This is a genomic window from Rhizobium sp. BK181 (assembly GCF_014193305.1).
Lineage (GTDB): Bacteria > Pseudomonadota > Alphaproteobacteria > Rhizobiales > Rhizobiaceae > Rhizobium.
The window spans coordinates 1-113929 of the sequence record NZ_JACHZA010000001.1; the positions used below are offsets into that span (position 1 = coordinate 1).

Consider the following 113929-nt stretch of genomic DNA (forward strand, 5'->3'; position numbering starts at 1 on the left):
ACCTGACGAGCAAGCAGGATGTGCTCGCGGGTCTGCGGCATCGGGCCGTCAGCTGCCGAGCAAACCAGGATCGCGCCGTCCATCTGAGCGGCACCGGTGATCATGTTCTTGACGTAGTCGGCGTGGCCGGGGCAGTCAACGTGAGCATAGTGACGGTTCGGGGTCTCGTATTCGACGTGCGCCGTCGAAATGGTGATGCCGCGGGCCTTTTCTTCCGGAGCAGCGTCGATCTGGTCGTACGCCTTGAACTCGCCGAAGTACTTCGTGATCGCTGCCGTCAGAGACGTCTTGCCGTGGTCAACGTGGCCGATCGTGCCGATGTTAACGTGCGGCTTGTTGCGCTCAAACTTACTCTTTGCCATTTGAATGCTTCCTGTGAACGAAATGGATGACCCCGGCGAACCGGTTTAGTGCCGCCGTTTAAGGCTTTCGGGGAAATTGCGCAAGACCTAATTGCGGGCCGTATTCCTAGCCCGATTCCCCGTATGCCGGCGCATATGGGAAGCGGGCGCGCATTCGGCAATATCTACTGCAGATGGCGGTGAGGAGATATTCGCGAAGAGCGGGCGCAGTGCAGCCAAGGATATGATACTACTTCATTTGCCGTCCTGGCGGGGAAGCACTATCCGGAGATTGGGCATGGAACCGAAGGAAATTGCAAAACGATCCGCAGGCAACTTTCTGATCTTTGCAGGCTGTGCATTCATCTTGTGGATCCTTGCGGCTTCGATTGACTGGGTCGCACAGGTATTGCGCCTGTCCTCGCCTGAGCGTCTTCCGGCTCTGGCAACCTCTATCGTCAACTCATCAACACTGCAGGCAATCGTTGCCATATGGCTGCTCACCGCCGCATTCGCGATCGCCTTCCCAAAAATGCTGACGCCGCTTTCGGCCACCACAGCCCTGATGTTCGACGTGGGATATGGCATCCTCGGCGCCCTGGCCGGCTTCGGCATCGCCATCGGCCTTTTCGGCGGCGGCTGGTCGATCCTGCTGCGCGCGGTCATCTACAGCGCGATCATCGCCATCGGCTTCATTGCCGTCCGCATGTGGCTTTCAAGGGAAGACCTGAGCGCCAGCGGACAGAGGCGCTGGACGATTGCCGGAATCATCGCGCTGGCTTCGCCGTTTGTGCTGCTGTGGGGCTAGAGGTACGCATTTGCGACAGCGCAGCTTGGTGGGTAGCGGGATTCGAACCCGCGTATTCAGCTGGGAAGGCTTTGGGTGAATTACTAATCATCCGATGCGGTCGCAGGCGTCAACGGACAATAGGTCGTGCCATTCGATAAACAAGGCTTGCTCGACGCCACTCGCTAGCAAGCAACACGATCGTGATCCCCGTCATTTCGAAGAACCAGAGCCACTTGAAGCCAAAGAGGCGGCTACTGAGGAAGTGGTCGAAATGATGAAAAGATGCAGCGCGAATTAGTACGTAGCCCAGCACGAACGTTGAACCGACAAGCGCCAGCCAAGTCTCACGTGGTGATTTTCTTGCCCAAAAAAGTAAAGCAGGTACCGCGGCTGCGCATGCGGCCACGATGCCGATGATAAAGTAAACCTGCACAGTCCGACGCATCTCATACCACCCGCCGGAATGGGCTACCACACGGCCGAGTTCGGTCATTGCTGACTGAAGATCGAGTTGCTTATTTATCCCGAGAAGGAAAAAAACCACGGAGATCGCACGCCAGATGGAGCCGTCGGATTGCTGGTTCGGATCTTGTCGAAAGACGACGCCCTTTGTTTTCCAGCAGCTTATGCCAGCAAGCAAGTATAAGGCGACGGTAATCCAGCCACCGATCGTGGGGTCGCCGATGCTGGGTTGCCAATTAAAAATCTCTGCCACTCGCGATCCCCACGATGCGTGCGAAGCACTTCATCCAGGTTCATTGTTCGCGGTTTCCGCTCCGCACGCCAAGTTCGTCTTTGGTGGTACTTCAGTCGAAAGCAAGACTGAGCCGGCATCCTCGCGCCTCGGAATGCGTCGGAGATAGCGGAATAGCTTTCGCCTTAAGCAGGGCAAGGTTCGGCAGCCCTCGCGCGCCGAAGAGCGCAAGTGAAATGAGGTGACACGGAGCGACACGCGGTATTGCTGAGTGGCCGGAAAAACTTGGAGCGGGTAGCGGGAATCGAACCCGCGTATTCAGCTTGGAAGGCTGCTGCTCTACCATTGAGCTATACCCGCGGGGTGGTATCCGATCCAATGACGAATGGTGGAGAGAGTTGGATTTGAACCAACGTAGGCTGAGCCAACGGATTTACAGTCCGTCCCCTTTAACCACTCGGGCATCTCTCCAGTTTTTTTCGTCCGGATCGTGAGACCAAGCTCGTCAGACTTTCGAAGCGTTGCCGCCCCTCGGTCTGCGCCGCGTATATGACCGGACGATTTCCGCATGTCAACACGATGACGGTGGAAAAAATGTGAAAAATTTCATCGCCCGGGGAAAGGTGGGCTCCTGAAAGAAATCCTATGCGGAAAGAAGCGCCCCGGATATAAAGCCGCATGAGCAAAGACAACAAAAGCGGTGGCAAGCCCACAAACGAGAAGTCCGCCAAGGACACACATTACGCAACCCTGCGCCGCGCGCATCGCGACAGCAAGCGTGAACGCGGCGAGATCCCGACACCGCCGCCGCAGAAGCGCCGGCGCGGCGCCGAGGACTGGAAGCCACCGGCACTCGCACCTGAACAGGTCTACCTTTACGGTCTTCATACGGTTCGTGCCGCGCTCGACAACAAGGAGCGCAAGAACGTCAGGCTCTCGGTGACCCAGAACGCGCTCGCCCGTCTTGAGGTCGATGCCGATTCACTCGGTATCCCTGTTGAGATCGTCGCCCCGCATGATATCGACAAGTTCCTTGGGCCGGACGCGATCCACCAGGGCGTCATGCTGGAAACCCGGCCTCTGCCCGTTCGCCGGCTGGAAGCGCTGAAGGACAGCCCGCTACTGCTCGTGCTCGACCAGGTGACCGATCCGCACAATGTCGGCGCCATCATGCGCTCCGCAGTGGCCTTCAATGCCGGTGCCGTCATCACCACGCAGCGCCACAGCCCGACCGAATCGGGCGTATTGGCGAAGTCAGCTTCAGGCGCGCTGGAACTCATCCCCTATATCCAAATCACCAACCTTGCAGACGCGCTCGGCGAACTACACAAGCTCGGCTTCTTCACGATCGGCCTTGATTCGGAGGGCCCGGCTCCGCTCGAGGGTACATTCTCGGGTGACAAGGTGGCGTTGGTATTGGGCTCCGAAGGCAAGGGGCTGAGGCAAAAGACGCGCGAAACCGTGAGCGCCCTTGCGCGGCTAGACATGCCAGGCGCTATCAAATCTTTAAATGTCTCGAATGCAGCTGCGATCGCGCTCTATGCGGCGCGGCTGCATCTGAAAGCATGATGCGATAGCGGCGGAGCGGCGAAGGTATGCCGCTCCTGCCTCAATCGACCCACCTTGCCTCGTGAGTGACTGCAAGTGCGAACGACTTCGCCATGTCACCCGCCGGAGACCGAGCGACCCGACGAGCGCTTCTCGTACTGATGAGCACGAACGACCGACCATTTCATTCGACTACGGGGAGACGGCAGCCTCGGGAAAGCAGGTAAGGATCCCGTAAACCTTTGCTCGTGGCAGAAAAAACCTCCGCACGCCTCGGATTTAACTCTGCCATCCTCTATAGCTTCCCGCACTCGAACAGGAGGAACGTATTCCATATGGCTGTCCGCTCCCTCATTGTCGGCACTCTCTTCGTCGCTGCATTCGTAGCCCTCATCCTCAGCATTGCTTGGATCGACAAGTCGCAACCAATCCACCAACCCGCTCCGCTTGCACCGGCGCCCGAACGCCCTATTCCTCCGCCCGCGGAATAACGGCTGGATCGATCGCCCGCGGAACTGAGATCAATCTGAGGCGTTTGCCACGCACGATTTTCAAGGAGAAACACGTGCGAGTGATGATCGCCGTCATTGTTTTGATGATTGCCTCCGTTCTGAGCATCGTCGTCACGCCCTCAGGAGCTGGAGAAAGCCCCGACACGAAGTTGCAGGCCAGCGTGCGACAGACAGCTCAAAACTAAAGCTGCGAAAGCGCCACCGTCTACGTCAACGGGCAACAACTATTTTCAATTGGAGAAGGATGGTGCCCCCGGCAGGGTTCGAACCCGCGACCCCCTGATTACAAATCAGGTGCTCTACCAACTGAGCTACAAGGGCGATGCCTGCCAAGTACCAGATTCTGCGGTCCTGTAAAGAAGAAATCGGCGCCATCCTCATTTCATCGGCGCGGTGTCACCATGGGTGTTGACGTCCGAACGTGCTCGGGCGCTCCGGCGAACGTTTAGTGGCATAAAACGCCTTGTCGGGCGGGCTTGCAATCATTTAGCTAGGCCGAGATCAGAAAAGGGAACTCCATGGGCCGTTCATTTCAGACGCTTTCCTTCCTTGCCTCCTCGGCGACCGAGGCGCTGGCGGCGCGGGAAGAACTGATTCGCATTTATGGCGACGTGCCCCCCGACGAGTCCGATGTCATCGTCGCCCTTGGTGGCGACGGCTTCATGCTGCAGACGCTGCACGGTACGATGAACTCGGGCAAGCTTGTTTACGGCATGAATCGCGGTTCGATCGGCTTCCTGATGAACGAATACCGAACGGAGAAACTTCAGGATCGGATCTGTGCGGCCGTCGAAAACGCATTTCACCCCTTACAGATGACGACCGCGAATACGGACGGCTCGAATTCGACAGCACTTGCCATCAATGAAGTGTCGTTGTTCCGTCAGTCTTACCAGGCCGCCAAGCTTCGGGTTGAGGTCGATGGCGTCGTTCGCCTTGACGAGCTCATCTGTGACGGCCTGATGGTGGCAACGCCAGCGGGTTCGACGGCGTACAACCTCTCCGCCCATGGCCCAATCCTGCCGCTTGACGCGCCGCTGCTTGCGATGACACCCGTCAGCGCGTTTCGGCCGCGGCGTTGGCGCGGTGCGCTTTTGCCGAACAAGGTGACCGTCGATATCCATATTCTCGAGGCGGAGAAGCGCCCGGTGAACGCAGTTGCCGACAATACCGAAGTGAAATCGGTGCTTCACATTCGCATCGCTCAGTCGGAACATACCACGGCACGCATTCTTTCCGATCCTGATCGCTCATGGTCCGATCGTATTCTTGCCGAACAGTTTGAGGACTGAGAGATGGGGCTGCGACCAACGGCGCTTTGTGCAATGCTGCTCACAGCATCCTCGCTCTACGCTCAAACTGCGGCGGCGGATGATCCGATCCTGCCGGCTTCGATCATATTTGCGACCAGCACGGGTTACTGGGAAGACGACGGCACCGCACCTGCCGTTCAGCGGGCACCATCGGCACCTCAGCCGACGGCATCAAGTCCCGCGACAGCCAAGCCGCGCCATGGTTACTACAAACTGTTTGCGGTCCGGCAATCCGACCGCACGGCCAAGATCTACCTACAACAGATCGAGCAGGGGGACGGCGGGCCGGCGATCACCTCGACGGTTGAATTGCAAGAACTCAACGAGCTAAAGCCATATGTCACCGACATCCGGCCAGAAAACTCCTCCGGAATGCTCAAGGAGCCCGGCCTTTTCGCAATGGTTTATCTGAAGACCGATCCGGATGCGGAATCGGAGACCTGGACGGTCGTCATCGACGAATTTGGTGAGGTCACTGTCGGGAAGGCAAGCAACTAACACTTTGCCGCTGAACGTCGCGCACCCCTAAGCCAACTGGCTTTGCCGATGAAAAAGGCCTCTTTCGAGGCCTTCTCAAATCCGCTTAACGGTAGTCAGTCAACGTCGTCGACGACCGCGTCCGGCTTGCCGCTGATGCGGTGCGCAAGAGCTGCTTCCATGAACTCGTCGAGTTCACCGTCCAACACGTCGCCTGGTGCTGTGCTCGCCACGCCGGTCCGCAGGTCCTTGACCAACTGATATGGTTGCAAGACGTACGAACGGATCTGGTGTCCCCAGCCAATGTCGGTTTTGGACGCCGCTTCTGCGTTTGCCGCTTCTTCGCGCTTCTTCAACTCCGCCTCGTACATGCGGGCACGCAGCATATCCCAGGCCTTGGCGCGGTTCTTGTGCTGCGAGCGCTCCTGCTGGCAGGCGACGACGATACCGGTCGGAATGTGCGTGATACGCACGGCCGAGTCGGTCGTGTTAACGTGCTGACCACCCGCTCCCGATGAACGGTAGGTATCGATGCGGCAATCGCTTTCATTGATCTCGATGTTGATCGAGTCGTCGACCACGGGATAAACCCAGATCGACGAGAAGGAGGTGTGGCGACGTGCATTGCTGTCATAGGGCGAGATGCGCACGAGGCGGTGAACGCCCGACTCGGTCTTCAGCCAACCATAAGCGTTGTGACCCTTCACCAGCAGCGTCGCGGACTTGATGCCCGCTTCTTCGCCGTCGTGGACTTCGAGAAGCTCGACCTTGAACTTCGAACGCTCGGCCCAGCGCGTGTACATGCGCAGAAGCATGTTGGCCCAGTCCTGGCTTTCCGTGCCGCCTGCGCCGGAGTGAACTTCCAGATAGCTGTCGTTGCTGTCGGCTTCGCCCGAAAGCATCGCTTCGACCTGACGCCGGGCAGCCTCGGCCTTCAATCCCTTGAGGGCATCTTCGGCGTCCTTGACGACGCTTTCGTCACCCTCTTCCTCGCCCATTTCGATGAGCTCGATATTGTCGGTCAGCTCCTGCTCGAGCTGCTTCACGCCATTGATGCCGTCGTCCAGCTGCTGGCGTTCGCGCATCAGCTTCTGTGCTTCCTGCGCATCGTTCCAGAGGGTCGGATCCTCTGCCTTGTTGTTCAACCAGTCCAGTCGCCTTACCGCCTGGTCCCAGTCAAAGATGCCTCCTCAGCAGGGTGATAGCCTGCTTGGTTTCATCGACCACGTTCTGGATTTCCGCTCGCATTTTCCTGCTTCTTTGCGTTGCTACGAAGATTGCCCGTCAGATAATTGTGGCGGCTGCGGATGTAAAGAGCCGCAGCCGTCACAAGAGTTCGGGGAAGACTTAGTAAAGGCCGCCGGCGCCGGACTGAACTGCCTGATTGGCTTGGGGAGAGGTCCGTAGAATCTCCTCAGGTGCCATAGCGTTGTCCATCCCGATGACCGACAGACTGTCGGCAGGACCGGTGCCGGGCTTGAAGGCTTCGATAATCGTGTTCGGATCACCCTGCGCGGCTGCCATACCGGTCTTGCGGTCGATCGGGATGAGGTTCATCCCGGCAGGAATAACGAATTTCGACTCGGGCATGTCCTTGACGGCCGTCTGCATGAATTCATTGAAGATCGGCGCCGACAGCGAGCCGCCCGTGCCGCCACGGCCAAGGGTCGAGGGCGAGTCGAAGCCGATGTAGAGACCGGCGACGAGGTCCGGCGTGAACCCGACGAACCACGCATCCTTCTCGTCGTTGGTCGTCCCGGTCTTGCCCGCGACATCACGACCGCCGAGATCAATCTTGCCGGCTGCAGTGCCACGCTGGATGACGCCCTGCAGCATCGAGGTGATCTGGTACGAGGTCATCGGGTCGAGAACGGTTTCGCGATTGTCGACGACGTTGGGTTCGTCCTGGTTCTGCCAGTCGCTGGCGTTGCAGCCCTCGCAAACGCGTTCCTCATGCTTGAAGATCGTGCGCCCGTAGCGGTCCTGGATGCGGTCGACCAGTGTCGGCTTGATCTGCTTGCCGCCATTCGCGATGACCGAATAGGCCGACACCATGCGCAGCACCGTCGTCTCGCCGGAACCCAAGGACATGGCGAGAACCGGCATCATGTGATCGTAGATGCCAAAGCGCTCGGCATATTCGGCAACGACATTCATGCCGAGGTCGTTGGCGAGGCGCACCGTCATGCGGTTGCGCGAGTGCTCGATAGCGAAGCGAAGCGTGTTGGCGCCACCACCCTCGCCTTCGTAGTTATCTGGCGCCCAAACCTGGCCATTGCCCGTCTGGATCGAGAGCGGATCGTCGCTAACGACCGAGGCCGGTGTGTAGCCGTTGTCCATGGCCGCCGCGTATACGAACGGCTTGAAGGATGATCCCGGCTGGCGCATCGCCTGGGTGGCACGGTTGAATTCCGATTGCGCATAGGAGAAGCCGCCGACCATGGCAAGCACGCGACCCGTTTTCGGATCCATCGCCACCAGGCCGCCCTCGACCTTTGGCGGCTGGCGAAGCCGGTAAGAATTGGAGCCCTCGGCACCCAGCCGCTCTACATAGACGACGTCACCGGCGGAGAGGACCCCTTCGGGCGACTTCGCCGTCTTCCGGCCAGTAGCGGAGCGATATGCCCACTGCAGGTTCTTGGCCTCGATGATCCCGCGCTCGCGCTCGGAAGGAATCTTGCCCGCGCCGTCCTTGGGCGGCTGCAGGCCGATGTCGACGCTGTCGTCCGAGACAGCCAGCACAACAGCCAATTGCCATTCGGGGACATCCGTCAGTGCCGGAATATCGGCAAGCGCCTTGCCCCAATCGGCCGCAGTGTCGATCTGCTTGATCGGACCATGGAAGCCACGGCGCTCGTCATAATTCGTCAGACCATCCTGAAGGGCTTTGCGGGCGAAGACCTGTAGCTCGGGATCAAACGACGTGCGGACGGACAGACCGCCTTCGTACAGCATCTTCTCGCCGTACTGCTCGATCAGCTGGCGACGGACTGCCTCGGCAAAATAGCCGGATGCGAAGAGCGAGGGACCGCTGCTGCGACCGGTCACGCCAAGGGGCTGCTTCTTGGCTTCGGCGCCATCGGACTGGCTGACATAGCCATTCTCGACCATGCGATCGATGACCCAGTTGCGGCGGGTGACCGCTGCTTCGGGATGACGGAAAGGATGATAATTGGCCGGCCCCTTTGGCAGCGACGCAAGATAGGCCGCATCAGCGATCGTCAGTTCGTTCACCGACTTATTGAAATAGGTGAGCGACGCGCTGGCAATGCCGTAGGAGTTCAGACCGAAGAAGATCTCGTTCAGGTACAGCTCGAGGATCTTGTCCTTGCTGTAGGCCTGCTCGATGCGGAAGGAGAGGATCGCTTCCTTCGCCTTGCGCTCCATCGTCTGCTCGCTGGAAAGCAGGAAGTTCTTGGCGACCTGTTGGGTGATGGTCGAGCCGCCCTGGGTCGGACCGCCGGTCAGATAGGCGACCACTGCGCGGGCAAAGCCGGTCACGTCGATGCCGGGATGCTGATAGAAATTCTTGTCTTCAGCAGACAGGAAGGCAGCCTTGACGCGATCCGGGACTGCCTGGATCGGTAGGAATAGTCTGCGCTCCTTGGCATACTCCGCCATCAGCGCGCCGTTGCCTGCATGGACGCGGGTCGTTACCGGTGGCTCGTAGCTGCTCAGCACTGCGTAGTCCGGAAGATCCTTCGTGACGGTTGCCAAATAAACGGCAACAATAGCCGCTACGCCCAGGAACAGGACGCAAGCCACTCCGAAGAAATATCCAAGAAGTCTAATCATATTTAAGCTACCGGTATCTCAATCATCGATCGGCGCGAGCGTAACAATCGCAGGGATCGGGCATCTTGCACGTTGGGCGACTTACTCCATGAGCGTTTTCGCCACAAGCCAATTCAGTTTCATCGATGGAAACACAAGGCTGAGTAACGGCGTGAATGTGAGTAAAATAGGGCCTTGAAGCGCTATTCCCACATTGAGATCGCGTTACCCCAGCAAGTGTCACATCTGCGCCACGGCCGCAATCAGCCACCATTTGCAACCATCGCCGTGCGGTAGTGCTTGACGGCTTCCGTCAGCAGATCTGCCATCCGTCCCCGCCATGCATCATCAAGCAGGAGTTTTTCGTCGTCCTTGTTCGAAAGGAAGCCCAATTCCAACAGGATAGACGGCACATCCGGCGCCTGCAGAACACGGAAACCGGCATGGCGATGAGGATTGTTGATTGTCCCCACCTGATCCTTGAACGACGTGAGTACACTCTCCGCCAAGGAAATCGAAAAAGCCTGCGTTTCGCGGCGCGTCAGATCCAGCAGAATATCCGCGACCTCAGGAGGTTCGGCCACGGTCTCCTTGCCGGCAATCTGGTCTGAAAGATTTTCGCGGTCGGCGAGATCGGCGGCAAGCTTGTCCGAGGCCTTGTCGGAAATCGTGTAGACCGTCGCGCCGCGAATGTCCTTCTGCTTCAAGGTATCAGCGTGCATCGAAATGAATAGCCCTGCGTGGTTTTGGCGGGCAATCTCCACGCGCTCGGATAGCGACAGGAACGAGTCGTCACTTCTGGTCAGAAACGCCTTGATGCCAGTCTCCCGATTCAGTCGATCGGCCAGTGCCTTGGCAAAAGCGAGCGTTACGTCCTTCTCTTGCGTCTTGGTATCGACGCCAATTGCGCCGGTATCGATCCCTCCGTGACCGGCGTCGACAGCGATAACGAAATCGCCGTTGACCGGCTTCTCAGGCGCCGGAATTGCGCCGGTGGTCGACTGGGGCGAAGGATCGCTCCATGATTGAGCCTTGACGAGGTCAGTGAACTTGTCCTTGTCGGTCATCGCGGCGTCGAGGACTAGGCGATGACCCTTGCCGTCGTCATCCGCCTGAACCTTGGCCACTTCCAGCTTCACCGGTTTTTTGGCGGTCAGCACGATGCGGGCGCTGTCCTCATCCATCTTTCCGTAACGGATGTCCTTGAAAAGGCCCCTCGCCTCGAGATCGCCCGCCGGGAAGCCGAAAGCTGTCGCCGGAAGATCGATCACCACGCGTTCGGGATTGGCGATGTAATGAATCGAAAAATCCGGGGCGCGATCGAAGTCGATAACGATGCGAGTCCGGGCGTCATCGCCGATGATGCGGGCGCCATAGGCGAGCAGCGGATCGACCTTTGTCATCTCGTTTGCTCGTGCCGGTGGAGGAAACGCAAAGGCCATTGCGGCCGCAGCAACGGCCACCGCGCCGGCAAAACTCGTTTTCCGCCATCCGGATATCACCGACGCGGGTCGTACCCTCTTAAACAATCGACCGCCACACCTTAAATATCATTCCGATCAAGTTCTCCCGGTAAACGCGAATTCGCCGGTACCGGCGCCGTTCGCGGCCATGGAGCCGAATCGGCGCCCTTAATCCCCGATTTTGTATGCCTTCCAAAATCCATCAATATTATGGCACATTTGGCTTTTCCCTTGCTATTGTGACAGAGAAAACATACAAGGATTTTTAGGGTAGAAGTGCTGACGGGATAGAGTCGCCTGCACGGCAGCCAAACCGCAAGGGAACTGGCGCCACAACCGGCAATCGTCCGCCGTCTTATGTGTTTCCACTCGAAATTGGATCCTGAATTTTCCTGCGTATGCGGGAACTTCATCGGTGGGATAGCCACCAACCGCTCTTTGCAGAGAGAGCAAACTCATCGGACCTGAACAAGGTCTTAGTTTTGTTGATCTCGCTTGGTCTTTGATGGTGTCGCAGCAGGTTTTATCTGAAGTCTACAGGCCCCGGGAGAACGTCTCCCCCGCTGCTGTCTGGCTGCTGCTTTCCACACCGCACCAATCGCGACTTTCATTATCCGGCGCCGCATTGACGAGCCGCACCCCTCCTGTCTCATCGACCCGAGGGGATGCCGACGTTCGACCGCGCCGAGGAGCACACCTTACATGGCAGACAAGATGCTTATCGACGCGTCTCACGAGGAAGAGACGCGCGTTGTTGTCGTTCGCGGAAACCGCATAGAAGAATTTGACTTCGAGTCACAGCACAAGAAGCAGATCCGCGGCAACATCTACCTCGCAAAGGTAACGAGGGTCGAACCCTCGTTGCAGGCAGCCTTCGTTGATTACGGCGGCAACCGGCACGGCTTCCTGGCCTTTGCCGAAATCCACCCCGACTACTACCAAATCCCGCTTGCCGATCGTCAGGCCCTGCTTCGCGCCGAAGCCGAAGAGCATCGCCGCGACGACGACGTCGAACACGTCGAGACGGCGCCGGTCGATCTCTCCACTCAGGAACAGCCTGATGTTGGCGTCGCAGCGGCGGTCGCCGAGACGCCGGCAGCCGAAGCAGCTACTGAAGTAGACCCTGCCGCAGCAACCGAGACGGTCGAGGCCGTTGCGGAAGTTGCCGAGGAAGCACCAGCCAAGAAGGCAAAGCCCCGCCGCAGCCGCAAGAAGGCAGCGCCGGCCGCTGAAGCGCCTGCAAGCGAAGATGTTGCCAGCGAAGCGACCGCCGACGGCGACGATGAAGGCTCGTCGGGCAACGAGATGGCCGCAATGGTCGAAACCGACTCGATTTCCGAAGAGGTCGACGCCCGCCGTCGCAGCGATGACGACGATGACGACGATCACGACCATGAAGAGGAAGTGATCGAATCGGTCGGCGCCGAAGACGCGATGGAAGAAGTTCCCGATCGCGTCCAGCGCAAGCCGCGCAAGCAGTATCGCATCCAGGAAGTCATCAAGCGCCGCCAAATCCTGCTAGTACAGGTGGCAAAGGAAGAGCGTGGCAACAAGGGTGCCGCCCTGACGACCTATCTTTCGCTGGCCGGTCGTTACTCCGTCCTCATGCCGAATACGGCGCGTGGCGGCGGCATCTCCCGCAAGATCACCAATCCGCAGGATCGCAAGCGCCTGAAGGAAATCGCTCGGATGCTCGAAGTGCCGCAGGGCATGGGAGTCATCCTGCGCACGGCGGGTGCAAACCGCACCAAGGTCGAGGTCAAGCGCGACTTCGAATATCTGATGCGCCTGTGGGAAAACGTCCGGACGCTGACGCTGCAGTCGACCGCTCCCTGCCTCGTCTACGAGGAAGGCTCGCTCATCAAGCGTTCGATCCGCGATCTCTACAACAAGGATATCAGCGAGATCATCGTTGCCGGCGAAGAAGGTTATCGTGAAGCGAAAGACTTCATGAAGATGCTTATGCCGAGCCACGCCAAGGTGGTTCAGCCGTACCGCGACATCCATCCGATCTTCTCGCGCTCCGGCATCGAGGCGCAGCTCGATCGCATGCTGCAGCCACAGGTGACGCTGAAGTCGGGCGGCTATCTGATCATGAACCAGACAGAAGCGCTGGTTTCGATCGACGTCAACTCCGGCCGTTCGACGCGCGAGCACTCGATCGAAGATACCGCGCTGCAGACGAACCTCGAAGCGGCGGAAGAAATCGCCCGTCAACTTCGCCTGCGCGACCTTGCCGGTCTGATCGTCATTGACTTCATCGACATGGAAGAAAAGCGCAACAACCGCGCCGTCGAGAAGAAGCTGAAGGAATGCCTGAAGAACGATCGCGCCCGCATTCAGGTCGGTCGCATCTCCCACTTCGGCCTTCTGGAAATGTCGCGCCAGCGCATCCGCGCTTCCGTTCTCGAATCAACGACGCAGGTCTGCTCGCATTGCGGCGGTACCGGCCACGTGCGTTCGCAGTCTTCCGTTGCCCTGCATGTCCTGCGCGGTATCGAGGAATACCTGCTGAAGAACACCACGCATGACATCACGGTTCGTACGACGCCTGACATCGCGCTCTATTTGCTCAACCATAAGCGCCAGACGATCGTCGACTACGAAGCCCGCTTCGGTGTCGCGATCATCGTCGATGCAGACGGCTCGGTTGGGTCGCAGCACTTTGCGATCGACCGTGGCGAGCCGGTCGAGAACCCGGTCAAGATCGAGAGCCTGTTCAACTTTGCCGCCATCCCCGATGACGAGGACGACGATATCGTTGTCGAAGTCGACGAGGAGGAAGAAGAAGAACTGGAAGCAAAGCCGGCCGCTGCGGAACGTCCGGCACAGCGCACCGAAGGCGATGGCGAAGGCCGCAAGCGCAAGCGTCGGCGTCGGCGTCGGGGCCGCAACGGCAATGGCGAAGCGGTAGCCGCCGACAACACCTCGTCCGACGCTGAGGAAGAAGGCGACCTGACCGACGGTGATGACGAGGATGAAGGCGACGAGAGCATTGCTGCCACCTCTGAGGCGCGTGAAGACGGTGATGAGACCCAGCGCCGCAAGCGCCGTCGTCGTGGCAAGCGCGGCGGTCGCCGCAACCGCGAGGAAGGCGGCGAGCAGGCGGGCTCTGAGGCCGAACTGGCAAGTGATGATGCTGGAGAGGGCGAGACCGAAGTGACCGCTGCCGAAGTCATCGAGGTTGCCGCCGAAGAAGCCGTCGAGGCTCAGCCGGCGATGGCCGCCGTCGAGGCGGGCGCGTCGGTTACCGAGGACGTCAAGCCGAAGCGCGCACGTCGAAGCCGCAAGGCATCGCCGGTCGAAGAGCCTGTTGTGGAAGTTGCAGAGGAGACGACACCGGCTGTCGAGGCTGATGTTGAAGTCGAGGCCGCGGCCGCAGACCTCGCAACGCCGGCCGCAGAGGAAGCAAAACCTGTCCGCGCCAACAGAGAGTCGAACATCTCCTCGTCCGAACCGACGGTTAAGTCGACCCGCGGCGATGCCGCGGAGGGCGAAGGCGACAAGCCGAAGAAAGCTGGCTGGTGGCAGCGCCGCGGTTTTTTCTAAGATGGATACTCGGTGATAAGTAATACGGTCCGGCTGCGGCGACGCAGCCGGATTTTTTACGCCAACCGCGCGCTCGATGCATTGCTTGCATTATCGCGAGGAGCATCGCTAGATGCGACATGGCCTTTTGACGGCACAGTTGCGCCCAAGTGTCCGTTCTTTTTGTCGGCAACTGCTGCTTTCGTCCGCATGCGGAGCGGCTTCCCATCCACATGATCTATGTCGAATGAATTCGTCTTCTTGACCAGATCGCTTAGCTTCCGGAAGCCATATGTCCGCGGATCGAAGTCCGACGCCAGATTTGCGAGTTGCGCTCCGACTGCACTGAGCGATACCCATCCATCTTCACTCTCCATCTGCGCAATGACCTTCTTGATAACGGGCGTCGCTGCACTCGGCTGGCGGAGCGAGGGCGCTTGCGTTACCTCAGTGCCGTTTGATGAGACCGTGGGCACTAGGTTCTCAGTATAGATAAATCTACGGCAAGCCTGACGGAAACTCTCAGGGGCCTTCTGCGTACCAAACCCGAAAACATCGAGGCCTTGCTCACGGATCCGCAAGGCTAACCGGGTGAAATCGCTGTCCGAGGAAACAAGACAAAACCCATCGAAGCGGCCGGTATGCAGCAGATCCATGGCGTCAATGACAAGCGCAATATCGGACGCGTTCTTGCCCGTGGTGTATGCGAATTGCTGTTGAGGGATTATCGCGTGTCGCACCAGCACGTCGTTCCACGCTTTTGAGCAGGAACTGGCGAAGTCGCCATAGATGCGCCGCACGCTTGCCTCGCCAAGCTTAGCGATCGCTTCGAACAAGCCGGCGGCGATTTTTGCAGAAGTGTTATCAGCATCAATAAGCACGGCAAGTCGCGGCGTACGGCGCTCGGGCATTCATAGCTCCAGTCTCTCGTGATAGACCGGCGCCCAGCATCAAACAGCCGACTACTGCCCGCAACTATTAGTAATAAAGTTAGTAAATGACACGTCGACCGCCTGTCTCTTCCTCACGAGGCAGGCGGCACGTCCATCCCTCTTCCAGCGTTAGGGTGAGGTCGTGGCAGATCCTGGCAGCGCGTTTCACTCGCGCTCGGAAATCATGGTCTCTCGCGGATACTCTCCGCAGAAACCCCGCCAGTTGGCGATCGCGAAACCAAAAACCACAAGCGCTCCTGCTTGATGCAGCAGCCCCCAATGAAGCGGGACCTCCAGCAACAAGGTAGCGATTCCAATCGCCGCCTGTATCGTCACCAGTGCAAACAGGACGACGGCGCGCCGAGCATGGGTCGTGGACGGCGCAGCGGTCAGAGCAATGATCATGTTGACAAGCGTCAGCGCGAAAAGGGTATAGGCCCCCAGTCGATGAACGAACTGCACCGTCTTTGGGTTCTCGAAGAAATTGATCCAGGCCGGTTGCTGTATCAACAGGTCGGAGGGCACGAGGGCACCGTCCATCAACGGCCACGTATTGTAGGTAAAGCCGGCATCGAGGCCTGCTACGAGTGCGCCGAGGTAGATCTGGAATAGCGCAAACGCCGCAATTGCGCCCGCCCAGACATACGAGCTCCGCGTAGGCGCCGGGTCGTCGGAGTGCGGTGAGAGCCCCCGCATGATCCACATGCAGGAGGCGAAGATCAGACAGGCCATCACAAGGTGCGTGGCGAGCCGGTATTGGCTGACGTCAGTCCGGACCGAAAGCCCCGACGATACCATCCACCAGCCGATCGCGCCCTGCAGACCGCCCAGCATCAGGATCCCGAAAAGAGGCCAGCGCAGCGGTCTCTCCACCCTTCCCGTGATCCAGAAATACAATAACGGCAGTGCGAAGATGACACCAATGCCGCGCGCGAGCAGCCGGTGTGCCCACTCCCACCAAAAGATGCCCTTGAATTCGTCAACGGTCATGCCGCTGTTCATCTGCTGATACTCGGGAATGCGCTGGTAGAGCTTGAATTCCTCTTCCCATTCGGCGGCGTTCAGAGGCGGGATGACGCCGTGGATGGGCTTCCACTCGGTGATCGACAGGCCCGAATTCGTTAGCCTAGTGGCACCCCCGACGATTACCAGACAGAACAATGCCAGGAGCACGAAGCCCAGCCAGATGCGGACAGCGCGGCGATTGCCGTCCTGACGGCGGATCTCGCGCAGGATCTGCTGTTCAGTGCTCAAGTTCGCGATGGCCATGGCTGCTCCTTACTTCCGGCAGTTGATTTGCCTGAGCAGCTCATGCAAAACAAGCCCTGAACCTTTGCGGCATGCCGTCGCGGCAATCCGAACACCACTGCGAAAGATATTTGATGCCAGTCCGCCTCCGCAAATTCATCGGTACGATCCTGATTGTCGTGCTCGTACTCGCCTATGCGGTGCTCGCAAACACGATTGCCGTTGCAACGCTCGGCAACGCGCCGTGGTGGGGGCAACTCCTCTACTTTTTCCTGACCGGCCTGTTATGGGTGCTCCCCGCCATGGTCATCATCAAATGGATGGCCGGACCGAAGCAGCAGTAAGCCGTTAACGCCGGGATAACCCTGATCGATGGAAAGGACGGTGCCACGTCTCTCATAAACGAATTGGATGCCCCGCCGCCCTATTCTCCGCTCCGGCAAGTCAGACCGGAGAGAGACCGTGCAGGCGCAAACGCTTCCTGTTCCAGATAGACCGCATCATTCAGCAGAGTCCGACGGTTGCGAACTCGAAATCACCGTCTTGGACAGTCTGGCACCACTGGAAGTGCGTTGGCGGGAGCTTGATCGCGACAATCTGAATTCGCTGCATCAGGGCATCGACTGGTGCATGTCCTGGGCCAAAGCCCATGTGAACCCGTTGTCAATTGTCTGGGGCAGGCTTGGCGCGGAAACAGCATTCATTCTGCCAGTGGAAATCAACAGGTTTCATGGGTTCCGCACCGCGAGATTCATCGCTGCCGATCACAGCAATATCAACACTGGTCTCTTCACAACGCGCTTCATCGAACTGGCCAAGGATCTCGAGCCGGAAAAGTTCGCAGGGCTGCTGCGTCGGGCGCTGATTGGGCGTGCCGACCTTCTCTTGCTGCAGAACATCCCGTTGGAATGGCGGGGCCGCCGTAATCCCTTGGCGTTGTTGCCGATGGTGCAAAACCAGAACCATGCCTACCAGCTTCCCCTTTGCGAGAATATGGAAGCAACAGTCCAACAGTTGAATGCGAAGGGACGGCGCAAGAAGTTCCGAACCCAACTGAGACGCCTGCAGGCGCTCGGCGGATTCGACTATGTCGCCGGCGGCACGGCGGATGAACAACATAAGTTGCTCGATCGTTTCTTCACACAGAAGAGCGGCCGGTTTCAGGCACTCGGCCTGCCGGACGTGTTTGCAGATCAGGCAACGAAAACCTTCTTGCATGGCGCAATCGACATCCGCGAACGCGCGAACTCCATGGTGGGATTGGAGATGCACGCGATCCGCTTGAAGGGCGAGCATGATGGCCATATCGCCGCGATCGCCGGTATTTCGCGCAAGGGAGACCACGTCATCTGCCAGCTCAGCGCGATCGATGAGAGTGTGGCGGCAGAGGCAAGCCCCGGCGAGTTCCTATTCTGGCAGATGATCGCCGGTCAGCACGGCAAGGGTGTCAGCCTGTTCGACTTCGGCCTTGGCGACCAGGGCTACAAGCGCTCCTGGGCGCCTGTGGAGACCGAGCACTATGACCTCGTTCTGCCGCTTTCCCTACGGGGTAGTGTCGGTGGTGTGGTGCATCGCGCGATCACGAGAGGCAAAGCCTTCATCAAGTCTCGCGCGAAGATTTACCGCGTTGCGCAACGCATACGCCGGGCAATCCGTGTTTGATCAGGCGGCACGCTGCGACAGCGCACTTTCGATAGGCTCGCTGCCATCGGACATCAGCACCACACGTTCGTAGCCTGCCGCTTCGAACTCGGTCATGGCCGTGACGAACTCCTGTTCGACGATCTCGGGCATCGACAGGATGATTTCGACGTCCTTGCTTTGCGTCAGGCGCGAAACGCCGGCGACATCAGCGGCGCCGCATTCCACGATCACCAAATCGTAGGCCGAGACCAGAGCGTCCAGCAGAAGCGAGAGACGAGCGGCGCCGCGCATTGCCCGATGCGGATCGCTAATCCCCTGCGGAATGAAGTGTGCGTCCGAGCGACTATCGCCGTGGATTGTGTCCCCAAAGGCCGCATCCCCGCATAGCAAGTCGGTTATGCCAAGCATGCTGCGATCTTCTGCCATTAGGTCGGTCGGCAGGCCAGAGCCTGTCATGTCGACCAGAATGACACGCGAGCCATCCTCCGCCAACTTGCGGGCAAGTGATACGGTCGCCGCGGATCCGTCGTCACCGGTCGGCGAAATGGCAATTGCCAGAGGCGCCCTGCTGCCGCGAAGGTAGTCGGACACGGATGCGATCGAGAACTCGCTCGCCTCGACAACCGGTTCATCCTCTTGCGTTTCGGCCGGCGGCTCACCGTCTGCGGGCGTTGCCAGCAGGCTCGGCGTAGCGATCCGCTTCGGGCTAACACTCGTCGTTGCTGTCGGTTCGTCGGCTTCCTCGCGCGCGTCCTCCTCAGGAGACCCTACCGGACGGAGTGCCCGTCCGCTGAAGAGTTCGGCGAGCATGATCGCAATCGAAGTCATGATAAGAGTCGCCAAGGCAGCGACAACGACGATCGGCGCAAGTTTGGGGAAATAAGGGTCGACGGGTTGGATGGCCTTCGACACAACGCGAGCGTCGGCCGGACTCGAATTCTTGTCGGCACGCGACGCCGCCTCGCGATAGCGAGACAGGTAGGTCTCCAAAAGCTGGCGCTGAGCCGCGGCTTCCCGCGTCAAGGCGTTGAGACCGACTTCGTCTTCGCCGGCCTGCGCGCTGTTGGCCTTGAGCTTGTCGGCCTGCTGCTCCAGTTCCCTTTGGCGGACAGCGGAGACCTTCGCTTCGTTCTCAATGCTCGCCAGGATTTTCTGCGTCTCCTGCCGGATCTGCGCCTTGATATCCGAAAGCTGGGCGCGAAGGCTCTTCAGACGCGGGTGGTTGTTGAGCAACGATGTCTGCAGGTCTGAGATCTGCGACTGCAGTCCCGACTCCGTGCTCTTCAACCGCTGCATGGACTGAGACGACATGATGTCCTGCAACGTATCGGATGCCTCGCCGGCTGAGAGAGCATTGCGCACCGACTGGGCGCGCGCCTCGGCATTGGCACGATCTCCGCGGACGCGGGTGAGCTCCGCCGAAATATCGTTCAATTGTTGCGTTGGAAAATTCGCCCCACCGTTGGTCGGCAACAGGCCGTGCTCGGCACGATATTCGGCGACCTTTTGCTCGGCGTCATTTACCTTCTGGCGGAGGTTTTGGATCTCTGGTTCCAGCCAGCGTGTCGCCTCGGAGTTCGAGGCTAGTTTCGCGCCGCTCTGGGTAGCAAGATAGACCGCCGCCATCGCGTTCGGGATCACTGCCGCAAGCTTCGGATCCTTCGAGGTGAAGGTGATGCCGATTACGCGCGACCCCGGAACCTGATAGACCTGCAGCCTCTCCGTGAACGCGTCGATCACGCGCTCTTCGGGGGGATTTTCATAGGGATTTTTCTTGAGGTGGAGAGCCACCAGAATATCTGTCAGCGCCGAGCCGTTCGCGGCCGCATCGAATTCCGGCAGATCATATAGCTTCTGGCTATTGATAACCTGCTTGATGAGGTCCGCCGACTGGAGTAGCTGCACCTGGCTTGCAATGTTGAGTTCGTCCAGCAATGGACCGGCGTTGGCATCGGCTGCCTGCGCATTGGCGAAGGCCGGTGCGCGCGGCTCGATCAGGATGCGCGTTTCGCTTCGGTACTTCGGCGAGATCATCTTTGCGCCCGTGAAGGCGACCCCTGCCCCCAACGCGGTGATTGCCAGAACCTTCAGCCGGCGTGCCCAAACGGCGCGGACCAATTGCCCGAGATCGATGTCCACATCCTGATTACCCGATACGCCGGACATGCTTGTACTCCAAGAACAAACGTGGCCGCGAGGGTAAATGACTATAGTAACCCAACAGTTAATGCTTGTTTCCGGATTCCGGCGACATGTCGCGCTCGTCGACGCCAAAAAAGATCGCCGGTTTTTACCGACCATTAACCCTAACGGATTGATAACGGCTGAGACCGATTTCGTTTTTCTACGAGCAGACGCGATGCCTTTCGCACAGCCCAAGTTCCTGATGGCTCTGAGCCTCGCCGCCACGACCGCGGTCCTGAGCGGCTGCAACAGCTACAAGCCGGCGCCTCAGGCTTTCAACCAGGCGACGATCCAGCCCTATTCGCTGGACAGCGGCGACCGGCTGCGCATTACCGTGTTCGATCAACCGAGCATGACCAACACCTACACGATCGACCAGGCCGGTTACATCGCCTTCCCGCTTGTTGGTCAGGTTCCGGCCCGCGGGCGGACGCTGCAGCAGCTTTCGGGCCAGATTGCCCAGAAACTCCGGCAAGGCTACCTGCGCGATCCCGATGTCACGATCGATGTCGACCGCTACCGCTCGATCTTCGTTATGGGGGAAGTCGGCCAGTCCGGCCAATATGCCTACGTCCCCGGGATGACTGTGCAGAACGCTGTCGCCGTTGCCGGCGGCTTCAGTTCGCGTGCCAATCAAGGCGCCGTGGACGTGACCCGCAAGATTAACGGGCAGGTACTCACCGGTCGCGTCAACATCTCGTCGGCGATCATCGCCGGTGACACGATCTACGTTCGTGAACGACTGTTCTGATCCTCAATGACCGAACAGCGCCCCCTCCGCATCCTCCATTGCTTCAGGTCACCGGTCGGCGGAATTTTCCGGCATGTCCGCGACCTCGTACTGGAGCACAGCAAAGCGGGACACGAGGTCGGAATCCTTTGCGACAGCTCGACGGGCGGCGAGCACGAAGATCGCCTGTTCGATGACATTCGTCCCTTTCTTTCGATGGGATTGACGCGCATGCCCATGCGGCGGCACGTCAGCTTCTCCGACATCGGGGTGATCTGGGATACGTACAAGAAAATCAAAAGTTTGCGGCCGGATGTGCTGCACGGTCACGGCGCCAAAGGCGGTGTGCTCGCGCGGCTTGCCGGCTCAGCCCTGCGGGTGAACAGGTATCGCGTAGCCCGCCTCTATACTGCGCATGGCGGGAGCCTGCATTATTCCCGCAGATCGTTCGTCGGGCAATTCGTGCTCCGCATGGAGCGCTTGCAGGAGTATTTCACCGACGCCCTCGTCTTCATCTGCGAATACGAGCGTGATTCCTACACGAAGAAGGTCGGGCGGCCGCGAACAGAAACCCGACTGATCTACAATGGGATCGCCGAGCGGGACTTCGAACTCATCCCGACCCGTTCGGATGCTGTCCACTACATCTATGTCGGCATGCTTCGGGACCTTAAGGGTCCCGATCTCTTTGTGGAAGCCTTCGCGAAAGCCGAGCGCATCCTCGGTCGTCCGCTGTCTGCCGTGATGATCGGCGACGGACCGGATCGCGACAGGTACCGCGATATGATGATCGAGCGTGGCTTGGGCAAGCGGATCAGCATGCTGCCGGCAATGCGCGTTCAACAGGCTTTTGCCATGTCCCAAAATCTCGTTGTTCCGTCTCGGGCGGAAGCCATGCCCTACATCGTCCTCGAGGGCTTGGGTGCCGGTAAGACGATCATTGCCACGCGCGTCGGCGGTATTCCTGAGGCTTTGGGAAGAGACAGCCTCGCCCTCGTCAACCCCGAGGATGCCGACGACCTTGCACGCGTCATGGCTGATGCAATTCGCATTCCCGGCTGGCACGATGCGGCCATGCCCTCAACGGAGCGGGTCAAATCGGTCTTTTCGGCCTCGGTTATGGCCAACGATGTCCTGAAACTGTACCACGACCTCCTCGATTTCGAATCCAAGCAAGCTGTTGCGGTTGCTTCGTAAAAGTTTCTTAGGGGCTTTCTGCTAATGCCGTTTTGACAACCAGCGGCGGTAGCCTCATGAACAAGGCAGAGAAAAGCGATCAGTTTGATCTGGAGGCGCTGCGCAAGCAGGTTTCTGACATCAATCGGCGCGGCGAAGACGCGGATGAGAAGGTTCGGCCGGAGCCGATCAATACCTATGCCCGTCAGATCGCCGAGCAATTCAGCGCTGGAAACCGCTCGCCGGCCATCATCATCGGTCAGTTCCGACTATTCGAATTTGTGTCGCAGTTTCTGATCGGCTTGCTTGTCTATCTTCTCTGGCCCGGGAGCGGCGCGGAGACCCTTTCAGCGCGCGCCACCGCCACCGCTGCTATTGCGGCTTTGCTTGTCTTTGGACTCCAGACGGCCGATACCTATTCCATCCCGGCGCTACGCACCCGTATGCGACTGCTCCCTCGCGTCTTTGGCGTGTGGACGTTGGTCTTCGTGATCGGCACGGCGGCCAGTGTGCTCTTTGGAAATGTCGGATGGCCACAGGTGCAGGCTTACATCGCCTGGTTCATTGCCGGTGCATTCTTCCTGCTTGCCGCTCGCTTCCTGATCGCCTACGGCATCCGCAACTGGTCACGCAACGGCGTCATGGAGCGCCGGGCGGTGATCGTCGGTGGCGGAGAACCGGCAAAAGAGTTGATCCGCATCCTGGAACAGCAAGCCGACAACGACATCCGGATCTGCGGTATTTTCGACGACCGCGGTGAGAAACGGTCACCGATCATGGTCGCCGGCTATCCGAAGCTTGGAACGGTCGCCGAACTCGTCGAGTTCGTCCGTATCACGCGCATCGACATGCTGATCATTTCCCTTCCGCTGAGCGCGGAGGCCCGTATCCTGCAACTGTTGAAAAAGCTCTGGGTACTGCCAGTCGATATCCGGCTGGCCGCCCACGCCAATCGACTGCGTTTCCGTCCCCGCGCCTATTCACGCATCGGCTCCGTCCCGATGCTCGACATCTTCAACAAACCGATCCGCGACTGGGACTCGGTCGCCAAGCGCTGTTTCGACATTTTCTTTGCGCTGCTCGCGTTGGCGTTTCTCTGGCCAATTATGCTGGCAACCGCAATTGCCATCAAGCTGACGTCCAAGGGGCCTGTCTTCTTCAGACAGAAGCGCCACGGCTTCAACAACGAGATTATCAACATCTTCAAATTCCGGTCGATGTACGCCGACAAGGGCGACCCCACCGGCCGCGCCGCCGTCACCAAAGGCGATCCGCGCGTCACGCCAGTCGGACGCTTCATCCGCAAGAGTTCGATCGACGAGCTGCCCCAGCTTTTCAACGTGCTGACGGGCGATCTGTCGCTTGTCGGGCCGCGTCCGCATGCCGTGCTTGCCCAGGCGAAGGATCGTCCTTTCGGTGAGGTCGTGGAGGGCTACTTCGCCCGCCATCGCGTGAAGCCAGGCGTCACCGGCTGGGCGCAGATCAATGGCTGGCGGGGAGAGGTCGACCATGACGACAAGATCAAGTTCCGCACGGCCTATGACCTCTACTACATCGAGAACTGGTCGCTGTGGTTCGACCTGAAGATCCTCTTTCTCACGCCTTTCCGGCTGTTCAACACGGAAAACGCCTATTGAGCGCGGTCGAGGCGACACATTCGCGCGTTGCTCAGCCACAGCGGGCGGCCCTGCGCCTCGTTGGTTCCGCAATGGTCGCCTTCGGGGTCTTTCTCTCAGGCTTCGTTATCAACGAGCCGGCGCCTTACGAACTTTGGATGGCTGCGCTTCTCGGCATATGGTTCATCCTTGGTCTCAGAATTTCGCGATTCACAGCGCCGCTTCTGGCTCTGCTACTTGCTTTCAACGTCGGTGGCATGCTGTCGTTGACGCAGATGAAGGATCTGGGGACCGGACCGATGTATGTCGCAGTCTCGAGTTTCCTCGCACTGACGGCTATCTTTTATGCGGCAATTGTCGAGGAAAGCCATCGGCGTCTGCCGCTGATCTTCAATGCCTGGGCATTCGCCGCCGTTTTCACGTCACTCCTTGGAATTCTCGGCTACTTTCACGCCTTTCCGGGGGCGGAGGTTTTCACGCTCTACGATCGCGCCAAGGGCGCCTTCCAGGATCCGAACGTCTTTGGTCCGTTCTTGGTCCCGCCGTCGCTCTATCTCGTCCACGGCATTCTTGCTGGCAAGTTGAGAATGGCACCGATCAAGGCCTTCGCGCTGCTGATCCTTGCGCTTGGTGTGTTTCTGTCTTTCTCGCGCGCGGCTTGGGGCCTCTTCCTTCTCGGCATTGTCATTCTAGTCTTCTGTATGCTGCTCAAGGAGCGCAGCGGAGCGTTCCGCCTGCGCATCCTGATCCTGTCTCTCGCCGCAATCATGTTGCTGGTAGCGTCGCTGGTCGTTGCTTTGCAGTTTCCGAAGGTGAATGCGCTCTTCTCGTCGCGAGCCCAGCTGGTACAGCAATATGATGGTGAGCACCTCGGCCGCTTCGATCGTCACCGCATCGGCTTTACGATGATGATGGAGCGCCCCCTCGGTATCGGGCCGCTGGTCTTCGGTACGATGTTTCCGGAGGATGAACATAACATCTGGCTGAAGTCGCTAACGAGCTATGGCTGGCTCGGATTTGTCAGCTATGTCGCTATGCTCTGCTGCACGATCTATCTCGGATTCAAAAACCTTCTCAGGGATCGGCCTTGGCAGCCGTATTTGATGATCGCCTGGATCGGGGTGCTTGGCCATGCCGCGATCGGTAACGTCATCGACATTGACCACTGGCGGCATGTCTACCTGCTTTTCGGCATCGTGTGGGGTTGCGCGGCGCTGGAGGAGCGCCATAAGCGCAATCTTGCGGGTGCGCGCCGCATATCGGGCTTGCGAACAAGCGACGGCGCGCTAGTCTCTCATCTATGATAACAGCGACTCAAATACGCGGCGCCCGCGCCATGACCGGAATGAGCATCGAGGAACTGGCAGCCGCATCCGGTCTGCCTGTTGCTACAGTCGAAACGATGGAGCGCGACGAGCAGGACGGCGAGCCGCATGCGCTGCTCGCGATCAAGCAAGCGCTTGAGGCGGCAGGCATCATCTTCATTGCCAGTGGCAATCATGACGAAGGTGGACCGGGCGTCAGGCTGAGAGCGCGAACCGGAGTCGATGAGGGTATCCGCCCGGAAAACCTCAACGCTGCAAACGACGACTAGCTCATCGGTAGTTCAAAGCTCCAAATTACAAATAGGCCTTGGCGAGCGCCGCAAGCTTGCGTTGATCCTTGACCCCCTGCCGGTAGAGTTGGATCAGAAGCGCACCGATGGCCTCGGCAGCCGAGGTATTTCGCTCGAGCCTCCGGTCTTTGCAGACATCGTCAAGCACCCCGGACAGAAGATCGAGATCGTCCGAGAAAAGCGGCAGGTCACGTGGAAGAACTGGGGATTTAAGCATGAAGCCACGGGTCCCGTCAGGGGCTGTCGATACCAGGAACGTTGTCGTCGGGCGCCCATCCATAGCCGACGATGCGGTCACTATGCGCGCCGACCGGCGATTTATCAACCGAACATTTCGGCTTGAAACATATATGTGATGACGCGAACCAGCGCGCTTGTCCCAAAAGCTGCAGCCTCAGTTTTTCAGCCGCTCTGAGGCAAGCTCTGACTGGATCGAGCCCTCAATGATGACCCTGGCGGTGACTTTGAAGACATAGGCTTCGGCCAAATCGCTCAGTGCCAGCGCAACTTCGTGCTCTGGCCAACCCGAGGATGTAGCCTTCTCGACAAGTGTCGCAAAGGGCTCAGACAGGGTTTCCCTGCATGTTTCGCTCGTCTCGCGGTTGGCCATCCGTCACCCACCAATGTTTTTGCTGGATGTATATTATCGAAAACTAATATTTTTTCGAGCTACCAAGACAAATTTCTGACAGCAATAGGTCTGGCAAAGATTGGTAGGCAGTCAGAAGAGCACGGTTGTGCCGCTCGACGCATCATTCTTCTACAAGACTAGTCATGAGTTGGAGAGATACCTTCCGGCTTCTGGGGGTGCCGAAGGTTAGTGTAAATGGTCGGGGCGACTGGACTCGAACCAGCGACCCCTTGACCCCCAGTCAAGTGCGCTACCGGGCTGCGCTACGCCCCGACCTGCCGAAACGGCCTGATCCTGTTAGTCTTTTGGGATTTCTGGTGCAAGGGAAAAATCGATCGTCAGGAAATATTACGGAAAGAGCGGTGTGGAAAAGGCCGCCATGCTTGACGCCATTCGTTTCTGACCGCTGTGAAATCGATTTGGGCGGTCGGAGGTTTGATGCGGCGTCCGATGAAAACAAACAAACTAGCGGAGAGCGTTGTTGCTCGCTCTCCGCTTTCCGTCCTTCGATCATGCGAACCGGATGCCCCAGCCCTCCAGTTCTCCAGCAGCAGAAAAACTGACGCCAGTGGGGAGAAATATAGATTCTAATAGGCGAACGAACATCGGACCTTCGTCTCACGATGTTTCAGACCTCAGGTACCGTAGAGGTGGCTTGGGATTCGAGCAGCAATCCCGCGATCGAGGCGGTTCCTTCGTAGATGAATGGCTTTCGGGATGAGGACTTCGCTGAGGGAGCCACGAATTCCGGTGACGCAGCAGCGTCTGGAATTCCGGCGCAGACTCAATCTCTATACATCGAAATCATGGCTTGCTTTAGCAATTACTTAATAGAATCCTCCATGAGAGAAACCACTAAATTTCCGCGATTCTCTTGGGGGACGACATGAGGCAGATCGTGATGGCTGGGGTACTGCTGCTTAGTTCCTGCGCGGCGGTCAATCCGCGCGACCAACCAATCCCTTACACGCTCTCAGAGGGTGAGACGGCCGCCGTTCAGGACGGAACTCGAAAGTTTCTTAAAGATCCCACCACTGCGACGTTCGCCAGCATAACGGCAACGCAGACACAGCCGGGGGTCGTCTCCGTTTGCGGTGTAGTAAACTCCAAAAACAAGGCAGGCGCCTTTACCGGCGGGGAGCCCTTCGCTGGCGTTTTGAGAAACACCAGCCCGGCGGGGAGAGCCGGCTTCTCGTTTACTCTAACCGCCCAAGGCAACGCAAAGACAAACTTCAACGATTTGTGCCGACAGAACGGCGTCATCATCTGAAGGTCATCCCTCGAATACCTCCGACGGCATTCGACCTCGGCCAGCTGCGTGCAGATGTCCGGTCGAATTCCATAGCATGACCTAATTCGTTGTTGTGGGTTGCCAGGATCGCTCTCGTTGTGTCTCCTTTGCAGCGGCTCGCCAAAGGCGAGTCGTTGCCACCAGGAGAAATCCGACCATGAAAATGCTACAGGCAATAGCAGTTGCGGTTCTAAGTTTGGCATGCCTAGGTGCGGCACAGCCGCCAGCTTCGACAGGCGATTTCGGCGCCCAGACACTGGCTTTGATCAATTCCTACAGGACGAGCCGTGGCCTATCTCCCTTGGCTGCGAATGGCACGTTGAAAGCCTTGGCGCGGCAGCACAGCCAGTATCAGGCAACGCGGCGACACATCAGCCACGACGGCTTTCGACAGCGATCGGCGCAAGCCAGGGCCGCTGGGCTCAGCATCGTATGTTCAGAGAACGTCGGTCATGGATATCTGACCCCGCAGCAGCTGTTTTCCGGATGGAGGCGTTCGCCGGGCCACAACACAAACCTGCTTCGACCCAACCTGCGATATGCGGGGGTGTCGGTTGTCGCAGGCTACTCGACCTTCTTCGCTTGCCAGTAGCGTTACACCGACCTTGACCGGTCCACGAAGGCGAGAAGCTGCAAGTGTGAGCAGTCGGTCGAAAAGGCTTGCTCGAATAAGCAGGCCCGAATAAGAGACCTGCAAAACGCGAGACTCTGGACGAAAACATGCAGATTGAGATCCCCTGCCCGAAGTGCAGGAACACCCGAATGAAATTCGAGCGACCCGAGCCGGTCGACACCGACGTCCTTGTCTGCTTCACTTGCGGGCACGAACTCGGGACACTGGGTTCGGTGAAGGCAAAGATGCTTGCCGCCTACGAGCGCATGGTAAAGCAGGCGCCGCAGCGCAAGCAGTAGCAGCGTCTATTCGAGCAGTGCAACGCAGCCGTCGGGACCGACGTCCACACGCCAGCCGCGGTAGTCCGGGATTGAAAAGTGTGGGGTTGCAAACGGCGTCGTGTGCGTTTCGGTAATGACCGTCACGTCGGCACCGGCCGCTTCGCCTGCAAGAATTCCGGCAACGGCATCTTCGAACACCAGGCATTTTGTTGGATCGACGCCGAGGCGCTTGGCGCCCAGCAAATAGCATTCGGGGCTCGGCTTCCCGGCTGCCACTTCTTCCCCGCTCACCATTACCACCGGCGTCGGAATGCCAGCCGCCGTCATGCGGCGCTTCGCGAGTTCGATCGGCGCTGAGGTTACGATCGCCCACTTCGACGGCGGAATGCTGTTCAGGAAATCGACGGCACCTGGGATCGCGACGATGCCTCCGACATCGTCCATTTCCTCTTTCAGCAATTGGCTTGCCTCATATTCCGGATCGACGCCTGGTAGCGCCAACTGGCGGATGACGTCCGATGCCCGAATGCCGTGGATCGTCTTGAGGAAAACCTCCGGCTCGAAGCCGTGCCGCACGGCCCACTCACTCCAGACACGTTCGACTACGGCAATAGAGTTCAGGAGCGTGCCATCCATATCGAACAGGAAGGCGTCATAGTACTTGCCGGGAACTGAATGAGACGCGGTCACGAGAGATTTTCCTTGAGGCTGACTGAATATCGAACGAGGCGCTGCGGTTCCGATAAGGGACTGCTCGCGAAAGAATGGGCTGCGAACCCATGTAGGGTGGCTGACGCGTAGCGGCGAATCGATCAGCGAACCTGGTCCAAGAGGCGCTTGCATTCTAGAAGATCGTAGAGTGCCTCCTGCAGCAAAGCACGGTCCTCCTTGCCGACGCTCGACTTGCCGATCGAAACTTCGGGGGAGTCTTCATCGCCCCCGCCGAAATTGAAGAAGCGGCGTGTGATCGGCGGCTTCGCGCGACCGACAACCTGATCCTCATCCGACATTCCAACCCGTGGCTCGGCAGAATCGCCACCGTCCTGCTGACCGCCTGTCAGCGCCTGAACGCTTGCAAGGTCTCCATGGCCGATCGCAATGACGAACTTGTTGCCATTGGTCTTCAGAAGCTTCTGCACGCCCTTGATGGTGTAGCCATGATCATAGAGCAAGTGGCGGATGCCCTTCAGGAGATCGATATCCTCGGGCCTGTAGTAGCGTCGGCCGCCGCCACGCTTCATCGGCTTGATCTGCGGAAAACGCGTTTCCCAGAAGCGCAGGACATGCTGTGGAAGGTCTAGGTCGTCCGCCACCTCACTGATGGTACGGAAAGCATCGGGGCTCTTATCCAACATCCTTACTCCCTACGCGGTCTTGGGGCGCCGCGCGTCCGTTCGGCTGGTAAGCGCAGCTGATGTCTCACGAACGTCAGAACCGAGCCGCGACTCATCATATTTCAACGGTTTGACGCCGCGAATTCAAGTCACGTCTTGAATACCGCACAGATCGTTCAGGAAATATTGGAACTCGTCGCCGTTTAACGAGAGGAGTGCCCCCGTGCTGCGCTCGATCAAGAAGCCGGATTGGCAGCTTTCTGCTTGGTCTTGCGCAGCGTATGCGCCTTCAGAATCCGCGTCTTCAAGACATTGGACGCCTTGAAGGTCATGACGCGACGGGGAGAGATTGGCACTTCCTCGCCGGTCTTCGGATTACGGCCGATGCGCTCGTTCTTGTCGCGCACCTGGAAAGTTGCAAAGGACGAGAGCTTGACGGTTTCGCCGCGGACGATCGCGTTACAAATCTCGTCAATGACAGTTTCCACGAGCTCAGCAGATTCGGTTCTCGAAAGACCGACCTTACGAAAAACTGATTCCGCCAGGTCTGCTCGCGTCACTGTCTTTCCGGTCATGGTTTCCCCGCCCATTTGCCAATTATATTATGAAAGCGAACAAAGAGTATTTGTCTTGCGCCTCACGGTCAAGCTCTTGTTCGTCGGTAGTTTTTTGGATTTTTGGCTTACCAGCGCAGGAGTGCTGCGCCCCAGGTGAAGCCGCCGCCCATCGCTTCCAGCATGACCAGATCGCCTTCCTTGATCCGGCCATCCCCGGCAGCCGTTGCCAGCGCTAGGGGAATCGAGGCCGCAGACGTATTGCCGTGAAGATCAACCGTAATGACTACCTTCTCGGGCGCGATATGCAACTTCTTGGCGGAGCCGTCGATAATACGGCGGTTGGCCTGGTGCGGCACCAGCCAGTCGAGATCGTCGGCAGTCGTGCCGGTTGCCTCAAACGCGGCCTCAATGACGTCTGTGATCATGCCGACCGCATACTTGAAGACCTCCCGGCCCTCCATGCGAAGCTTGCCGACCGTGCCCGTCGTCGAAGGGCCGCCATCCACGTAGAGTTTCTCCTTGTGGGAGCCATCGGAACGCAGGTGCGCCGTCAGCACGCCGCGATCGGCTGTCGTACCCTCGCCTTCCGCCGCCTCGAGGACGATCGCGCCAGCGCCGTCGCCGAACAGGACGCAGGTGGTCCGGTCGTTCCAATCGAGAATGCGGGAGAAGGTCTCGGCACCGATCACCAACACGCGCTTGGCAAGGCCACCGCGGATGTAGGCATCAGCCGTCGTCACGGCATAGACGAAGCCCGTGCAAACGGCCTGCACGTCGAACGCAAAGCCATGGTGCATGCCCAGCCGGTTCTGAATGTTGACGGCGGTCGCCGGGAACGTGTTGTCTGGCGTCGAGGTGGCACAGATGATGACATCGATGTCGGCTGGTGTCAGACCGGCTCTATCGAGCGCCGCGCGCGCAGCAGCTTCGCCGAGCGACGATGTTGTTTCGCCCTCACCGGCTATGTAACGCTGGCGGATGCCCGTGCGCTGGACAATCCATTCGTCTGATGTGTCCACGACATCTTCCATGTCGCGATTGGTCATAACGCGTTTCGGAAGTGCGGCTCCGAACCCGCGAACAACTGAACGGATCATAATGCTTAAACCCCGTCGCTCATGCGGCTTCCGGCCCGATCGGGGGCAGCCGCTTGGCATGATACTTTTGAAGATCGTTTTCTATTTTCTGATTGAGGCCATTCTTGGCCATGTCGTAGCCGACTTCGATGGCGGCTGCGATGCCTTCGGCGTTGGCGCCGCCGTGGCTCTTGATGACCACGCCGTTGAGGCCCAGGAAGACGCCGCCATTCACCCGACTCGGATCCATCTTCTCGCGAAGCATGTCGAAGGCGCCTTTGGCGAAGAAGTAGCCGATCTTGGCGAGCAGCGTTCGCGACATGGCAGAGCGCAGATATTCAGCGATCTGTCGTGCCGTTCCCTCGGCCGCCTTCAACGCGATGTTGCCCGAAAAGCCTTCGGTCACGACGACGTCGACGGTTCCCTTGCCAAGGTCGTTTCCTTCGACAAAGCCATAATACTCGAGCGAGTCGATGTTCGCCTCGCGCAGCAAGCGCCCGGCTTCCTTGACTTCTTCCTGCCCCTTGATCTCTTCGACGCCGACATTCAGCAAGCCGACCGTCGGGCGTTCGATCTCGAACAACGCGCGGGCCATTGCCCCACCCATCAGGGCGAAATCCATCAATTGCTGCGAATCCGCGCCGATCGTCGCGCCGACGTCGAGAACGATGCTCTCTCCCTTCAGCGTCGGCCAGATGGCGGCGATCGCCGGGCGCTCGATATTGGCCATCGTACGCAGACAGAACTTGGCCATTGCCATGAGGGCGCCGGTATTGCCGGCCGAGACGGCAACGTCCGCTTCCTTCGTCTTCACCGCTTCGATCGTCCGCCACATGGTGGAGACATAGCGACCGCGGCGGAGCGCCTGGCTCGGCTTCTCATCCATGCGAACGGCGAGTTCGCAGTCGTGGAAAACGGTCTTTTCCTTGAGCTTCGGAAACCTGTCGAGAACCGGCTCGCACTGTTCCTTCAAACCATACATCACGAATGAAATATCGGGATGTCTTTCCAGTGCCTTAGCGGCGCCGGGGATGACAACCTGGGGACCAAAGTCGCCACCCATGAGGTCGATAGAAATTCTGATCACGCGTCCCTGATCCTTATTTTTCGCCTCCGGCGGGCGAAATTTCGGCCAAAATACCGGTTTTCCCGTCGCTTACAACTGAATTGTGTCAAATAGCCAACGGGGTTCAGTCCTTTTTCCAATCCTTGAGCACGGCGAAAGCAGAGGGCTTTTTGTCGTTTTCGCCGGTGTCTTCGATGTGACCCGAGAACTCCACGCCGGGTTTGCGCGGATAAGGATCAATCGCAAGCGCGGCGAATTCCGTCACCACCTCACCTGCATCGATTGTATCGCCGGTAAAGCTCTCGGGAAGGTCCGGACCATCGGGGTCAAGCACCATCTCACCGGCATCATTGGCCGGGCGACGCGCAAGCTTCGAATTCTCGGGCACGAAGATCTGCTCGAACGTCTCGTCGATTGCGGATGGCACAGGATCAAGAGTGACGACGCAGGATTGGACAATGTTCGCCTGAACCCTGCCCTTGATGCGGATTCCGTCGCGCTTCCACCGCGCGATCTGGAGCTCGGCCTTGAAACTGTCGACTGAAAGCACATTCCAGCTCTTGGCAATATCCTCCAATTCCCGCTTGTCCGCTTCCAGGCGCACCTCGACGGGATTGGTTGATATGTGGCCGACATTTACCAGGTAGGAGAACGGCACATCATCTCTTTTGCTTCTCATCATCTCCTCCTTCACGCAACCTTCGGAAGCGTCGCCGAACCTGTCGCAATCACATCCTCCGACTGGGACAAAAGATAGTCCTCGGCGGCAAACATCCAATCTGCGAGGCCGCGCATATCAACCGCCTCCTTGGCCTTGGGATGGATGTTCCGAACAAGCGCCGTCGCAAGTCCTTCGGCATCTCTGCTGTCCATCGCCTGGGCGTAGGACTCCAGCCGGCCATAGAACATACCGGCCAGTTTCTTCATGCGCTTGGGAACGCTGTTGTCACCAATTCCCAACTCACGGATGGAGTAATCGATATCTTGGAAGAAGGCGTCGACGATTTCCTGGGCAATCTCCTGACCGCTGGTTCCGGACGCTCGTGTGCGCCGGAAGAAGAGGATCATCACCGCCGAGAGCATTTCGAAACGCCCCATGACCGTATCCGGGACATTCAGGCGCTCGTAGAGTTCCGGCATGCGGGCGGCGGATGTCAGTGCCTGATATTGCCGATCTACGATTGCCTGGTTGCTGTTTTTCTTGCCAAAGAGCCCGAAGATCATCGTTTTTTCCGGAAAGGCCTCATTCTGGACGCCAAGCGGCGTCCGGCCTTGTTGCATGATTTTGAAAGCTGGTTTACCGAAGCAGGCGCGAATTGCAATGCCGAAGGTGGCCACTTTCGGGACAGCACCCCATCTGTCCGCACGAGCCAACGGGATGTCTCACCCCGGAATGGCCACAATGGTTTTGCATCAGCGATCTGAGGCCTGTGGCTGCCATTCATAATTTTAGGAGTAGATGTCGTTGACGAAACGGTATTTCAAGACTGACAAAAAATTCCTCAACAGTGCCGCCATTGCCATCATGATTGCCTCCACCGGACTTTCAGGCTGCCAGACAGGAACTGTCCTCAATGGCGGATATGTGGCCGACGAACAGTCGTTGAATCTTGTCCCGGAAGGATCGAGCCGCGAGCAGGTTCTCCTGTCCCTGGGTACACCATCGACAACAGCAACGTTCGATGGCGAAGTTTTCTACTACATCTCGCAGCGCCGCGAACGTTCCATGGCGTTCCAAAAGCTGAAGGTCGTCGACCAGAGCGTTCTGGCGATCTATTTCGACAAGGACGGCATCGTTACGCGTCGCGCGAACTACACGCTCAAGGATGGCAAGGTCTTTGATACGATCACGCGTGTCACCCCGACTGGCGGCAAGGACTTCACCTTCCTGCAGCAGCTTTTGTCCGGCGGCAGTGCCGCGAACGCTGCCAAGGGCCTCTTCGGTGGCGGCACGTCGCAGCCGGCTTCGCCTCAGAACCCGGCCAGCTTGCGCTAGAGCGAGCGAATGCTCAAAGAAAAACCCGCCGGATCGCTCCGGCGGGTTTTTTAGTGTTCTCGGTTAGCCTCAGGCCAGAACGGCAAGAAGAAGCAGCGCGACGATGTTGGTGATCTTGATCGCCGGGTTGACGGCCGGACCGGCCGTGTCCTTGTAGGGGTCACCTACCGTGTCGCCGGTCACCGAGGCCTTGTGGGCATCGGAGCCTTTCATGTGACGCACCCCGTCCTTGTCGACGAAGCCGTCTTCGAAGCTCTTCTTGGCGTTGTCCCATGCGCCGCCGCCCGAGGTCATCGAGATCGCAACGAACAAGCCGTTGATGATCACGCCAAGCAGCGAAGCACCCAGCGCCGCAAAGGCCGAAGCCTTCGAACCGGAAATGAGCAGCACGCCGAAATAGACGACGATCGGCGCCAGTACCGGCAGCAGCGACGGGATAATCATTTCACGGATCGCCGCCTTGGTCAGTAGATCAACGGCACGGCCGTAATCCGGCTTCTCCGTTCCTTGCATGATGCCGGGCTTCTGCTTGAACTGGAGGCGAACCTCCTCGACGATAGCGCCGGCCGCGCGACCGACGGCTGTCATTGCGATGCCGCCGAAGAGGTAGGGAATGAGGCCGCCGAAGATCAATCCGGCGACGACATAAGGATTGGAAAGGTCGAATGAGATATCGCCGATGCCTGCAAAATATGGGTACTTGTCGCCATTGGCGGCAAAGTACTTGAGGTCGTAGGAATAGGCGGCAAACAGAACCAGGGCGCCGAGACCCGCCGAGCCGATCGCATACCCCTTGGTGACGGCCTTCGTCGTGTTGCCGACAGCATCGAGCGCGTCGGTCGACTTGCGCACCTCAGGCGGCAGATGGGACATCTCCGCAATGCCACCCGCGTTGTCCGTCACCGGACCGAAGGCATCGAGGGCGACGATCATGCCGGCAATGCCGAGCATGGCGGTAACCGCAATGCCAGTGCCGAAAAGTCCGCCGAGCTGATAGGTCGCTAGGATGCCGCCAACGATGACGATCGCCGGTAGAGCCGTCGATTCAAGCGAAACCGCAAGCCCCTGGATGACGTTGGTGCCGTGGCCGGTCACCGACGCCTGAGCGATCGAATTGACCGGGCGTTTGTTGGTGCCGGTGTAGTATTCGGTGATGACCACGATTAGCGCCGTCACGATCAGACCGACCAGACCGCAGACAAAGAGGTGCGTGCCGGTGATTTCCGCACCGTTGACAGTGCCGACAGGGCCCCAGCCGATCGTCAGCGACGTCGCGGCGCCAAGACCGATGATCGACAGCAGGCCGGTGACAATGAGGCCCTTGTAGAGAGCACCCATGATTGAGCCGTTGCTGCCGAGCCTGACGAAGAAGGTGCCGACGATCGAGGTGATGATGCAAGCGCCGCAGATCGCGAGCGGATACAACATCGCCGATTGTAGGAGGGGCGCGCCGGCAAAGAAGATTGCGGCGAGAACCATGGTCGCGACGACGGATACGGCATAGGTTTCGAAAAGGTCGGCCGCCATGCCGGCGCAATCGCCGACGTTGTCGCCGACGTTGTCAGCAATCGTTGCGGGGTTGCGCGGATCATCTTCCGGAATACCTGCTTCGACCTTGCCGACGAGGTCGCCGCCGACGTCAGCGCCCTTGGTGAAGATACCGCCGCCGAGACGGGCGAAGATCGAAATCAGCGACGCGCCGAAGCCAAGCGCGACAAGGGAATCGATCACTTCGCGGGAGCTGCCATCGTGTCCAAGCACGACGGTCAGCACATAGTAGTAGATCGACACGCCAAGAAGCGCCAGACCAGCCACCAGAAGCCCGGTGATAGCGCCCGACTTGAAAGCAATCTCAAGTCCGGCAGACAGGCTCTGGGATGCTGCCTGCGCCGTGCGGACGTTGGCGCGCACCGAGACGTGCATGCCGATGAAACCAGCGGCGCCGGACAGAACCGCGCCAATGAGGAAGCCAATTGCAGCCGTGCCGGAGAGCAGCAGCCAGGCTGCAATGAAAACGACGATGCCGACGATTGCGATAGTCTTGTATTGGCGCGTCAAATAAGCCTGCGCGCCTTCACGAATATAGCCTGCAATTTCCTGCATGCGCTTGTTACCCTGATCGGCGGCGAGCACCGACCGGGTTGCCCAGATGGCATAGACCACCGAGAGCAGACCGCACGCTATTACCCCTAAAAGAATGCTCATTTCGCTCTTTCCTCCAAAAGAGCCGGAGCTCACTCCCTCTCCGGCTGCGAATACGCCGACTCGATTTCCTCCCACAGAAATGCTGCAACGCCGCGCGGAGATTGCGTGGAGGAAAACGGCGCGTCAAGCCCCGCAAACGCCAAAAGCCCTTGCAGCACAATGGGAACCGGGAGTTTTTGGAGGTCGGGGCAACAGCCCCGCCAGAACGCTATTTCTTGGCTTCGCCGCGAACCTGTTTGGCGATCCGGTCAAGCACCGCATTGACCAGTTTTGGCTCGTCGTCGCTGAAGAAGGCCTGGGCGATCTCGACGTATTCCGTCACGATGACTGCGACCGGAACGTCCTTGCGATCCAGGATCTCGAACACGCCGGCACGCAGGATCGCGCGGACGGTGCTATCGAGACGCGACAGCGCCCAGTCGTCCTGCAGCGCGGACGCGATCAGCGGGTCCAGACGACGCTGCTCTCGCACGACGCCTGACACGATGGAGCGGAACCAGGAGGGGTCGGCCTTCAGGTAGGTCTCGCCGTCGAGTTCCTGGCCGAGGCGATGCGCCTCGTATTCGGCCACGATCTCCAGCACGCCGGTGCCGCCAATATCCATCTGGTAGAGCGCCTGAACGGCAGCAAGGCGCGCAGCACCTCGCTGGTTCGCAGTCTTGACGGGACGCTCCGAGTTTTCGTTGTTCATTCGTTATGCACCCAATTTCTTCTTCAGCTCGATCATCGTGAGAGCTGCACGGGCGGCAAATCCGCCCTTGTCCTTGTCCGAACGGCGGGCACGAGCCCAAGCCTGATCGTCATTCTCAACAGTCAGAATACCATTGCCAATGGCAAGGGATTCGCTCACGGCCAGATCCATCAGCGCGCGAGAAGATTCGTTCGAGACAATATCGAAATGATAGGTCTCGCCGCGGATGACCATGCCAAGAGCGACATATCCATCGTACTGCGTGCCTTCATTATCTGCTCCGTCGAGCGCCATGGCAATTGCCGCTGGAATCTCGAGAGCACCCGGGACGGTAACCACCTCATAGGTTGCCCCGGCCTCTTTCAAGGCGAAAGTCGCGCCTTCGAGCAGCGCATCGGCCATGTCGTCGTAGAAGCGTGCTTCAACGATCAAAATGTGGGGAGCGGTTTCTCGCGCCATGCTTCACCTTCGGAGCTAGAGGACTTCACTGTTTGGCAGGCCGCGGTCAAAACACGCCGCGACCGGAATGGCAAGCAAATTCGGATCATGGCTCCGATGCGAAATCCGGAATCGCGACAAGCACATGATGGACACTGCACACATCGGCCTGAGGCCACCGTTGTGCGGCGCCTCGAAAATGGCGAATGAAGGGCAACCCGCATGAACAATTTGTAACCAAATTCCAGATAGTTATTGGTTGAAGGCGGACAATCCAGCTACCAATTTCAGCTGTGTAACGCTGACGATCCATTGCCGACGGCCGATCGTCAGAGCAGATGAAAGGATAGTTCCATGAATCGCGTTGCCGCCATCGCCTCCGCAGTCGTTACTCTTGCCTTCGCAGACGCCAGCCGTGCGGAAAGTCTCGACATGAACGCCCCATCAGGCATCGAGCGCACCCTCCGAACCTTCAGCGGCGCAAATCTCGATGTTCGGCAGGTTTACGATCACGGCGGATCAGGAAATATCGGTGACCCGAAATCCTTTGCCGCACGCAGCGTCAATGACCTCCAAATGATCCGCGCCGCCATTGCTGCTAACAAGCCGCTCCTGCATCAACTCAACGCCAAAGGCGTGCTGCTCGGAAACATCGTCAACGTTGATCAGGCTGTAGATGGCGGTCTCACCGTCTACTATCGATAAACGCGAGGGCGGCGGCACAAGCTGTCGCCCGGCATGATGCTTTGCGGTTGTATTTTCTCGCTGGATGGTGCCTTTTCTCCGGAAACAGGAGGGAGACAATGTCCAGCGTATCGAAGCCCGTGATCAACATCGCCGATTTGAAGCTTGAGCATTGGAAGCAAGGAGACCTGTACGAGGGCACGGACGCCTCGTTCGGCTCGCTTCTCGGTCTCGCCGGCCTCGGCATCAGCTACAACGAGGTGCCGCCCGGCAAATCCAGCTGTCCGTTCCACAATCATCATGTAGAGGACGAGCTGTTCTTCGTTATCGAGGGCACCGGCGAGTATCGCTTCGGCCCCAATCGCTACCCTATCCGGAAGGGCGACACGCTCGGCGCTCCGGCTGGAGGACAAGAGACCGCGCATCAGATCATCAACACTGGTTCGACGCCTCTCATTTACCTCGGTATCTCGACCAAGGCGAAGACCGAGATCGTCGAGTATCCCGATTCCGGAAAATTTCTCGCCAAGTCCAATCGCGACGAAGAACAAACGAACCGTTTTCGTTTCATGGGCAGAGACAGCGGTAATTTGGACTACTGGGACGGCGAACCCGGCGCATGACGTCCATTCGAGAGAGCATTTCATGATGACCAGCATTCCGACCATCGAGACCGAGCGGCTGCTCCTACGGGCGCATACCGTCGATGATTTTGAGGCCTACCAGACGATGTGGAGCGACGAAGCCGTCGTCCGCTTTATCGGCGGCGTGCCGTCGACCCGTGAGCAAGCCTGGGCCCGGCTTCTTCGCGTTGCAGGCATGTGGCATCACATGGGCTTTGGATTTCTTGCGATCGAGGAAAAGCGGACCCGGCGTTTTGTCGGTGAAGCGGGCTTCCTCGACATGAAGCGGGACATGCAGCCGGTTTCCACGGAAGGCACGTTGGAAACTGGCTGGGGGCTTATGCCACTCGCGCAAGGCCGGGGCTACGCCAGCGAGGCGCTGACCGCCCTGATCGCCTGGGCAGAAGAACGGTTTCCCTCCAAACCGATGACATGCATCATCGATCCGGGGAACGACCCCTCGCTGCGCCTCGCGCGAAAGCTCGGCTTTCGCGAGGTCCAACGATGCAACTACAATGGAGAAGTCATTCTGCTTTCGCGGTCGGGAACTCGGCCAGCCTAGCAGCATAGCGGGCCATGGTGTCGACTTCGAAATTGACGAAGTCGCCGGCCTTGCGCTCACCCCATGTCGTGACCTCAAGCGTGTGACGGATCAGCAGAACATCGAAATCGGTACCGTCGACCGCGTTGACGGTGAGCGACGTGCCATCCAGGGCGATCGAGCCCTTGGGCGCAACGAACTTGGCAAGATGCTGCGGCGCGCGCAGACGAAAACGTGTGGCATCGCCCTCTTCGGTGACGGAGAGGATCTCTGCCTTGCCGTCAACGTGACCGGAAACGATGTGGCCACCGAGTTCGTCGCCGATCTTCAGCGAGCGCTCGAGGTTGATATGGCTGCCTTCCTTCCACGTCCCGATGGTCGTCAGGCGCAGGGCCTCTTCCCAGGCTTCGACCTCGAACCAGCGGCCGTTGCTACCATCACCAGGCAAGCCGGTCACCGTCAGGCAGATGCCGGAATGCGAGATCGAGGCGCCCATGTCGATCGTCGCCGGATCATAGGCGGTGGCGACGCGCAGCTTGATGCCTTCCTTCAACGCGGAAACGGATTCGATCGTGCCGACGTCGGTGACAATTCCGGTAAACATCAAAGCTCTCTTTCGTATTCGTCCAGGCGGTCGTCGCCAAATATGAAGGTCCCCCTGTGTAGGAGGTCCGATGGCATATCGGTCTTCGTTACTGGGGATTCAATACCATCCTGCCCGATCACCTCGGGGCCCTGATAGAGGAGGATGCGATCGACATAGCCGGCATCGAGGAAAAGCTTAGCCGTCCGCGCGCCGCCTTCAACGACAAGCGAGGAAATGCCGCGCGACGCGAGCGCCGGCAGCAGCTCGTCCAGACGGTTGGGATTGCATTGGACCACCTCGACGCCCGCCTGATCCAGCGCGTCGCGGCGCGCAAGAAAGGCCTTGTCCTCGCTGTTATCGAAGCGCGGTGGCTCAGTCGCGACAACGATCAACGGCACTTGCCTGGCAGTTGCAACCAGCTTGCTGTCCAGCGGCAAAGAGAGATGTTCATCGAGCACGACGCGAACCGGCGAGCGCGTCTCAAGGCCAGGCGTGCGAACCGTGAGCAACGGGTCATCGGCGACCGCAGTACCGATCCCGACCAGAATCGCGTCGGTTTCAGCACGCAACTTCTGGACTTCGGCCCGTGCGGCCGGACCGGTGATTGCAACCTGTCCCTCACCCTTCTTGCCGATCATACCGTCGGCAGAAACTGCAAGTTTGAGAGTCACATAGGGCCGGTTCTTTGTCTGCCGCGTGAGGTACGCGGCGAGCGAACGCCTGCCTTCCTCTTCGAGAATTCCGGACTCGACTTCAATCCCGGCGTCGCGCAGCATGGAGATCCCCCTGCCCGAAACGCGCGGATCCGGATCCGTCACGCTGATAACGACACGACCGACACCATAGGCAATCAGCGCCTCCGCGCAGGGCGGCGTCTTGCCGTAATGCGAGCAGGGTTCGAGCGTGACATAGGCGGTGGCGCCGCGCGCCCGTTCGCCCGCTTCGGCCAGGGCTTGCGGTTCGGCATGGGGACGCCCGCCGACTGCCGTCACCGCACGGCCGACGATCTGACCGTCACGCACGATCACGCAGCCGACAGAAGGATTGGTAGACGTCTGGCCGAGATGCAGGAGACCCAGGCGGATCGCCTCTTGCATGAAACGCGCGTCGTCTTCCGAAGCGCTCATGAGCTAGTTGTCCAGGGGATCGCGGGCGATCTTGGCGTTGATCTCGGAAATGACCTTCTCGAAATCCTCGGCGTGCGAGAAATCCCGATAGACCGAGGCATAGCGAACGAAGCCGACGTCATCCAGGCTCTTCAACGCTTCCAACACCTGAAGGCCGATCTGCTCGGAGCTGATCTCGACCTCGCCCGAGCTTTCAAGCCGTCGAACGATACCGGAGACCGCACGCTCGATGCGGTCGCGATCGACAGGGCGCTTGCGCAGTGCGATCTCGAAAGATCGCACCAGCTTGTCGCGGTCGAACGGCACCTTGCGACCGGTCTTCTTCGACACCATCAGCTCGCGGAGTTGCACGCGCTCGAAGGTCGTGAAGCGACCGCCGCAATCGGGACAAATACGCCTGCGGCGGATGGACGTATTGTCCTCCGCCGGGCGTGAATCCTTGACCTGTGTGTCTTCCGATCCGCAGAATGGGCAGCGCATGCGCTATCCTTAGCCGATGTAATCGTACATTGGGAAGCGGTTGGTCAGGTCGACCACCTTGCCGCGAACGGCTGCTTCCACGGCTGCGTTGCCCTCGTCGGAATTGGCGACCTTCAGGCCGTCGAGAACCTCAACGATGAGATTGCCGATTTCCTTGAATTCCGCTTCCTTGAAGCCGCGCGTCGTGCCGGCCGGTGCGCCGAGGCGCACACCCGACGTGACGAAAGGCTTTTCTGGATCGAACGGAATGCCGTTCTTGTTGCAGGTGACGTAGGCGCGGCCGAGTGCAGCTTCTGCGCGCTTGCCGGTGGCGTTCTTCTTGCGAAGGTCAACCAGCATCAAGTGGTTGTCGGTGCCGCCGGAAACGACGTCGAGACCGCCTGCGATCAGGGTTTCGGCAAGCGCCTTGGCGTTCTTGACGATCTGGGCCGCGTAGTCCTTGAACTCGGGCTGCAGCGCTTCGCCGAAGGCAACGGCCTTGGCGGCGATGATGTGCATGAGCGGACCGCCCTGGAGACCCGGGAATACGGCCGAGTTGAACTTCTTCGCCAGATCCTCGTCGTTCGTCAGGATCACGCCACCGCGCGGACCACGCAGAGACTTGTGGGTTGTCGTCGTGGCAACATGGCAGTGCGGGAACGGCGACGGATGCTGGCCGCCGGCAACGAGGCCGGCGATGTGGGCCATGTCGACCATCAGGTAGGCGCCAACCGAGTCAGCGATCTCGCGGAAACGCTTCCAGTCCCAGATGCGGGAGTAAGCGGTGCCGCCGGCGATGATCAGCTTCGGCTTGTGCTCTTCGGCCTTGCGGGCAACTTCGTCCATGTCGAGCAGATTGTCGCCTTCGCGCACGCCGTAGGACACGACGTTGAACCACTTGCCCGACATGTTGACCGGCGAACCGTGCGTCAGGTGACCGCCCGAGTTGAGATCAAGGCCCATGAAGGTGTCCCCCGGCTGCAGCAGCGCCAGGAAGACGGCCTGGTTCATCTGCGAACCGGAGTTCGGCTGAACGTTGGCGAAATTGACGCCGAAGAGCTTCTTGGCGCGCTCGATGGCGAGTTCCTCGGCGATATCGACGAACTGGCAGCCACCATAGTAGCGCTTGCCCGGATAGCCTTCAGCGTACTTGTTGGTCATGATGGAGCCCTGGGCTTCCAGAACCGCGCGGGAAACGATGTTTTCCGAGGCGATCAGCTCGATCTCATGACGCTGGCGACCGAGTTCCTTTTGGATCGAGCCGAAAATTTCCGGATCGGTATCGGCAAGCGAGCGATTGAAGAAGGTCTGGGTGGAAGCATTGGTCATGGGCGGGCTCCTCAACTGGAATGCGCGAAGGTATTAGCGCCCTGCCCTGCCAAGGGCAATACGGAGAACGACATTTGCTAGGCAATCTACGCGCCGCGTGTTCCAGGCTCGATGCGGCAACAAAAAACCGCGCCAGAGGGGCGCGGTTTCGAGAAAATCAAACACGATCCAACTGACTTATTGAACCGGCTGCTCCGTGGTGGCGGTCGTGTCTAGCGCAAGCTCGGCGTTGCCGTCGAGCTGGTAGATATCGTCGCGGAACTGCACGACGCCATCCGGCATGCCCCAGGCGGAAATGTACACGAAGTAAACCGGCACTTCTTCGGCAAGCTTGATCGGTGTGTTGACGCGGGTCGTGATGACCTGCTCCATCTGTTGACGCGACCACGGCGGGGTCTCGCGCAGCAGCCAGGTCGTCAGGTCGCGAACGTTCTGGACGCGGACACAGCCTGAGGACTCAAAGCGCATCAGCTTGTTGAAGAGACCCTGCTGCGGCGTGTCGTGCATGTACTCGCCGTTCTTGTTGTAGAAGTTGATCTTCGTGGACGCCATGGCGTTGATCTTGCCCGGATCCTGACGGAACATGAAATTCGGCGCCTTCTCCGCATTCCAGTCGACCGTTTCCGGCGCCACCTCGTTGCCCTTGCCATCGATCAGGCGAATGGCATTCTTCTCGAGGTAGGTCGGGTCCTTGCGCATCAGCGGCACGATGTCTTTTTCGACGATCGAACGCGGTGCCGTCCAATAAGGATTGAGAATAACTTCGTAGATCTTCGAGTTAACGAGATGCGTCGGACGGCTGAGACGGCCAACGACCGCGGCGTGGCGCGTCGCAACGCTGCCGTCTTCCACCGCCTCGACGTAAGCCGCCGGAATGTTAACCATCACATGGCGGCGTCCCAGCTCTTCCGGGAAGGTCTGAATCCGGATGAGGTTGGTGTTCAGTTGCTGCAGGCGAACATCGGCCGGAACGTTCATCGCCTTCAAGGTGAACTCGCCGATAACACCGTCAGCCGGAAGGCCGTGACGCGCCTGGAAGCGCTTGACGGCGCCGTCGACATAGGAATCGAACGCCGAAGACATGCCCGCCTCGCGCGGCAGGTCGCCGGTAATGGCCAAACGCTGGCGAAGACCCTGGACGGCCGGGTCCGTCACGCCGATCTGCAGGCGCTGCTGGCTTGGGCTCACTTGCGGCCAACCGCCCGCGGAGGCGATCTGCTGATACTGCATGATCGCCTGCTGGATACTGGGCACCGACTGCGGTCCGAGAATCGGCGTGTTCGAAACGACAGCCGTCGCCGTACGGGATGCCGCCTTTGCATCGAATTGGTCATCCCAATCGCCGCGCTGCGGAGCATTAATGAGCGAATCGATCGCCGACTGCGCGAGTGCGGGGGTAGCCAATGCGCCCGCTCCCACCATTGCCGCAGACGTCAGAAACGCCCGACGAGAAAGAGCTTCAGTTCCGATTTTCTTCGACATTCATCCCAACCACTAAATTGCCGCTGCTTGAGAGACCGACGACCTTCGCTATCCCTGCGAGAGCGCAAATCCCTACCAACCCGTCGCCACGGCGCATTACACAATCTCTCTGCCGGCAATCACAGGATTGCGAGCAGGGAGCACGAGGTTATCGGACCTCAATTGGGGAAGCGCCATTTTGCCGTGCATTTCCGCTGACATGCTAATATGGCCAATTCGTGTCGCCTCGCACCACACTCAACCGCCGGTCGCAGACAACGCAGAAAAACCATATCGATCCACAGAATGTGGCGGTTAATAGCGGCTAAAAAACGGCTTGAATACAGGCGATTATGCTTGCCTGCCATGCGTTGCAAAGATGTCACGACAGCGTTGACGGAAGGTGCCTACTCGCGCCAGTGGTCGGCCACCCAAGGCGTTGGTCGGATGTAGTGGCGCAGATAACGAAACAGCGGCCTGTTGCGTCTCCGTTCGGGATCGAACATGTGTCGGATATGATCCAGCGGCGGCGCCGCGCGGCCCTTCAACCCGAACCGTCCTTCGACCGCGAACTGCGGATGGAAGTCGCGTGGAAACAGGATCACCCGCGCATCGGCCGGCAGGCGTGGCGTCAGGAAATAATTGAGCGGGAACGGCCAGCGGCAATCCTGCCTGAAATGGAGCACCCACCGACGCGGAAAGAACTTCGCGCCGCCGGGCGCATTTCTCGTCACAAAGCGCTGCTCGAATTGATACTTGTCAGCAACGCCTTGGGGATCGGCGCGGAATTTTTCTTGCAGCGGAACAAGCTTGCCGACAGGAAAGCGGAAGAGTGATGTCTGTCCGAGACGTTCAAACGGCGTCGTCTGGTTGCGCGACAGGATGACGTCGTCAGGACCGCCGACCTCGAAGAATGAGTCGAGGGAACCGACGATGACCAGATCGAGGTCGAGGAACAGCACTGGACCACTCAAATTTCCAAGCTTCGGCCCCCAAAGTCGCCCCTTGGGCCAAATGCCCTTCGTTCTCACCGGCATGTTTTCGACATCCAGCGGCGGCAGGTCCTCGCAAAGGATCTCAGGATTCAGATCGCTGCGATTGTCGGTGAAACAAGTGAAGGTGAAGGGAGGCGTGATGTTGCGCTTCACCATGGCATAAAGACGGTTGATGAAGGGGGCACCATATTTCGTTCCCCAACTGATGCAGATGACCTGCTTCACCCCACCGCTCGCCGCCAAGACAGCTGACACCATGACCTGCAACTCCTGATTCACGCTGGAACCCCCAAAGGTTCGTGCGAAGTCATTAGCAAGTTGTCGAGCGAATATGTAGTCCCCGCAGCGGAGCGAGGGAACGCGAAAAGGGCGCTACGGAATACCGTTGCGCCCTTTCGTGCCTTGGAGGTCTGATAAGCCAGCAGGGAAGTTGGCTTCCGAGATTACAGGCGGTAGAGGATCTGGTCGTTCCAGAAGCGGTCCAGACGGGTCAGCAGCTTGTTCATCTGCGTGAATTCGTCGGTGCCGATGCCGCCGACCTTGTCGATCGAGCCTACGTGACGCTCGTAGAGCTTGGCGACGGTTTCCGCGATGTCCTGGCCGGTTTCCGTCAGGCTGATGCGGACCGAGCGACGGTCGATGCGCGAGCGCTGGTGGTTGATGAAGCCGAGGTCGACGAGCTTCTTGACGTTGTAGGAAACGTTGGAGCCCAGGTAGTAACCGCGAGAGCGAAGTTCGCCGGCGGTCAGTTCGGAGTTGCCGATGTTGAAGAGGAGAAGTGCCTGGACAGCGTTCACATCGCTGCGACCCTGACGGTCGAACTCATCCTTGATGACGTCGAGCAGACGGCGGTGAAGACGTTCAACAAGGTGAAGGGATTCCATGTAAAGATCACGGATGCCCTGTTCCTGCTGGTCACGGAAGTTCGATACTGCCTGCGGCTTGATTTTCGTGTTCATGATGACTGCCTCACTGTTTGTTTGGCGGTGTTGGTTTTCTTCCCGCCTTGAGACAGACCCTATCGAATACAAATAAAATTCTACTTAAACCGCAGGCTTAACAGTGCCTTACCGAATCTCCTAGATGTATCAGGGTAAATCAACGCTTACCTGCTGGCGCCGCTTTCGCTTCTCGTACCAGAGCACGGCGCGGAATCCCACGTAGACCAGAGCGACCGCAATATGCAGGAGAACGATCAGCCGGTTGGACCCGAAAACGTCCGGCATGAAGCCGTGCATGATGACCTGTCCGCCTGCCGCTAGCACCCAGATTACCGGGCCCCAGGAGACGGCCAGCCAAAGGCCGAGGGACGCAACAGGAAAGAGAACGGCAAGGCAGGTGCTTGCGACCTTCCAGGGTAGGCTGAGCAGGTCGAAGCGCCCTGCCCCCACCAGCGAGTAGCCGACAAGCATCGCCCAATACTGCAATCCGAACCAGAAGCAGGACATCGCGACCAGCCGCAAGAACAGGATGAATAGAACGCTGGTCAGCGTCGGCTTCGGTATCGTCGGAGAATCAGCGTCCATATCTAAAACAATAGGGTTGCAGTTGGGACTTCGCCAGCGGCTCGATTATTACGGCCAATCGTCCGGTTTGGTTTTCAGCCGTGCCATGATAATGAGCGCATCGACAATTGGAATGGCAGAAAGCTGGAACGACCATGCAGGACAAGACGCATCTCGTCGACGACATCACCGGCCATCGGCGCATGCGCCGCAACCGCAAGGCCGACTGGACGCGGCGCCTGGTACAGGAAAACCGGCTGACGGTGGACGATCTGATCTGGCCGGTTTTCGTCGTTCCCGGCTCCGGCATCATCGAACCGATACCGGCAATGCCCGGCGTCAACCGGATGAGTGTGGACAAGCTCGTCGAAGCCACCAGGGAGGCGGCCGATCTCGGCATCCCGGCGATCGCGACCTTTCCGAACATCGAGATGGAACTCCGCGACGAAACCGGATCGAACAGTCTTGAGGCCAACAATCTGATCAACCAGGCGACGATCGCTATCAAGAAGGCAGTGCCCAATATCGGGGTCATCACGGATGTGGCGCTCGATCCTTTCACCAGCCATGGCCACGACGGGATCCTGCGACATGGCGAGATCGTCAACGACGAGACGGTCGATCAGGTTGCGCGCGCGGCCGTCATGCAGGCCGATGCCGGCTCTGACATCATTTCGCCGTCGGAGATGATGGACGGCAGAATCGGCGCCATCCGCCGCGCCCTTGACGCTGCCGGGCACCAGAATGTTGGTATCATGAGCTACGCCACCAAATTCGCCTCGGCATTCTATGGCCCCTACCGCGAGGCAATCTCGACCGGCGGGCTGCTCAAGGGCGACAAGAAGACCTATTACATCGATCCGGCAAACGGGACCGAAGCGATCCGGGACGCGGCGCTCGACGTCGAGGAAGGCGCCGACATGCTGATGGTCAAGCCGGGGCTGCCCTATCTCGACATCTGTTGGCGCATGAAGGAGGCTTTCGGACTACCCACCTTCGCCTACCAGGTTTCGGGCGAATACACACAGATCAAGGCGGCTGCGATGAACGGCTGGATCGATGGTGAACGGGCGATGCTGGAAACCCTGCTTTCATTCAAGCGCGCCGGGTGTGATGGCGTCCTCACCTATTTTGCGGTCGAGGTGGCCAGGATTCTAGCGAAGCGCTGACTGAGCGCAAATATTGCATTTGCGGGAAGCGATACCATATCAGCGGCATCGCTTTCTCGAAAGGAGACCGCAACAATGACGCTCACTCCCAACCCGCTTTATGCCGCACCGGACGACTGGCGCGCCTACAGCGGCACGCTGAGCCGTCGTGTCTTCGCATTCATCCTCGATTACGTGATCGTTCTGCTGCTTTGCATCCCGGCAGCCGTCGTGCTTTTCTTCCTGTCGATCGTCACACTGGGGCTCGGATTCTTTCTCTATCCGGCCTTGTTCGTGATCGTTGCCGGCCTCTATTTCGGCTTCACCGTTGGCGGTTCCAGTCAGGCCTCGCTTGGGATGCGCGCAATGGGAATCGCAATCATCCGAGTCGACGGGCAGCAGATGGATTTTCTGACCGCCATCGTTCACCTGGCGCTTTTCTGGATCTTGAACTCCGTTCTGACGCCGCTGATTCTGCTGGTCGGCCTGTTTACCGAGCGCAGCCGGCTTATCCACGATTTTCTGGTCGGCACGGTCACCGTACGCACCGCCTAAATCAGGTCCTTACACGCTAAAATAAACGCGGCTGCTGGCCTTTGCTGGCAGCCTTTGGGCGCCATATCCAAAAGTATAACGGGCAACATTGGACAACGGAATGGCCGCGCTGTTGACGTTTTTTATTCTTAAGTCATCCTGTAGATAAACAGCGAACCGAAGGAAATCTCCGGAACAGATGAATACGCAGACGACGCCCTCACCGCAGTTTTACCTGACTGCTCCGGCTGCGTGCCCTTATCTGGCCCACGAGATGGAACGCAAGGTCTTCACACATCTCGTCGGGCCGCGTGCAGCGGAGATGAACGATATCCTGACACAGGGCGGCTTTCGCCGATCGCAGAACATTGCCTATCGGCCAGCGTGCGAAGCCTGCCGTGCCTGCATCTCGGTGCGCATCCTCCCGCAGGAGTTCTTGCCGACAAAGTCGATGAAACGGGTTCTGGCGACAAACGACGATATCATCTCCACGGAGTTTCCTGCCCAGCCTTCCAGCGAGCAGTATTCGCTGTTCCGACGCTATCTCGATTTTCGCCACCAACAGGGCGGAATGTCCGACATGACTGTGCTCGACTACGCCATCATGGTCGAGGATACGCATGTGAACACGAAGATCATCGAGTATCGGCTTCGAAAGGAAGGGGCCGGGATCGAAGAGCGCCCAACCGGCGAACTGGTGGCCGCCGCCCTCACCGATACCATGAGCGACGGCTTGTCGATGGTCTATTCCTACTTCAACCCTGATATGGATCGGCGCTCGCTCGGGACCTTCATGATCCTTGATCACATCAGGCGGACAAAGGCTTTGGGTCTTCCGCACGTTTACCTTGGCTACTGGGTTCAAGGATCGCGGAAAATGGACTACAAGACTCGCTTCCAGCCGCAGGAGCACCTGACTTCGCGCGGTTGGGAACGTTTCGATCCCTCCGCATTGCCCGAAAGTACACGCTACTAAATGCTCCTCCCCTCCCTTTCCGATCATCGGAAGGGTCTGCTGCTGACAGCAATCGGCGGCCTGGCTCTTTCCATGGACATTCCCCTCGTGCGCCTTGCTCATGGAGACATGTGGTCGATCCTCGGCGCACGCAGCATCACGACCGTCGCCGTGACCGTGGTCCTGATCTGCCTCATCCGATACGTCAAGGGAACATGGCCAGTGCTTGTGCCCGGCAAACATGGCCTTGCAACGGGATTGCTCTACGGCTGCTCGACGCTCACCTTCCTGCTCGCCGTCTTCAACACGGCAACGGCGAATGTGGTCTTCATCGTCGCGTTCAATCCGATGTTCGGGGCCCTCCTCTCCTGGATATTCCTCAAGGAGCGCCCTTCGCTCTCCACGCTCGTTACCATGGCCGTCATGGTGTTCGGTGTTGGCTTGATCGTCCGTGACGGATTGGCCGGCGGCCATGTCTTCGGCGATGCCATGGCGCTGCTCAGCGCTTTCATCCTCGCGTCGGCGATCACAGTCGGTCGTGCGTCGCGCCGAGACATGGGCTTCGTGCCGCTGCTTGCGGCCGCCATGCCTGCCATCCTCGGTTTTGCCAACGCTTTGCCAGCTGGACTCGTCATAGAACATCCGGCGTGGATCGTCCTCAACGGCGCGCTGTTGATGCCGGTTGCGTTTTGGTGCCTTGCCACCGGGCCACGTTACCTGTCGGCGCCGGAAGTCGGCATGTTCTACCTGCTCGAAACCATTCTGGCTCCGATCTGGATCTGGTTAATTTTCGCAGAAGCGCCGCCGACGATGACTCTCATCGGCGGCACGATCCTGGTCTGCGCGATTATGGCGCACTCGCTTTGGATGGTTCGGCGGAAACCTTCGCGACAATCTCTGGCACATTGACCACCTGCATGGCATCGAGTTCGCGCTCGAGCCCTTGCATGACGTGAACCCAACCCTGCCGCGTCTGCTCCTCGAACTGCCCCCATTCAGAGCACATTTCGTGTGAGAGCGTCAGCCGTGTGCCTTCTGCAAGGGGTTCGATGTCGATCTGGATTCGGTCCGCATTGTGATCATGCTCGGCTGCAGAGAAGCAGAAGACCATCCGTCGCGGACGACGCAGTTCCAGAAACACGCCGTAATGAACCGCATCACCAGTCGGACGCCGATCGATGACGAGAAAATGCCCGCCAACCTTCGGATCGATATCGGCGCGGATCACGCGGCCTTCATCGCTTGCGAAGAGAAAGCGTTTTGCAATCTGAGGGTTCAGCCATGCGTCATAGACAGCGCAGGGCGAGGCATTGAAAGTATGCGCAACATTCAAGGTGATGGTATTGCAAGCACTCATCAACATTCCTCCGTGATCGACATGATGCTCCCGAAAGCGCCACATTCGATCATTCCGTCCGCCTACGGAATGATGTCTGTCCATGTTGTGATTACAGGACAGAATTAGAGGAATTGCGCCGCTCGCCAAGAGCGGCGCGCGGATTTATTTTTGCCTCAACCTGCGAACTTGCCGCTGCGCGGAAAACCCTTCGGAACGGTGCGACCGGCGGTCGCGCGATCGGCGAGCCACTCGGCCAGCTCGTCCTTGTTTTTCGTAAAGGTGCGGCCGGCACTATCTTCCCAGACGAGGCCGTCGGCGATGGCGAAGCAGCGCACATCGGAAATGCCGCCGTCCTTGTAGCGCTGCAGGCGGACGCCCTTGCCGCGCCCCATTTCAGGCACCTGCGCCAGCGGGAAGGCGAGCAGCTTGCGGTTCTCGCCAACGACAGCGACATGATCGCCGCTGACCGGAACAATCAGCTTCGTCTCCTCGGGCATGGAGACGTTCATAATCTGCTTGCCCTTGCGGGTATTGGCTACCATGTCGGTCTCGGCGACAACGAAACCGTTGCCCGCCGTCGAGACGATCAATTGCTTACGGGCCGGATCGTGCACGAACGCCGTCAGCACGTCCTGATCATTTTCCATGTCGATCATGATACGCAGAGGCTCGCCATGGCCTCGACCGCCGGGCAGCTTGTCGCCACCAAGCGTGTAGGCCTTGCCACCCGTGGTTATGATCAGGATCTTGTCGGTCGTCTGTGCCGGGAAGGCAACCTTCAACGCGTCGCCTTCCTTGAAGGTCAGGGTCGCGGTGTCGGAGATGTGTCCCTTCAGCGCGCGGATCCAGCCCTTTTCGGAGACGACGACGGTGATCGGCTCCTTCTCGATCATCGCCTGCTGGATTGCCTGCTCATCGGCTTCGGGCGCATCGGCAAACTGTGTGCGGCGGCGGCCGAGCTCGGTCGCCTTCGCGAACTTCTTCTTCACCTCGCCGATTTCCCAGGCGACCGTCTGCCACTGCTTGTCCTCGGATGCCAGCAGCGCCTCGATCTCGCCCTTCTCCTTGGTGAGCGCGTCGAACTCGGTGCGGATCTCGAATTCCTCGAGCTTGCGCAACGACCGCAGGCGCATATTGAGGATCGCTTCGACTTGGTTGTCGGTCAGCGACCAGCGCGCGATCATCACGGGCTTCGGCTCATCCTCTTCGCGGATGATGCGAATGACCTCGTCGATATTGAGGTAGGCGATCAGCAGGCCGCCGAGGATTTCCAAGCGACGATCGATAGCGGCGAGACGGAAGCGCGAGCGGCGCTGCAGCACTTCACGACGGTGGTCGAGCCACTCCTTCAGCACCTCGTTCAACGCCATGACGCGCGGGATGCGCCCCATCGACAACACGTTCATGTTCAGCGGGAACCGGCTTTCCAGTTCCGTCAGCTTGAACATAGATTCCATGAGGATCGTCGGATCGACTGTCCGGTTCTTCGGAACCAGCACGACGCGGACGTCTTCGGCGGATTCGTCGCGGATGTCCTCGAGCAAGGGCAGTTTTCGCGCCAACAGGAGTTCGGCGATCTTTTCGATCAATCGGGACTTCTGGACCTGGAACGGGATTTCGGTAACGACGATCTGATAACCGCCACGACCGAGGTCCTCGGTCTCCCACTTGGCGCGTGTGCGGAAACCGCCACGGCCGGTCTTGTAAGCCTCAATGATGCTTTCGCGGCTGTCGATGATGATGCCGCCGGTCGGGAAATCCGGGCCGGGGATGAACTCCACCAGCTTTTCGACCGAAGCATCGGGATGCTTGATGAGATGAAGTGCGGCGTCGCAGAGCTCGTGGACGTTATGCGACGGAATGGAGGTCGCCATGCCGACGGCAATACCAGACGAGCCATTCGCCAGTAGGTTCGGAAAGGCGCCCGGCAGGACGACCGGCTCTTCGTCTTCCTCGTTGTAGGTCGGGCGGAAATCAACGGCATCCTGTTCGATGCCATCGAGCAGGAGACCCGCGACCTCGGTCATCCGGGCTTCGGTGTATCGATAGGCAGCAGCACTGTCGCCGTCGATGTTGCCGAAGTTGCCCTGCCCGTCGACGACAGGGTAGCGTTGCGAGAAATCCTGCGCCAGACGCACCAGCGCATCATAGACCGACTGATCGCCATGCGGGTGAAACTTACCGATGACATCGCCGACGATACGGGCACATTTCTTGAAGGCGGAATTGGGCCGGATGCCCATCTCGCTCATGGCGTGAATGATACGGCGGTGCACCGGCTTCAAGCCGTCGCGCACGTCGGGCAGCGCGCGGTGCATGATAGTCGATAGCGCATAGGCGAGATAGCGCTCTTCAAGCGCCGCCTTCAGATCGACCGGAAGGATACTGTCGTCGTCTCCGCCGGAGGGCGGCAAAATCTGTTGTCCCATAGGTCCTGACTAGCCGAGATGTCCTATTTGAGCAAGGAATCCAAGCATTCGGGCTGTGGATGAAGTCTTGGAACGATGAGAAAAGAATGACAGTAGCTGCTTTGCCCGAATTTGGTCGTTCTTTCGTTTTCCCTTCAACACAAATTTAGAAATCCACAAATATAAACCGCGATCGAACCGCAGTAGATCGGCTACGAACAGAGCCACCGCTACGCACCGCCACTAAGGGACCCAAGATGACTTTTTACCGGACGACACGGCTGATGCTTTCGGGCGCCGCTTTTCTTTCTCTCGCCGGCTCGGCCTTTGCCCTCGATGGCCAGGCTCTGCTGACGAAGATCAACGCCGCTTACAGCCAGCAGGGAGGCACGATCGTTGCCGATGGCGTCGATGTCGACGGCACGACGGTGACGCTGAAGAAGGCGAGCTTCAAGGCCAACAGCGGCGAAGCGGTGCAGATTGGCGACATCACCATGAAAGGCGTCGAGGAAGACGAAGACGGCGGCTACTATGTCGAGGAAGCATCCTTCCCGAACATCAGCGCTACGAACGAGGGCTCCACTTTCACAGCAACCGACCTGACGCTGAGCGGTATTTCGATCCCTGCCGATCCGAAGGGTGAAGGGCTCGACTCGATGCTCCTCTACGAGAGCGCCCACAGCGGTCCGGTGAAGGTTGTCCAGAACGGGGCAGAGCTGTTCTCGCTCGCTGAAAGCGACATGAACCTGACGCTTCGCGAAGACGAATCCGGCTTCGATTTTGATGGCGCTTTCAAGGGTCTCAAGGCAGATCTCAGCAAGACAACCGACGCGCAGAGCAAGGAAGCGATCGACAAGCTCGCGCTCCAGCACGTCCAGGGCGACATCACTATGAAGGGCGCCTGGGAGCTGACACCCGGCACGATCGACGTCTCCGAATTCGCCTTCGACTTCAACAACATCGGCAAGCTGAACCTCGCCTTTAAGATCTCCGGCTACACGATGCCTTTCATAAAGTCGCTGCAGGAGGCGGCCAAGCAGGCGGAAGCAAACCAGAACAAGGAAGAGGCGCAGCAGGCCCTCGGTCTGTCGATGCTCGGGCTGATGCAGCAGCTGTCGTTCGAAAGCGCCCAGATCCGCTTCGATGACGCTTCCATCACCAAACGCGCCCTCGACTACGCCGGCAGCCAGCAGAACATCTCCGGCCAACAGATGGCGGATTCGTTGAAGGCGATGACGCCGATCATGCTGGCGCAACTCAACATCCCGGAGCTGCAGAACGCCATATCGGCGGCTGTCAGCACCTTCCTCGACAATCCGAAGAACCTGACGCTCGCTGCCGCTCCGGCAAAGCCCGTTCCGTTCCCGATGATCATGGGCGCCGCGATGGGCGCGCCGAATACCCTGCCGCAGGTTCTCGGCGTGAAGGTTTCCGCCAACGATTGATCTGAGCCTCTGGAACCCGACGAGCCGCTCTGCCCGCTGGGTTCCCTTCTGTTTAAGCGCAACGGTCACGCAGTGTAGCGGCGCAACTCATTCATTGCGTGGCCGGTCATTTCACCTAGTTCTGAGGCAGTGGCGCCGTCACGTGCCTGGACCGACATGCCCTGGACGATCGCCCCCATAAAGCGGGCAAGCGATCGGGCGTTCGCATCCTTCCTTATATCCCCTTCCTTGATGCCGCGTTCGATGCGCGCTACGAAAATGTCGAGCGTCTGCGTCCGCAGCGAGGAGACATATTCGGCAATGTCCTCATTCTCGGCCGCGCAATTCAACACAGCCGTCGAAATCATACAGCCCTTCGGATGGCCTGGCGCGGTGAAAATGGCGGCCGAGTTGTTCAGGAACCGCTCGAAGGCAGTGACGGTGTCGATCTCTGCCTGGAAAGGATTGCCGGGCTCGGGGCGCGGCATGCGGCGATATTGCGCGAGCGCCTCGCGATAAAGCTCCGCCTTGGAGCGGAAGGCCGCGTAGAGGCTCTGGGGCGTAATCCCCATCGAGGCAGTAAGATCGGCGATCGAGCTGCCGTCATAGCCGTGCTGCCAGAAGACGTCGCGTGCGGCGGAAAGCACCGTCTCGCGATCGAAGGCCGGCGGGCGACCGCGCTTCTTCTGACCGCTATTTTTCCCGTCGTCGTTATTTTTCATAGTGATCACTCTAGAAATATCATTCGATCCAGTTTATTCAGGAACGATCATTGTGATTATAGGAGGTTTGATCCAATGAGTCTTCCCCTCGAAACCCAGCACACACAGCAGACTGCCGACCTCGCAATCGCACTCGACGCGGTGATCGATCGCACGATCGCAGCAAGACGTCTCGTCGGCGCGGTGGTCCTCGTTGCCCACGAAGGCGTCGTTATATATCGCCGTGCAGCAGGCCTTGCCGATCGCGAAAAAGGACGGGCCATGGCCGAGGACACGATTTTCCGGCTCGCCTCGATCACAAAGCCGATCGTGACGATCGCAGCGATGCGGCTCGTCGAACAGAGCCGCATCAACCTCGACGATCCCGTGACCAAATGGCTGCCGGATTTCCGCCCGCGACTTGCGGACGGGACGGAGGCGGCCGTCGCTATCCGCCATCTGCTCACTCATACCTCTGGACTCAGCTATGGCTTCGCCGAAGAGGATGGTCCTTATGCCAAAGCAGGGATTTCCGACGGCCTCGATCAACCTGGCCTGCCGCTGGCCGAAAACCTGAAGCGGCTGGCGAGCGTCCCTCTCCTCTTCGCACCTGGCTCACAATGGCAATATTCGCTCGCCATGGACGTGATCGGTGGCGTCATCGAAAAGGAGACAGGTGCCCCGCTCGGCGAAGCCGTGGCAAAGCTGGTGACGGAGCCACTCGGCCTTGCCGACATCGCCTTTGCCGTGCGTGATCCCGGTCGCCTCGCTGCCGCCTATATGAACAGCGCACCGGAGCCCGCGCTGATGGGCAAAGAAGCCTCCGTGCGGGCTCTGAACGGCTCTGTGCGTTTCACGCCGGACCGCATCTTCGATCCGGCGTCCTATCATTCCGGCGGCGCCGGCATGGCGGGAACAGCGGGCAACGTGCTGGCGATCCTGGAGACGATCCGCAAGGGCGGCTCGTCGCTTCTCTCTTCCGAAACAGTCAAGACCATGACGGCAGATCAGGCGAACGGCGTGCGCCAGCTTCTCGATCCGGGCGTCGGCTTCGGTTTCGGCTGGGCGGTGGTGACCGACCCAGTCTCCGCGCAGGTGCCGTGGTCGAAGGGGACGTTTCGCTGGGGCGGCGCTTACGGCCATAGCTGGTTTGTCGATCCCGCAAAGAAACTGACCGTCGTGGCGCTGACGAATACGGCGCTGGAGGGGATGTGGGGGCAGTTCACGGTGGATCTGCGCGACGCGCTCTACGCGGCGCTTTGAGTGCAAAGAAAAAGCCCGGCTCAGGCCGGGCTTTTTATGCGAGCCTACTCAGTCCTTCTTGACCGGCGGGATCGGGCGGATCGACAGTTCGCGCAGCTGCGTCGGCGTTGCCGGGGTCGGTGCGCCCATCAGCAGGTCCTGCGCCTGCTGGTTCATCGGGAACAGCGAGATCTCGCGCAGGTTCTTGGCGCCGACGAGCAGCATGACGATGCGGTCGATGCCGAAGGCCATGCCGCCATGCGGCGGCGCACCGTACTGGAATGCGCGGTAGAGGCCGCCGAACTGCTCCTCGACCTCGGCCTGCGACTTGCCGGTCAATTCAAAAGCCTTGACCATGACTTCCGGCAGCTGGTTACGGATCGAGCCCGAGGCGATCTCGAAGCCGTTGCAAACCATGTCGTATTGGAAGGCCTTGATCGACAGCGGATCGCTGCCATTGAGCGCATCGAGGCCGCCCTGCGGCATCGAGAACGGGTTGTGGGCGAAGTCGATCTTCTTCTCGTCTTCCATCCATTCGAAGAACGGGAAGTCGACGATCCAGCAGAATTCGAAGCGATCACGGTCGACGAGGTTCAACTCCTCGCCGGCCCTCGTGCGGGCTTCGCCGGCAAACTTGTAGAACTTCGACGGATCGCCAGCGACGAAGAAGCAGGCGTCGCCGTCATCGAGGCCGAGCTGCGTGCGGATCGCGTCGGTGCGCTCCTCGCCGATGTTCTTGGCGAGCGGGCCGGCGCCTTCGAGCTTCTCACCCTCCTTGCGCCAGAAGATATAGCCGAGGCCCGGCTGCCCCTGGCTCTGCGCCCAGGCGTTCATGCGGTCGCAGAACGCACGGCTACCGCCAGTCTTGGCGGGAATAGCCCAGACCTCGACCTTCGGGTTCGAGGCAATCATGTTCGCGAAAACCTTGAAACCGGAGCCGGCAAAATGCTCGGTGACCGCCTGCATCTCGATCGGGTTGCGGAGGTCGGGCTTATCGGAACCGTACTTGCGGATCGCCGTCTCATACGGAATGCGCGGGAACTTCTCGGTCACCGGCTTGCCTTCGGCAAACTCGACGTAGATGTCGCGAATGACCGGCTCCATCGTGTTCCAGACGTCTTCCTGGGTGACGAAGCTCATTTCGAGGTCTAGCTGGTAGAATTCGCCCGGCAGACGGTCGGCGCGCGGGTCTTCGTCGCGGAAGCACGGCGCGATCTGGAAATAGCGGTCGAAGCCGGCAACCATCAACAGCTGCTTGTATTGCTGCGGCGCCTGCGGCAGCGCGTAGAAGGTGCCGGGGTGGATGCGTGACGGCACGAGGAAGTCGCGCGCGCCTTCCGGCGAGGAGGCCGTCAGAATCGGCGTCGTGTATTCGGTGAAGCCGACATTGCCCATTTCGCGACGCATGGCGGAGATAACCTGCGTGCGCTTGACGATGTTCTTGTGCAGGGTCTCGCGGCGCAGATCGAGGAAGCGATACTTCAGGCGAACGTCTTCCGGATAATCAGGCTCGCCGAAGACCGGCAGCGGCAATTCCTTGGCAGCGGAGAGAACTTCGATCTCCTGCGCGTAGAGTTCGATCTCGCCGGTCGCCATGTTCTTGTTGACGGTGTCTTCCGTGCGCGCCTTGACGAGGCCGTCAATGCGGATCACCCACTCGCCGCGGACCAGTTCAGCCTGCTTGAACGCGGGCGAATCCGGATCGGCAACGACCTGGGTGACGCCGTAATGGTCACGGAGGTCGATGAACAAAACGCCGCCATGGTCACGAACACGGTGGACCCAGCCGGAAATCCGGACATTGGCGCCGACATCCGACTTGCGGAGGGCTGCACATGTGTGGCTGCGATAGCGATGCATAATCTCAATTCCCGGTATCTGGCTTAAGACGGCGGCAAGGGGCTCTGATGGCTCTCCCGCACCGACAAGAAAATCGGGCGGAAAAGCGCATGGACGGTCTGATTTGTCAAGGGTTGGCACGCTAAGCATGCGCTTTGCGCCAGCTTTATGACAGGCCCGCAACCATGCGACCGCGAATACCCATGCGGCAGTTTGGCAACTCCCTACCATATTGCTGAAGCTCGCAGTCAACTTTAAAGAAGAGCAATATCCTCGCGCGGAGCCTCTACATGCCCCTTTTCACTCGCCGCAACCTGCTGAAAGCCTCGGCCGTTGCGGGTGCTTATGGCGTCGGTGTCGGAATAGCGGGGAAATTCGGGTTGGCGGAAGCGGCGCCGGAGCCAAAAGTGCTGAAAGCGTTAAAGACGACGGCCAGCCTCACCGACTCCGCCGTGACGAAAGACATCATGACTTGGGGCGACGCCGGCATGCCTCCGGTATTGCGAATGACGAAGGGCAAACCTTTTGCGGCAAGGCTGACGAACACGCTCGACGAGCCGACGACGATCCACTGGCACGGCCTGAGAATAGCGAACAAGATGGACGGCGTGCCGTTCATGACGCAGCCCTATGTCTATACCGGTGACAGCTTCGACTATGCCTTCACGCCGCCGGATGCCGGCACCTTCTGGTATCACCCACATTGCAACACGCTGACACAGATGGGTCACGGCATGACTGGCGTTCTCGTGGTGGAGGATCCAGATGATCCGGTATTCGACGCCGAGGTTGTGCTCAATCTGCGCGACTGGCGGCTCGGTGGCGACGGGCAGTTCATCGCGGCCTTCCGTCCGCGCGATGCGGCAAAGACCGGCACCTACGGAACAGTCAGGACGGCCAACTGGCACCAGGAGCCGCAATATGATGCGCCGGCCGGCGGCCTCGTCCGGCTCCGCATTGCGGTGACTGACGTCACCCGCATCTTTTCCCTGAAGACGGAGGGCGCCGAGGCGACCGTCATCGCGCTCGACGGCAATCCTGTCCCGAAACGCTTTCCGCTCGATCTGCTGTTGATCGGGCCCGGTCAGCGCCTCGATCTCGCCGTCAGGATGCCAGACAGCGAGGGTGCCGTCGCCACACTCGAAGACATCAGGGGCACAATGCCGAAGACGATCGCCAAGCTTTGCGCCGTCGGAACCTCGTTGAAGCGCAATGTCGGCGATCTCACGGCGCTTGGCGAGAACCCGGTTGCTAAGCCCGATCTGTCTGCGGCACAGAAGATCCCGCTCATTCTCAGCGCTACGGCCGAGAGTGCGCCTGTCGACAGCATCTGTGGTACGCTGGGCTACAGCTTCTGGGCCATCAACAAGGTACCGTGGCCCGGCGACACGCCGGATCCGACCGCGCCGCTGGCGGAATTGAAGCTGGGTAAGAGCTACATCCTGCAGCTCGAGAACGTGACGCCGCACACGCATCCGATCCACCTGCACGGCATGAGCTTTACCGTGCTCTCGTCCTCGACGCGGAAGGTCGAGCCGCTCGTTAGCGACACCTATCTCGTCCAACCCGATGAAAAGGTGCAGCTCGCTTTCGTTGCTGACAATCCAGGCGATTGGCTGTTGCACTGCCACATCATCGAGCATCAGAAAACCGGCATGACCAGTTATGTTAGAGTTGTTTGACCGGTCTTTGCGGGTTCTAGTTGACATATCCGGCCGAAAGGAGAAGGAAGGTTCAACTATGTCTATCCTGCGAATGAATTGAGATGATCGAAACAACCGCCGATTTGGAGGCGGCCTGCAAAGAGCTGGCCAAGTCAGAATTCATTACCATCGACACCGAGTTTCTCCGAGAGACGACGTTCTGGCCGGAACTCTGCTTAATACAGATGGCAAGCCCAACGACGGAAGTGCTGGTTGATCCGTTGGCGAAGGGCCTCGACCTCAAGCCGTTTTTCGAGCTGATGGCCAATCCTGCCGTGCTCAAGGTCTTTCACGCCGCCCGCCAAGACATCGAAATCATCTACAACCGCGGCGGCCTCATTCCACATCCGATCTTCGACACGCAGGTTGCCGCGATGGTGTGCGGTTTCGGGGACTCGGTCTCCTATGACCAGCTCGTCAGCCGCACCAAGGGCGTGCAGATCGACAAGTCGTCGCGCTTCACAGACTGGAGCCGGCGGCCGCTCTCGGAAAAGCAGCTGGATTACGCCCTGGCCGATGTCACGCACCTCCGCGACGTCTACCTCTACCTCAAGGCCGAGTTGGAACGCGAAGGCCGCTCCTCCTGGCTTCGGGAGGAGATGGATATCCTTGAGGCCCGCGAGACCTACGACATGCATCCGGATGATGCATGGCAGCGGCTGAAAATGCGCCTGCGCAAGCCGCAGGAACTCGCCATCCTGAAATATGTCGCCGCCTGGCGCGAGCGTGAGGCCCGCAGCCGCAACGTGCCGCGCTCGCGCGTGCTGAAGGACGACGCGATCTATGAGATCGCCCAGCAGCAGCCGAAGGACGCCGAAGCGCTTGGCCGCTTGCGCACGATCCCCAAGGGTTGGGAACGGTCGGCCGCCGGCGCTGCCGTGGTCGAAGCCGTCAATGCCGCGCTTGCCTTGCCGAAGACCGAAATGCCGCACGCCCCACGGCAGGCACAGCCACCAGAGGGCGCCGCCGCCGCCGCCGAATTGCTGAAGGTCCTGTTGAAGCTGATCTCGGAAAAGCACGGCGTCGCACCAAAGGTGATCGCCAACAGCGAAGATCTCGACAAGATCGCCTCTGAGGGCGAGAAGGCCGAGGTCGCGGCGCTTCACGGCTGGCGGCGGGAGCTCTTCGGCGAGCCTGCGCTGCAGCTCATCCAGGGCCAGGTCGCCCTTCGCTTCGTCGGTAAGAAGGTCGAGACGGTGGCGCTCTAGCGCCATCAAGCGGACGTTTTTGCGCGTATAGTCACTTCGAGATTGTATTGATCGCGGAACGAACCTGGCGTGTCTTTTGGAAGCACCTGCTGCTTCCTATATGCCTTGGGTATCCCGGCGACGCGTCACCGCGAAAAGGACTCCATGAGGGAAATATCACCAGTTCAGAACTGGCTATTGATCGCGCTCGTCATTGCCGCGAGTGGTGTGCTCTATGACATGCGGTTCTATGGGGGTCATCCCGTGCTCGGCGCAACGTTTGCGCTCGCAATAGGCCTGCCGATCATTGCCTTCGAGCGCAAAGTGATTTTGCGCTCCCTCTACCGTCGCATGCAGGCGCTTCCGACGCTGACGTTCTTCCTCGCGGAGATCTTCGTCTACGAAATACTGATGAGCGCCGGATTTGCAGTTGCCGGCCTATCCATGTGGTGGCTCGGCTTCTTTCATCCGGAATCGTGGGTCGATGCCGTCGTCCTGCCTTTCAACGCATTTCTCTATGCGCTCGCGGTGTGCGCGCTGATCATCTTCGTGCTTCGGATACGTGAACTACTGGGGCGGGATATCTTCCTGAACATGCTGTTCAGCCGATACCGCAAGCCGATCAGCGAGGAACGCGTCTTCCTGTTTATCGATCTGGTGGACTCGACCTCTTTTGCCGAGAAACACGGCGATCTCAAAGCGCAGCAGATGCTGAGTTCCCTGTTCGCCTCGTTCGCCGAGCCGGTGAGAAAGTACAAGGGTACCATCGATGACTATGTGGGCGATGCCGCGATCATCAGCTGGCCATTGGAACGCGGGATCAAGTTCGCCCGATGCGTGAACTGCATATTCGATATCGTCGGCGCGATCGAGGCGGACGCCGAGCACTGGCTGAAGGCATTTGGTCAGGTCCCTCGCCTGCGCGCCGCCTTGCACGGCGGCACCGTCATCACGGCTGAAATCGGTGTCGACCATCACAAGATCACCTATTTCGGCGACACCGTGAACACCACGTCCCGACTGGAATCGCTTTGCAAGACCTTGAACCGCTCGGTCCTCATCTCCTCCGACCTCGCTCAGCGCATCAAGATGCCGGAGACGGTCTCGGCGCAGGACCTGGGAACCCACGCCGTCAAGGGTCGCGGCCAGAGCCTCGGCGTCATCTCGCTCGTCAAGGCGGACAACCGGCTGGCGTCACCAAAGCTTCACGCAAGCGTCAACGCGCCGACATGAAAGCATTGCTAATCGAAACCCGCATTCCATCCTTTGGGGGTTTCAATGAAAAATACTCTTCTTGCTTCCGTTTCATTTGCTCTTTTGATCGCCGGTTCGGCCGCTGCTGACCAACAGGAATTTCCCGCCAAGCTCGCGGGCCAGGCGATCCTGCCGGCCAACACGCTGGTTGCGGCTCCGGCCGATGCACCTGAGTTCCTCAAGCACTCCGGCAAGTTCACCACCGCCGACCGCAAGCGCACCGAAGCGCTCGGTAGCGTTCCCGGCAAGGACGGCGTTCGCGTCACTGATCTGAAGCTGCCGTTCGACGGCCAGCCGATCCAGGGCTTCTCCGGCATCAAGACGATGGCTGACGGCAGCTTCTGGACGCTCTCCGACAACGGCTTCGGCTCCAAGGCAAACTCCAGCGACGCGATGCTCTTCCTGCATCAGGTGAAATTCGACTGGCAGACCGGCAAGGTCGATGTCGTCAAGAACCTGTTCCTGTCCGATCCCGACAAGAAGGCCCCCTTCCCGATCGTGCTCGAAGGCGCGGACAAGCGCTATCTGACGGGTGCTGACTTCGATATCGAATCTGTACAGCCTGTCGCCGACGGCTTCTGGATCGGCGAGGAATTCGGACCCTATCTCCTGAAGTTCGACACCGAGGGCCGCCTGACCGACGTGGTCGCGACCACTGTTGACAACAAGCCTGTCATGTCTCCCGACAATCCGGTCCTCTCCGTTCCGGCGAACCCGACCGCCAAGATGCCGGTCTTCAACCTGAAGCGTTCGGGCGGCTTTGAGGGTCTTGCCATGTCGAAGGACGGTAGCAAGCTCTATGGCCTTCTGGAGGGCGCCCTCTATCAAGACGACGGCAAGATGGAATCCGTTGACGGCCATACTGCCATCCGCGTCATCGAGTTCGACACGGCTTCCAAGAAATGGACTGGGCGCACCTGGTTCTATCCGTTCGAGGACAAGGGCGTTTCGATCGGTGACTTCAACATGCTCGACGATGCGACGGCCCTCGTCATCGAACGTGACAACGGCGCCGGCACGAAGGACAAGGCTTGTGCCGATCCCAAGCAGCCGAAGCCCGATTGCTTTGAGGCCCCGGCTGAACTCAAGCGCATCTACAAGATCGAGTTCAACGACGCCAACGTCGGCAAGGCTGTCCGCAAGATCGGCTACATCGACCTGCTGAATATCAAGGACCCCGACAACAAGAAGAAGGCCGGCAACAAGGATGGCATCTATGACATGCCTTTCGTGACGATCGAAAACGTCGACCGCGTCGATGCCACCCACATCATCGTCGGCAACGACAACAACCTGCCCTTCTCTGCGGGCCGCGCCATCGACAAGGCTGACAACAACGAGTTCAGCCTGCTCGAAGTCGGTGAACTCCTGAACGCGAAATAAGCTTAAGTCTCACGAGGAAGGTCCCGCTTGAAAAGCGCGGGGCTTTCCAGAAATGAACGACGCCTGGGCGGCAAGCCTTTAGGAACCCCGAACTATCGCTCCGTAGCACCCTTTCCAGCGAGAATGTGATCTCGGAATTTAGCGATCCGCGTCGTTCGCGTTTCCGACTTCTTCACCCCGTTGAGATTAATCACGTAGCTCTTCTGTCGGCCAGGTGTCAGATCGTGAAACGCCTCGGCAAGTTCAGGATCGGAATCGAGAGCCTCAACCAGCTCATCGGGCAGATCGACTTCGCCTTGCCTCTTCGACGGCTTGATGCCCGCCTCGGCGTAGCCCATCGCTTCCTTCAGGTAGGACCGGATGACAGGTTCCATCTTTGCGACCTGTGCGTTCTCCACAAAGCGGAGCATGTCGGGATGTTGAGTGTTCGGCCCCTGCTTCTCGAGCACGCCTTCGGAATCTCTCAGCAATGCGGCGTTAAAGAAAGTCAGGCGATAATCGCCGCGAAAGGCGCCCATTATGGCGATGTTACGGCCTTCATGCATGTAGCAGGGATGCGCCCATTTCACCGTCTCGACGAGACCCACCTCACGACAGACGCGGCGGAGCTCGTTCAGGCCGTCAATCCATTGCCGCGTCGAACAGTCCGGCGTCGCAAAGCGCTCGCAGCGTCCGCATCCTTTTGTGAAAAAGTCCTCAATGTCGGTGATCATCACTCTCGCCCAAGCTCCATTCGCAGTGGTTGGCTGCTCACTTGAAGCATCCCAAAGCAATACGTCAACTTAGGGCCGAAATCTTTACGAATGCGACGCAGGCGATTAACGCCTCCCCGGTGAGGGGCAAAGAGAGACGGCCGGCTTGTCGCGGGCAGGTTCGACTGTCGACGGTGGCCCGCACCCTCAGGCTTTTGCGGCCTGTGTCTTCGGCTTCAGGAAGATGATCAGGAGCAGACCGGCGACGATGAGAGCCGCGCCCTCGAGATGATAGCGTTGCAACTGTTCCCCGAGGATCAGATAGGCGAGGATCGCGATGAAAATCGTCTGGATGTAGAGAAGCACGCCAGCCCGCGCCGCACCCAGGGCCTCGATGCTGCGATTGAAGAGATAATACATGATCGCCCCGCCGGGGATCGCGACGTAGGCGAGCGCAATGAGCCCGCTGGTATTGAGCGTCGAGCGTTCGTCCGAGGCAAGCTCATAGAGGTAGAAGGGCAGAGCCGTCAGCACCGCGGCGCCAAGAAGCAGCACAAGCAGCGCTAGGCGGTTCAAATCGAATTTCGCCCGGCGAAGCAACACCGTATAGAGGCTGAAACAGAACGCGCCGGCGACGATCCACAGTTCGCCCGGATTGAGATCGAGACGCATCAACGCAGCCGGGCTGCCTTTGATGATGATGACCACAATCCCGAAAAAGGCCAGGATCGATCCGATCACCTGCCAGCTTCCCATCGGTTCGGCGAGAAACAAACGGGCGAGGATCATGGTGATGATCGGGATCAGCGCGATAATGATGCCCGCAGTCGTGGCGTCGGCATGCTCCAGGCCGACAAAAATCAAGCCTTGGCAGATCGCAAGTCCCATGCCACCGACGACAAGCAGTTCCAGGCCGCGGGCTCGGATAAGAGCGACCATGTCGCCGAAATGCCGGCGCACGATCGGCATCAAAATCGCCCAGGCAATCAACACGCGCCAAAAGCAGAGCGTCCAGGGCGGCATGTCAGTCGAGACCCATTTCGCGGCAATATAGACGCCCGCCGATAGCAGCCAGCAGAGGATGCCCACGGAATAGGCGGTTGCAAGCGAACCGCCCGCTGCCTCTCCCGTTCCAACCGTGTCGCGATGGACCGTCACGCCATGTATCGCCATGGGTGAAAGTTATGCCACAGTTCCCCGCCTCTGCACAGGCGCTCCGCCACCATGATTGGTCTTGGCTCGTCGAGGTTGTTTTGCGGCTCGTTCCAACCACCATTCCTCGAAAAATTTGAACGAAATGGGCGTGAATTGGTTGTTCCAAGGTCACCACCTCAACAATGGAGACACTTATGAGCAAGACAGACGTGAAAGAAATCCAAAAGCGCGCCGAGCGTCAGGTCGAAAACACCAGCGGTGGCGGCCATCTCGGCGGAACCTATTTTGGGCAACAACCCGACGGCAAGACTGCATCGGTTTCCAGCAAGGAAGGGCCGAAAGCAAGAGCCAACGATGGCTAGGACGGAACCCCGCCAAGAGCGGGTTCCTCCGTTCTGGCATGAAGCATCCACATCGAGCCAAGATTAGCGAGCGGAAGATGCTTTCGCCTCGCACCTCGGTCGTGCGTCCCCAATCGCTATTCGAAGCGGAAAGCCAAACGGTGATTGGTCAGCTTGGCAAGCTGTTGCAGCCGGCCTTCAAGGCGCTCGCCGGCGAAGTCGTGATATTCCGCCGGAACCACGAACTCCAGGTCGAGATCTGGTTGGGACGACTTCTGGAAGGTCAGGTTTCGCACGATTCCCGGCATGGATGCCGAAAAGAGATAGACCACCCGCAACAAACCGCCGAGCAGCTTGGCGCGCTCGATGAAGCGCGGAGTCGCGATCGCCGCAAGCGGGCCTGTGGCACCGTCATCGTACGGTCCTTCGAACCGGTAGTAGTTCGTTAGCGCAATGAAGGCGCGGCCAGGATGACTGATGCCAACAAAGGACGAGTGCGCAATGATATTCAGCGCCTGTAGTCCACGGTAATCAGGGTGCGCGCGCCAACTGATGTCGGCAAGCAGGCAGGCTGCCTGACGATAGCGCGCCTCCTCCTCCGTCTCAGTGATGCCGAAATAGGGCATCATGCGGCCGGTCCATTCCGCCAGCTCTCTGGCGTGCTCTGGCGAACGTGCACGCAGAATGGCGAGTTCGCCGGCGGCCGCCAGCAGCGGATCGGTGCGACGCTCACCGTCCGAGAGCAGTGAATAGAGATAGCCTTCGCGCACGCCCTGCCCCGAAAACGAGATAACAGAGGGCTTCATTGCGCTTAGAACTTCTTTCATGGCGACGGCGCCGAAGGGAAGCAACGCGCGGCGATGCTTCGAAACAGCCATCCACGCAGGATCCTTTGAATCCCGAGCAATCTCCACCTGATCGAGGAATTGCATCATCGCCTCGAGCGAAACCTCGTAGCCCTGCATCATGTGCAGCGGATACTGCGTCATCTCCATGTGCAGCTTGGCGATGTTTCGCCAAGTGCCGCCGACCGCGTAGAACGTTCGCCCGGCGCCCTTCGCGAGCAGCTTGGAACTGGTTTTCACATGCTTGCGGGCAAAGGTTCGAGCCTTCTCCAGCGAGCCGCCTGCATATTCCGAGAGGCGAAGGCCACCGAGCGGCAAGGTTACCCCCTTGCCGATTTCCTTACCCTTGATATCGATCAATTCGAGTGAGCCGCCACCAAGGTCGCCGGCAATGCCGTCAGGCTCATAAAAGCCGCTGACGATGCCGAGTGCGGAGAACTTCGCCTCCTCCTCGCCGGAGAGAACACGAACTCTGCGCTGAAGGATCGTTTCTGCCTGATGGATGAAGTCTGGACCGTTCGATGCTTCGCGCGCCGCCGCCGTTGCGAGCACATACATCGTGGAAGCGCGCGCCTGGTCGGACAAAGCCTTGAAGCGATGGAGGGCGGCCAGAGCGCGCTCTACGCTCGCCTCATCCATCTTGCCGGTCAGCGCAATACCGCGGCCCAGGCCGCACAACACCTTCTCATTGAAAAGGATCGTCGGCGAGCGGGACATGCCTTCATAGATGACCACACGGATCGAGTTCGACCCGATGTCGACGACGGAGACCGGGGCAATCCCTGGAAGGCGCCCCTGGGCTTCTGATTCAACCATGCAGGTCCAATTTTACTTGTTGTTTCGACCGGAGAGGAGCCCGGCAATCAGCTTGGGTGCACTGGACTTCAAAGCTTCACCACGGCCGGACAGGCTTGGGTTTGTCATGAAATACTGCTGCGCGTTGAACGGCTCTTCGCCCTTGCGCACTTCCATGCGCCTTGACGTTCCGTCGGGCAATATCTCGTAGCTTTGCTGATTGTCAATAATATTGCCCAGCATAATCTGTGAGAGAACCTGCTCGTGCACGGTCGGATTGGTCAACGGTACGAGCGTTTCGACACGGCGATCGAGGTTCCGCGGCATCATGTCGGCCGAACCGATATAGACCAGGGCCTTGTCGGACGGCAGCCCATGACCATTGCCGAAGCAGAAGATACGGCTGTGCTCCAAAAAGCGCCCAACAATCGACTTCACCCGGATATTTTCAGAAAGGCCCGGCACTTGCGGGCGCAGGCAGCAGATGCCTCTGATCACAAGGTCGATCTCGACGCCGGCGCGGCTTGCGGTATAGAGCGCATCGATGATCTCGGGGTCGACAAGCGAATTCATCTTCATCCAGATCGCCGCTGGCGCGCCGTTCTGGGCATGCTTGATCTCTTCCTCGATGTGGCGAACGATGCGCGAGCGCAGCGTATACGGAGACACCGCCAACTTCATGCTCTGTTCCGGCTCGCCGTAACCGGTGATGAAGTTGAAGATATTCGCCATGTCGTGGGCAATCACCGGGTTGCAGGTGAAGAACGACAGGTCGGTATAGATTTTCGCGGTGACCGGATGATAGTTGCCGGTGCCGAGATGGCAGTAGCTGCGCAGCTTGCCTTCTTCGCGGCGGACGACCAGCGACATCTTGGCGTGGGTCTTCAACTCGATAAAGCCGAACACGACCTGCACGCCGGCGCGTTCCAGGTCGCGCGCCCAGCGAATATTCGCCTCTTCGTCGAAGCGGGCCTTCAGTTCGACGAGAGCTGTAACCGATTTGCCCGACTCGGCTGCATCGATCAGCGCGCGGACGATCGGGCTGTCGTTCGACGTGCGGTAAAGCGTCTGCTTTATCGCCAAAACGTCAGGATCGCGTGCAGCCTGGAGCAGAAACTGGACCACCACGTCGAAAGACTCGTAGGGGTGGTGAACCACCATGTCCTTTTCCCGGATTGCGGCGAAGCAGTCGCCGGCGTGCTCTCGGACTCGTTCGGGAAATCGCGCATTGTAGGGCGGAAATCGAAGGTCTTCGCGCGGCGCCTTGGTGATCTCGGACAGCGTATTCAACGCGAGAAGTCCCGGCAGAACCGCAACTCGGTTTTCCGGAACACTCAGCGCCTGTACGACGAACTGGCGCAGCGACGCTGGCATCTCCGAATCGGTCTCAATACGGATCACTGATCCGCGGCGGCGACGCTTCAGCGCGGTTTCGAAGAAGCGCACCAGATCTTCGGCCTCTTCCTCAACTTCGATATCGCTATCGCGGATGATCCGGAATGTACCCGAGCCCTGCACCTCATATCCGGGATAGAGCCGGTGAATGAAGACGTTGGTGACGTCTTCAAGGGTGATGTAGCGGATCGTGTTACGGTCATCCGGCAGCCGCACGAAGCGGTCGAGTGCCGGAGGCAGGCGCAGCAGCGCCGTCATCGGTTCACGACCGTTCTTGCTGATCAACTGCAGGCCAATCGAGAATCCGAGATTCGGGATGAAGGGGAATGGGTGCGCGGGGTCGATCGACAGCGGCGTCAGTACGGGGAAAATGGCCTGCTCGAACTCCGTCGCGAGCCACGCGCGGTCAGTTTCACTAAGCGCTCCGGGGCGCACGATCAGGATATCTTCCTTGGCGAGATACTGCTGAAGCACAGCAAGCGATGCCTGTTGCTCCATCTGCAGATTGTCAATCTCCTGGAGGATGGCGTCGAGCTGCTCGGCTGGTGTCTTGCCGTCAGGCGTACGCACGACGATGTTCTGGCGCACCTGACCTTCGAGACCGGCTACGCGGACCATGAAGAATTCGTCGAGGTTTGCGGCCGAGATCGACAGGAACCGCACGCGCTCCAGCAGCGGATGCTCGGTGTTCAGCGTTTCCTCGAGAACACGGCGATTGAACTGCAACCAGGAGAATTCGCGGTTGATGAAGCGCTCCGGACTTGAGAGCAATTCCTCCAGTGAAGGCACGGCCTCGTTGGTTTCCGGAGTGGGTTCGTGGTGCTCCGTGACTGCGCTATCCATGGTCTGATTGCCCCGTATTATTCGCCCAAGCGAATTATATCAGTTTCACGACAGAACTGTGACGGTCAATCCGTCGGCTCCGAATTACCCAATTCATTCAATACTTCAGCTGCAAGAGCTCGGGTAACCTTTGTGCCTCTGGAAAGGGCAAGTCGATCAAGCCTGTCGACGATCGTCTGGGCCGCGTTCAGCGACCGCTCCATCCGGTTAACGATATAGAGAACCAGTTTGTCATCAATATAAAGCTGGCGGTCGGCGAACAGCTTTACAATCACCTGGGACAGCAGTTCCTCATCCGGCTCACCGATCTCGACGACCGTCGCCGCCTTCAGACGCGAGCGCAAATCCGGCAGTTCGACGGGCCACGACATCGGCCAAAGGCGGCTCGTCATGAGAAGGCTGTGACCGTTTTCGCGCACACTGTTGATGACGTGAAAGAGTTCGTTGTCGTCGAAGCCAAGCCGATCGACATCCTCGAACAGGACCGGCCCATTGGCTGCATCGACGGCCGCATTGGCGCCTGCCTTCGGATGAATCTCAAGAGCACCGCTGTGATCCTTCCAGATGTTCGCGAGGTGCGACTTTCCGGAACCCACGGGGCCTGCGAGGATCACGACGGGCGAAGGCCAGTTCGGCCAGGCATCGACGATCGACACGGCTGCCGCCAGCCGTTCGGAGATCAACAGATCATCACGCCCCGTTGCGGCATCGTGCGAAAAGGCCAAGGGAAGCTGCTCGACGGCATTGCGCCTTGGACCAGCATTTTTCACATCAGTCATTTGGGATCAGCTTTTGTCTTCCTGATCTGGCCGGTCTTTGCCGTGCCAGCATAAAGATCGCTTTGAAGGTAACGCGAAAGCGCAAAACGAACAAGCACACCAACCGCGGCGGCGGCGGGCACCGCGACCAAGAGCCCGACGAAACCAAACAATGCGCCGAAGGCAAACAGCGCAAACATCAGCCATACGGGGTGCAGGCCGACGCTGTGGCCGACAAGCTTCGGCTGCAGGATATTGCCTTCCATGAACTGGCCGCTGAAGAAGACAGCAAGGACCGCGCCAACCCAGAGATAGTCGGGCCAGAACTGGACGATGGCAACGCCGACGGCAAGAACGAGGCCGACCAGCGAACCGACATAGGGGATGAAGCTAATCATTCCCGCGAAGAGGCCGATCAACAGGCCGAAGTTCAACCCGATCAGCGACAAGCCGACGGCGTACCAGATCCCGAGGATAAGGCAGAGCGACCCTTGGCCGCGGATGAACCCGGCAATCGCCTGGTCGATCTCACGCATGATCTGATGGACGTTGGCCACATAGTCACGCGGAATATACTGATCGACCTTGGCGATCATGCGATCCCAATCCAGCAGCATATAGAAGGCCACAACGGGCGTGACGATCATCAGCGAGATGACATTGACCACGGCAAGGCCGGAACTCCAGACCTGACCGAACAGACCGGTGAGCAATCCAAACCCCTGAGACAGGATTTCCGAGAAGTTGTTCTTGATCGTGCCGAGCTGGCTCCTCACCCAATCCGGCATGAGGGAATTCTGGGACTGTATGATGAAGGTCTGCAACTGATCGATGTAACCCGGTAGACGGCCAGCAAAATCGCTGAACTGGCTCGCCAAAACCGGAATCAGTATCATCAATGCGAGTACGATAATGACGACGAACGCAATCAGGATGACGACCGTCGCCATCAGGCGGCTGAGACCGAGGCGCTCGAGCCGGTCGGCAATCGGGTCAAGGAAGTAGGCCAATGCCATCCCCGCCAGGAACGGCAGCAGGATCGAGCTGAAGAGGAAAAGGAAGCCAATAAAGAAGGCGAGCACGATCAGCCAGAAGATCACCTGGCGCTTCAGACCTGCCCCGCTAACCTGCTGTGGCATCACATTCCCCGCTGATCGACTGTCTCGATTTTTTGCATCATAGCGATGCAACCTTTCGAGCACATAGGATGTGGCCGAGAGAATGGTCAACCCCGGCGCTAAAAATCGAGAGAGCCCGCGTCAATTGAGCGGGAAATTGGGGCTTTTTCCATGCAATCCCTTGCATGTAGGCCCGTGTCATGCAATGGCGACCCGCATATTGAGGCGGTGACATTTCCCGCCCGCGCACAGCCATCGGAGAGCAGCATGAGCCAGTCTGGAAAAAACGGCCTGACCTATAGCGACGCAGGCGTCGATATCGATGCCGGAAACCTTCTGGTGGAGAAGATCAAGCCCGCAGTGCGCTCGACGCGCCGCCCGGGTGCGGACGGCGAGATCGGCGGCTTCGGCGGCCTGTTCGACCTCAAGGCTGCAGGTTTCACCGATCCGGTTCTCGTTGCCGCCAATGACGGCGTCGGCACCAAGCTGAAGATCGCCATCGATGCCGATTATCATGACACTGTCGGTATCGATCTCGTCGCCATGTGCGTCAATGATCTGGTCGTCCAGGGTGCTGAGCCGCTTTTCTTCCTCGATTACTTCGCGACGGGCAAGCTCGATCCTGACCAGGGTGCGGCGATCGTCGAGGGCATTGCCGCCGGCTGCCGTGACGCGGGCTGCGCGCTGATCGGCGGCGAGACCGCCGAGATGCCGGGTATGTACTCTTCCGGCGACTACGACTTGGCCGGCTTCGCTGTCGGTGCGGCCGAGCGCGGCCAGTTGCTGCCGTCAGGCGATATAGCCGAAGGCGACGTCATCCTTGGCCTCGCCTCGTCAGGCGTTCACTCCAACGGCTTCTCGCTGGTTCGCAAGATCGTCGGGATTTCTGGCCTCGCCTGGGATGCCCCGGCTCCATTCGCTGAGGGCAAGAGCCTCGGCGAAGCGCTGCTGACGCCGACCCGCATCTATGTAAAGCCGCTCCTGAAGGCCATTCGCGAAACAAAGGCTATCAAGGCATTGGCTCACATCACCGGTGGTGGCTTCCCGGAGAACATTCCGCGCGTTCTGCCGAAGCACCTCGCAGCCGAGATCGATCTTACTGCCGTCAAGGTTCCGGCGGTCTTCTCCTGGCTTTCCAAGACGGGCGGCGTTGAAGCCAACGAAATGCTACGCACCTTCAACTGTGGTATCGGCATGATCGCGGTCGTTTCAGCTGAGAGCGTCGCGACGGTTACTGCGGCCCTCGAAGCCGAAGGCGAGACGGTTGTAACGCTCGGCCGGATGATTGCCCGCGCCGAAGGTGCAGGCGGTACGCTCTACAAGGGTACGCTCGCCATATGACGTCGCCGCGCAAACGCGTCGTCGTCTTCATCTCCGGCGGCGGTTCCAACATGATGGCGCTGGTCGCAGCAGCCAAGGCTGGCGACTTTCCGGCGGAAATCGTCGGCGTCATCTCCGACAAGGGCGACGCCGGCGGGCTCGCCAAGGCGGCAGCCGAAGGCATCCCCACCTTCGCTTTCGTCCGCAAGGACTATGCGAGCAAGGAAGCCCACGAGGAGGCAATCTTTGCCGCGCTCGATCAGCTTTCGCCCGATATTCTTTGCCTTGCCGGCTACATGCGACTGCTGAGCGGCACCTTCATCCAGCGCTACGAAGGCAAGATGATCAACATCCACCCTTCCCTGCTGCCGCTGTTTCCTGGGCTGCACACGCATCAGCGCGCGATCGATGCCGGGATGCGGATTGCCGGCTGCACCGTGCACTTCGTCACCGAAGGCATGGACGAGGGACCGGTTATCGGCCAGGCCGCCGTTCCTGTTCTCTCAAGCGACAGCGCAGACAGCCTCGCCGCGCGCGTGCTCACGGTCGAGCATCAGCTTTACCCGCAGGCGCTGCGGCTCTTTGCTCAGGGCAAGGTGAAGATGGAGGGCGGCAAGGCCGTCAGCACCGACGCTGCAGCAGCGCCGGCGGAACGTAGCAGCGTTATCTCGCTGATCGGCGAAGGCGCCTGAAGCACGGCGCGATCCTTTGGATCCCGCCCTGCTCTAATTCTCTGTTTCTACGCATATCCATGTCCCGAAAGGCTCCGCTTTCGGGACATATTCCGTGCCCTCAGGCGGCAAGCGCTCGAGGCTGATGAAGCGTGCCGTCGCTGTAGACAAATAGGCCCTTGCGGAAGGTGGCGCGGATGCGATGCACGTCACCGGCTTCGATGACAACCAGGTCGGCCTGCTGACCGACGGCAATTTCACCACGATCGAGAAGACCGGCGGAGCGCGCCGCATTGCGGGTCGCCATTGCGACGGCGTAAGGCAGGCTCGTGCGCTCGGCGATCTTGAAGATGCCGGGCACGAAGGCTGCAGGATGATAGTCGGCGGCAATGACGGTCAGAAGGCCGGCGGCAGCGGCATCCAATGCGCTGAGATTGCCGGACATCGATTGACCACGCAGCGCGTTGGGAGCGCCCATCAGCGTCCAGAGACCGCGACGCCGCGCTTCTTCCGCCGCCGGAAGCGTCACCGGAAATTCGCTGATCGTGACGCCGAGACCGTGCATCTGCGCGACCTTCTCGGCGCTGTCGTCATCGTGGGAGGCGAGCGACAGCTCGTGCTTCAGCGCGAGATCGACGATCTGCTTCAGCTTGATCTCGATGTCAGGATTGTTGCGCATCTCGATACGCTTGGCGACCATCTCGGCGGCCGTCTCCTCGGAAATGGCGCGGCGCTCGGCGATGCTCAGGATGTAGCTCTCGATGTTGTTGTACTGCCCCTGCCCCGGCGTGTGATCCGTCAGCGAGACCATGTCGACATGGCCGGCTTCGAGCAACTTTTCGAGCGTCGGCGCGGCGCCGAGATTGGTGATCTCGTAGCGCGCATGGACACGATGATCGATGAGCAGGTTGTTCTTCAGCCGGCTGATGCTTTCGATCACGGCAGAGGTCGTTTCGAGCGAGCGGACGTGGCCGTAGACGCTTTCCGTTGCGAAGGAGACGGCCGCGAATGCTGTCGTGACGCCTGCGGCTGCCAGCTTCTTGTCCAGTTCGTGGATGCTGAAATCGATCGGCATCGGCGCATTCGGGCGCGGCGCGATTTCGCGCTCCACCATGTCGCCATGAAGGTCAACAAATCCCGGCATCAATAGGCGTCCACTGCCATCGATCGCGGCGTTCGCAACCGGTTCGGGACGGATTTCAGCGATGACGCCGTCCTCGACGCGTACCGAGCCGTGGCTCACGATCTCATCTGGAAGGACAAGAGTAAAATTGCTGAGCCACATCGTTTTTTCTCCAGGCCGGGATTTATGACAAGGCGGAGCGCTTAGCGCTGATTCATGACATGGGTGTGAAGGATAAGCCTCGCAAATTGGCCCATGCCCTAGCGCAGCGCGCCGCGGTTCATTGCCGCCCATTGCAGCAGCGTGATCGTCTTCAAGTCGATGATCGCGCCGTGCTCGATCATGGCCATCGCCTTGTCGAGCGGCACCTCCAGAACCTCGATGTCCTCGTGTTCGTGAGCAAGGCCGCCGCCATCGGAGACGCGGTCAGCAGTGTCGATCGAGGCGGCAAAGAAGTGCAGCAACTCCATGCTCGAGCCCGGCGAACTATAGGCCTTGAAAAGGAAGCGGACGTCACGGACGCGGAAACCGGTTTCTTCCTCGGCTTCGCGGCGGATGGCGGCTTCCGGGGCATCGCCGTCGAGCAACCCCGCCGGTGCCTCGATGATCCAGGCCGGCTCGCCGTGAAGGAAGACCGGCAGCCGGAACTGCCGCACGAGGACAACGGTGTCGCGCTTGGGATCGTAGAGCAGGATCGTCGCGGCCGGCGTGCGATGATAGACCTCACGCTGCAGCCGATGTGTCTCGCCTTCGGAATCCGTATAGTCGATCTGGAAACCGCTCAGGCGCGTCCAGCCGTTCGAGAGCGTCTTTTCATCGACGATCTCGGCCTTTGCCTTGTCAAATTTCGTCATGCAACATCCTTGCGCAGCCAGACCTTGTTGTCGTGAACCGCAGCCCCGCCGTAGGGAGCCACCGGATCGGCGCCGGTCAGCACGTTGATCCCCTCGCCGTCGACATGCGCCTTGTTCGGCCAAAGGCCTTCAGCGATCAACACGCCCGGCTTCACCTCTTCGGTTACCCGCACATGGATCCTGAGGTCGCCACGGTCGTTCCCGATCCGCACGAGGTCGCCATGGTCGATACCACCGGCAAGGGCGTCGGCCGGGTTCATCATCAGTTCCGGCCGCCCTTCCTTCTGACGCGAGGTCTTCGTTTCCGAGAAGCTCGAATTCAGGAAATTGCGGGCCGGCGACGTTGCCAGGCGGAATGGATGCTCGGCATCGGCAAGCTCGATGACGTCGACCTGATCCGGAAACGCCGGCAGCAGCTCGTGTGGTCCGAGAGCACCGACAGCGGCCGGCGGCTTGTTCGGCGCAGCGCCGTCAACCCAGTCCGGGCGGAAATGGAACTTGCCGTCGGGATGCGCAAAGCCCTTGAGGAAGTGCGCGTCCTCGAAATCCGGCTGGCGGTCGAACCATTTGTGTTCGAGGAAATGATCGTATCCCGGCAAATTGGTATCCTGGAGAACACGGTCGATCATTTCGCGCGCGGTGAAACCGAAGCCCGGACGATCGGCGATACCGAGGCGTTTGGCCAGTTCCTCGATCACGAAGAGGTTGGTGCGGACGGTTTCCGGCGGTTCGACAAGCTTGGGGCCGAGCAGAATGTGGTTCTGGCCGCCGGCGCGATAGATATCGTCATGCTCAACAAACATCGTCGCCGGAATGACGATATCGGCCATCTCGGCCGTCTCGGTCATGAACTGCTCATGCACGGCGACGAAAAGGTCGTCGCGGGCAAAGCCACGCTTCACCAGCCGCTGTTCGGGGGCGATGTTCACCGGATTGGTGTTCTGGATCAGCATGGCGGTCACCGGGCCGCGATGGCGGAGCGCCACAGCATCGCCTGTCAGCGCGCGGCCGATCTGCGACTGGTCGATCATGCGGATATCCGGATCCTTCATCGACTTGCCGGTCAGCTCGGCATTGTTCATGCGGAAGATATCGCTGTTGGAGTGGAAGGCACCGCCGCCTTCATATTGCCAGGAACCGAGCACCGTCGCGATCGAGGCCGCCGCATGCATGGCGACGGCGCCGTTGCGCTGGCGAGTGAAGCCGTAGCCAAGGCGGAAGTAGCTCTTCTTCGTCGTGCCGACGAGGCGTGCGAAACTTTCGATCTCATCGACGGAAAGGCCGGTAATGGCAGCGGCCCATTCAGGCGTCTTCGTCTTCAGATGCGCTTCAAGGCCGGCGGGATCGTCGGCGTACTTCGCCATGTATTGACGATCGGCATAGCCATCGCGGAAGGCGATATGCATGACGGCGCAGGCGAGCGCCGCATCCGTGCCCGGCTTGACGATCAGCGCCATGTCTGCCTGCTTCATCGTCGGATTGTCGTAGATGTCGACGACGACGATCTTGGCGCCGCGCTCCTTGCGGGACTTGATGGCATGGGTCATCACGTTGACCTGCGTCGACACCGCATTGGTGCCCCAGATCACCACGCAATCGGTGCGGCCCATCTCGTGCGGGTCGGGCCCGCGCAGCGTGCCGGTGGCCATGGTGAAGCCGGTCCAGGCCGGATTGGTGCAGATCGACGAGAAGAACCCGGAATAGCGCTTGGCGTGGCGCAGGCGCTCGATCGAGTCGCGCTGAACCCAGCCCATGGTACCGGCGTAGAAATAGGGCCAGATCGCTTCGCTGCCGTCCCTCGCTTCCGCCTTGACGAAGGCTTCGGCGATTTCATCGAGCGCTGCGTCCCAGGAAATCTGCTGCCACTGCCCTGCTCCCTTGGCGCCCGTTCGGCGCAGCGGATGCATCAGCCGGTCCGGATGATAGAGGCGCTCGGCGTAGCGCGCGACCTTCGCGCAGATGACGCCCGAGGTGTAGCTGTGATCGTTTGCGCCCCGTACACGGCCGATGCGGCCGTCGTCGCCGATCTCCACCTCCAGCGCGCAGGTGGAGGGACAGTCGTGCGGACAGGCGGTGTGACCGAGCCTGACATTCGACTTGGCGGATTTGGCGTGAATGGGGGTCGCAATGTTCATGGCTTTTCTATATTCGAACCAGAAACCAGCCAAAAGTCAGAAATGACGTTGATCAGGCGAATTCATCACGGGCATCAGCGAAAATGAACTACCGCCACATCTACCACGCGGGCAATTTTGCCGATGTGCTCAAGCACGCCGTTCTGGCGCGGCTGATCCGCTACATGCAGAAGAAGGATGCTGGCTTTCGCGTGCTCGATACGCATGGCGGCATCGGGCTCTATGACCTCTCCTCCGAGGAGGCGCAAAAGACCGGCGAATGGAGCGACGGCATCGGCAAGCTTCTGGACGCGGAACTTGCCCCGCAGGTCGCCGAGCTGCTGGAGCCCTACCTCACCGCCGTGCGTGAACTGAACCCGGAGGGCGGGATCCGCTTCTATCCCGGCTCCCCTAAGCTCGCGCGCATGCTGTTTCGCCCACAGGACAGGCTCTCCGCGATGGAACTGCATCCGGAGGATTTCGCGCGGCTGCACCGGCTATTCGAGGGCGACCATCATGTCCGGATTACCGAACTCAACGGTTGGCTTTCGCTCGGCGCGCATCTGCCACCGAAGGAGAAACGCGGCATCGTCCTCGTCGATCCTTCGTTCGAGGAGGATGGCGAATACGAGCGTCTGGTCGATGGCCTGGCGAAAGCCTATCGCCGCTTCCCCGGCGGTACCTACTGCCTGTGGTACCCGCTGAAGAAGGGCGCACCAATCAAGGAATTCCATGAGGCGCTACAGGACCTCGACATTCCAAAAATGCTCTGCGCGGAACTCAGCGTGCGTAGCGACCGCGGGATCACCGGCTTGACCGGCTCAGGGCTTGTTATCGTCAACCCGCCATTCACGCTGAAGGACGAGTTGCACGCCTTGCTGCCCGCGCTCAAGGATCACCTGGCGCAGGATCGCTACGCTTCGCATCGCGCGTTTTGGCTGCGGGGCGAAGGCAAGATGGCAAAGGACGGTTGACCGACTCTTGCCGGCGCGAAATAGTCGCGCCGCAACATGACCATAGGGAAGAGCGACCATGAAGATCCTTTGCGCACCGACGTCTCCCTATTCCAGCAAGGTACGCATGGCCGCGCGCTACTTGGAGCTGGATGCGATCGAGATCCGCGTGGATACGAACGCCGGGCCTGCCGTTCTCGTCGACAACAATCCACTCGGCAAAATCCCGACATTGTTGACCGACGACGGGCTGTCGATCTTCGACAGCGTCGCCATCATGCACTATTTCGACCGATTGAAGGGCAAGAAGCTTTACCCATCCAAGAGGGGCAAGCGGACGGAGGTCGAAATTCTCGAATCCCTGTGTGACGGCATCTGCGATTGCCTGCTCGCCATCGTCTACGAGCGGCGCTTCCGCGACGAGGAAAAGGTGCACCAACCCTGGATCGATCGACAGTGGAAGAAGGCAGTCTCCGGCCTGAACCATCTCAGCGTCCACCTGCCGAAAATAGGCAAGCGACTCCACGGCGGCCACTTCGCGCTCGCAGCGACGTTGGGCTACCTGGACCTCCGTTTTCCGGGCCAGTGGGAGGCGGAGCACTCCGAACTCATCGGCTGGCGCCGGGAATTTGAAAAGAAGTTTCCTGCCTACAGCCAACTGAAACCTCAGACCTGAGGCGTTCCCTTGTCAGTCTTCACGAAATCGATGAAGGCCCGCAGCGCCGTCGGGAGTTGTCGACGGCTGGGATAGTAGAGGAAGAAGCCCGGATAGAAGGGACACCAGTCCTCCAGCACGCGGATCAGCCTGCCTTCTGTGATCGCGGCTTGCGCCTGCTCTTCGAAAAGGTATCCAAGACCGCAGCCGCGCAGCACGGCATCATGGATAATGTCCTGGTCGCCCAATGTCAGCGGACCACCGACCTCGATCTCCAGTTCGATGCCGCCACGCTCGAACTCCCATCGATAGAGAGCGCCGCCGGAGAAACGATAGCGCACGCATTCGTGGTCGCGCAGATCGTGCGGTGTCACCGGCCTGGTTCTGCCTTCGAAGTAACTCGGCGCGGCGACGACCGCGAAGCGATGACGCGGGCCGATCGGCACCGCAATCATGTCGGCAGCGATGCTTTCGCCGAATCGAACGCCGGCATCGAAACCTGACGACACCATATCAACCAGTCCGTCATCGATGACGATCTCGACCTCGACGGAGGGATAAGCCTTCAAGAAACGGGCGACGATCGGCAGGAGCACGAGTTTCGTGGAGACGCGCGCCGCATTGATGCGGAGCTTCCCGTGCGGTTGGCCGCGAAAGCTATTGAGGTCGTCGAGGGCGGCATCAATGTCGAGGAAGGCCGGCCGGATCCGGTCGAACAACCGCTCGCCGGCCTCAGTCAGCGCCACGCCACGCGTTGTCCGGTTGACCAGACGCACCTCAAGTCGCTCTTCGATCGCCCGCAGCGCATGGCTTAAGGCGGAGGCCGTAACACCCAACTCGACCGATGCCCTCCGGAAGCTTCGGTGGTTGGCGATCGCCAGGAAGATCGCAAGGTCGGTGGAGCGCACACGTTTCATTGATGAATTTTTCTCAGCAACTCATGAAGCACAGCGTAAGTTCTCTCACCTATGTCGATACGCTACCTTCACTCCGTAAGCAAATCGCAGCGCAACGGACAAAGGAGATCGTCATGCGTGTTTGGTTCATCACAGGGGCTTCGCGTGGTTTCGGCGCCCTCATCACCCAGGAAGCACTCAATGCCGGCGACGCTGTCGTCGCGACGGCGCGCAACCCGAACGGCCTCGAAGCGAAGTTCGGCAATCATCCCAACCTGCTTGCCGTATCGCTTGACGTGACCAACGAAGCCTCGGCTCACACGGCGGCGGAAGCAGCGGTCAAGCGCTTCGGCCAGATCGACGTGCTGCTCAACAACGCCGGCTTCGGGCTGTTGGGCGCTGTGGAAGAGGCAACCACCGAAGAGATCGAAAAGCTCTACGCAACAAACGTCTTCGGTCTATTGAAGGTTACCCGCGCTGTCCTGCCGCATATGCGCCGCCAGCGCTCGGGGCACGTGCTGAATATCTCGTCCATCGGCGGCTACGAGTCGCACGCCGGCTGGGGCATCTATTGCTCCACGAAGTTCGCGGTCGAAGGCATCACCGAGGCGCTCGCTGCAGAAGTGGCACCGCTCGGAATCAAGGCGACGGTCGTCGAGCCCGGCTTCTTCCGCACCGACTTCCTGGACGAGAGCTCACTCGCCGTCAGCCCGAGCTCGATTGCCGACTACAAGGAGACGCCAGTGGGCGCGATGCGCGAATTCGCTGCCGGCCATAACCACCAGCAGCCCGGCGACCCCGCTCGGCTTGCCAAGGCGATGGTCACTCTGGCGCATTCGGACAATCCTCCACTGCGTATGCCCTTCGGCAGCGACACCGTGGCGGTCATCGAAGCGAAGAATGCCCACGTCGCCAAGGAACTCGCTGCATGGCGCGAGCTTGCGGTCTCGACCGACTTCCCCAAATAGGCCGCGGCTAATCGCACAAACAGAAAAGCCGGGCTGGAGCCCGGCTTTTCCGTATTCGTTCGGCTTAGAACTTGACGCCGATACCGACCTTGACGCTGTGCTCGTCGTAGCCGCGAGAAATGTTTGCGCCGCCGACATGGAAATCGCTGTCGGCGTAATTGGTGTAGCGGTACTCGACACGCGCCGTGATGTTGTTCGTCACGAAGGTTTCGGCACCCGCACCAACCGTGTAGCCAAACGAGCTGTCGGTGTCAGAGCCGGCAGCATTGCTGAACTTGTTCTTGGTGGCGGCAAGACCAGCCGTACCATACAGCAGGAACGGGTTCAGATCGTAACCGACGCGACCGCGGATCGAGCCGTTGACTTCGTTCTTGCCTTCGCCGCCGCCAGCAGCGCCGTCAGCGCCGGAATAGCCGATGTCGGCTTCCGCACCGTAAACGATCTGGCCAGCCTGCCAGTTGTAACCGGAATAAATCTGACCGCCGAGAGCACGAGCGTTGTACTTGTCGCCAAAGCCGCCCAGGTTGTAGGTGCCGGCACCGCCGAGGTAAAAGCCCTGCCAGCTCGCCGCGGGAGCCGGCTCATTCTGTGCAACCGGAGCTTCCGGGATCTGATCAACGGCATCGGCTGCATATGCGGCGGAAAACCCACCAAGGGCAACGGTCGAAACCAACAGACTAGCAATAAACGTACGCATACTCTTCTCCTTTCAGCCCGCGTCCTTCGTCAACTGTCCTACAGCGAAGCATTCGCGGGTTATTACAAATGTCCCTTGCGGTTCGGAAGGGAGATTGATGCCCAATTGAGGATTTGAAAGAGCCGAATTGTGATTTGATTGCGGCGTGCGGGTGGCTAAAATTCGATGTTGCTTTGTCGCAACAGAATATTTGTTAACCATAACGAATGGTTAAATCATGAATACTTATTTTAATGAATTATGTTCTTCAATAATACACGTAGTAATTCCGACGGCATCGCAATGAAAACGGCTATTTATCTCACCTTCGCCCGCGCCTATATAAGCAGCGAACAGAGTTTCGCGGCGAAAAGGCATGATTTTGAACGGGAAAAGACTTCGCACAGCACTCGTGACCGGGGCGGCTAAAAGAATAGGCAGGGCAATCGTCGAGGATTTGGCTGCGGATGGCTTCGCAGTCGCGATTCATGCCAGCCGTTCGATTGAGGAGGCCGAGAATTTCGCGGCGGAATTGCGGCAAAGAGGCGCCAAGGCAGTTGCCGTTCGGGCTAACCTGCAGAAAATCGATGAGACCAGCGACTTGGTAAAAAAGGCGTCGGACGCGATCGGACCGCTCGATCTACTTGTCAACAACGCCTCGGTTTTCCACGAGGATTCCGTCCGCCATATCAATGCCGAGGCATGGGACGAACATTTCGCCGTCCATGTCCGCGCTCCCTCGATTCTGTCGGCCGGCTTCGCCGCGCAACTGCCGGACGGGACGGATGGACTCGTCGTCAACATTATCGACCAGCGGGTCTGGGCGCTGCGACCGAGCTTCTATTCCTATACGCTGTCGAAGTCCGCCTTGTGGACCGCGACGCAGACCATGGCACAGGCGCTGGCGCCACGCATCCGCGTCAACGCCGTCGGCCCCGGCCCCTCGATGCCGAGTGAACGGCAGTCGCAAGAAGACTTCCAAGCGCAGGTTTCAGCGCTTATCCTCAAACGAGGGCCGCAGCTTGAGGAATTCGGCAAAACGATTCGCTTCCTCTACGAAACGCCCTCGATCACCGGCCAGATGATTGCCCTCGACGGCGGCCAGCACCTCGCTTGGCAGACGCCCGATGTGGCGGAGATTACGGAATGAATTCAAGAAAGCTGCCGGATGGCGGCGTTCTTTACGACGAGACGGATTTAGACGACGATATCGAAGTGGAGAGCGATGCTTCCACGCCGGCGCCGGCGGCTGCAATCGATTGGAACGAAGGCGGGACCAACGAGACCGGCCTTGTTGGCGCGGATCTTATCGCGGAGTTCGTCAAGCGACTGCCGAACAGCCCCGGCGTCTACCGCATGTTCAACGAGGCCGGCGACGTTCTCTACGTCGGCAAGGCACGCAGCCTGAAGAAGCGCGTTGGCAACTACGCGGTTGGCCGGGTGCACTCCAACCGTATCGCGCAGATGGTGCGACTGACGGCGAACATGGAGTTCGTGACGACTCGCACGGAAACCGAAGCGCTGTTGCTGGAAGCGAATCTCATCAAGCGCTTGCGCCCGCGCTTTAATGTGCTGCTGCGCGACGACAAGTCGTTTCCCTATATCCTGATATCAGGCGACCACCGCGCGCCCGCGATCCTCAAGCATCGCGGCGCCCGCGCCCGCAAGGGCGACTATTTCGGCCCGTTCGCCTCAGCCGGTGCCGTCGGCCGGACGATCAACTCGCTGCAGCGCGCTTTCCTAATCCGCACCTGTACCGACAGCGTATTCGAGACGCGCACCCGTCCCTGTCTGCTCTATCAGATCAAGCGCTGTTCCGGCCCCTGCACGCACGAGATCAGCGACGAGGGCTATGCCGAACTCGTCCAGGAGGCGAAGGACTTCCTTTCCGGCAAGAGCCAGAAGGTCAAGGAACACATCGCCGAGGCGATGAACCTTGCGGCCGAAGATCTCGATTTCGAGCGCGCTGCCGTCTATCGCGACCGTTTGGCCTCGCTCTCGCATGTGTCCAGTCACCAGGGCATCAATCCCGCGGGAGTGGAGGAGGCTGATGTCTTCGCAATCCACCACGAAGGCGGCATTTCCTGCATCCAGGTGTTCTTCTTCCGCACCGGACAGAACTGGGGCAACCGCGCCTACTTCCCGAAGGCCGACCCGCAGCTATCAGCTGCCGAGGTGTTGAACGCGTTCCTCGCCCAGTTTTACGATGACAAGCCGGTGCCGAAGCAGATCCTGCTGTCGGAGACTGTCGAAGAACTGGAACTGCTTGCTGCCGCACTCGGCGAGAAGGCCGGGCATAAGGTCTCCATCCTCGTGCCGCAGCGCGGCGAGAAGCGGGATCTGGTTGAGCATGTGATTGCCAATGCGCGCGAGGCGCATGGCCGGAAGCTTGCGGAAACGGCGTCGCAGTCGCGGCTGCTCGAAGGTTTCAAGGAGACCTTCAAGCTTGGCTATGTGCCGCAACGCGTGGAGATCTACGACAACTCGCACATCATGGGCACGAACGCGGTCGGCGGAATGGTGGTCGCAGGGCCGGAAGGCTTCGTGAAGAGCCAGTACCGGAAGTTCAACATCAAATCGACCGACATCACGCCGGGCGACGACTTCGGCATGATGCGCGAGGTGATGACCCGCCGCTTCTCCCGCCTGCTCAAGGAAGAAGGTCTGCCCGACCGCAGCCAACCGGCATCGCCGACGGATGCGGCCGACATGCCCTTCCCCGCCTGGCCCGATGTGATCCTGATCGACGGCGGCCAGGGACAGATGACAGCCGTGCGTGGGATCCTCGAGGACTTGGGAATCACTGATAGCGTCATAGCCATTGGGGTTGCCAAGGGCGTCGACCGCGACGCCGGGCGCGAGCGTTTCTTCCCGCAAGGACGCGAGAGCTTCACCCTGCCGCCGCGCGATCCGGTCCTCTACTTTATCCAGCGCATGCGCGACGAAGCGCACCGCTTCGCCATCGGCTCGCATCGCGCCCGGCGCAAAAAGGAGATGGTCAAGAACCCGCTCGACGAGATCGGCGGCATCGGGCCATCCCGCAAGCGCGCCCTGCTGCAGCATTTCGGAACCGCGAAGGCTGTCTCCCGTGCCGCGCTCTCCGACCTGATGGCAGTCGAAGGGATTTCGGAGACTGTCGCCAAGCAGGTTTACAATCATTTTCACGACGACGCCGCGAAATAGGTGGCGCCAGTCGCAAATTCCACGCAAAGGCAGCGGAAAAATAGAAAGAATGTTGACGCTTTACGGTCAAAGCCGTCATCTACGGGCACATCACTTCAGAGACATGTTTCATGGCATCGCGCGCATATAATATTCCGAACCTGCTGACATACGGCCGCATTCTGGCAGTGCCGCTGATCGTGCTGTGTTTTTTCCTCGAAGGAAAGCTGGCGATCAGCAACACGGCACGATGGGTGGCGCTGTGGATCTTCGTCATCGCGTCGCTCACCGACTTTCTCGACGGCTACCTCGCCCGGATCTGGAACCAGACGTCGAACATCGGCCGGATGCTCGACCCGATCGCCGACAAGCTGCTGGTCGCGTCCATTCTGCTGCTGGTCGCCGCCGACCAGACGATTGCCGGCTGGTCGATCTGGGCGGCGATCACCATTCTTTGCCGGGAGATTCTGGTCTCCGGTTTACGCGAATATCTGGCTGCCTTGAAGGTCAGCGTGCCTGTCACCCGCATTGCCAAGTGGAAGACGACCGTACAACTCGTCGCGATTGCGTTCCTGCTTGCCGGCCCTGCAGGTGACGAGATCTTCCCTTACACGACGAAGACAGGCATCGCACTTCTCTGGATCGCGGCACTGCTGACAATCTACACCGGCTATGACTATTTCCGTGCCGGCCTCAAGCACATCGTGGATGATGAAGAATGACAAAGCTCGTCTATTTCGCCTGGGTGCGCGAACGGATCGGCAAGGCCGAAGAGGAAATGGTCCTGCCGTCTTCCGTCGTTACCGTTGCCGATCTTCTGAATCATTTGAAGACGATGGGCGAAGAATATGAGACCGCGCTTCAGTTTCCCGACGTGATCCGGGTCGCAATCGACCAGGAGCACGTCGAGCACGACGAGCCGATTGGAAATCCCAGGGAGATCGGCATTTTCCCGCCGATGACCGGAGGCTGACGTGACCAGCAAGGTCGAGCCGGATATTCGCGTCCAGCGCGAGGATTTCGACCTTCAAGCGGAAGTCGATCGGCTTGGCAGGCGAAACGGCGGCATCGGCGCGATCGTCACATTCTCGGGCTTGTGCCGTGACGAAGGCGGCAGGCTCGCGGCGCTCGAACTCGAGCATTATCCCGGTATGGCCGAGGCGGAAATGAGCCGGATTGGCAGCCTTGCGATCGAACGCTTCGGGCTTATGGGCCTGACGGCCATCCATCGCTACGGCAAGATCGCCGCGCGCGAGAATATCGTGCTCGTCATCGCCGCGGCGCCCCATCGCCAAGCCGCATTCGACGGCGCCAACTTCGTGATGGACTATCTGAAGACGGCCGCTCCCTTCTGGAAGAAGGAACACGGCAAGGATGGCTCCACCGGCGAATGGGTCACGGCCAAGGACGAGGATGACGCGGCCCGCGACAAGTGGAAATAGTCAGGGTATTACCCTCTCCCTCCTGCTGAGGACCAACAGGAGCACGAGCAGCGAAAACACCACAAGGTCACGCCAGAGATAGGGGCCGTAGGCGCTCCACATCGTTTCCGCTACACCGAGACCGGCTGCACCGCCAGCCGACTTCAAAGGGTCCGAATAGCCTCCGACCGCGGCGACCATCAAAACCTTGAGGCCGAACATCAGGCCGGCGCCGAAATCCATCGTGCCGTAGTAGAAGGTGGCGAGGATGCCGCATGCGGTAGCGATCAGGCCTGCCGCCGCATAAGCGACGAGGAAGACGCGCTCGGCGCTCGTCCCGCACAGTTCTGCCGCAAGAGGATCGTCGGTCACGGCGCGCCAGAGGCGCCCCCACGACGTGCCTCTCATGACGGCAACGCCGAGCGCGACCATGGCGCACATCAATCCGGTATTGATCAGCTGTATCTCGGTCAGCGTCACCTTGAACGCCCCGTCACTCCAGAAGACGACAACGCTGTTCAGGAATGGCGAAAGCCATATGCTCTTGGTGTCGGATGCGAACCTCGCCGTTTCCATCAGCACGATGGTAATGCCGAGGGCAGCGACGATCACCGTGTTCGATGACTGGCGCACTAGGGGCAGCATGATGGAGCGCCCAATCCAGACCGCCGCCAGCATAGAATAGATCGCCGAGAACAAGGCGCCCAGCACCAGTGCAGCCGGAAGGATCAGAAACAGCCTGTTGTAGGCGATGTCGGTGAAAAGCAGCAGAATCTGGCCCGAAAACGCGAAGATCGCCCCATAGGTAATATCGGCACGTTTGGTGACCCCGAAGGCAACGGCGTAGCCAAAGGCAAGCGCAGCATAGAGCGCAGCCAGCGGTACCGCGTTCGCCAATTGCTGCAGCAGATAGGCCATGAAAAACTCCTGATTGGCGAAATCATAACTAGCAAAACATATTTTACCAGTTATATTTTCACTATGAGCTTTACCTGGACCCCACACCGCTTTTCCGGAGGCGCGTTGGCGCTGGATGTCGCCAACAGCGTTGTGCTTCGGCATGACGAGACGCGACGGATCGACCGTTTCGAAGCGTCAGCCCAGCTGGAAGCCTTTCCGCAGGCTGCGGCCGAGTTCTGTGCGGAGCGGGCGCTCTTCGGTGAGATGGTTGGTCCGGCACCACAGAACAGGCGAAACTTCCTGGCGTTGCGCGAGGCGACGGACCGCTACTTCCGGGCCCGTGTTTCAGGCGAAGGCAATGACCGACTGCTTGCCGATCTTCTGGAGGCGCTGGCGCGCACCTTGCGTGGCGCCAACGAAGCAAACGGCCTCGACGCGGCAACCGCGCATTCGGTGTTGCGGCTGATCGCCATGCCGGATCCAGAGCGCATGAAGATCTGCCGCAATTGCGGCTGGCTCTTCATCGACCGCAGCAAGAACAGGAGCCGCGCCTGGTGCGACATGGCGGTGTGCGGCAATCGTGCCAAGGCGAGCCGCCACTATCGCCGGAGGAAAGAGGAGGAAGCGCCATGAAAGCGCTGTCGATGGCTGTTTTCGTTGCAGCCGCCGTGCTGACGGGATGCCAGCGAGAGACCGACAAGCTGGTCGAGATCAGCGGTCGCGTCTTCGTTTTCAATTATCGGATCGCGGTTGCGACCTATGTCGTGACCTTGAACAAGAAGGCCCCTATTCCGGAAGGCACGCTCGCCATCGCGGAATTCGAAAACCCGGCGGGCGGCGATGTGCTGGTCACCAACGAGAAGGTCTATCCGTTCTGGGACAAGATCACGCTGCAAAGCCCCGCGCTTCATTGCGTCAAGAAGGATAAGCCTTACGCCGTGAACGTTCGCTTGGTCGATGCCAAGGGAGAGACCTTGCAGAGCCTGAAGACCGAGGTGATCTCCAGCCTCGACCAGTCGGTCATGCCGGGCAAGCCACTCGTTGTCGGGCCACTCTATACGAAGAACCCCGAGGTCTTCAAACCGGATGGCAGCGTGGACTACGACTCTGCCGCCACCTGCCCTTCAACGTAAAAAAGGCCGGAGCAGAGCCCCGGCTTTCAGAGTCAATTCAATGGCTTCAGCGGTGTCGCTGAGCGCCTGAATCAGCCGACGATTTCGGTGTCGGAGAACCAGTACTTGATTTCCTGTGCAGCGGTTTCCGGAGCGTCCGAGCCGTGAACCGAGTTCTCGCCGATCGACAGGGCGTGAACCTTGCGGATCGTGCCTTCGTCAGCGTTTGCCGGGTTGGTCGCACCCATGATTTCGCGGTTCTTCAGGATGGCGCCCTCGCCTTCCAGAACCTGAACGATGGTCGGGCCAGAGGTCATGCCTTCAACCAGTTCGCCGAAGAAGGGGCGTTCCTTGTGAACAGCGTAGAAGCCTTCGGCTTCGCGCTTGCTCATCCAGACGCGCTTGGAGGCGACGACGCGCAGGCCGGCATCCTCGAGCATCTTGGTGATAGCACCCGTCAGGTTGCGCTTCGTTGCGTCCGGCTTGATCATCGAGAAAGTGCGTTCAATCGCCATGGGTCGAATTCCTTTATTTCGTGGGAAAAGTGGGCGGTGTTTACCCGCCTGATAGCCCGAAAACAAGTGGGCTCAGGCAATTTCACGCGGCTGTCATGCAACGATTGCCTCACGTCGAGCGAAAGCCACTCCTCCGCCCGCGCGATAACGCTGCCGCTTCGATGAACATCAAACGTCCGCCAGGACAGTAAATGTCAGTTGGATACGCTCCATTAACCGCGTTTCACTGTTCAGCAGCGTAATTCAACTACAAACGACCGAGCTTAAGCTATTTTTAGCGCGCTAGTTGCATAGAGAAACCAAACGCCGATGCCAAAGTCGGAGCGAGGGGAACGTCATGCGAACTGCGCCAAACTCACAGGTACAACGAGAAGCAGCACAGCGCCCGGCCGCCGCCCCGACCGATCTTCAGCGGATCGCCCAGCATATGACCCGGCTTGCAATCGCCGGCCTGCCACGTAACTACGAACTCCTGCATGACGCGATCATCGGCCAGAACGCCGCCCTCGCACAGGATATCGCCGCGCTCGGACCGAGCCCGCGGCAGGCCTCGCTCGATGAAATCGGCCTGAAGTATCGGCTCGTCAGCCATTGCGGTCTCGCAAGCGAGATTTCGCATGCGGAAACAAGCAGGATGCTCCGTGATGCGGCGGATAGACTTTCGGACAGCTTGCGCCAGAAGCAGGCCTTCCTGCGCGCGGCGGAAAGGACGCTTCAATCGATAGCGGGGAATGCCGACCAAAACCTTGGCGCGATCATGAGCGAGATGGAGTACCTGTCGACCTCTCTCTCCAACGTCTTGGCTTCCGAAAAGGATATCGAGGCCCGGCTGAAAAGCGACGTCGAACGCCTTGAGGCGATCGAGCTTGGTATCGCAGCGGCTCACTCAGCATCGGCCACTGACAAGCTGACCGGAATCCCCAACCGCATCGCCCTCAACAAAGCGATCGCCGATCTCTATGACCGGGAAGAAGGCGCCGCCGGCAGCGCCCTCATCATGGTCGACGTTGACGACTTCAAGGCATTCAACAGCCGCTACGGTACACAGGTTGGAACGCGAGTGCTGAAGAAGCTTGCTGATCTCTTCCGCAAGTCGATCAAGAAGAACGATCTTGTTGCACGGATCGATGGCGACGAATTTGCTTTCCTGTTTGCCAATGTCGGCATGCAGGAGGCTCTTGCGATTGCCGATCGCCTCCGAGCCTCGGTGGAAGACCACATGACGTTCGCGGCATCCGATAACACTGCCTCGGCCGGGCTTACAATTTCGCTCGGGATCGCCTTGAGCGCCGACGCAACGACTGCATCGCAGTTGCAGGCAAATGCACGCGTCGCACTCCACGCCGCTCAGTCAAATCGCCGGCAGCCCGTGCAAGCCTTCGGTCGCTGAGCCGCAGGCTCTTGCACTGATCACGGCTTTCGGCCAAAACGCCGGCTATGATCACGATTTCCGATATCTCCGCACGTATTGCCGGCCGACTGCTTCTCGATCACGCCAGCGTTTCGCTGCCAGCCGGCACGAAGGCAGGTCTTGTCGGTCGCAACGGCGCGGGTAAATCCACGCTATTTCGAGTGATTACCGGCGATCTGGCCGCGGAGAGCGGCTCCGTCTCGATCCCGAAGAATACGCGCATCGGACAGGTTGCGCAGGAAGCACCGGGAACGGAAGACGCGCTGATCGAAATCGTGTTGGCCGCGGACAAGGAGCGCTCAGCGCTGCTGGCGGAGGCGGAAAGCGCCACCGATCCCCATCGCATCGCGGAAATCCAGATGCGGCTGGTGGATATCGATGCGCATTCCGCGGAGGCCCGTGCTGCCAGCATTCTGGCGGGCCTCGGCTTCGATCAGGAAGCGCAGTCGCGGTCGGCCTCCTCCTTTTCGGGCGGTTGGCGAATGCGCGTCGCTCTCGCTGCGGTTCTGTTCTCCGAACCGGACCTGCTGCTTCTCGACGAGCCGACCAACTATCTCGACCTCGAAGGCACCTTGTGGCTCGAGGATTATGTACGTCGCTATCCGCACACGGTCATCATCATCAGCCACGACCGCGATCTCCTGAACAACGCAGTCAACGCGATCGTTCATCTCGACCAGAAGAAGCTGACCTTCTATCGCGGCGGCTACGACCAGTTCGAGAGGCAGAAGGCCGAAGCGGACGAGTTGCAGACGAAGGCGCGGGTGAAGAACGAGGCAGCCCGCAAACACCTGCAGAGCTTCATCGACCGCTTCAAGGCAAAGGCCTCCAAGGCACGCCAGGCACAGAGCCGCGTCAAGGCACTCGAGCGCATGGGAACGGTAGCCGCCGTCATCGAGGATCACGTCCAGCCGATCACCTTCCCCGAGCCGGAAAAGCAACCTGCCTCCCCCATCGTCGCCATCAGCGGCGGCGCAGTCGGCTACGAACCTGGCAAGCCGATCTTGAAGGGGCTCAACCTGCGGATCGACAATGACGATCGCATCGCTCTGCTCGGTTCCAACGGCAACGGCAAGTCCACTTTCGCGAAATTCATTTCCGGTCGCTTGGCGGCGGAGGCAGGCGAAGTCAAGCTCGCTCCCAACCTCAAGATCGGCTTCTTCGCGCAACACCAGCTCGACGATCTGATCCCGGACCAGTCGCCGGTCGAGCATGTACGTCGCCTGATGTTGGACGCGCCCGAAGCAAAGGTGCGGGCACGTGTCGCCCAGATGGGCCTCGCGACGGAGAAGATGTCGACTGCGGCAAAGGATCTCTCCGGCGGCGAGAAGGCGCGCCTGCTGATGGGGCTCGCTGCCTTCCACGCGCCCAATCTCCTGATCCTCGACGAACCAACGAACCACCTCGACATCGACAGCCGGCGAGCGCTCATCGAGGCGCTGAACGACTACGAAGGCGCGGTCATTCTGATTTCGCACGATCGCCACCTTATCGAGGCGACTGTCGATCGGTTGTGGCTCGTCAACAAGGGCACGGTCACGACCTTCGAAGGCGATATGGATGAATACCGCGACCTCGTTGTCGCATCTGGCAGGAAGAAGGACGAGAAACCCCAGCTTGCGGAAGAGTCCGCCTCGAAGGCGGACCAGCGCAAGCTGAACGCCGAAAAGCGCGCATCGCTCGCGCCGCTCAAGAAAAAGATCAACGAAATCGAATCCTTGACCGGCAAGCTGGAGAAACAGATTCAGGCGCTTGATGCGGAACTTGCGGATCCCCTGCTCTATGAAAAAGCGCCTGCGAAGGCTGCGGAGAAGGCCAAGCAGCGCGGTGAGGCTGCCGCAAAGCTTGCCGCCGCCGAGGAGCAGTGGCTCGAGCTCTCTTCAGAATACGAAGACGCTATGGCGGGATAGCCACAGCTCTTTGTCAAGGCTCGTCGGACCCCGCACTATTGAGTGCATTGCAAAGCGATCGAAACCGATCGTTAACCATAATCATAAAGGTTGTCTCAACATTCATTACTGATTTGTTGAGCCCTTTCATGCATCGCGTCGCCTTCCTTTCCGGTCTCATCTTGAGCGTGGCCCTCGCCGGCTGCCAATCTGCCAGGCGGACTGCGCCCGATACCACGATCAAAACCTCCTCAATTGTCGCGCCGGAAGGCCAGATCTCGGAAGCCGAAGGTAGCCCCCTCCAAATGTCTCGCGATAGTCTCCAGCATCACCTTGCTGGTCGAACGCTGACGGTCGCCTCCATCCATGATCTGCGCCTTGAGGACAAGGAAGTCATCCTCAGCTTCGACGACGGTCCGATTCCCGGCCGCACGGACCGCGTCCTTGCGACGCTGGATCAGTTCGGCGTCAAAGGCGCATTCATGATGGTCGGCGAAATGGCGGAGTTACATCCGGAACTCGCCCGCAGGGTCGCTATGGAAGGCAACGCGATCGGCAGCCACACCTACCGACACGAGAACCTGGCGGCGCTGACCTTCGACATGGCGATGAAGGAGATTACCCGGGGCGAAGCCGCTGTCACCAGGGCGACGGGAGTCGAGGTCAACTTCTTCCGCTTTCCATATCTTGCCGACAGCCACCAGCTTCGTGCCGCCGTTGCAATGCGCGATATGGTCGTGATGGATGTCGACGTGGACAGCAAGGATTACTTCAGCACATCGCCTGCCGCCGTGACCAAGCGGACGATGGACCTGCTGCACAAGCGGGGACGCGGCATCATTCTCATGCACGACATCCACAATCGCACGGCGACCATGCTGCCGACACTGCTTTCAAGGCTCGAGGTCGAGGGGTATAAGGTTGTAACGCTGCAATTCAAGAAGCCGACTGCCCCCGCCGAGATGGCGTCTCTTTGATAGACCATCGACGCTTGCCCGCCAGTTTGTTTCTGCTAAAACAGGCGCAAAATAAGTCATACTTTTGAGCGAAACACCGAATGCGAGCCACCAGCATGTCACCTATCAACCTCGCCATCGTCGGCGTCGGCAAGATCGTCCGCGACCAGCACCTTCCTTCGATCGCCAAGAATTCCGACTTCAAGCTCGTAGCCACGGCAAGCCGTCACGGCACCGTCGAGGGCATCGAGAGTTTCACGACGATCGATGCGATGCTCGACGCCGTCCCTGATATCGACGCGGTTTCGCTCTGCATGCCGCCACAGTATCGCTACGAAGCGGCACATAAGGCACTTTCGGCCGGCAAGCATGTGTTCCTCGAGAAGCCTCCGGGCGCCACCTTGAGCGAAGTGGCCGATCTCGAAAGCCTCGCTGCAAGCAAGGGCGTTTCGCTGTTTGCCAGCTGGCATTCGCGCTATGCGGCTGCTGTCGAGGCCACGAAGTCCTTCCTGGCTTCGACGACCATCAACAAGGTCCACGTCATCTGGAAGGAAGACGTTCGCCACTGGCATCCGAACCAGGACTGGATCTGGCAGGCCGGCGGTCTCGGCGTTTTCGATCCGGGGATCAACGCCCTGTCGATCGTCACTCACATTCTGCCGAAGGCGATCTTCCTGACCGGCGCAACACTTGAATTCCCGGAAAATCGCGACGCGCCGATCGCCGCTGATCTGCATTTCAAGAATGCCGATGGCGTGCCTGTTCATGGCGAATTCGACTGGCGACAGACGGGCAAGCAGAGCTGGGATATCCTTGCGGATACCGCGGCCGGCCACATGGAACTGGCAGAGGGCGGCTCCAAGCTCTCGATCAACGGTGAACTGAAGTTTTCCGCTCCTGAAGAGGAGTATCCGGCGCTCTACCGCCGATTCGCGGAAATCGTCAAAGCCGGCAAGTCGGATGTCGACCTCGCGCCGCTTCGGCACGTCGCCGATGCCTTCATGCTCGGCAAGCGCAAGTTCGTCGAGGCTTTCTACGATTGATTCAAGCACGCCGAACCTCGTGATATTGTGAAGTCTCACGGTCTTCAGGGAGGTTCGGCATGCGAGACGATCCGGCTTACGGCCTTGGCTTGAAGAATTTGACGGTTTCGCTCGCCGAGCCCAATGCCTTTTGGGAGCGAGCCTATGCCAGCGAAGCGCATGCCATCGGCCAAGCACTCGGCGGCGCGGTAATCGAGATTCAACATGTCGGCAGCACAGCCATTCCCGGCATCAAGGCAAAGCCTATCATCGACATCGCTGTCGGTGTTAAGCACCTCGACGACGGTCTGCGCTGCATCGACGCCATGGAAGCAATCGGCTATGACTATGCCGGTAACGACATTGTCCCCGACGACCACATTTTCGGTCGTGGCGTCAAGGATGAGAGCCGCACTCATCTGGTCCATGTCGTGGAGCATCGTGGGGATAACTGGAACCGCATGATCGCTTTTCGCGACGCCCTGCGCAGTGATATCCGGCTCGCACGCGCCTACGAGCAGCTCAAGGTTGGGTTGGCCAGCGAGCATGCGGAGAGGCGCGCGGAATATACCAAGGCAAAGCGGGACTTCATTGACAACGTCCTGATGGCTTCCGGCCTACGCTAGTTCAAGCCTTCTTCTCCCATCGACGCTCCGGCGTCTGCTGCCAGTATGTCAGGCTGTGCCCCTCGCCTTTCAGTTTCTTCCACTGCGCGCGGGCAGCCTCAAGCTGCTCCTGGTCATAACCATCGAACATGAAGACAATCCGCTGGTAAGAATCAACAGCAGGCGGCTCTGCGCCATCGACGATAAATCGCACCGTCGCAGCGTTGGCGTTTCCTTCGGAGATCGTGAGGAGAACTGGCTGATTTGCCGCCATGTCCCCCTCATCCGTGCCATGCGGCAAGAAACTATCCTCGCGAAATGTCCAGAGATGCTGATCGAGGAAATCGCGCCGCGCAGCATCCTTCAACTGGATGGAGACCCGCCAGCCGCGCTCGACGCTTTTTTCGAGCAGCGGCGGGAGGGCATCTTCCAGCTTCGATTCCGTAAGGTGATAGAACAGGACTTCCGTCATGACTCGTAGTTGGTGCGCACCAGCTCGTCGAGTAGCCGCACGCCGTAGCCGGATCCCCAGGACTGATTGATCTCATCCTGCGGCGAACCCATGGCGGTTCCCGCAATGTCGAGATGCGCCCAGGGCGTGTCTTGCACGAACCGCTTGAGAAAATGGGCCGCGGTGATCGAACCCGCGTGACGACCGCCTGTGTTTTTCATGTCGGCGAACTTGCTGTCGATCATCTTGTCGTATTCTTTGCCGAGCGGCATGCGCCAGAGCTTTTCGCTGGTTTTCAGACCAGCAGCCGTCAGTTGGGCCGAGAGCTCGTCGTCGTTCGAGAACAGACCGGCATGGACATTGCCGAGTGCAACAAGAATGGCGCCCGTCAATGTCGCCAGGTTGATCATGAACTTCGGCTTGAATCGGTCGTTGCAATACCAGAGCGCATCACAGAGCACGAGCCTGCCCTCCGCATCCGTATTGATCACCTCGATCGTCTGACCCGACATGGACGTAACGATATCACCGGGACGCTGTGCGTTTCCGTCGGGCATGTTCTCGACCAGACCAATGATACCGACCGCGTTCACGGCGGCCTTGCGGGCGGCGAGAACGCGCATCAGGCCGGTGACGGCCGCGGCACCGCCCATATCGCCCTTCATTTCTTCCATGCCGGCCGCGGGCTTGATCGAGATGCCGCCGGTGTCGAAAACCACGCCCTTGCCGATGAAGGCAATTGGGCTCTCTCCACTCTTGCCGCCCTTCCACTGCATGATCGCCAACCGCGGAGGCCTCACCGAGCCCTGCGCCACGCCCAACAGTGCGCCCATGCCAAGCTTCTGCATTTCCTTCTCGGTGAGGATTTCGACCTCGACGCCGAGCTTTTCCAGTTCGCTTGCCTTGGCGGCGAACTCCACCGGCCCCAGGACGTTCGGCGGCTCGTTCACCAGATCGCGAGCCAGGTTGACGCCGGCGGCAACGGCTTCCGAAACCTTGAATGCCTTTGCTGCATCCGCCGCATTTGCCGTAACAATGGTCACGGCGACCTGCCCATTGCGGCCGTTGCTGTCCTCGTCCTTCTTCTTCGTCTTGTAGGTATCGAAGCTATAGGCGCGCAAAAGCATGCCAAGCGCAAAGTCCGCAGCCTCTTTCGCGCCAACGCCGACACCTGGCGCATCGACGAAGACAACCACCTCTTCGGCCTTCTTGATCTTGGAGGCGGCGACGCCACCCGCCTTCAACCAATCGTGAGCAGTCAATTCGTCAGGCTTGCCAAGGCCAACGACGAAGAGCCGCTCCGCTGCTGAACCTTCCGGAGCAACAAGATCCAATACGGTCATAGGCTTGGCAGAAAACGCTGCGATCTTTGCGGCCCTGGCGATCACGCCGGCGGGATCTGCGATCTTAGCCCCTGCGGCACGATCCGAACCGCTTGCCTGCAGCAGCACCGCATACCCCCCGGCGATCTCGGCGGTTGTCACAAATGAAACATCGAACTTGGCTGACATATCTTCTCCAGTGGGATTTTCCTAAATCCGCTCCATCCGATCATTTCGAGTTTCACCCTCGAAGACAAGCCTTGGCCCAACGCCATGGCTGCCGACCGGCCGTGAACGCGTTAATCGGATGTCATCTTCGCCGCATATTCCTCCCGTCGTATTGAGTCTACAGGAAACGCAAGATTGCTTACAGCACTAGGACTATCCAGCGGACGGGCACCTTGGCGTATTGCGGCATCGCATGGGACCACTCCCGCCCGTAGATTTATCGGTCTACTCTTTCTCTGGTGGGGCCTCCTTGCCCTGTTCAACGTCTTTCCCGAGATCGATATCTACGCCTCCACGCACTTTTTTGTTCAGGAAATCTGTGCCAACGCTGCCATCGGGAAATTCTGTGGCCATTTCCCCTACCGGCAAGAGACCTATCTCGCGCTCCTACGAACTCTCTTCCTCCGGCTCCCGTATGCCATCGCTTTGATGATGCTTTGGAAGCTTGCGGCGTGTTATTGGCACCATGGAGCCACCTTCAATGCCGTACGCGCCCGTGCGTTCAAAGTCGCGCTCGCCTCCCTGATCATCGGTCCAGTGATTTTGGTAAACTTCGTCCTCAAGGCATACTGGGGACGGCCGCGGCCCTACCAGACAGTGGACTTCGGCGGCCACCTCGACTTCGTACAGGCGGGTTCGATGGCTGGAAAGTGTATGGCGAACTGCTCGTTCATCTCAGGCGAAGCCGCTGGCGCGGGTTGGGTCTTCTGTCTCATTTTCCTGCTCCCGCAGCCGGCGCGTACCGCGCTTGCCCTGCCGCTCGCCGCCATCTCTTTCCTGGCGCCTGCGATGCGCGTTGCTTTCGGCGCGCATTATCTCTCGGACGTGATCCTCGGATGGCTGTCGTCCGTCGTGATCTTTGCAGGTTTTCTTGCACTCACCGATTCGCCACAGGGCAAAAAAAAATCTGAAATTTGAATGAATTTTCGACGCTGCCTTGTCGCAAAAGCGAACCAAAGAGCGTAGATGGATTTCGCTGCGCAGCGGCATCGGTTCGCAAATGGCGTTCAAGGGCATGAATGAAACTGCTTGAAACATATATACTCCGGCGCGTTGGCCAGATGTTTCTCGTTGCCCTGTTGCCGGTGCTCGCGATCATTTGGACGACTCAGGTCCTCCAGCGCGTCAATCTGGTGACGGATAGCGGCCAGTCGATGGGATCGTTCGCCAAGCTGGCGACACTGATCCTCCCCTCGATTATTCCGATCGTGCTACCCTTCGCAATTGTCATCGGCGTCACTCAGACACTGACGACCATGAACAATGATTCGGAACTGACCGTTATCGATGCGGCAGGCGCCAAGCGCGGAATCATCCTGCGACCGATTCTGATTCTTGCAGCGATCATCAGCGCCTTTTCTTTTTTCGTAGACAACGTTGTCGAGCCGAAGGCCAAGACCGGCGTTCGCCAGATGGTGGCCGCCGCCTACGCAGATCTGCTTTCCACGGTGATCGAAGAAAAGAACTTCCGCCGCATCGATACGGGTCTTTACGTGCAGATCTCGGAGCGATTGGCCGGACGTGTGCTCAAGGGGCTGTTCGTCGTCGATGAGCGCGATCCTGCTTTCGAGCTCATCTACTATGCACGCGAGGGCGCCGTTGACGAGAAGGGTACGTCGCTCATCATGCATGACGGCGAGGTTCACCGCAAAACGCAGACTGGTGAAGTCTCCGTCATTCGTTTCGATTCCTACTCCTTCGACCTTTCCGACCTCACACAGAACCGTGGCCAGGCGACGCTTCGCGCCTCCGACCGCGAGCTGCCGTTCCTGTTCAATCCAGATCCGAACGATAAGGACTACATCGCCAAACCAGGCAGTTACCGAGCCGAATTGCATCGGCGCCTGACGGATTGGGTTCTGCCGATGGTCTTTGCACTGATTTCGCTCGCGATTGCCGGCGATGCGCGTTCCCACCGTGAAGCCCGGCTGCATCCGATGGTGTCTGCACTCGTGTTCGCATTCGCAATTCGCTGGGCCTCGTTTTATGCCGCCAATCAGATCGACACGGATCCTGAGTATATCGGTGTGCTCTATTCGATTCCTGTGATCGCCAGCGTGCTCGCGATCGCGTCTCTGTCGCTTCACAAACGTCTATCGATTGTGTCTACGGTCACCGACCGGATCGCTGCGCTCTGGCAGAAGCTGTTCAAGCGCTCAGCCGATCCGTCAGCGGGAGGCAGCGCATGATCTTCGGAACGCTCGGTCGCTACTTCTTCCGCCGCTACCTGCTGACGACAATGTGGTTCTTCCTTGGCGTGATCGGCATCGTCTACCTCGTCGATTTCAGCGAGACGGCGGGTCGCCTCTCGGGTCTTCCCGGCTATACCGTGACCGGCGGCCTGGTGATGACCGCCGTGCGCCTGCCGCTCATTTTGCAGCAGACTGTTCCCTTCATTGCCCTTTTCGTCGGCATGACGGTTCTGATTGCCCTCAATAGAAAATACGAACTGGTCGTGACTCGCGCCGCTGGCGTCTCGGTGTGGCAGTTCATGTCGCCTTTCCTTGCTGGCGCCTTTTTGCTCGGCGTTCTGGTTATGACTGTTCTCAATCCGCTGGCTGCGTGGGGGCAACGCCAGGCCGCCATCGTCGAAAGCAACTGGCGCGGAGAAGGCTCGGCTTCGAACACCGCCCCGCAAGTTCCGTGGATTCGCCAGATCAGCGGTGGCGACGATGCCGTCATAGGTGCGCACACGATTCTCGAGAACGGCACGCTGCTGATGGATGCGGTATTCGTGCATTTCGATTCGTCCGATCACATCATCCTGAGACAGGACGCCGCTTCGGCAAAATTGGAAGATGGTTACTGGCTTCTAAAGAATGTTGTGGAGCGTCGCCCGGGCGAAGTCGCCGTGCGCAAGGATGAGGTGCGAGTCCGCACCAATCTGAAACAAGATTTTGTCCAGCAGAGGCTCACAGCCCCTGAAACTGTTGGATTTTTTGACCTTTCGAGGCGAATTGACGCTGCGAAATCCTTCGGGATTCCGAGCAAGGCACTCGAGACCCAATTTCATTCGTTGTTGTCCCAACCGCTGTTGCTCGTGGCCATGACTCTCATTGCTGCAACAGTGTCCCTAAAATTTAGCCGGTTCAACCAATCGAGGTCAGTGATTCTGGGTGGAATCCTTTCAGGCTTCGTGCTTTATGTGGTCACCGTGCTTGTAAAAGCATTCGGAAGCAGTGGGGTTGTCCCGCCTTTCGTGGCGACGTGGATTCCGGTCACCGTTGCCCTGGCTTTGGGTGCAACAATTCTGCTTCATCAGGAGGATGGCTAGTGGCGGCAGGCGACCGCAAGACTTTTAGTAAACAGTTGGTTGCCCTGCTCGTAGGCGCAGCTCTGTCTACCTATTCCAACGGCTTTCCTGCTGCCTTCGCACAGGATGCCCTGCAAGGTATGAAGCCGAACGTTGCGGACGACCAGAAGCTGATTCTGTCTGCAAACGAGCTGGTCTATAACAAGGACTCACAGATCGTTTCGGCCATTGGCGGCGTGCAAATAAATTACGCCGGCTACAAGATGGTGTCGCAGCGCGTCGAGTACAATCAGCAGACCAGACGCCTGATGGCGCTTGGAAACGTTGAACTGGTTGGCCCTGACGGCAATCGAATGTATGCCGACAAACTTGACGTCACCGACGACTTCGGAAACGGCTTCGTAAACGCGCTCAGAATTGAGACCGCCGACAATACGCGCCTGGTAGCCGAAACCGGCGAGCGCGTTGGCGGCACGCAAATGATCCTGAACAAGGGCGTTTATACAGCCTGTTTGCCGTGCGCCGAGAGACCGGAAAAACCTCCGTTCTGGCAGGTCAAGGCCGAACGAGTCATCCAGGACGGCGTCAAGCATACGATTCGCCTCGAAAAGGCGCGCTTTGAGCTCCTCGGACAACCGCTGGCCTACGTTCCGTGGATCGAAGTTCCGGACAATACAGTGAAGCGGAAATCCGGCTTCCTGTTTCCGAGCTTTGTCACTGCACAAAATCTCGGCTTCGGCCTGTCGGTCCCGTATTACTACGTCATCTCACCAAGCAGCGACGTTACGGTGACGGGTACCGGCTACACAACGCAAGGGTTCTTGCTCGACGCCGAGTATCGTCAGAGGTACGAGAACGGCACGCATATTTTGCGGATGGCCGGCATAGATCAGGCGAGCCCTGGTACGTTCACGCCGGGCACGAGTGATGCCGAAAAGGACTTCCGAGGCGTCGTCGCATCGAAGGGGGATTTCCAAATCAACCCGCGCTGGACGTTCGGTTGGGACGTAATGGTGCAGAGCGATAATAACTTTGCCCGTACCTATAGTCTTAAAGGTCTGGATTACTCGACGAAGACAAACCAGGTTTACCTGACGGGCCTCGGCAAGCGGAATTATTTCGATCTGCGGTCGTTCTATTTCGATGTGCAGAACGCCGATCCGAACGATGTCGCCGAGAAGCAGCAGGCGATCGTCTATCCGGTGATGGACTATCACTTCGTAGCGCCGCAGCCGCTCGCCGGGGGTGAACTCTCCGCCGATGTCAACTTCACGAACCTGTCGCGTTCCCACGACGACTTCTACAGTGTCGCCGGCTTCGACCGATTCCGTGGTCTCGACGGGCAGACGTCGCGCCTGACGGGGGAACTCGAATGGAAGCGGACTTTTGTGACGCCCGAGGGCTTCCTTATCACCCCGATGCTGGCTGCGCGCGGTGACGCTTTGGCGTTGAATATGACTGCACCGCCGACCTCTGGCACGTTTGTCTATGATGGCAACTACGATGACAGTAATGCGGCGACGCGTTCGATGTTTACCGCCGGACTGGAAATGCGCTACCCGATCCTCGGGACGACCGCAAACAGCACGCACCTCTTCGAACCCATCGTTCAGGTCTATGCCCGACCTGACGAACGGCTTGCCGGCGCTCTTCCAAACGAAGACGCACAGAGCTTCGTGTTCGACGCGACCAATCTTTTTGAGCGTGACAAGTTCTCTGGTTACGACCGCATTGAAGGTGGCACGCGCGCTAACGTCGGTTTCCAGTACACTGGCACGTTTGACAACGGCTACAAACTGCACGGGATTTTCGGCCAGTCCTACCAACTCGGCGGTCAAAACTCCTTCGACACTGCCGATCTGGTGAATGTCGGTGCAGAATCCGGTCTGGAAAGCGACGTCTCCGACTTCGTCGGGCTTGGCGGCATCGAGACGCCGCAGGGCCTCGCGCTGGCGGCTTCTTACCGGCTTGACGAGAAGAGCCTGGCTTTCCGCCGCGGCGATCTGACAGCCGGTTTCCAGAACGACGATTTTCAGAGCCAGTTGATCTATACGCATGTCTCGGCGCAGCCGGAGTATGGCTTTGCCGAAGACAACGATGAAATCCAGGCGAAGGGTTCTGTTAAATTCAAGGACTATTGGTCGGTATTTGGCGGCATCGCGTGGGATCTTCAGGACAACAGTGTCGTTAGGAAGACATTCGGCCTGACCTACGAGGACGAATGCACCATCTTTACGATCGCCTACAGCGAGAAGCGTGACACGACTGCCGAAACCGCTAGCGACTGGAGCATCGGCGCCAGGCTCACCTTCCGGACGCTCGGCGACATCAACCTTGGCGGTCCCGTAGATACCAGCACGAGCATCTACCAGAATTGATGGCAGTTCTGCTTACGGCGCAAGAAAGGGCCTTTCTTTCGCCGTAAGACTATGCAGGACATTGTCGCCAGTTGAGATCTAGGGCATATGCTGAATTTTCAGTTTAGAGCGGCACCACCCGTTTGGTCTCGGGAAGGTATGTGCGCCGCAACGTGAACGCGCGGCGTCAATGGGAAGGGTCGATATGATTGGCGCAAGAAAAACCGTAACAACGATGATTGCCGGCGCGGCTTTCGCGATCCTGGCGGCTTTTGCCACGCCTCAGACGGGTTCTGCCTTTGCTGCAAGCGAAGTCCGTGTGGTTGTCAACGGCACCGCAATTACCAGCGGTGATGTCGCCAAGCGCCAGGCCTTCCTTCGGCTCCAGCATCAGAAGGCGGATGCCAAGGCGGCTGAAGAGCAGCTGATCGAGCAAACGCTGAAGCAGCAGGAAATCTCGCGCGTGCGTATGTCGGTTTCCACAGACGACGTCAATGCATCGTTCGCGCGGTTCGCCACCGGCAACAAGCTGACGACTGATCAGATGACGCAGATTCTCGATCGCGCCGGCGTTGGTGTCGATCACTTCAAGGCCTTCATTGCCGTGCAGATGAGCTGGCCGCGTCTCGTCAATGCGCGTTACGGCTCGAGCAATCGTATGTCGAATGCCGATCTCGTCGCCCGCATGATGGAGAACAAGCAGAAGCCGGAAACCACCGAGTATATTCTGCAACAGATGATCTTCGTCGTCCCGGCCAGCAAGAAAGGCATCGTCGGCAAGCGCAAGGGCGAAGCCGAAGCATCCCGGTCGAAATATCCGGGTTGCGATCAGGCAAAGGTCTTCGCAGCAACGATGCGAGACGTATCGGTCCGCGACCTCGGTCGCGTTCTTGCGCCCGAACTTCCGGCTGAATGGAAGCCACTTGTGGAACAGGCCAAGGGCAACACGACGGCGACGCGCGTGACCGACAGGGGCGTCGAATACATTGCAATCTGCAGCCAGCGCCAGGTGTCGGACGACCAGGCCGCGGAAATGGTGTTCCGTCAGGAGGATCTCGACAAGGCGAAGGCAGATAAGAACGCCCCTCCGGACAACCCCAACGCCAAGAAATACATGGACGAGCTGCGCAAGAAAGCGCAGATCATGCGTCCCTGAGCACGATGTCGATCTCATTCTCGCGCCCCCTTGCGCTGAGCCAGGGTGACCCGGCAGGTGTCGGGCCGGACATCACATTATTGGCCTGGATGCGACGCAGGGAGCTTGGGCTCCCTCCATTCGTGTTTATCGGCGATCCCGATGTGTTGGCCTTGCGCGCCAAGCTGCTTGGCGTGACGGTTGCCATTCGCGAGACCGATTGTGCCAATGCCGATGCCATTTTTGCCGATGCCCTCCCCGTGCTGCCCGTAGCTGCAGGCGTCGAGGTCGCGGCAGGCAAACCCCACGTCGCAACAGCGAAGGCCACGATTTCTGCGATCGAGACTGCCGTCGCGCTGACGATATCGGGCGAGGCGCTTGGCGTCGTCACCAATCCGATTGCGAAGTCGGTGCTCTACGAGTCCGGCTTCCCGTTCCCCGGACACACCGAATTTCTGGCGGATCTCTCCGCACGAGCAACGGGACAGGCGGTGATGCCGGTGATGATGCTCGCCGGTCCGAAGCTCCGCGCCATTCCTGTGACAATCCACATCCCCCTCAAGGACGTGCCTCAGTCTCTGACGGCAGAACTCATCATCGAGACCTGCCGGATCGCTGACGCCGATCTCCGACACCGTTTCGGCATTGAGCAGCCCCGGCTCGCGATTGCCGGACTCAATCCGCATGCTGGTGAAGACGGCACGATCGGCAAGGAAGATGAGGCTGTGATCAAGCCCGCCATCCAATTTCTGCGGTCCGAAGGCATCAATGCGATCGGCCCCCTGCCCGCCGATACAATGTTCCACGACGAAGCTCGGGCGCGCTACGACGTCGCAATCTGCATGTATCACGACCAGGCCCTGATACCCGCAAAGGCGCTTGGTTTCGACGATTCCGTTAACGTGACGCTTGGATTGCCCTTTGTGCGCACCTCGCCCGATCACGGGACCGCGTTCGGCATTGCCGGTAAGGGGCTTGCTCGCGAAGGCAGCCTTGTCGCGGCCCTGAAGCTGGCCGGCCACCTTGGGCGCACCGCAGAAGGGCGCCGTTGATGGCTGCCTTGGATGGGCTTCCGCCCCTTCGCGACGTCATTCAACGTCATGGCCTCGATGCACGTAAGGCGCTCGGCCAGAACTTCTTGCTCGACCTAAATCTGACCCAGAAGGTCGCGCGAACGGCTGGCTCGCTCGAAGGCGTTACCGTCTTTGAAGTTGGCCCCGGTCCGGGTGGCCTAACGCGCGCCATACTGGCACTTGGCGCGAAGAAGGTGATCGCCGTCGAACGCGATTCTCGTTGTCTGCCTGCTCTTGCCGAGATTGCGGACCACTATCCGGGACGGCTCGAGGTCATCGAAGGCGACGCCTTGAAGACGGATTTCGAGACCTTGGCTCCGGAAGGCCCAGTGAAGATCATTGCTAACCTGCCCTACAACGTCGGGACGCAGTTGCTGGTCAATTGGATCTTGCCGAAGCAATGGCCCCCCTTCTGGGAATCGCTGACGCTGATGTTCCAGAAGGAGGTCGGCGAGCGCATCGTGGCAACGGAAGACGACGACCACTATGGACGGCTGGGTGTACTCTGCGGATGGCGTACGAATGCGCGTATGGCGTTTGACGTCCCACCGCAGGCCTTCACGCCTCCCCCGAAGGTCACGTCGACGGTTGTCCACCTGACGCCGAACGAGAGCCCCATCCCGTGCTCTGTCACCGCCTTGGAGAGGATCACGCACGCTGCCTTCGGCCAGCGCCGCAAAATGCTGCGGCAAAGCCTGAAGCCTCTCGGAGGCGAGGCCTTGTTGAACAAGGCTGACATCGATCCGCAGCGACGCGCCGAAACGCTTTCGGTCGTCGAGTTTGTTCGACTGGCGAATTGTCTCTAAGCTGCCTCCGCTTGGAGCGGTAGGCCAGGCCCTGCAAGGTATTGGAACGGCCGACACCGGGCTCGCGTCGGGCCCATAACATCACTGGATCGAACTGCTGGCTTAGAGCTTCGGCTCTTCGGTCAGCAGCCCGTTGACGAAATCGAACAAACCGTGGCGCCGGTCTCGGCGGACGCGTTCGGCATTGACGATGCAGCTGACGTTGCGAAACGCCTCGTCAAGATCGTCGTTGACGATGACATAGTCATATTCCCGCCAGCGTTCGATCTCTGCGCGAGAATTTAGAAGGCGCGTGCGAATAACCTCTTCCGAATCCTCAGCGCGACGATGCAGGCGCGACTGCAGTTCGGTCATTGTCGGAGGCAGCACGAAGATCGACACGATATCGGCCTTCATCTTGTCCTGAAGCTGCAAAGCGCCCTGCCAGTCGATATCGAAGAGCATGTCGCGGCCTTCAGCCATAGCGGCTTCCACCGGCTCCCGCGGCGTGCCGTAGAAATTGCCGTGCACCTCCGCCCACTCGAGCAGATCGCCCGCGTCGCGCATCCTCTCGAACTGGGGCACAGTGATAAAGTGGTAGTGCTTACCGGCGATTTCGCTCGGTCGCTTGGCTCTCGTCGTAACGCTGATAGAGATTTCGAGACTATGGTCGTCGCGGAGGAGGTTGCCGGCAATCGTCGACTTGCCTGCCCCAGACGGCGAAGACAGAACAAGCATCAGCCCGCGCCGGGCGATCTTCGTTGGTGTGCTCGACTGGGCCGGGTTCATAATTCACTCCAGATTCTGGACCTGCTCGCGGAACTGGTCGATGACGACTTTCAGTTCGATCCCGGCGGCCGTGACAGCCGCGGCATTCGACTTGGAGCAGATGGTATTCGATTCTCGGTTAAATTCCTGTGCAAGGAAATCGAGCTTACGCCCGACCGGACCCCCTTTGCCGAGGAGGTCTCGGGCAGCGACCACATGTGCCTTCAGACGATCGATCTCTTCACGAAGATCGGCTCTCGTGGCGAGCAGCGCCGCTTCGGCGTGCAGCCTCTCGCGGTCGAGCTTTGCCGACGCCTCCAGGAGCAGAGACACCTGAGCCGCCAGCCGCTCGGCAATCTCCTTGGGAGAACGGGAGGGGTCACGCTCGATCGTCAGCGTCAGTGCTTCCATCGTCGAAACGTGATCCAGAAGCACGCGCGACAACGCGGCGCCTTCCAGTTCACGCATGTGCCGCAACTCGGCAAGAGCGGCAAGCAACCCTTCGACGACATCTTTGTCGCGGGCTGCGATGGCCTCGTCGCCATCTTCGGTCTCGCGAAACTCGACAATACCTCTGATGCCCAGCAGTGTATCCAACTGCAGTGGCGTGGGATCGATTATGCCGCCAAGCTGGTCGCGCAAGGATAACACAGCCGAAAGTGCTTCCTGGTTCAGCACCGTCTCGACGCGGCTCTCGCCGGCGGACAACGACAGCGACGCCTGCATGTTGCCCCGGCTGAAGTGCTCAGCGGCGAGACGACGGACATCATTCTCCATGCGCTCCAGCCCGGGTGGAAGGCGCAATCGCAGATCCAGACCCTTGCCGTTAACCGAACGCAGTTCCCAGGCCCAACGCCAGCGGCCGCTGGTGCCCTCACGCCGCGCAAAACCGGTCATGGACTGCAAAGCCATGCGAGCCTCCAAAATCAGTTGGTCTTCTTTTTCTTTTGGGCAGCAGGCGCAGCAGGCGTTTCCGGCTGCGTCTGGCTCTCCGGCTGTCCGTCGACCGCAATATTGGGGTCTGCTCCCTTCGCAGCTTCCAGTTGGCGCCAGCGCTTGACGTTGGCGTTATGGTCTTCAAGGGTGGCCGCGAAAACATGACCGCCGGAACCATCAGCAACGAAGTAGAGATCCTGCGTCTTCCACGGATTGGCGACAGCCTCCAACGCGTCTCGGCCCGGATTGGCGATTGGCGTCGGCGGAAGGCCCTTGATCACATAGGTGTTGTAGGGCGTTTCCTTCTTGAGGTCCGATTGATAGATCGGACGATCCGCCGGCTTTCCATCGCCGCCAAAGAGCCCGTAGATGATCGTCGGATCGGACTGCAGCCGCATCCCCTTGCCCAGCCTGTTGAGGAAGACGGAGGCAACATGGGCGCGCTCGTCGGGAACACCGGTTTCCTTTTCGACGATCGAAGCAAGGACGACCAGTTCATCCTTTGACTTGAGCTGCAGCGACGGATCGCGCTTGTCCCAAACCTGATCGACAAGCTTCTGCTGGGCCGCCGCCATCTGCTCGATGATCTCTGCCCGCTTCGTTCCACGTGAGAACTTGTAGGTATCGGGACGCAGGCTTCCCTCTGCAGGGACCACGGCCGGCAGGTCGCCTTCCAACACGGCGTCCTCGTTCAGACGATTGAACATCTGGCGGACGGTAAGGCCCTCAGGGAACGCGACAGAGTACAGAATCGACTTGCCGGATTTCAGCAATTCCATGATGTCGTTCATGGAAGCATGTGCCTTGATCTCGTATTCACCCGCCTTGAGGCTCTCGCCATCATCCAGATGCGTTGCAGTGAGGTAACGGAAGATACGGGCGTCCGACACGATGTTGTTGCGCTCAAGACTTGCGGCAATCTCGGCCACGCCAGCGCCGCTTCGCACAATGAAATTTGTGTTCGTCTCCAGCGGCCCAGGGTTCTGGTACGTCGAGATCGCGTAGTAGAAAAGGAAGACGGCGGCTGCACAACCGAGAACGACAAGCGTCATCAGGAAATTCAGGAAAATGATAACCTGGCTGCGCGCTTTCTTCGAGCGCTTCGGCGGCTCGGGCACGCGTTCCGGCCGAAGCGCCTCGCTTGGCGACTTGGGAATAATCGGCCCACTCTGGGTCTGCTGGCTCTCTTCGCCGATCGTCCCGTTGTTCTGGTTCGTATCGTTCACCGGCAATCCTCTAAACTTGGCCTCAAGTCCCGCTTCTTGCTAAGCAATGCGGCAAAATGCAGGTGGGGCCACGCCGCGCAAGGTGCAGCCCCACTGCCAGGACGTCAACACCTGAGATCAGGCGACGTAGCGGCGAAGCACCAACGAGGCATTCGTGCCGCCGAATCCGAAAGAATTCGACAGGGCGACGTTGATTTCCCGCTGCCGCGCCGTATGCGGGACGAGGTCGATCGCGGTCTCGCGCTCCGGATTGTCGAGGTTGAGCGTTGGAGGCGCAATATTGTCTCGGATTGCAAGCGTTGCGAAGATCGCCTCGATTGCGCCAGCGGCACCGAGCAGATGACCTGTTGCAGACTTCGTCGACGACATCGAGATTTTGGAGGCTGCATTGCTAACCAGCCGCTCGACTGCACCGAGCTCGATCGTGTCGGCCATCGTCGATGTGCCATGGGCGTTGATGTAGTCGATATCGGCAGGCGTCAACCCGGCACGCTTCAACGCCATCGTCATGCAGCGTTGCGCACCTTCGCCGTTCTCGGACGGGGCCGTGATGTGATAGGCATCACCCGAGAGACCGTAACCGACCACCTCGGCATAGATCTTGGCGCCGCGCGCCTTGGCGTGTTCCAATTCTTCGAGAACGACAATGCCGGCACCCTCGCCCATGACGAAGCCGTCGCGATCCTTGTCGTAGGGACGCGACGCTTTGGTCGGATCGTCGTTGTGCTGCGTCGAGAGCGCCTTGCAGGCGGCAAATCCGGCCAGTGAGATGCGGCTGACCGGGGATTCCGTGCCCCCGGCGACCATCACGTCGGCATCGCCGAACGCGATGAGACGGGCGGCATCGCCGATCGCGTGAGCGCCGGTCGAACATGCGGTGACCACCGAGTGGTTCGGACCGCGCAATTTGTGACGGATCGATACCTGGCCGGATACCAGATTGATCAGGCGACCGGGAATGAAGAACGGCGAAATGCGGCGCGGGCCCTTGTCGCGCAGCGTATAGCCAGCTTCGACAATCCCTTCGATGCCACCGATGCCGGAGCCGATCAGGACACCGGTCGCAACCTGGTCCTCATCGCTCTCGGGGTGCCAGTTCGCATCGTTCAGCGCCATGTCGGCCGCTGCCATGCCGTAGATGATGAAGGGATCGACCTTGCGTTGTTCCTTAGGCTCCATCCAGTCGTCGGCGTTGAAAGTGCCGTCGCTACCGTCGCCAACCGGGATGCGGCAAGCAATCTTCGCAGGAAGGTCGTCGACTTCGAACTCAGTGACCAGACGGGCGCCGTTCTGACCCGCAAGCAAGCGGGACCACGTCACTTCCGTTCCGCATCCCAAAGGCGATACCATGCCGGTACCTGTTATTACGACCCGTCTCATCGACTGCATTCCCCCGCCTTTTTTGTTCTTGGAGAACCATGCCAGAAATAAAAAGGGCGGACTCCGGGTCCGCCCTTTCTCAAATGCTCAGGATTAAGCCTGGGCCTTTTCGATAAACTTCACGGCATCGCCGACCGTCAGGATCGAGTCAGCTGCATCGTCCGGAATTTCAACGCCGAATTCTTCTTCGAACGCCATGACCAGTTCGACAGTATCGAGCGAGTCTGCGCCCAGATCGTCGATAAAGCTGGCGCTTTCGACAACCTTGTCGGCATCGACGCCAAGATGATCAATAACAATTTTCTTTACGCGTTCTGCGATATCGCTCATGTCGGTTTCCTCGACCTTATGTCTGATCAGAATGCCTTGTGACATCCCTACCCTGTTTCAGCCTGCGGCGCCCCTTGAAGCCACCCTCGGCAAACTCTTTGAACCCGGCTACCAGAAATGTCCCAGGCTTGCACAAAAGCCCGCCGGTCCGTCTGCTTTCTCGGGAGACTGTTCACAGTCATGGCCCGCTTAACACGGTTTAAGTCTGCCGCAAAGCCAGAAAATCAACCCCACCGGGTTGGTCAACACGCTATTGCGGCGAAAACCGCCTCGAAAGGCAGTTTACCGTTTCAGATCATGGCCATGCCGCCGTTTACGTGCAGCGTCTGGCCTGTCATATAAGAGGCTTCCGACGAAGCGAGATAGGCGACCGCGGAGGCGACTTCAGCGCCCGTGCCCATGCGCTTCATCGGGATCGCTCCCATGATCGCTTCCTTCTGCTTGTCATTGAGCTTGCCGGTCATGGCGGATTCGATGAAGCCCGGCGCCACGCAGTTGACCGTGACGTTGCGGGTTGCAATCTCCTGAGCCAGCGACTTGGTGAAGCCGATCATGCCCGCCTTGGACGCGCAGTAGTTCGCCTGGCCGGGATTGCCGGTAACGCCGACGACCGACGTGATGTTGATGATGCGGCCATAACGGCGGCGCATCATCGGGTGGGTCAGCTCGCGCGTGAGACGGAACATTGCGGTGAGGTTCACCTCAATGACGTTATCCCAGTCTTCGTCGCTCATGCGGACGAACAGGCCGTCCTTGGTGATGCCGGCATTGTTGACGAGGATGTCGACGCCTTCGAGATCGGCTTCAGCCTTGACGCCGAGCGCCTTGACCTCATCGCGGTCAGCAAGGTTCGCCGGGAAGATCTTGACGCGATCGCCGAGATCGTTGGCCAGCGCCTCGAGCTTCTCGACGCGGGTGCCGTGCAGGCCGACAATCGCGCCCTGCTTGTGGAGGATGCGGGCGATTTCTTCACCGATACCGCCGGATGCGCCGGTGACCAGAGCCTTGCGGCCGGAAAGATCGAGCATGGAAGTGTTCCTTGTATTCGTTAAATCAATCAGGCCATCAGGGCGGCAACCGCCGCGTCGATATCGGCGGGCGTGTTGACCGCGATGCCGTTCACCGTCTTGTCGATGCGGCGCGCAAGGCCGGTCAAAACCTTGCCGGACCCGAGCTCATAAAGTGTTGTTGCGCCATTGGCCGCAAACCATTCGACCGTCTCGCGCCAGCGGACCTGGCCCGTCACCTGCTCCACCAACAGCTTGGCAATCTCGTCGGCGTCGGTCACCGGCGCTGCGCGCACGTTTGCGATAAGAGGCACGACCGGGCTGGACTTCTTCACGCCGGCCAGAGCTTCGCGCATCGCTTCGGCGGCAGGCGCCATCAGCGAGGAATGGAAGGGAGCGGAGACCGGGAGCAGGATCGCGCGCTTGGCGCCCTTCTCAGTCGCGATCGCGGCACCTTTTTCGACAGCCGCCTTCTCACCCGAAATGACGATCTGGCCGCCGCCATTATCGTTGGCGATCTGGCAGGAGCCGACGGCAGAGGCTTCCTCGCAGACAGCGACGACGTCAGCATGCTCAAGGCCGATGATGGCAGCCATGGCGCCAACGCCAACCGGAACGGCGGCCTGCATGGCATTGCCGCGGATGCGAAGCAGGCGTGCGGTGTCGGCAAGCGAGAAAGTGCCTGCGGCGCAAAGCGCGGAGTATTCGCCGAGCGAATGGCCGGCGACATAGGAGACCTTCGCCTTCAGGTCGACGCCCTTGGCTTCGAGGACACGGACAACCGCCATCGAGACCGCCATCAGGGCCGGCTGCGCATTCGCCGTCAGCGTCAGCGTGTCTTCCGGTCCGTTGAACATCGTCTCCGACAACTTTTCGCCCAGCGCTTCGTCGACTTCTTGGAAGACGGCGCGTGCCTCGGCGAAGCTTTCGGCGAGTTCTTTGCCCATGCCGACAGCCTGGCTGCCCTGACCCGGAAATGTGAAAGCGATGGTCATCCTACGTCCTTTGTTAATGGACCTCTGGTTATTTCGCCTCCAATTGACATTCTTTCCTGCAGAGTCAAGTGCCGGAGGCCCGCGTTCCAAGGCTTTTGCGGGCGCGAGAAAGCCTCGCGATCCCTCTTGCGCTTGCGCAATTCCGGTCTAGATTTGCGCCGCCCTTCCAGACCATTTCTTTTCCAGATCACTTTCAAGGCTTTCAGATGAAATACAGGAAACTTGGCCGCACCGATATTTCCGTGTCCGAAATCTGCCTCGGCACCATGACATGGGGCACCCAAAACACGGAGATCGAGGCACACGAGCAGATGGACTATTCCGTCGAGAAGGGCGTCAACTTCTTCGATACGGCCGAGCTCTATCCGACAACGCCGGTTTCCGCGGAGACCCAGGGCCTGACTGAAGACTATATCGGCACTTGGTTCCAGAAGACGGGCAAGCGCAAGGACATCGTGCTCGCCACGAAGGTCGCCGGACCCGGCCGTTCCTATATCCGCAACGGCGACGGTGCCGACGCGAAAAACATTCGCCTTGCGATCGAGGCAAGCCTGAAGCGCCTGAGGACCGACTATATCGACCTCTACCAGATTCACTGGCCGAGCCGCGGGCATTTCCATTTCCGTCAGGCTTGGCACTACGACCCCTTCAAGCAGGACCACGCCAAGGCCATCGCCAATATCACCGAGATATTGGAAACAATGGGCGCCCTTGTGAAAGAGGGCAAGGTTCGCGCCTTCGGCCTCTCCAACGAAACGACGTGGGGCACCCAGAAGTACCTGACGCTTGCCGAGCAGCGCGGTCTGCCGCGCGTTGCCACAATCCAGAACGAATACAATCTGTTGTATCGTCATTACGATCTGGATCTGGCGGAGCTGTCGCATCACGAGGATGTCGGTCTGCTCGCCTACTCCCCGCTCGCCGGCGGCATCCTCAGCGGCAAGTATATCGACGGCGCGAAGCCGGAAGGCTCGCGCGGTTCGATCAACGGCGATCTTGGCGGACGTCTGCAGCCTCTGCAGGAAGCACCAACGAAGGCCTATCTCGACATCGCCACACGTCACGGGCTCGATCCGGCTGCGATGGCGCTCGCCTTCTGCCTGCACCGCCGCTTCATGGCATCGGTGATCATCGGCGCGACGACGATGAACCAGCTCGAGACTGACCTGAGCTCTGTCAATCTCAAACTGTCGCACGACGTCTTGGCTGAAATCGAGACGATTCATCGCCAGTACCCGATGCCGATCTAGGCTGCGGTTCAAACAGCCACGATCTGGCCAAGGAAGGCCAGATCGCCTCCCGCAAACATCACAACGACAAGTTTCGA

General features: G+C 59.5%; 109 protein-coding genes and 4 tRNA genes. 55 read left to right on the top strand and 58 right to left on the bottom strand.

Translation table 11 applies throughout. From position 1 onward, the window contains the following. Window positions 1-362 (bottom strand): GTP-binding protein (locus tag FHT77_RS00005; RefSeq protein WP_183751393.1); only part of this gene is annotated, 362 nt, incomplete at its 3' end. Window positions 363-639: 277 nt separating this feature from the next. On the opposite strand from FHT77_RS00005, the gene FHT77_RS00010 reads away from it, so the two are divergent. Next, window positions 640-1149 (top strand): hypothetical protein, encoded by a 510-nt coding sequence (locus tag FHT77_RS00010; RefSeq protein ID WP_183751395.1) that lies wholly within the window; start codon window positions 640-642, stop codon window positions 1147-1149. 109 nt (window positions 1150-1258) lie between these two features. On the opposite strand, the gene FHT77_RS00015 is transcribed toward FHT77_RS00010, so the two are convergent. The 3 genes from FHT77_RS00015 to FHT77_RS00025 all read right to left on the bottom strand — a co-directional run bounded on the left by FHT77_RS00015 (window position 1259) and on the right by FHT77_RS00025 (window position 2296). Beyond that, window positions 1259-1846: a hypothetical protein gene (locus FHT77_RS00015; RefSeq protein ID WP_183751397.1), complete on the bottom strand. Its 588-nt coding sequence runs from the start codon at window positions 1844-1846 to the stop codon at window positions 1259-1261. 265 nt (window positions 1847-2111) lie between these two features. Continuing rightward, window positions 2112-2185, bottom strand: a tRNA-Gly gene (locus tag FHT77_RS00020). A gap of 26 nt (window positions 2186-2211) precedes the next feature. Further along, window positions 2212-2296 (bottom strand) — tRNA-Tyr (locus tag FHT77_RS00025). Between the two features lie 207 nt (window positions 2297-2503). Between FHT77_RS00025 and rlmB the strand changes: the two genes are divergently transcribed. Then, window positions 2504-3394 (top strand): 23S rRNA (guanosine(2251)-2'-O)-methyltransferase RlmB, encoded by an 891-nt coding sequence (gene rlmB, locus FHT77_RS00030; RefSeq protein ID WP_183751399.1) that lies wholly within the window; start codon window positions 2504-2506, stop codon window positions 3392-3394. A gap of 736 nt (window positions 3395-4130) precedes the next feature. Here rlmB and FHT77_RS00035 read toward each other — a convergent pair. Further along, window positions 4131-4206 (bottom strand) — tRNA-Thr (locus tag FHT77_RS00035). Between the two features lie 197 nt (window positions 4207-4403). On the opposite strand from FHT77_RS00035, the gene FHT77_RS00040 reads away from it, so the two are divergent. Next, window positions 4404-5177: an NAD kinase gene (locus FHT77_RS00040; RefSeq protein WP_183751401.1), complete on the top strand. Its 774-nt coding sequence runs from the start codon at window positions 4404-4406 to the stop codon at window positions 5175-5177. Window positions 5178-5180: 3 nt separating this feature from the next. Continuing rightward, window positions 5181-5696: a hypothetical protein gene (locus FHT77_RS00045; RefSeq protein WP_183751403.1), complete on the top strand. Its 516-nt coding sequence runs from the start codon at window positions 5181-5183 to the stop codon at window positions 5694-5696. A gap of 95 nt (window positions 5697-5791) precedes the next feature. Here the strand turns inward: FHT77_RS00045 and prfB are convergent. From prfB to FHT77_RS00060, 3 genes are all read right to left on the bottom strand, one after another. Next, window positions 5792-6923 (bottom strand): peptide chain release factor 2 gene (prfB, locus tag FHT77_RS00050; RefSeq protein WP_141652299.1). Its coding sequence is split into 2 segments (ribosomal slippage): window positions 5792-6853 and window positions 6855-6923, totalling 1131 coding nucleotides; the frame shifts between segments, so codons are not numbered across the junction. Window positions 6924-7022: 99 nt separating this feature from the next. After that, window positions 7023-9470 carry a penicillin-binding protein 1A gene (locus tag FHT77_RS00055; protein WP_114712272.1) on the bottom strand — a complete coding sequence of 816 codons (2448 nt, stop codon included), beginning with the start codon at window positions 9468-9470 and terminating at the stop codon, window positions 7023-7025. A gap of 242 nt (window positions 9471-9712) precedes the next feature. Further along, window positions 9713-10978, bottom strand: coding sequence for an N-acetylmuramoyl-L-alanine amidase (locus FHT77_RS00060; RefSeq protein ID WP_183751405.1), 1266 nt, complete (start codon window positions 10976-10978; stop codon window positions 9713-9715). A gap of 636 nt (window positions 10979-11614) precedes the next feature. Between FHT77_RS00060 and FHT77_RS00065 the strand changes: the two genes are divergently transcribed. Then, window positions 11615-14461: a ribonuclease E/G gene (locus FHT77_RS00065; protein WP_183751407.1), complete on the top strand. Its 2847-nt coding sequence runs from the start codon at window positions 11615-11617 to the stop codon at window positions 14459-14461. Between the two features lie 56 nt (window positions 14462-14517). On the opposite strand, the gene FHT77_RS00070 is transcribed toward FHT77_RS00065, so the two are convergent. Together FHT77_RS00070 and FHT77_RS00075 are read right to left on the bottom strand one after the other, a co-directional pair. Then, the gene (locus tag FHT77_RS00070; RefSeq protein WP_183751409.1) at window positions 14518-15351 is read right to left on the bottom strand and encodes an NYN domain-containing protein; all 834 of its coding nucleotides are present in this window, start codon (window positions 15349-15351) and stop codon (window positions 14518-14520) included. Between the two features lie 186 nt (window positions 15352-15537). Further along, a complete protein-coding gene (locus FHT77_RS00075; protein ID WP_183751411.1) occupies window positions 15538-16641 on the bottom strand; it encodes a COX15/CtaA family protein in 1104 nt (367 codons plus the stop codon). A gap of 113 nt (window positions 16642-16754) precedes the next feature. On the opposite strand from FHT77_RS00075, the gene FHT77_RS00080 reads away from it, so the two are divergent. Then, window positions 16755-16964, top strand: a complete 210-nt coding sequence (locus FHT77_RS00080) for a DUF2842 domain-containing protein (RefSeq protein WP_007801121.1) — start codon at window positions 16755-16757, stop codon at window positions 16962-16964. A gap of 118 nt (window positions 16965-17082) precedes the next feature. Further along, window positions 17083-18282, top strand: coding sequence for a GNAT family N-acetyltransferase (locus tag FHT77_RS00085; RefSeq protein ID WP_183751413.1), 1200 nt, complete (start codon window positions 17083-17085; stop codon window positions 18280-18282). Here FHT77_RS00085 and FHT77_RS00090 read toward each other — a convergent pair whose 3' ends face one another. Next, the gene (locus tag FHT77_RS00090; protein WP_183751415.1) at window positions 18283-20430 is read right to left on the bottom strand and encodes a GumC family protein; all 2148 of its coding nucleotides are present in this window, start codon (window positions 20428-20430) and stop codon (window positions 18283-18285) included. Between the two features lie 193 nt (window positions 20431-20623). On the opposite strand from FHT77_RS00090, the gene FHT77_RS00095 reads away from it, so the two are divergent. From FHT77_RS00095 to FHT77_RS00115, 5 genes are read left to right on the top strand one after another with little or no spacing between them, the layout of a single operon-like run. Beyond that, window positions 20624-21199 (top strand): polysaccharide biosynthesis/export family protein, encoded by a 576-nt coding sequence (locus tag FHT77_RS00095; protein WP_016553524.1) that lies wholly within the window; start codon window positions 20624-20626, stop codon window positions 21197-21199. 6 nt (window positions 21200-21205) lie between these two features. Beyond that, entirely contained in the window at window positions 21206-22375 is a 1170-nt protein-coding gene (locus FHT77_RS00100) for a glycosyltransferase family 4 protein (protein ID WP_183751417.1), read from the top strand. A gap of 56 nt (window positions 22376-22431) precedes the next feature. Then, on the top strand, window positions 22432-23991 hold the full coding sequence (locus tag FHT77_RS00105; protein ID WP_183751418.1) for an undecaprenyl-phosphate glucose phosphotransferase: 1560 nt from the start codon (window positions 22432-22434) through the stop codon (window positions 23989-23991). Beyond that, window positions 23988-25274, top strand: a complete 1287-nt coding sequence (locus FHT77_RS00110; RefSeq protein WP_183751420.1) for an O-antigen ligase — start codon at window positions 23988-23990, stop codon at window positions 25272-25274. Before FHT77_RS00105 ends, FHT77_RS00110 begins: the two co-directional genes overlap by 4 nt. Further along, on the top strand, window positions 25271-25564 hold the full coding sequence (locus FHT77_RS00115) for a helix-turn-helix transcriptional regulator (protein ID WP_183751421.1): 294 nt from the start codon (window positions 25271-25273) through the stop codon (window positions 25562-25564). The genes FHT77_RS00110 and FHT77_RS00115 overlap by 4 nt, the downstream gene beginning before the upstream one ends. A gap of 25 nt (window positions 25565-25589) precedes the next feature. Here FHT77_RS00115 and FHT77_RS00120 read toward each other — a convergent pair whose 3' ends face one another. The 3 genes from FHT77_RS00120 to FHT77_RS00130 all read right to left on the bottom strand — a co-directional run bounded on the left by FHT77_RS00120 (window position 25590) and on the right by FHT77_RS00130 (window position 26489). Next, a complete protein-coding gene (locus FHT77_RS00120; RefSeq protein WP_183751423.1) occupies window positions 25590-25802 on the bottom strand; it encodes a hypothetical protein in 213 nt (70 codons plus the stop codon). A 177-nt stretch (window positions 25803-25979) separates the two neighbouring features. After that, complete coding sequence (locus tag FHT77_RS00125) at window positions 25980-26195, bottom strand: hypothetical protein (protein WP_183751425.1); 216 nt, start codon at window positions 26193-26195, stop codon at window positions 25980-25982. Window positions 26196-26412: 217 nt separating this feature from the next. Then, window positions 26413-26489 (bottom strand) — tRNA-Pro (locus tag FHT77_RS00130). A gap of 613 nt (window positions 26490-27102) precedes the next feature. On the opposite strand from FHT77_RS00130, the gene FHT77_RS00135 reads away from it, so the two are divergent. The 3 genes from FHT77_RS00135 (at window position 27103) to FHT77_RS00145 (ending at window position 28419) form a co-directional block, all read left to right on the top strand. Continuing rightward, window positions 27103-27486 (top strand): hypothetical protein, encoded by a 384-nt coding sequence (locus FHT77_RS00135; RefSeq protein WP_246719614.1) that lies wholly within the window; start codon window positions 27103-27105, stop codon window positions 27484-27486. A gap of 184 nt (window positions 27487-27670) precedes the next feature. After that, window positions 27671-28099, top strand: coding sequence for a CAP domain-containing protein (locus FHT77_RS00140; RefSeq protein WP_246719677.1), 429 nt, complete (start codon window positions 27671-27673; stop codon window positions 28097-28099). A 170-nt stretch (window positions 28100-28269) separates the two neighbouring features. Further along, complete coding sequence (locus FHT77_RS00145) at window positions 28270-28419, top strand: hypothetical protein (protein WP_183751429.1); 150 nt, start codon at window positions 28270-28272, stop codon at window positions 28417-28419. 6 nt (window positions 28420-28425) lie between these two features. Here the strand turns inward: FHT77_RS00145 and FHT77_RS00150 are convergent, their stop codons facing one another. The 7 genes from FHT77_RS00150 to FHT77_RS00180 all read right to left on the bottom strand — a co-directional run bounded on the left by FHT77_RS00150 (window position 28426) and on the right by FHT77_RS00180 (window position 33715). After that, the gene (locus tag FHT77_RS00150) at window positions 28426-29091 is read right to left on the bottom strand and encodes an HAD family hydrolase (RefSeq protein WP_409527432.1); all 666 of its coding nucleotides are present in this window, start codon (window positions 29089-29091) and stop codon (window positions 28426-28428) included. A 122-nt stretch (window positions 29092-29213) separates the two neighbouring features. Further along, complete coding sequence (locus FHT77_RS00155) at window positions 29214-29756, bottom strand: MerR family transcriptional regulator (protein WP_183751431.1); 543 nt, start codon at window positions 29754-29756, stop codon at window positions 29214-29216. 215 nt (window positions 29757-29971) lie between these two features. Continuing rightward, window positions 29972-30310, bottom strand: a complete 339-nt coding sequence (locus FHT77_RS00160; RefSeq protein WP_007531489.1) for an integration host factor subunit alpha — start codon at window positions 30308-30310, stop codon at window positions 29972-29974. 107 nt (window positions 30311-30417) lie between these two features. Further along, the gene (locus tag FHT77_RS00165) at window positions 30418-31389 is read right to left on the bottom strand and encodes a beta-ketoacyl-ACP synthase III (protein WP_016553512.1); all 972 of its coding nucleotides are present in this window, start codon (window positions 31387-31389) and stop codon (window positions 30418-30420) included. Between the two features lie 19 nt (window positions 31390-31408). Next, window positions 31409-32455 carry a phosphate acyltransferase PlsX gene (gene plsX / locus FHT77_RS00170; RefSeq protein ID WP_016553511.1) on the bottom strand — a complete coding sequence of 349 codons (1047 nt, stop codon included), beginning with the start codon at window positions 32453-32455 and terminating at the stop codon, window positions 31409-31411. A gap of 103 nt (window positions 32456-32558) precedes the next feature. Continuing rightward, complete coding sequence (locus tag FHT77_RS00175) at window positions 32559-33113, bottom strand: YceD family protein (protein ID WP_114712255.1); 555 nt, start codon at window positions 33111-33113, stop codon at window positions 32559-32561. Window positions 33114-33124: 11 nt separating this feature from the next. After that, a complete protein-coding gene (locus FHT77_RS00180; protein ID WP_183751433.1) occupies window positions 33125-33715 on the bottom strand; it encodes a ubiquinol-cytochrome C chaperone family protein in 591 nt (196 codons plus the stop codon). A gap of 178 nt (window positions 33716-33893) precedes the next feature. Between FHT77_RS00180 and FHT77_RS00185 the strand changes: the two genes are divergently transcribed. Next, complete coding sequence (locus FHT77_RS00185; protein ID WP_183751436.1) at window positions 33894-34430, top strand: outer membrane protein assembly factor BamE; 537 nt, start codon at window positions 33894-33896, stop codon at window positions 34428-34430. A 69-nt stretch (window positions 34431-34499) separates the two neighbouring features. On the opposite strand, the gene FHT77_RS00190 is transcribed toward FHT77_RS00185, so the two are convergent. From FHT77_RS00190 to FHT77_RS00200, 3 genes are all read right to left on the bottom strand, one after another. Continuing rightward, entirely contained in the window at window positions 34500-36635 is a 2136-nt protein-coding gene (locus FHT77_RS00190; protein WP_183751438.1) for a sodium-translocating pyrophosphatase, read from the bottom strand. Window positions 36636-36843: 208 nt separating this feature from the next. Beyond that, window positions 36844-37326, bottom strand: coding sequence for a transcription antitermination factor NusB (nusB, locus tag FHT77_RS00195; protein WP_183751440.1), 483 nt, complete (start codon window positions 37324-37326; stop codon window positions 36844-36846). A 3-nt stretch (window positions 37327-37329) separates the two neighbouring features. Next, window positions 37330-37785, bottom strand: a complete 456-nt coding sequence (locus tag FHT77_RS00200) for a 6,7-dimethyl-8-ribityllumazine synthase (RefSeq protein WP_016553506.1) — start codon at window positions 37783-37785, stop codon at window positions 37330-37332. Window positions 37786-38118: 333 nt separating this feature from the next. Between FHT77_RS00200 and FHT77_RS00205 the strand changes: the two genes are divergently transcribed. The 3 genes from FHT77_RS00205 to FHT77_RS00215 all read left to right on the top strand — a co-directional run bounded on the left by FHT77_RS00205 (window position 38119) and on the right by FHT77_RS00215 (window position 39633). Beyond that, window positions 38119-38469, top strand: coding sequence for a hypothetical protein (locus tag FHT77_RS00205; RefSeq protein ID WP_183751442.1), 351 nt, complete (start codon window positions 38119-38121; stop codon window positions 38467-38469). 98 nt (window positions 38470-38567) lie between these two features. Next, on the top strand, window positions 38568-39071 hold the full coding sequence (locus FHT77_RS00210) for a cupin domain-containing protein (RefSeq protein WP_183751444.1): 504 nt from the start codon (window positions 38568-38570) through the stop codon (window positions 39069-39071). Window positions 39072-39096: 25 nt separating this feature from the next. Beyond that, complete coding sequence (locus FHT77_RS00215) at window positions 39097-39633, top strand: GNAT family N-acetyltransferase (protein WP_183753818.1); 537 nt, start codon at window positions 39097-39099, stop codon at window positions 39631-39633. Here the strand turns inward: FHT77_RS00215 and FHT77_RS00220 are convergent. The 8 genes from FHT77_RS00220 to FHT77_RS00255 form a co-directional block, all read right to left on the bottom strand. Continuing rightward, window positions 39596-40216 (bottom strand): riboflavin synthase, encoded by a 621-nt coding sequence (locus FHT77_RS00220; RefSeq protein ID WP_183751446.1) that lies wholly within the window; start codon window positions 40214-40216, stop codon window positions 39596-39598. The two genes, FHT77_RS00215 and FHT77_RS00220, sit on opposite strands and share 38 nt — an antisense overlap. Continuing rightward, the gene (ribD, locus tag FHT77_RS00225) at window positions 40216-41325 is read right to left on the bottom strand and encodes a bifunctional diaminohydroxyphosphoribosylaminopyrimidine deaminase/5-amino-6-(5-phosphoribosylamino)uracil reductase RibD (protein ID WP_183751448.1); all 1110 of its coding nucleotides are present in this window, start codon (window positions 41323-41325) and stop codon (window positions 40216-40218) included. Before ribD ends, FHT77_RS00220 begins: the two co-directional genes overlap by 1 nt. Window positions 41326-41328: 3 nt before the next feature. Then, window positions 41329-41805, bottom strand: coding sequence for a transcriptional regulator NrdR (gene nrdR / locus FHT77_RS00230; RefSeq protein ID WP_007531462.1), 477 nt, complete (start codon window positions 41803-41805; stop codon window positions 41329-41331). A 9-nt stretch (window positions 41806-41814) separates the two neighbouring features. Next, complete coding sequence (gene glyA / locus FHT77_RS00235) at window positions 41815-43113, bottom strand: serine hydroxymethyltransferase (RefSeq protein WP_183751450.1); 1299 nt, start codon at window positions 43111-43113, stop codon at window positions 41815-41817. A gap of 177 nt (window positions 43114-43290) precedes the next feature. After that, on the bottom strand, window positions 43291-44595 hold the full coding sequence (locus FHT77_RS00240; protein ID WP_114712245.1) for a murein L,D-transpeptidase: 1305 nt from the start codon (window positions 44593-44595) through the stop codon (window positions 43291-43293). Between the two features lie 386 nt (window positions 44596-44981). Continuing rightward, window positions 44982-45827 (bottom strand): hypothetical protein, encoded by an 846-nt coding sequence (locus FHT77_RS00245; protein WP_016553498.1) that lies wholly within the window; start codon window positions 45825-45827, stop codon window positions 44982-44984. Window positions 45828-46012: 185 nt separating this feature from the next. Then, window positions 46013-46528, bottom strand: coding sequence for a transcriptional regulator LdtR (gene ldtR, locus FHT77_RS00250; RefSeq protein ID WP_183751452.1), 516 nt, complete (start codon window positions 46526-46528; stop codon window positions 46013-46015). A gap of 129 nt (window positions 46529-46657) precedes the next feature. Further along, entirely contained in the window at window positions 46658-47095 is a 438-nt protein-coding gene (locus FHT77_RS00255) for a DUF6163 family protein (protein ID WP_183751454.1), read from the bottom strand. Window positions 47096-47229: 134 nt separating this feature from the next. Here FHT77_RS00255 and hemB point away from each other — a divergent pair, with 134 nt between their 5' ends. The 4 genes from hemB to FHT77_RS00275 all read left to right on the top strand — a co-directional run bounded on the left by hemB (window position 47230) and on the right by FHT77_RS00275 (window position 50620). Next, window positions 47230-48243: a porphobilinogen synthase gene (hemB, locus tag FHT77_RS00260; protein ID WP_183751456.1), complete on the top strand. Its 1014-nt coding sequence runs from the start codon at window positions 47230-47232 to the stop codon at window positions 48241-48243. A 75-nt stretch (window positions 48244-48318) separates the two neighbouring features. Further along, window positions 48319-48777, top strand: coding sequence for an RDD family protein (locus FHT77_RS00265; RefSeq protein WP_183751458.1), 459 nt, complete (start codon window positions 48319-48321; stop codon window positions 48775-48777). Between the two features lie 178 nt (window positions 48778-48955). Then, the gene (locus FHT77_RS00270; protein WP_183751474.1) at window positions 48956-49732 is read left to right on the top strand and encodes an arginyltransferase; all 777 of its coding nucleotides are present in this window, start codon (window positions 48956-48958) and stop codon (window positions 49730-49732) included. Next, the gene (locus tag FHT77_RS00275; protein WP_183751476.1) at window positions 49733-50620 is read left to right on the top strand and encodes a DMT family transporter; all 888 of its coding nucleotides are present in this window, start codon (window positions 49733-49735) and stop codon (window positions 50618-50620) included. It abuts the gene before it with no gap. On the opposite strand, the gene FHT77_RS00280 is transcribed toward FHT77_RS00275, so the two are convergent. Together FHT77_RS00280 and parC are read right to left on the bottom strand one after the other, a co-directional pair. After that, on the bottom strand, window positions 50559-51068 hold the full coding sequence (locus FHT77_RS00280) for an SRPBCC domain-containing protein (protein WP_183751478.1): 510 nt from the start codon (window positions 51066-51068) through the stop codon (window positions 50559-50561). The genes FHT77_RS00275 and FHT77_RS00280 overlap by 62 nt on opposite strands. A 155-nt stretch (window positions 51069-51223) precedes the next feature. Further along, window positions 51224-53479, bottom strand: a complete 2256-nt coding sequence (gene parC, locus FHT77_RS00285) for a DNA topoisomerase IV subunit A (protein WP_183751480.1) — start codon at window positions 53477-53479, stop codon at window positions 51224-51226. Between the two features lie 236 nt (window positions 53480-53715). Between parC and FHT77_RS00290 the strand changes: the two genes are divergently transcribed. Next, window positions 53716-54903 (top strand): hypothetical protein, encoded by a 1188-nt coding sequence (locus FHT77_RS00290; protein WP_183751482.1) that lies wholly within the window; start codon window positions 53716-53718, stop codon window positions 54901-54903. A gap of 65 nt (window positions 54904-54968) precedes the next feature. Here the strand turns inward: FHT77_RS00290 and FHT77_RS00295 are convergent, their stop codons facing one another. Continuing rightward, a complete protein-coding gene (locus FHT77_RS00295) occupies window positions 54969-55613 on the bottom strand; it encodes a TetR/AcrR family transcriptional regulator (protein ID WP_183751484.1) in 645 nt (214 codons plus the stop codon). Window positions 55614-55679: 66 nt separating this feature from the next. Here FHT77_RS00295 and FHT77_RS00300 point away from each other — a divergent pair, with 66 nt between their 5' ends. Next, window positions 55680-56846: a serine hydrolase gene (locus FHT77_RS00300; protein ID WP_183751485.1), complete on the top strand. Its 1167-nt coding sequence runs from the start codon at window positions 55680-55682 to the stop codon at window positions 56844-56846. A gap of 48 nt (window positions 56847-56894) precedes the next feature. Here the strand turns inward: FHT77_RS00300 and aspS are convergent, their stop codons facing one another. Next, complete coding sequence (aspS, locus tag FHT77_RS00305; RefSeq protein ID WP_183751487.1) at window positions 56895-58685, bottom strand: aspartate--tRNA ligase; 1791 nt, start codon at window positions 58683-58685, stop codon at window positions 56895-56897. 269 nt (window positions 58686-58954) lie between these two features. Between aspS and FHT77_RS00310 the strand changes: the two genes are divergently transcribed. The 4 genes from FHT77_RS00310 (at window position 58955) to FHT77_RS00325 (ending at window position 64191) form a co-directional block, all read left to right on the top strand. Next, a complete protein-coding gene (locus FHT77_RS00310; RefSeq protein ID WP_183751489.1) occupies window positions 58955-60346 on the top strand; it encodes a multicopper oxidase family protein in 1392 nt (463 codons plus the stop codon). Window positions 60347-60429: 83 nt separating this feature from the next. Further along, window positions 60430-61575, top strand: a complete 1146-nt coding sequence (rnd, locus tag FHT77_RS00315; RefSeq protein ID WP_183751491.1) for a ribonuclease D — start codon at window positions 60430-60432, stop codon at window positions 61573-61575. A 144-nt stretch (window positions 61576-61719) separates the two neighbouring features. Continuing rightward, a complete protein-coding gene (locus FHT77_RS00320) occupies window positions 61720-62787 on the top strand; it encodes an adenylate/guanylate cyclase domain-containing protein (RefSeq protein WP_183751493.1) in 1068 nt (355 codons plus the stop codon). A 45-nt stretch (window positions 62788-62832) separates the two neighbouring features. Continuing rightward, window positions 62833-64191, top strand: coding sequence for an esterase-like activity of phytase family protein (locus FHT77_RS00325; protein ID WP_183751495.1), 1359 nt, complete (start codon window positions 62833-62835; stop codon window positions 64189-64191). A 92-nt stretch (window positions 64192-64283) separates the two neighbouring features. On the opposite strand, the gene FHT77_RS00330 is transcribed toward FHT77_RS00325, so the two are convergent. Next, window positions 64284-64904 (bottom strand): YdeI family protein, encoded by a 621-nt coding sequence (locus tag FHT77_RS00330; protein WP_183751497.1) that lies wholly within the window; start codon window positions 64902-64904, stop codon window positions 64284-64286. Between the two features lie 186 nt (window positions 64905-65090). Then, a complete protein-coding gene (locus FHT77_RS00335) occupies window positions 65091-66056 on the bottom strand; it encodes a DMT family transporter (protein WP_183751499.1) in 966 nt (321 codons plus the stop codon). A 176-nt stretch (window positions 66057-66232) separates the two neighbouring features. On the opposite strand from FHT77_RS00335, the gene FHT77_RS00340 reads away from it, so the two are divergent. After that, window positions 66233-66400 (top strand): hypothetical protein, encoded by a 168-nt coding sequence (locus FHT77_RS00340; protein WP_016553479.1) that lies wholly within the window; start codon window positions 66233-66235, stop codon window positions 66398-66400. A 116-nt stretch (window positions 66401-66516) separates the two neighbouring features. Here FHT77_RS00340 and ppx read toward each other — a convergent pair whose 3' ends face one another. The 4 genes from ppx to FHT77_RS00360 form a co-directional block, all read right to left on the bottom strand. Beyond that, entirely contained in the window at window positions 66517-68040 is a 1524-nt protein-coding gene (gene ppx / locus FHT77_RS00345; protein ID WP_183751501.1) for an exopolyphosphatase, read from the bottom strand. Window positions 68041-68052: 12 nt separating this feature from the next. Then, window positions 68053-70257: an RNA degradosome polyphosphate kinase gene (locus tag FHT77_RS00350; RefSeq protein ID WP_183751503.1), complete on the bottom strand. Its 2205-nt coding sequence runs from the start codon at window positions 70255-70257 to the stop codon at window positions 68053-68055. Window positions 70258-70322: 65 nt separating this feature from the next. Then, window positions 70323-71036: a DnaA regulatory inactivator HdaA gene (gene hdaA, locus FHT77_RS00355; protein WP_183751505.1), complete on the bottom strand. Its 714-nt coding sequence runs from the start codon at window positions 71034-71036 to the stop codon at window positions 70323-70325. Further along, window positions 71033-72154 carry an AI-2E family transporter gene (locus FHT77_RS00360; RefSeq protein ID WP_183751507.1) on the bottom strand — a complete coding sequence of 374 codons (1122 nt, stop codon included), beginning with the start codon at window positions 72152-72154 and terminating at the stop codon, window positions 71033-71035. The genes hdaA and FHT77_RS00360 overlap by 4 nt, the downstream gene beginning before the upstream one ends. A 246-nt stretch (window positions 72155-72400) precedes the next feature. Between FHT77_RS00360 and purM the strand changes: the two genes are divergently transcribed. After that, complete coding sequence (purM, locus tag FHT77_RS00365) at window positions 72401-73474, top strand: phosphoribosylformylglycinamidine cyclo-ligase (protein WP_183751509.1); 1074 nt, start codon at window positions 72401-72403, stop codon at window positions 73472-73474. After that, window positions 73471-74145 (top strand): phosphoribosylglycinamide formyltransferase, encoded by a 675-nt coding sequence (gene purN / locus FHT77_RS00370; protein WP_183751511.1) that lies wholly within the window; start codon window positions 73471-73473, stop codon window positions 74143-74145. Before purM ends, purN begins: the two co-directional genes overlap by 4 nt. Before the next feature lie 100 nt (window positions 74146-74245). On the opposite strand, the gene FHT77_RS00375 is transcribed toward purN, so the two are convergent. From FHT77_RS00375 to FHT77_RS00385, 3 genes are all read right to left on the bottom strand, one after another. Then, window positions 74246-75409, bottom strand: coding sequence for an alpha-D-ribose 1-methylphosphonate 5-triphosphate diphosphatase (locus FHT77_RS00375; protein ID WP_183751513.1), 1164 nt, complete (start codon window positions 75407-75409; stop codon window positions 74246-74248). 98 nt (window positions 75410-75507) lie between these two features. Then, window positions 75508-76101 carry an NUDIX domain-containing protein gene (locus tag FHT77_RS00380; RefSeq protein ID WP_183751515.1) on the bottom strand — a complete coding sequence of 198 codons (594 nt, stop codon included), beginning with the start codon at window positions 76099-76101 and terminating at the stop codon, window positions 75508-75510. After that, window positions 76098-78236, bottom strand: coding sequence for a molybdopterin oxidoreductase family protein (locus tag FHT77_RS00385; protein WP_183751517.1), 2139 nt, complete (start codon window positions 78234-78236; stop codon window positions 76098-76100). The genes FHT77_RS00380 and FHT77_RS00385 overlap by 4 nt, the downstream gene beginning before the upstream one ends. Before the next feature lie 83 nt (window positions 78237-78319). Between FHT77_RS00385 and FHT77_RS00390 the strand changes: the two genes are divergently transcribed. Together FHT77_RS00390 and FHT77_RS00395 are read left to right on the top strand one after the other, a co-directional pair. Next, complete coding sequence (locus FHT77_RS00390; RefSeq protein WP_183751519.1) at window positions 78320-79189, top strand: 23S rRNA (adenine(2030)-N(6))-methyltransferase RlmJ; 870 nt, start codon at window positions 78320-78322, stop codon at window positions 79187-79189. Window positions 79190-79247: 58 nt separating this feature from the next. Then, entirely contained in the window at window positions 79248-79844 is a 597-nt protein-coding gene (locus FHT77_RS00395; RefSeq protein ID WP_183751520.1) for a glutathione S-transferase, read from the top strand. On the opposite strand, the gene FHT77_RS00400 is transcribed toward FHT77_RS00395, so the two are convergent. Next, complete coding sequence (locus FHT77_RS00400; protein WP_183751521.1) at window positions 79835-80740, bottom strand: LysR family transcriptional regulator; 906 nt, start codon at window positions 80738-80740, stop codon at window positions 79835-79837. The two genes, FHT77_RS00395 and FHT77_RS00400, sit on opposite strands and share 10 nt — an antisense overlap. A gap of 113 nt (window positions 80741-80853) precedes the next feature. On the opposite strand from FHT77_RS00400, the gene FHT77_RS00405 reads away from it, so the two are divergent. Further along, entirely contained in the window at window positions 80854-81687 is an 834-nt protein-coding gene (locus FHT77_RS00405) for an oxidoreductase (protein ID WP_183751522.1), read from the top strand. A 64-nt stretch (window positions 81688-81751) separates the two neighbouring features. On the opposite strand, the gene FHT77_RS00410 is transcribed toward FHT77_RS00405, so the two are convergent. Beyond that, window positions 81752-82384, bottom strand: a complete 633-nt coding sequence (locus FHT77_RS00410; protein ID WP_183751523.1) for an outer membrane protein — start codon at window positions 82382-82384, stop codon at window positions 81752-81754. A 361-nt stretch (window positions 82385-82745) separates the two neighbouring features. Between FHT77_RS00410 and FHT77_RS00415 the strand changes: the two genes are divergently transcribed. The 5 genes from FHT77_RS00415 (at window position 82746) to FHT77_RS00435 (ending at window position 86967) form a co-directional block, all read left to right on the top strand. Next, window positions 82746-83513, top strand: coding sequence for an SDR family oxidoreductase (locus tag FHT77_RS00415; protein ID WP_183753819.1), 768 nt, complete (start codon window positions 82746-82748; stop codon window positions 83511-83513). Then, window positions 83510-85546 (top strand): excinuclease ABC subunit UvrC, encoded by a 2037-nt coding sequence (uvrC, locus tag FHT77_RS00420; RefSeq protein ID WP_183751524.1) that lies wholly within the window; start codon window positions 83510-83512, stop codon window positions 85544-85546. Before FHT77_RS00415 ends, uvrC begins: the two co-directional genes overlap by 4 nt. Before the next feature lie 110 nt (window positions 85547-85656). Continuing rightward, complete coding sequence (pgsA, locus tag FHT77_RS00425; protein WP_183751525.1) at window positions 85657-86247, top strand: CDP-diacylglycerol--glycerol-3-phosphate 3-phosphatidyltransferase; 591 nt, start codon at window positions 85657-85659, stop codon at window positions 86245-86247. After that, entirely contained in the window at window positions 86244-86498 is a 255-nt protein-coding gene (gene moaD, locus FHT77_RS00430) for a molybdopterin converting factor subunit 1 (protein WP_183751526.1), read from the top strand. Before pgsA ends, moaD begins: the two co-directional genes overlap by 4 nt. Window position 86499: 1 nt before the next feature. Beyond that, complete coding sequence (locus FHT77_RS00435; protein WP_183751528.1) at window positions 86500-86967, top strand: molybdenum cofactor biosynthesis protein MoaE; 468 nt, start codon at window positions 86500-86502, stop codon at window positions 86965-86967. Here FHT77_RS00435 and FHT77_RS00440 read toward each other — a convergent pair whose 3' ends face one another. Further along, complete coding sequence (locus FHT77_RS00440) at window positions 86968-87864, bottom strand: branched-chain amino acid ABC transporter permease (protein ID WP_183751529.1); 897 nt, start codon at window positions 87862-87864, stop codon at window positions 86968-86970. It lies immediately after the preceding gene. Window positions 87865-87927: 63 nt separating this feature from the next. On the opposite strand from FHT77_RS00440, the gene FHT77_RS00445 reads away from it, so the two are divergent. Continuing rightward, entirely contained in the window at window positions 87928-88479 is a 552-nt protein-coding gene (locus tag FHT77_RS00445; protein ID WP_183751530.1) for a CGNR zinc finger domain-containing protein, read from the top strand. Further along, the gene (locus tag FHT77_RS00450; protein WP_183751531.1) at window positions 88476-88979 is read left to right on the top strand and encodes a hypothetical protein; all 504 of its coding nucleotides are present in this window, start codon (window positions 88476-88478) and stop codon (window positions 88977-88979) included. Before FHT77_RS00445 ends, FHT77_RS00450 begins: the two co-directional genes overlap by 4 nt. A 71-nt stretch (window positions 88980-89050) precedes the next feature. Here FHT77_RS00450 and ndk read toward each other — a convergent pair whose 3' ends face one another. After that, on the bottom strand, window positions 89051-89473 hold the full coding sequence (gene ndk, locus FHT77_RS00455; protein ID WP_016553456.1) for a nucleoside-diphosphate kinase: 423 nt from the start codon (window positions 89471-89473) through the stop codon (window positions 89051-89053). Window positions 89474-89810: 337 nt separating this feature from the next. Here ndk and FHT77_RS00460 point away from each other — a divergent pair, with 337 nt between their 5' ends. The 5 genes from FHT77_RS00460 to FHT77_RS00480 all read left to right on the top strand — a co-directional run bounded on the left by FHT77_RS00460 (window position 89811) and on the right by FHT77_RS00480 (window position 95377). Beyond that, the gene (locus FHT77_RS00460; RefSeq protein WP_183751532.1) at window positions 89811-90863 is read left to right on the top strand and encodes a sensor domain-containing diguanylate cyclase; all 1053 of its coding nucleotides are present in this window, start codon (window positions 89811-89813) and stop codon (window positions 90861-90863) included. Window positions 90864-90910: 47 nt separating this feature from the next. After that, on the top strand, window positions 90911-92794 hold the full coding sequence (locus FHT77_RS00465; protein WP_183751533.1) for an ABC-F family ATP-binding cassette domain-containing protein: 1884 nt from the start codon (window positions 90911-90913) through the stop codon (window positions 92792-92794). A 128-nt stretch (window positions 92795-92922) separates the two neighbouring features. Beyond that, window positions 92923-93750 carry a polysaccharide deacetylase family protein gene (locus FHT77_RS00470; protein ID WP_183751535.1) on the top strand — a complete coding sequence of 276 codons (828 nt, stop codon included), beginning with the start codon at window positions 92923-92925 and terminating at the stop codon, window positions 93748-93750. A gap of 95 nt (window positions 93751-93845) precedes the next feature. Next, the gene (locus FHT77_RS00475; protein ID WP_183751536.1) at window positions 93846-94772 is read left to right on the top strand and encodes a Gfo/Idh/MocA family protein; all 927 of its coding nucleotides are present in this window, start codon (window positions 93846-93848) and stop codon (window positions 94770-94772) included. Window positions 94773-94831: 59 nt separating this feature from the next. Further along, window positions 94832-95377 (top strand): GrpB family protein, encoded by a 546-nt coding sequence (locus tag FHT77_RS00480; RefSeq protein WP_183751539.1) that lies wholly within the window; start codon window positions 94832-94834, stop codon window positions 95375-95377. 1 nt (window position 95378) lies between these two features. On the opposite strand, the gene FHT77_RS00485 is transcribed toward FHT77_RS00480, so the two are convergent. Then, window positions 95379-95828, bottom strand: coding sequence for a DNA polymerase III subunit chi (locus FHT77_RS00485; RefSeq protein WP_183751541.1), 450 nt, complete (start codon window positions 95826-95828; stop codon window positions 95379-95381). Continuing rightward, window positions 95825-97318, bottom strand: a complete 1494-nt coding sequence (locus FHT77_RS00490; RefSeq protein WP_183751543.1) for a leucyl aminopeptidase — start codon at window positions 97316-97318, stop codon at window positions 95825-95827. Before FHT77_RS00490 ends, FHT77_RS00485 begins: the two co-directional genes overlap by 4 nt. A gap of 219 nt (window positions 97319-97537) precedes the next feature. Here FHT77_RS00490 and FHT77_RS00495 point away from each other — a divergent pair, with 219 nt between their 5' ends. The 7 genes from FHT77_RS00495 (at window position 97538) to rsmA (ending at window position 105981) form a co-directional block, all read left to right on the top strand. Further along, the gene (locus tag FHT77_RS00495; protein ID WP_183753820.1) at window positions 97538-98275 is read left to right on the top strand and encodes a phosphatase PAP2 family protein; all 738 of its coding nucleotides are present in this window, start codon (window positions 97538-97540) and stop codon (window positions 98273-98275) included. 101 nt (window positions 98276-98376) lie between these two features. Continuing rightward, the gene (gene lptF / locus FHT77_RS00500; protein WP_183751544.1) at window positions 98377-99546 is read left to right on the top strand and encodes an LPS export ABC transporter permease LptF; all 1170 of its coding nucleotides are present in this window, start codon (window positions 98377-98379) and stop codon (window positions 99544-99546) included. Continuing rightward, complete coding sequence (lptG, locus tag FHT77_RS00505) at window positions 99543-100631, top strand: LPS export ABC transporter permease LptG (protein WP_016553446.1); 1089 nt, start codon at window positions 99543-99545, stop codon at window positions 100629-100631. Before lptF ends, lptG begins: the two co-directional genes overlap by 4 nt. Beyond that, complete coding sequence (locus FHT77_RS00510) at window positions 100631-102988, top strand: LPS-assembly protein LptD (protein WP_183751546.1); 2358 nt, start codon at window positions 100631-100633, stop codon at window positions 102986-102988. The genes lptG and FHT77_RS00510 overlap by 1 nt, the downstream gene beginning before the upstream one ends. Window positions 102989-103172: 184 nt before the next feature. Continuing rightward, window positions 103173-104123, top strand: a complete 951-nt coding sequence (locus tag FHT77_RS00515) for a peptidylprolyl isomerase (protein WP_183751548.1) — start codon at window positions 103173-103175, stop codon at window positions 104121-104123. A gap of 5 nt (window positions 104124-104128) precedes the next feature. Continuing rightward, the gene (gene pdxA, locus FHT77_RS00520) at window positions 104129-105154 is read left to right on the top strand and encodes a 4-hydroxythreonine-4-phosphate dehydrogenase PdxA (RefSeq protein ID WP_183751550.1); all 1026 of its coding nucleotides are present in this window, start codon (window positions 104129-104131) and stop codon (window positions 105152-105154) included. Beyond that, window positions 105154-105981 carry a 16S rRNA (adenine(1518)-N(6)/adenine(1519)-N(6))-dimethyltransferase RsmA gene (gene rsmA, locus FHT77_RS00525; protein ID WP_183751552.1) on the top strand — a complete coding sequence of 276 codons (828 nt, stop codon included), beginning with the start codon at window positions 105154-105156 and terminating at the stop codon, window positions 105979-105981. Before pdxA ends, rsmA begins: the two co-directional genes overlap by 1 nt. Before the next feature lie 102 nt (window positions 105982-106083). Here the strand turns inward: rsmA and gmk are convergent, their stop codons facing one another. The 7 genes from gmk to fabD form a co-directional block, all read right to left on the bottom strand. Then, entirely contained in the window at window positions 106084-106749 is a 666-nt protein-coding gene (gene gmk, locus FHT77_RS00530; RefSeq protein WP_016553441.1) for a guanylate kinase, read from the bottom strand. A gap of 3 nt (window positions 106750-106752) precedes the next feature. Further along, the gene (locus FHT77_RS00535; protein ID WP_114712199.1) at window positions 106753-107640 is read right to left on the bottom strand and encodes a YicC/YloC family endoribonuclease; all 888 of its coding nucleotides are present in this window, start codon (window positions 107638-107640) and stop codon (window positions 106753-106755) included. Between the two features lie 14 nt (window positions 107641-107654). Continuing rightward, entirely contained in the window at window positions 107655-108896 is a 1242-nt protein-coding gene (gene mltG, locus FHT77_RS00540) for an endolytic transglycosylase MltG (protein WP_210280750.1), read from the bottom strand. A 111-nt stretch (window positions 108897-109007) separates the two neighbouring features. Beyond that, window positions 109008-110270 (bottom strand): beta-ketoacyl-ACP synthase II, encoded by a 1263-nt coding sequence (gene fabF / locus FHT77_RS00545; protein ID WP_183751556.1) that lies wholly within the window; start codon window positions 110268-110270, stop codon window positions 109008-109010. Window positions 110271-110363: 93 nt separating this feature from the next. Then, window positions 110364-110600, bottom strand: coding sequence for an acyl carrier protein (locus FHT77_RS00550; RefSeq protein WP_003547058.1), 237 nt, complete (start codon window positions 110598-110600; stop codon window positions 110364-110366). Between the two features lie 290 nt (window positions 110601-110890). Then, window positions 110891-111628 carry a 3-oxoacyl-[acyl-carrier-protein] reductase gene (gene fabG / locus FHT77_RS00555; RefSeq protein ID WP_183751558.1) on the bottom strand — a complete coding sequence of 246 codons (738 nt, stop codon included), beginning with the start codon at window positions 111626-111628 and terminating at the stop codon, window positions 110891-110893. 29 nt (window positions 111629-111657) lie between these two features. Continuing rightward, on the bottom strand, window positions 111658-112602 hold the full coding sequence (fabD, locus tag FHT77_RS00560; protein WP_183751560.1) for an ACP S-malonyltransferase: 945 nt from the start codon (window positions 112600-112602) through the stop codon (window positions 111658-111660). Between the two features lie 206 nt (window positions 112603-112808). Here fabD and FHT77_RS00565 point away from each other — a divergent pair, with 206 nt between their 5' ends. Further along, window positions 112809-113852, top strand: coding sequence for an aldo/keto reductase (locus FHT77_RS00565; RefSeq protein WP_183751564.1), 1044 nt, complete (start codon window positions 112809-112811; stop codon window positions 113850-113852). Window positions 113853-113929: the final 77 nt, after the last annotated feature.

Coding starts and splice junctions, on each gene's coding strand:
- FHT77_RS00480 (WP_183751539.1), top strand. CDS start 94,832: ATGCGAGACGATCCGGCTTACGGCCTTGGCTTGAAGAATTTGACGGTT.
- FHT77_RS00360 (WP_183751507.1), bottom strand. CDS start 72,154: ATGCCACAGCAGGTTAGCGGGGCAGGTCTGAAGCGCCAGGTGATCTTC.
- FHT77_RS00325 (WP_183751495.1), top strand. CDS start 62,833: ATGAAAAATACTCTTCTTGCTTCCGTTTCATTTGCTCTTTTGATCGCC.
- FHT77_RS00135 (WP_246719614.1), top strand. CDS start 27,103: ATGAGGCAGATCGTGATGGCTGGGGTACTGCTGCTTAGTTCCTGCGCG.
- FHT77_RS00440 (WP_183751529.1), bottom strand. CDS start 87,864: ATGGCCTATCTGCTGCAGCAATTGGCGAACGCGGTACCGCTGGCTGCG.
- rnd (WP_183751491.1), top strand. CDS start 60,430: ATGATCGAAACAACCGCCGATTTGGAGGCGGCCTGCAAAGAGCTGGCC.
- FHT77_RS00465 (WP_183751533.1), top strand. CDS start 90,911: ATGATCACGATTTCCGATATCTCCGCACGTATTGCCGGCCGACTGCTT.
- FHT77_RS00090 (WP_183751415.1), bottom strand. CDS start 20,430: ATGTCCGGCGTATCGGGTAATCAGGATGTGGACATCGATCTCGGGCAA.
- FHT77_RS00215 (WP_183753818.1), top strand. CDS start 39,097: ATGACCAGCATTCCGACCATCGAGACCGAGCGGCTGCTCCTACGGGCG.
- moaD (WP_183751526.1), top strand. CDS start 86,244: ATGACAAAGCTCGTCTATTTCGCCTGGGTGCGCGAACGGATCGGCAAG.
- lptF (WP_183751544.1), top strand. CDS start 98,377: ATGAAACTGCTTGAAACATATATACTCCGGCGCGTTGGCCAGATGTTT.
- FHT77_RS00125 (WP_183751425.1), bottom strand. CDS start 26,195: ATGGCCAACCGCGAGACGAGCGAAACATGCAGGGAAACCCTGTCTGAG.
- FHT77_RS00550 (WP_003547058.1), bottom strand. CDS start 110,600: ATGAGCGATATCGCAGAACGCGTAAAGAAAATTGTTATTGATCATCTT.
- FHT77_RS00185 (WP_183751436.1), top strand. CDS start 33,894: ATGTCGTTGACGAAACGGTATTTCAAGACTGACAAAAAATTCCTCAAC.
- FHT77_RS00255 (WP_183751454.1), bottom strand. CDS start 47,095: ATGGACGCTGATTCTCCGACGATACCGAAGCCGACGCTGACCAGCGTT.
- FHT77_RS00040 (WP_183751401.1), top strand. CDS start 4,404: ATGGGCCGTTCATTTCAGACGCTTTCCTTCCTTGCCTCCTCGGCGACC.
- FHT77_RS00160 (WP_007531489.1), bottom strand. CDS start 30,310: ATGACCGGAAAGACAGTGACGCGAGCAGACCTGGCGGAATCAGTTTTT.
- FHT77_RS00270 (WP_183751474.1), top strand. CDS start 48,956: ATGAATACGCAGACGACGCCCTCACCGCAGTTTTACCTGACTGCTCCG.
- FHT77_RS00065 (WP_183751407.1), top strand. CDS start 11,615: ATGGCAGACAAGATGCTTATCGACGCGTCTCACGAGGAAGAGACGCGC.
- FHT77_RS00165 (WP_016553512.1), bottom strand. CDS start 31,389: ATGATCCGTTCAGTTGTTCGCGGGTTCGGAGCCGCACTTCCGAAACGC.
- FHT77_RS00390 (WP_183751519.1), top strand. CDS start 78,320: ATGAACTACCGCCACATCTACCACGCGGGCAATTTTGCCGATGTGCTC.
- purM (WP_183751509.1), top strand. CDS start 72,401: ATGAGCCAGTCTGGAAAAAACGGCCTGACCTATAGCGACGCAGGCGTC.
- FHT77_RS00330 (WP_183751497.1), bottom strand. CDS start 64,904: ATGATCACCGACATTGAGGACTTTTTCACAAAAGGATGCGGACGCTGC.
- fabF (WP_183751556.1), bottom strand. CDS start 110,270: ATGAGACGGGTCGTAATAACAGGTACCGGCATGGTATCGCCTTTGGGA.
- pgsA (WP_183751525.1), top strand. CDS start 85,657: ATGGCATCGCGCGCATATAATATTCCGAACCTGCTGACATACGGCCGC.
- FHT77_RS00410 (WP_183751523.1), bottom strand. CDS start 82,384: ATGCGTACGTTTATTGCTAGTCTGTTGGTTTCGACCGTTGCCCTTGGT.
- FHT77_RS00335 (WP_183751499.1), bottom strand. CDS start 66,056: ATGGCGATACATGGCGTGACGGTCCATCGCGACACGGTTGGAACGGGA.
- FHT77_RS00100 (WP_183751417.1), top strand. CDS start 21,206: ATGACCGAACAGCGCCCCCTCCGCATCCTCCATTGCTTCAGGTCACCG.
- uvrC (WP_183751524.1), top strand. CDS start 83,510: ATGAATTCAAGAAAGCTGCCGGATGGCGGCGTTCTTTACGACGAGACG.
- FHT77_RS00470 (WP_183751535.1), top strand. CDS start 92,923: ATGCATCGCGTCGCCTTCCTTTCCGGTCTCATCTTGAGCGTGGCCCTC.
- FHT77_RS00535 (WP_114712199.1), bottom strand. CDS start 107,640: ATGGCTTTGCAGTCCATGACCGGTTTTGCGCGGCGTGAGGGCACCAGC.
- FHT77_RS00340 (WP_016553479.1), top strand. CDS start 66,233: ATGAGCAAGACAGACGTGAAAGAAATCCAAAAGCGCGCCGAGCGTCAG.
- FHT77_RS00120 (WP_183751423.1), bottom strand. CDS start 25,802: ATGCTTAAATCCCCAGTTCTTCCACGTGACCTGCCGCTTTTCTCGGAC.
- FHT77_RS00075 (WP_183751411.1), bottom strand. CDS start 16,641: ATGGCCATCGCGAACTTGAGCACTGAACAGCAGATCCTGCGCGAGATC.
- aspS (WP_183751487.1), bottom strand. CDS start 58,685: ATGCATCGCTATCGCAGCCACACATGTGCAGCCCTCCGCAAGTCGGAT.
- FHT77_RS00155 (WP_183751431.1), bottom strand. CDS start 29,756: ATGTTGGATAAGAGCCCCGATGCTTTCCGTACCATCAGTGAGGTGGCG.
- ribD (WP_183751448.1), bottom strand. CDS start 41,325: ATGAGCGCTTCGGAAGACGACGCGCGTTTCATGCAAGAGGCGATCCGC.
- FHT77_RS00175 (WP_114712255.1), bottom strand. CDS start 33,113: ATGAGAAGCAAAAGAGATGATGTGCCGTTCTCCTACCTGGTAAATGTC.
- FHT77_RS00115 (WP_183751421.1), top strand. CDS start 25,271: ATGATAACAGCGACTCAAATACGCGGCGCCCGCGCCATGACCGGAATG.
- FHT77_RS00220 (WP_183751446.1), bottom strand. CDS start 40,216: ATGTTTACCGGAATTGTCACCGACGTCGGCACGATCGAATCCGTTTCC.
- ppx (WP_183751501.1), bottom strand. CDS start 68,040: ATGGTTGAATCAGAAGCCCAGGGGCGCCTTCCAGGGATTGCCCCGGTC.
- FHT77_RS00405 (WP_183751522.1), top strand. CDS start 80,854: ATGCGTGTTTGGTTCATCACAGGGGCTTCGCGTGGTTTCGGCGCCCTC.
- FHT77_RS00180 (WP_183751433.1), bottom strand. CDS start 33,715: ATGCAACAAGGCCGGACGCCGCTTGGCGTCCAGAATGAGGCCTTTCCG.
- FHT77_RS00380 (WP_183751515.1), bottom strand. CDS start 76,101: ATGACGAAATTTGACAAGGCAAAGGCCGAGATCGTCGATGAAAAGACG.
- FHT77_RS00475 (WP_183751536.1), top strand. CDS start 93,846: ATGTCACCTATCAACCTCGCCATCGTCGGCGTCGGCAAGATCGTCCGC.
- pdxA (WP_183751550.1), top strand. CDS start 104,129: ATGTCGATCTCATTCTCGCGCCCCCTTGCGCTGAGCCAGGGTGACCCG.
- fabD (WP_183751560.1), bottom strand. CDS start 112,602: ATGACCATCGCTTTCACATTTCCGGGTCAGGGCAGCCAGGCTGTCGGC.
- hemB (WP_183751456.1), top strand. CDS start 47,230: ATGCAGGACAAGACGCATCTCGTCGACGACATCACCGGCCATCGGCGC.
- FHT77_RS00190 (WP_183751438.1), bottom strand. CDS start 36,635: ATGAGCATTCTTTTAGGGGTAATAGCGTGCGGTCTGCTCTCGGTGGTC.
- FHT77_RS00070 (WP_183751409.1), bottom strand. CDS start 15,351: ATGCCCGAGCGCCGTACGCCGCGACTTGCCGTGCTTATTGATGCTGAT.
- FHT77_RS00275 (WP_183751476.1), top strand. CDS start 49,733: ATGCTCCTCCCCTCCCTTTCCGATCATCGGAAGGGTCTGCTGCTGACA.
- lptG (WP_016553446.1), top strand. CDS start 99,543: ATGATCTTCGGAACGCTCGGTCGCTACTTCTTCCGCCGCTACCTGCTG.
- FHT77_RS00445 (WP_183751530.1), top strand. CDS start 87,928: ATGAGCTTTACCTGGACCCCACACCGCTTTTCCGGAGGCGCGTTGGCG.
- FHT77_RS00145 (WP_183751429.1), top strand. CDS start 28,270: ATGAAATTCGAGCGACCCGAGCCGGTCGACACCGACGTCCTTGTCTGC.
- FHT77_RS00450 (WP_183751531.1), top strand. CDS start 88,476: ATGAAAGCGCTGTCGATGGCTGTTTTCGTTGCAGCCGCCGTGCTGACG.
- FHT77_RS00385 (WP_183751517.1), bottom strand. CDS start 78,236: ATGAACATTGCGACCCCCATTCACGCCAAATCCGCCAAGTCGAATGTC.
- gmk (WP_016553441.1), bottom strand. CDS start 106,749: ATGAACCCGGCCCAGTCGAGCACACCAACGAAGATCGCCCGGCGCGGG.
- FHT77_RS00350 (WP_183751503.1), bottom strand. CDS start 70,257: ATGGATAGCGCAGTCACGGAGCACCACGAACCCACTCCGGAAACCAAC.
- FHT77_RS00290 (WP_183751482.1), top strand. CDS start 53,716: ATGACTTTTTACCGGACGACACGGCTGATGCTTTCGGGCGCCGCTTTT.
- FHT77_RS00300 (WP_183751485.1), top strand. CDS start 55,680: ATGAGTCTTCCCCTCGAAACCCAGCACACACAGCAGACTGCCGACCTC.
- FHT77_RS00320 (WP_183751493.1), top strand. CDS start 61,720: ATGAGGGAAATATCACCAGTTCAGAACTGGCTATTGATCGCGCTCGTC.
- FHT77_RS00105 (WP_183751418.1), top strand. CDS start 22,432: ATGAACAAGGCAGAGAAAAGCGATCAGTTTGATCTGGAGGCGCTGCGC.
- FHT77_RS00395 (WP_183751520.1), top strand. CDS start 79,248: ATGAAGATCCTTTGCGCACCGACGTCTCCCTATTCCAGCAAGGTACGC.
- FHT77_RS00280 (WP_183751478.1), bottom strand. CDS start 51,068: ATGAGTGCTTGCAATACCATCACCTTGAATGTTGCGCATACTTTCAAT.
- FHT77_RS00210 (WP_183751444.1), top strand. CDS start 38,568: ATGTCCAGCGTATCGAAGCCCGTGATCAACATCGCCGATTTGAAGCTT.
- FHT77_RS00205 (WP_183751442.1), top strand. CDS start 38,119: ATGAATCGCGTTGCCGCCATCGCCTCCGCAGTCGTTACTCTTGCCTTC.
- FHT77_RS00265 (WP_183751458.1), top strand. CDS start 48,319: ATGACGCTCACTCCCAACCCGCTTTATGCCGCACCGGACGACTGGCGC.
- nusB (WP_183751440.1), bottom strand. CDS start 37,326: ATGAACAACGAAAACTCGGAGCGTCCCGTCAAGACTGCGAACCAGCGA.
- FHT77_RS00565 (WP_183751564.1), top strand. CDS start 112,809: ATGAAATACAGGAAACTTGGCCGCACCGATATTTCCGTGTCCGAAATC.
- hdaA (WP_183751505.1), bottom strand. CDS start 71,036: ATGACTGATGTGAAAAATGCTGGTCCAAGGCGCAATGCCGTCGAGCAG.
- rsmA (WP_183751552.1), top strand. CDS start 105,154: ATGGCTGCCTTGGATGGGCTTCCGCCCCTTCGCGACGTCATTCAACGT.
- FHT77_RS00375 (WP_183751513.1), bottom strand. CDS start 75,409: ATGTGGCTCAGCAATTTTACTCTTGTCCTTCCAGATGAGATCGTGAGC.
- FHT77_RS00485 (WP_183751541.1), bottom strand. CDS start 95,828: ATGACGGAAGTCCTGTTCTATCACCTTACGGAATCGAAGCTGGAAGAT.
- ndk (WP_016553456.1), bottom strand. CDS start 89,473: ATGGCGATTGAACGCACTTTCTCGATGATCAAGCCGGACGCAACGAAG.
- FHT77_RS00240 (WP_114712245.1), bottom strand. CDS start 44,595: ATGTCGAAGAAAATCGGAACTGAAGCTCTTTCTCGTCGGGCGTTTCTG.
- glyA (WP_183751450.1), bottom strand. CDS start 43,113: ATGACCAATGCTTCCACCCAGACCTTCTTCAATCGCTCGCTTGCCGAT.
- FHT77_RS00045 (WP_183751403.1), top strand. CDS start 5,181: ATGGGGCTGCGACCAACGGCGCTTTGTGCAATGCTGCTCACAGCATCC.
- purN (WP_183751511.1), top strand. CDS start 73,471: ATGACGTCGCCGCGCAAACGCGTCGTCGTCTTCATCTCCGGCGGCGGT.
- FHT77_RS00010 (WP_183751395.1), top strand. CDS start 640: ATGGAACCGAAGGAAATTGCAAAACGATCCGCAGGCAACTTTCTGATC.
- nrdR (WP_007531462.1), bottom strand. CDS start 41,805: ATGCGCTGCCCATTCTGCGGATCGGAAGACACACAGGTCAAGGATTCA.
- FHT77_RS00140 (WP_246719677.1), top strand. CDS start 27,671: ATGCTACAGGCAATAGCAGTTGCGGTTCTAAGTTTGGCATGCCTAGGT.
- FHT77_RS00245 (WP_016553498.1), bottom strand. CDS start 45,827: ATGGTGTCAGCTGTCTTGGCGGCGAGCGGTGGGGTGAAGCAGGTCATC.
- FHT77_RS00515 (WP_183751548.1), top strand. CDS start 103,173: ATGATTGGCGCAAGAAAAACCGTAACAACGATGATTGCCGGCGCGGCT.
- fabG (WP_183751558.1), bottom strand. CDS start 111,628: ATGCTCGATCTTTCCGGCCGCAAGGCTCTGGTCACCGGCGCATCCGGC.
- FHT77_RS00095 (WP_016553524.1), top strand. CDS start 20,624: ATGCCTTTCGCACAGCCCAAGTTCCTGATGGCTCTGAGCCTCGCCGCC.
- FHT77_RS00200 (WP_016553506.1), bottom strand. CDS start 37,785: ATGGCGCGAGAAACCGCTCCCCACATTTTGATCGTTGAAGCACGCTTC.
- FHT77_RS00490 (WP_183751543.1), bottom strand. CDS start 97,318: ATGTCAGCCAAGTTCGATGTTTCATTTGTGACAACCGCCGAGATCGCC.
- rlmB (WP_183751399.1), top strand. CDS start 2,504: ATGAGCAAAGACAACAAAAGCGGTGGCAAGCCCACAAACGAGAAGTCC.
- FHT77_RS00460 (WP_183751532.1), top strand. CDS start 89,811: ATGCGAACTGCGCCAAACTCACAGGTACAACGAGAAGCAGCACAGCGC.
- parC (WP_183751480.1), bottom strand. CDS start 53,479: ATGGGACAACAGATTTTGCCGCCCTCCGGCGGAGACGACGACAGTATC.
- FHT77_RS00080 (WP_007801121.1), top strand. CDS start 16,755: ATGCCAGTCCGCCTCCGCAAATTCATCGGTACGATCCTGATTGTCGTG.
- ldtR (WP_183751452.1), bottom strand. CDS start 46,528: ATGAACACGAAAATCAAGCCGCAGGCAGTATCGAACTTCCGTGACCAG.
- FHT77_RS00310 (WP_183751489.1), top strand. CDS start 58,955: ATGCCCCTTTTCACTCGCCGCAACCTGCTGAAAGCCTCGGCCGTTGCG.
- FHT77_RS00400 (WP_183751521.1), bottom strand. CDS start 80,740: ATGAAACGTGTGCGCTCCACCGACCTTGCGATCTTCCTGGCGATCGCC.
- FHT77_RS00055 (WP_114712272.1), bottom strand. CDS start 9,470: ATGATTAGACTTCTTGGATATTTCTTCGGAGTGGCTTGCGTCCTGTTC.